At 67.1% G+C, this 111,683-nt stretch carries 107 protein-coding genes, 11 tRNA genes, 2 pseudogenes and 2 riboswitches (1 of these 122 running past the window's edge); of the genes and pseudogenes, 59 read left to right on the plus strand and 61 right to left on the minus strand.

Annotated elements, in window-relative coordinates:
* On the plus strand, positions 1–688 hold the 3' end of the coding sequence (ilvA, locus tag DFI_RS10115; protein ID WP_027463025.1) for a threonine ammonia-lyase, biosynthetic. Its footprint begins 872 nt before the window's first position; the window shows 688 of its 1,560 coding nt (coding positions 873–1,560); the start codon falls outside the window, past its left edge; its stop codon occupies positions 686–688.
* A gap of 7 nt (positions 689–695) precedes the next feature.
* Here the strand turns inward: ilvA and DFI_RS10120 are convergent, their stop codons facing one another.
* Positions 696–1,298 carry a hypothetical protein gene (locus tag DFI_RS10120; protein WP_027463026.1) on the minus strand — a complete coding sequence of 201 codons (603 nt, stop codon included), beginning with the start codon at positions 1,296–1,298 and terminating at the stop codon, positions 696–698.
* 91 nt (positions 1,299–1,389) lie between these two features.
* Positions 1,390–2,169: an enoyl-CoA hydratase-related protein gene (locus tag DFI_RS10125; RefSeq protein WP_022801408.1), complete on the minus strand. Its 780-nt coding sequence runs from the start codon at positions 2,167–2,169 to the stop codon at positions 1,390–1,392.
* A 48-nt stretch (positions 2,170–2,217) separates the two neighbouring features.
* On the opposite strand from DFI_RS10125, the gene DFI_RS10130 reads away from it, so the two are divergent.
* The 12 genes and pseudogenes from DFI_RS10130 (at position 2,218) to DFI_RS10180 (ending at position 14,070) form a co-directional block, all read left to right on the plus strand.
* Complete coding sequence (locus tag DFI_RS10130) at positions 2,218–2,667, plus strand: RuvX/YqgF family protein (RefSeq protein ID WP_051307778.1); 450 nt, start codon at positions 2,218–2,220, stop codon at positions 2,665–2,667.
* A gap of 30 nt (positions 2,668–2,697) precedes the next feature.
* The gene (locus tag DFI_RS20170) at positions 2,698–2,865 is read left to right on the plus strand and encodes a hypothetical protein (protein WP_155864552.1); all 168 of its coding nucleotides are present in this window, start codon (positions 2,698–2,700) and stop codon (positions 2,863–2,865) included.
* A 139-nt stretch (positions 2,866–3,004) separates the two neighbouring features.
* Entirely contained in the window at positions 3,005–4,702 is a 1,698-nt protein-coding gene (locus DFI_RS10135) for a long-chain fatty acid--CoA ligase (RefSeq protein ID WP_043778072.1), read from the plus strand.
* Between the two features lie 48 nt (positions 4,703–4,750).
* Positions 4,751–5,752, plus strand: a pseudogene (locus DFI_RS10140) (alpha/beta hydrolase); the annotation flags it as partial.
* Between the two features lie 701 nt (positions 5,753–6,453).
* On the plus strand, positions 6,454–7,530 hold the full coding sequence (locus tag DFI_RS10145) for a peptidase C39 family protein (protein WP_027463027.1): 1,077 nt from the start codon (positions 6,454–6,456) through the stop codon (positions 7,528–7,530).
* Between the two features lie 92 nt (positions 7,531–7,622).
* Positions 7,623–9,245, plus strand: a complete 1,623-nt coding sequence (locus tag DFI_RS10150; RefSeq protein ID WP_027463028.1) for a PilX N-terminal domain-containing pilus assembly protein — start codon at positions 7,623–7,625, stop codon at positions 9,243–9,245.
* A gap of 159 nt (positions 9,246–9,404) precedes the next feature.
* Positions 9,405–11,084, plus strand: a complete 1,680-nt coding sequence (locus DFI_RS10155; RefSeq protein WP_027463029.1) for a PilX N-terminal domain-containing pilus assembly protein — start codon at positions 9,405–9,407, stop codon at positions 11,082–11,084.
* Complete coding sequence (locus tag DFI_RS10160) at positions 11,081–11,563, plus strand: pilus assembly FimT family protein (RefSeq protein WP_043778075.1); 483 nt, start codon at positions 11,081–11,083, stop codon at positions 11,561–11,563. Before DFI_RS10155 ends, DFI_RS10160 begins: the two co-directional genes overlap by 4 nt.
* Positions 11,560–11,961: a prepilin-type N-terminal cleavage/methylation domain-containing protein gene (locus DFI_RS10165; protein WP_027463030.1), complete on the plus strand. Its 402-nt coding sequence runs from the start codon at positions 11,560–11,562 to the stop codon at positions 11,959–11,961. Before DFI_RS10160 ends, DFI_RS10165 begins: the two co-directional genes overlap by 4 nt.
* Entirely contained in the window at positions 11,958–12,770 is an 813-nt protein-coding gene (locus tag DFI_RS10170) for a PulJ/GspJ family protein (RefSeq protein ID WP_081425838.1), read from the plus strand. Before DFI_RS10165 ends, DFI_RS10170 begins: the two co-directional genes overlap by 4 nt.
* A gap of 69 nt (positions 12,771–12,839) precedes the next feature.
* Positions 12,840–13,649: a hypothetical protein gene (locus DFI_RS10175; RefSeq protein WP_027463032.1), complete on the plus strand. Its 810-nt coding sequence runs from the start codon at positions 12,840–12,842 to the stop codon at positions 13,647–13,649.
* A 22-nt stretch (positions 13,650–13,671) separates the two neighbouring features.
* Positions 13,672–14,070 (plus strand): 2Fe-2S iron-sulfur cluster-binding protein, encoded by a 399-nt coding sequence (locus DFI_RS10180; RefSeq protein WP_027463033.1) that lies wholly within the window; start codon positions 13,672–13,674, stop codon positions 14,068–14,070.
* Here DFI_RS10180 and DFI_RS10185 read toward each other — a convergent pair.
* The 3 genes from DFI_RS10185 to DFI_RS10195 are packed head-to-tail and all read right to left on the minus strand — an operon-like array spanning position 14,019 to position 18,374.
* Positions 14,019–14,915, minus strand: a complete 897-nt coding sequence (locus tag DFI_RS10185; protein WP_051307780.1) for an MBL fold metallo-hydrolase — start codon at positions 14,913–14,915, stop codon at positions 14,019–14,021. The two genes, DFI_RS10180 and DFI_RS10185, sit on opposite strands and share 52 nt — an antisense overlap.
* A gap of 46 nt (positions 14,916–14,961) precedes the next feature.
* Positions 14,962–16,146: a VWA domain-containing protein gene (locus tag DFI_RS10190; RefSeq protein ID WP_027463034.1), complete on the minus strand. Its 1,185-nt coding sequence runs from the start codon at positions 16,144–16,146 to the stop codon at positions 14,962–14,964.
* The gene (locus tag DFI_RS10195) at positions 16,143–18,374 is read right to left on the minus strand and encodes a DUF5682 family protein (RefSeq protein WP_027463035.1); all 2,232 of its coding nucleotides are present in this window, start codon (positions 18,372–18,374) and stop codon (positions 16,143–16,145) included. The genes DFI_RS10190 and DFI_RS10195 overlap by 4 nt, the downstream gene beginning before the upstream one ends.
* Positions 18,375–18,634: 260 nt before the next feature.
* Here DFI_RS10195 and DFI_RS10200 point away from each other — a divergent pair, with 260 nt between their 5' ends.
* From DFI_RS10200 to DFI_RS10215, 4 genes are read left to right on the plus strand one after another with little or no spacing between them, the layout of a single operon-like run.
* Complete coding sequence (locus DFI_RS10200) at positions 18,635–20,194, plus strand: acyl-CoA carboxylase subunit beta (RefSeq protein WP_027463036.1); 1,560 nt, start codon at positions 18,635–18,637, stop codon at positions 20,192–20,194.
* Between the two features lie 4 nt (positions 20,195–20,198).
* On the plus strand, positions 20,199–20,594 hold the full coding sequence (locus DFI_RS10205; RefSeq protein WP_027463037.1) for an OadG family protein: 396 nt from the start codon (positions 20,199–20,201) through the stop codon (positions 20,592–20,594).
* 6 nt (positions 20,595–20,600) lie between these two features.
* Positions 20,601–21,074, plus strand: a complete 474-nt coding sequence (locus DFI_RS10210; RefSeq protein ID WP_027463038.1) for an acyl-CoA carboxylase biotin carboxyl carrier protein subunit — start codon at positions 20,601–20,603, stop codon at positions 21,072–21,074.
* Between the two features lie 3 nt (positions 21,075–21,077).
* The gene (locus tag DFI_RS10215; protein WP_027463039.1) at positions 21,078–22,202 is read left to right on the plus strand and encodes a sodium ion-translocating decarboxylase subunit beta; all 1,125 of its coding nucleotides are present in this window, start codon (positions 21,078–21,080) and stop codon (positions 22,200–22,202) included.
* Between the two features lie 6 nt (positions 22,203–22,208).
* Here DFI_RS10215 and DFI_RS10220 read toward each other — a convergent pair whose 3' ends face one another.
* From DFI_RS10220 to DFI_RS10255, 8 genes are all read right to left on the minus strand, one after another.
* Positions 22,209–24,560, minus strand: coding sequence for an ATP-binding protein (locus DFI_RS10220; RefSeq protein WP_051307782.1), 2,352 nt, complete (start codon positions 24,558–24,560; stop codon positions 22,209–22,211).
* Between the two features lie 83 nt (positions 24,561–24,643).
* Entirely contained in the window at positions 24,644–25,735 is a 1,092-nt protein-coding gene (locus tag DFI_RS10225; RefSeq protein WP_027463040.1) for an ATP-binding protein, read from the minus strand.
* On the minus strand, positions 25,732–27,180 hold the full coding sequence (locus DFI_RS10230; protein ID WP_051307784.1) for a DUF5691 domain-containing protein: 1,449 nt from the start codon (positions 27,178–27,180) through the stop codon (positions 25,732–25,734). The genes DFI_RS10225 and DFI_RS10230 overlap by 4 nt, the downstream gene beginning before the upstream one ends.
* Positions 27,177–28,544 (minus strand): SWIM zinc finger family protein, encoded by a 1,368-nt coding sequence (locus tag DFI_RS10235; RefSeq protein WP_244940263.1) that lies wholly within the window; start codon positions 28,542–28,544, stop codon positions 27,177–27,179. Before DFI_RS10235 ends, DFI_RS10230 begins: the two co-directional genes overlap by 4 nt.
* Before the next feature lie 111 nt (positions 28,545–28,655).
* On the minus strand, positions 28,656–29,219 hold the full coding sequence (locus DFI_RS10240) for a DOMON domain-containing protein (protein ID WP_022801383.1): 564 nt from the start codon (positions 29,217–29,219) through the stop codon (positions 28,656–28,658).
* Positions 29,220–29,227: 8 nt separating this feature from the next.
* Positions 29,228–29,776 (minus strand): hypothetical protein, encoded by a 549-nt coding sequence (locus DFI_RS10245; protein WP_022801382.1) that lies wholly within the window; start codon positions 29,774–29,776, stop codon positions 29,228–29,230.
* Between the two features lie 10 nt (positions 29,777–29,786).
* Positions 29,787–30,224 carry a hypothetical protein gene (locus tag DFI_RS10250; protein ID WP_027463042.1) on the minus strand — a complete coding sequence of 146 codons (438 nt, stop codon included), beginning with the start codon at positions 30,222–30,224 and terminating at the stop codon, positions 29,787–29,789.
* Between the two features lie 301 nt (positions 30,225–30,525).
* Positions 30,526–32,028: a carboxypeptidase M32 gene (locus DFI_RS10255; protein ID WP_027463043.1), complete on the minus strand. Its 1,503-nt coding sequence runs from the start codon at positions 32,026–32,028 to the stop codon at positions 30,526–30,528.
* Between the two features lie 111 nt (positions 32,029–32,139).
* On the opposite strand from DFI_RS10255, the gene DFI_RS10260 reads away from it, so the two are divergent.
* Complete coding sequence (locus tag DFI_RS10260) at positions 32,140–32,661, plus strand: RNA 2'-phosphotransferase (RefSeq protein ID WP_027463044.1); 522 nt, start codon at positions 32,140–32,142, stop codon at positions 32,659–32,661.
* Between the two features lie 4 nt (positions 32,662–32,665).
* Complete coding sequence (locus DFI_RS10265) at positions 32,666–33,403, plus strand: Sir2 family NAD-dependent protein deacetylase (RefSeq protein WP_027463045.1); 738 nt, start codon at positions 32,666–32,668, stop codon at positions 33,401–33,403.
* Here the strand turns inward: DFI_RS10265 and DFI_RS10270 are convergent.
* Both DFI_RS10270 and DFI_RS10275 read right to left on the minus strand, forming a co-directional pair.
* On the minus strand, positions 33,371–34,375 hold the full coding sequence (locus tag DFI_RS10270; RefSeq protein WP_051307786.1) for an NUDIX domain-containing protein: 1,005 nt from the start codon (positions 34,373–34,375) through the stop codon (positions 33,371–33,373). The two genes, DFI_RS10265 and DFI_RS10270, sit on opposite strands and share 33 nt — an antisense overlap.
* A gap of 61 nt (positions 34,376–34,436) precedes the next feature.
* The gene (locus DFI_RS10275; RefSeq protein WP_027463047.1) at positions 34,437–35,636 is read right to left on the minus strand and encodes a cysteine desulfurase-like protein; all 1,200 of its coding nucleotides are present in this window, start codon (positions 35,634–35,636) and stop codon (positions 34,437–34,439) included.
* A gap of 117 nt (positions 35,637–35,753) precedes the next feature.
* Positions 35,754–35,927: riboswitch (FMN riboswitch) on the plus strand.
* 99 nt (positions 35,928–36,026) lie between these two features.
* Here DFI_RS10275 and ribD point away from each other — a divergent pair.
* The 7 genes from ribD to DFI_RS10310 all read left to right on the plus strand — a co-directional run bounded on the left by ribD (position 36,027) and on the right by DFI_RS10310 (position 40,978).
* The gene (gene ribD, locus DFI_RS10280) at positions 36,027–37,085 is read left to right on the plus strand and encodes a bifunctional diaminohydroxyphosphoribosylaminopyrimidine deaminase/5-amino-6-(5-phosphoribosylamino)uracil reductase RibD (protein WP_043778152.1); all 1,059 of its coding nucleotides are present in this window, start codon (positions 36,027–36,029) and stop codon (positions 37,083–37,085) included.
* A 1-nt stretch (position 37,086) separates the two neighbouring features.
* The gene (locus tag DFI_RS10285) at positions 37,087–37,722 is read left to right on the plus strand and encodes a riboflavin synthase (RefSeq protein ID WP_027463049.1); all 636 of its coding nucleotides are present in this window, start codon (positions 37,087–37,089) and stop codon (positions 37,720–37,722) included.
* Positions 37,719–38,903 carry a bifunctional 3,4-dihydroxy-2-butanone-4-phosphate synthase/GTP cyclohydrolase II gene (locus tag DFI_RS10290; protein ID WP_027463050.1) on the plus strand — a complete coding sequence of 395 codons (1,185 nt, stop codon included), beginning with the start codon at positions 37,719–37,721 and terminating at the stop codon, positions 38,901–38,903. Before DFI_RS10285 ends, DFI_RS10290 begins: the two co-directional genes overlap by 4 nt.
* 34 nt (positions 38,904–38,937) lie before the next feature.
* The gene (gene ribH / locus DFI_RS10295) at positions 38,938–39,411 is read left to right on the plus strand and encodes a 6,7-dimethyl-8-ribityllumazine synthase (RefSeq protein WP_022801372.1); all 474 of its coding nucleotides are present in this window, start codon (positions 38,938–38,940) and stop codon (positions 39,409–39,411) included.
* Positions 39,412–39,528: 117 nt separating this feature from the next.
* The gene (locus tag DFI_RS10300; RefSeq protein WP_051307788.1) at positions 39,529–39,786 is read left to right on the plus strand and encodes an RNA-binding S4 domain-containing protein; all 258 of its coding nucleotides are present in this window, start codon (positions 39,529–39,531) and stop codon (positions 39,784–39,786) included.
* A complete protein-coding gene (locus DFI_RS10305) occupies positions 39,786–40,337 on the plus strand; it encodes a DUF1684 domain-containing protein (protein WP_027463052.1) in 552 nt (183 codons plus the stop codon). The genes DFI_RS10300 and DFI_RS10305 overlap by 1 nt, the downstream gene beginning before the upstream one ends.
* A 2-nt stretch (positions 40,338–40,339) precedes the next feature.
* Entirely contained in the window at positions 40,340–40,978 is a 639-nt protein-coding gene (locus DFI_RS10310) for an SDR family oxidoreductase (RefSeq protein ID WP_162145418.1), read from the plus strand.
* Here DFI_RS10310 and DFI_RS10315 read toward each other — a convergent pair.
* Together DFI_RS10315 and DFI_RS10320 are read right to left on the minus strand one after the other, a co-directional pair.
* Positions 40,965–41,672: a ComF family protein gene (locus tag DFI_RS10315; RefSeq protein ID WP_338030617.1), complete on the minus strand. Its 708-nt coding sequence runs from the start codon at positions 41,670–41,672 to the stop codon at positions 40,965–40,967. The two genes, DFI_RS10310 and DFI_RS10315, sit on opposite strands and share 14 nt — an antisense overlap.
* A 65-nt stretch (positions 41,673–41,737) precedes the next feature.
* A complete protein-coding gene (locus tag DFI_RS10320; protein WP_027463055.1) occupies positions 41,738–42,040 on the minus strand; it encodes a hypothetical protein in 303 nt (100 codons plus the stop codon).
* Between the two features lie 59 nt (positions 42,041–42,099).
* Between DFI_RS10320 and proS the strand changes: the two genes are divergently transcribed.
* Complete coding sequence (proS, locus tag DFI_RS10325) at positions 42,100–43,584, plus strand: proline--tRNA ligase (protein WP_027463056.1); 1,485 nt, start codon at positions 42,100–42,102, stop codon at positions 43,582–43,584.
* A gap of 304 nt (positions 43,585–43,888) precedes the next feature.
* On the opposite strand, the gene DFI_RS10335 is transcribed toward proS, so the two are convergent.
* Positions 43,889–44,521 (minus strand): SLATT domain-containing protein, encoded by a 633-nt coding sequence (locus DFI_RS10335; RefSeq protein ID WP_118375878.1) that lies wholly within the window; start codon positions 44,519–44,521, stop codon positions 43,889–43,891.
* Between the two features lie 130 nt (positions 44,522–44,651).
* Positions 44,652–46,004 (minus strand): reverse transcriptase domain-containing protein, encoded by a 1,353-nt coding sequence (locus tag DFI_RS10340; protein WP_081425846.1) that lies wholly within the window; start codon positions 46,002–46,004, stop codon positions 44,652–44,654.
* A 427-nt stretch (positions 46,005–46,431) separates the two neighbouring features.
* Here DFI_RS10340 and DFI_RS10345 point away from each other — a divergent pair, with 427 nt between their 5' ends.
* Positions 46,432–48,276, plus strand: a complete 1,845-nt coding sequence (locus DFI_RS10345) for a DUF2075 domain-containing protein (RefSeq protein ID WP_162145419.1) — start codon at positions 46,432–46,434, stop codon at positions 48,274–48,276.
* Between the two features lie 23 nt (positions 48,277–48,299).
* Here DFI_RS10345 and DFI_RS10350 read toward each other — a convergent pair whose 3' ends face one another.
* Complete coding sequence (locus DFI_RS10350; protein ID WP_211235351.1) at positions 48,300–48,641, minus strand: nucleotide pyrophosphohydrolase; 342 nt, start codon at positions 48,639–48,641, stop codon at positions 48,300–48,302.
* Positions 48,642–48,860: 219 nt separating this feature from the next.
* Here DFI_RS10350 and DFI_RS10355 point away from each other — a divergent pair.
* Positions 48,861–49,666 (plus strand): IS5 family transposase gene (locus tag DFI_RS10355; RefSeq protein ID WP_118375838.1). Its coding sequence is split into 2 segments (ribosomal slippage): positions 48,861–49,203 and positions 49,203–49,666, totalling 807 coding nucleotides; the frame shifts between segments, so codons are not numbered across the junction.
* 126 nt (positions 49,667–49,792) lie between these two features.
* On the plus strand, positions 49,793–50,104 hold the full coding sequence (locus DFI_RS20175) for a hypothetical protein (protein WP_155864621.1): 312 nt from the start codon (positions 49,793–49,795) through the stop codon (positions 50,102–50,104).
* 817 nt (positions 50,105–50,921) lie between these two features.
* On the opposite strand, the gene DFI_RS20180 is transcribed toward DFI_RS20175, so the two are convergent.
* Entirely contained in the window at positions 50,922–51,200 is a 279-nt protein-coding gene (locus DFI_RS20180; protein ID WP_162899076.1) for a hypothetical protein, read from the minus strand.
* A gap of 681 nt (positions 51,201–51,881) precedes the next feature.
* Here DFI_RS20180 and DFI_RS10365 point away from each other — a divergent pair.
* Together DFI_RS10365 and DFI_RS21075 are read left to right on the plus strand one after the other, a co-directional pair.
* On the plus strand, positions 51,882–53,060 hold the full coding sequence (locus tag DFI_RS10365) for a type I restriction endonuclease (RefSeq protein WP_211235372.1): 1,179 nt from the start codon (positions 51,882–51,884) through the stop codon (positions 53,058–53,060).
* A 213-nt stretch (positions 53,061–53,273) separates the two neighbouring features.
* On the plus strand, positions 53,274–54,734 hold the full coding sequence (locus tag DFI_RS21075; protein WP_420810880.1) for a restriction endonuclease: 1,461 nt from the start codon (positions 53,274–53,276) through the stop codon (positions 54,732–54,734).
* A 161-nt stretch (positions 54,735–54,895) separates the two neighbouring features.
* On the opposite strand, the gene DFI_RS10375 is transcribed toward DFI_RS21075, so the two are convergent.
* A complete protein-coding gene (locus DFI_RS10375) occupies positions 54,896–55,630 on the minus strand; it encodes a DUF6884 domain-containing protein (RefSeq protein ID WP_118375880.1) in 735 nt (244 codons plus the stop codon).
* 145 nt (positions 55,631–55,775) lie between these two features.
* On the opposite strand from DFI_RS10375, the gene DFI_RS10380 reads away from it, so the two are divergent.
* Together DFI_RS10380 and DFI_RS10385 are read left to right on the plus strand one after the other, a co-directional pair.
* Positions 55,776–56,351: a GIY-YIG nuclease family protein gene (locus tag DFI_RS10380; RefSeq protein WP_211235373.1), complete on the plus strand. Its 576-nt coding sequence runs from the start codon at positions 55,776–55,778 to the stop codon at positions 56,349–56,351.
* Between the two features lie 37 nt (positions 56,352–56,388).
* Positions 56,389–57,208: pseudogene (locus DFI_RS10385) on the plus strand (IS5 family transposase).
* Here the strand turns inward: DFI_RS10385 and DFI_RS10390 are convergent.
* The 3 genes from DFI_RS10390 to DFI_RS10400 all read right to left on the minus strand — a co-directional run bounded on the left by DFI_RS10390 (position 57,181) and on the right by DFI_RS10400 (position 59,803).
* Positions 57,181–57,474 carry a hypothetical protein gene (locus DFI_RS10390; RefSeq protein ID WP_027464328.1) on the minus strand — a complete coding sequence of 98 codons (294 nt, stop codon included), beginning with the start codon at positions 57,472–57,474 and terminating at the stop codon, positions 57,181–57,183. The pseudogene DFI_RS10385 and the gene DFI_RS10390 sit on opposite strands and share 28 nt — an antisense overlap.
* A 138-nt stretch (positions 57,475–57,612) precedes the next feature.
* A complete protein-coding gene (locus DFI_RS10395; RefSeq protein ID WP_162145445.1) occupies positions 57,613–58,569 on the minus strand; it encodes an MrcB family domain-containing protein in 957 nt (318 codons plus the stop codon).
* Positions 58,570–58,771: 202 nt separating this feature from the next.
* Entirely contained in the window at positions 58,772–59,803 is a 1,032-nt protein-coding gene (locus tag DFI_RS10400; RefSeq protein WP_027464329.1) for an HNH endonuclease, read from the minus strand.
* 76 nt (positions 59,804–59,879) lie between these two features.
* On the opposite strand from DFI_RS10400, the gene DFI_RS10405 reads away from it, so the two are divergent.
* Complete coding sequence (locus DFI_RS10405; RefSeq protein ID WP_027463060.1) at positions 59,880–60,203, plus strand: nucleoside triphosphate pyrophosphohydrolase; 324 nt, start codon at positions 59,880–59,882, stop codon at positions 60,201–60,203.
* Positions 60,204–60,242: 39 nt separating this feature from the next.
* On the opposite strand, the gene DFI_RS20185 is transcribed toward DFI_RS10405, so the two are convergent.
* Positions 60,243–61,157, minus strand: a complete 915-nt coding sequence (locus DFI_RS20185; protein WP_155864553.1) for a hypothetical protein — start codon at positions 61,155–61,157, stop codon at positions 60,243–60,245.
* Between the two features lie 771 nt (positions 61,158–61,928).
* Between DFI_RS20185 and DFI_RS20190 the strand changes: the two genes are divergently transcribed.
* Positions 61,929–63,428, plus strand: a complete 1,500-nt coding sequence (locus DFI_RS20190) for a hypothetical protein (protein ID WP_155864554.1) — start codon at positions 61,929–61,931, stop codon at positions 63,426–63,428.
* A 214-nt stretch (positions 63,429–63,642) separates the two neighbouring features.
* On the opposite strand, the gene DFI_RS20195 is transcribed toward DFI_RS20190, so the two are convergent.
* From DFI_RS20195 to DFI_RS10435, 6 genes are all read right to left on the minus strand, one after another.
* Entirely contained in the window at positions 63,643–64,782 is a 1,140-nt protein-coding gene (locus DFI_RS20195) for an HNH endonuclease (protein ID WP_155864555.1), read from the minus strand.
* A 59-nt stretch (positions 64,783–64,841) separates the two neighbouring features.
* Positions 64,842–65,537 carry an HNH endonuclease gene (locus tag DFI_RS21080; protein WP_081425847.1) on the minus strand — a complete coding sequence of 232 codons (696 nt, stop codon included), beginning with the start codon at positions 65,535–65,537 and terminating at the stop codon, positions 64,842–64,844.
* 255 nt (positions 65,538–65,792) lie between these two features.
* Positions 65,793–66,686, minus strand: coding sequence for a tyrosine-type recombinase/integrase (locus DFI_RS10420; protein WP_027463062.1), 894 nt, complete (start codon positions 66,684–66,686; stop codon positions 65,793–65,795).
* A 120-nt stretch (positions 66,687–66,806) separates the two neighbouring features.
* Positions 66,807–66,883: transfer RNA gene (locus DFI_RS10425), tRNA-Met, on the minus strand.
* Positions 66,884–66,918: 35 nt separating this feature from the next.
* Positions 66,919–66,994, minus strand: a tRNA-Ala gene (locus tag DFI_RS10430).
* Between the two features lie 86 nt (positions 66,995–67,080).
* Entirely contained in the window at positions 67,081–67,749 is a 669-nt protein-coding gene (locus DFI_RS10435) for a TrmB family transcriptional regulator (protein WP_022801365.1), read from the minus strand.
* Between the two features lie 91 nt (positions 67,750–67,840).
* Here DFI_RS10435 and DFI_RS10440 point away from each other — a divergent pair, with 91 nt between their 5' ends.
* Both DFI_RS10440 and DFI_RS10445 read left to right on the plus strand, forming a co-directional pair.
* Positions 67,841–68,431: a mismatch-specific DNA-glycosylase gene (locus tag DFI_RS10440; protein WP_043778187.1), complete on the plus strand. Its 591-nt coding sequence runs from the start codon at positions 67,841–67,843 to the stop codon at positions 68,429–68,431.
* A gap of 118 nt (positions 68,432–68,549) precedes the next feature.
* Positions 68,550–69,314: a hypothetical protein gene (locus tag DFI_RS10445; protein ID WP_081425848.1), complete on the plus strand. Its 765-nt coding sequence runs from the start codon at positions 68,550–68,552 to the stop codon at positions 69,312–69,314.
* Between the two features lie 99 nt (positions 69,315–69,413).
* Here the strand turns inward: DFI_RS10445 and rsr are convergent, their stop codons facing one another.
* The 11 genes from rsr to DFI_RS10490 all read right to left on the minus strand — a co-directional run bounded on the left by rsr (position 69,414) and on the right by DFI_RS10490 (position 75,619).
* A complete protein-coding gene (gene rsr / locus DFI_RS10450; RefSeq protein WP_027463063.1) occupies positions 69,414–71,015 on the minus strand; it encodes an RNA-binding protein Rsr in 1,602 nt (533 codons plus the stop codon).
* 47 nt (positions 71,016–71,062) lie between these two features.
* A tRNA-Arg gene (locus tag DFI_RS10455) sits at positions 71,063–71,138 on the minus strand.
* An 83-nt stretch (positions 71,139–71,221) separates the two neighbouring features.
* Positions 71,222–71,296, minus strand: a tRNA-His gene (locus DFI_RS10460).
* A gap of 89 nt (positions 71,297–71,385) precedes the next feature.
* A tRNA-Asn gene (locus DFI_RS10465) sits at positions 71,386–71,460 on the minus strand.
* A gap of 7 nt (positions 71,461–71,467) precedes the next feature.
* A tRNA-His gene (locus tag DFI_RS20200) sits at positions 71,468–71,584 on the minus strand.
* Positions 71,585–71,777: 193 nt separating this feature from the next.
* A tRNA-OTHER gene (locus DFI_RS20205) sits at positions 71,778–71,925 on the minus strand.
* A 376-nt stretch (positions 71,926–72,301) separates the two neighbouring features.
* Positions 72,302–72,379, minus strand: a tRNA-Leu gene (locus DFI_RS10470).
* Between the two features lies 1 nt (position 72,380).
* Positions 72,381–72,455, minus strand: a tRNA-Gly gene (locus tag DFI_RS10475).
* Between the two features lie 360 nt (positions 72,456–72,815).
* Positions 72,816–73,229, minus strand: a complete 414-nt coding sequence (locus tag DFI_RS10480) for a hypothetical protein (RefSeq protein ID WP_027463064.1) — start codon at positions 73,227–73,229, stop codon at positions 72,816–72,818.
* A 55-nt stretch (positions 73,230–73,284) separates the two neighbouring features.
* The gene (locus tag DFI_RS10485; RefSeq protein WP_027463065.1) at positions 73,285–74,799 is read right to left on the minus strand and encodes a glycine--tRNA ligase; all 1,515 of its coding nucleotides are present in this window, start codon (positions 74,797–74,799) and stop codon (positions 73,285–73,287) included.
* 298 nt (positions 74,800–75,097) lie between these two features.
* On the minus strand, positions 75,098–75,619 hold the full coding sequence (locus DFI_RS10490) for a DinB family protein (protein ID WP_027463066.1): 522 nt from the start codon (positions 75,617–75,619) through the stop codon (positions 75,098–75,100).
* Between the two features lie 110 nt (positions 75,620–75,729).
* Between DFI_RS10490 and DFI_RS10495 the strand changes: the two genes are divergently transcribed.
* The 5 genes from DFI_RS10495 (at position 75,730) to DFI_RS10515 (ending at position 81,247) form a co-directional block, all read left to right on the plus strand.
* The gene (locus DFI_RS10495) at positions 75,730–76,989 is read left to right on the plus strand and encodes a glucose-1-phosphate adenylyltransferase family protein (protein ID WP_043778258.1); all 1,260 of its coding nucleotides are present in this window, start codon (positions 75,730–75,732) and stop codon (positions 76,987–76,989) included.
* 82 nt (positions 76,990–77,071) lie between these two features.
* Entirely contained in the window at positions 77,072–79,201 is a 2,130-nt protein-coding gene (locus DFI_RS10500) for a HelD family protein (RefSeq protein WP_338030619.1), read from the plus strand.
* Between the two features lie 61 nt (positions 79,202–79,262).
* Positions 79,263–79,490 (plus strand): hypothetical protein, encoded by a 228-nt coding sequence (locus DFI_RS10505; RefSeq protein WP_027463068.1) that lies wholly within the window; start codon positions 79,263–79,265, stop codon positions 79,488–79,490.
* 132 nt (positions 79,491–79,622) lie between these two features.
* Entirely contained in the window at positions 79,623–80,579 is a 957-nt protein-coding gene (gene dusA / locus DFI_RS10510; RefSeq protein WP_051307864.1) for a tRNA dihydrouridine(20/20a) synthase DusA, read from the plus strand.
* 119 nt (positions 80,580–80,698) lie between these two features.
* Positions 80,699–81,247 carry a superoxide dismutase family protein gene (locus DFI_RS10515; protein ID WP_027463070.1) on the plus strand — a complete coding sequence of 183 codons (549 nt, stop codon included), beginning with the start codon at positions 80,699–80,701 and terminating at the stop codon, positions 81,245–81,247.
* A 74-nt stretch (positions 81,248–81,321) separates the two neighbouring features.
* Here DFI_RS10515 and DFI_RS10520 read toward each other — a convergent pair whose 3' ends face one another.
* Entirely contained in the window at positions 81,322–82,530 is a 1,209-nt protein-coding gene (locus DFI_RS10520; RefSeq protein WP_027463071.1) for an acyl-CoA dehydrogenase family protein, read from the minus strand.
* Between the two features lie 47 nt (positions 82,531–82,577).
* Complete coding sequence (locus DFI_RS10525; protein WP_027463072.1) at positions 82,578–84,260, minus strand: acyl-CoA carboxylase subunit beta; 1,683 nt, start codon at positions 84,258–84,260, stop codon at positions 82,578–82,580.
* 104 nt (positions 84,261–84,364) lie between these two features.
* Between DFI_RS10525 and DFI_RS10530 the strand changes: the two genes are divergently transcribed.
* Both DFI_RS10530 and DFI_RS10535 read left to right on the plus strand, forming a co-directional pair.
* Positions 84,365–84,601: a GNAT family N-acetyltransferase gene (locus DFI_RS10530; RefSeq protein WP_051307805.1), complete on the plus strand. Its 237-nt coding sequence runs from the start codon at positions 84,365–84,367 to the stop codon at positions 84,599–84,601.
* Positions 84,602–84,817 carry a GNAT family N-acetyltransferase gene (locus DFI_RS10535; RefSeq protein ID WP_155864556.1) on the plus strand — a complete coding sequence of 72 codons (216 nt, stop codon included), beginning with the start codon at positions 84,602–84,604 and terminating at the stop codon, positions 84,815–84,817. It begins immediately after the preceding gene.
* A 46-nt stretch (positions 84,818–84,863) separates the two neighbouring features.
* Here DFI_RS10535 and DFI_RS10540 read toward each other — a convergent pair whose 3' ends face one another.
* From DFI_RS10540 to DFI_RS10550, 3 genes are all read right to left on the minus strand, one after another.
* Positions 84,864–85,493, minus strand: coding sequence for a CoA transferase subunit B (locus DFI_RS10540; RefSeq protein WP_027463073.1), 630 nt, complete (start codon positions 85,491–85,493; stop codon positions 84,864–84,866).
* The gene (locus tag DFI_RS10545) at positions 85,494–86,189 is read right to left on the minus strand and encodes a CoA transferase subunit A (protein WP_022801350.1); all 696 of its coding nucleotides are present in this window, start codon (positions 86,187–86,189) and stop codon (positions 85,494–85,496) included.
* Positions 86,190–86,270: 81 nt separating this feature from the next.
* Complete coding sequence (locus DFI_RS10550) at positions 86,271–86,762, minus strand: CAP domain-containing protein (protein ID WP_027463074.1); 492 nt, start codon at positions 86,760–86,762, stop codon at positions 86,271–86,273.
* Between the two features lie 340 nt (positions 86,763–87,102).
* Here DFI_RS10550 and DFI_RS10555 point away from each other — a divergent pair, with 340 nt between their 5' ends.
* Positions 87,103–87,558: a hypothetical protein gene (locus DFI_RS10555; RefSeq protein ID WP_027463075.1), complete on the plus strand. Its 456-nt coding sequence runs from the start codon at positions 87,103–87,105 to the stop codon at positions 87,556–87,558.
* Between the two features lie 71 nt (positions 87,559–87,629).
* Here the strand turns inward: DFI_RS10555 and DFI_RS10560 are convergent, their stop codons facing one another.
* The gene (locus DFI_RS10560; protein WP_027463076.1) at positions 87,630–89,672 is read right to left on the minus strand and encodes a M3 family metallopeptidase; all 2,043 of its coding nucleotides are present in this window, start codon (positions 89,670–89,672) and stop codon (positions 87,630–87,632) included.
* An 85-nt stretch (positions 89,673–89,757) separates the two neighbouring features.
* Here DFI_RS10560 and DFI_RS10565 point away from each other — a divergent pair, with 85 nt between their 5' ends.
* Positions 89,758–90,759: a hypothetical protein gene (locus tag DFI_RS10565; RefSeq protein WP_027463077.1), complete on the plus strand. Its 1,002-nt coding sequence runs from the start codon at positions 89,758–89,760 to the stop codon at positions 90,757–90,759.
* A gap of 493 nt (positions 90,760–91,252) precedes the next feature.
* Here DFI_RS10565 and queA read toward each other — a convergent pair whose 3' ends face one another.
* On the minus strand, positions 91,253–92,305 hold the full coding sequence (gene queA / locus DFI_RS10570) for a tRNA preQ1(34) S-adenosylmethionine ribosyltransferase-isomerase QueA (protein ID WP_027463078.1): 1,053 nt from the start codon (positions 92,303–92,305) through the stop codon (positions 91,253–91,255).
* 4 nt (positions 92,306–92,309) lie between these two features.
* Positions 92,310–92,894: a LabA-like NYN domain-containing protein gene (locus DFI_RS10575; protein WP_022801344.1), complete on the minus strand. Its 585-nt coding sequence runs from the start codon at positions 92,892–92,894 to the stop codon at positions 92,310–92,312.
* 202 nt (positions 92,895–93,096) lie between these two features.
* Between DFI_RS10575 and DFI_RS10580 the strand changes: the two genes are divergently transcribed.
* Both DFI_RS10580 and DFI_RS10585 read left to right on the plus strand, forming a co-directional pair.
* Positions 93,097–94,389, plus strand: coding sequence for an aspartate aminotransferase type Ic (locus DFI_RS10580; RefSeq protein WP_027463079.1), 1,293 nt, complete (start codon positions 93,097–93,099; stop codon positions 94,387–94,389).
* A 120-nt stretch (positions 94,390–94,509) separates the two neighbouring features.
* Positions 94,510–94,986 (plus strand): MarR family winged helix-turn-helix transcriptional regulator, encoded by a 477-nt coding sequence (locus tag DFI_RS10585; protein ID WP_022801342.1) that lies wholly within the window; start codon positions 94,510–94,512, stop codon positions 94,984–94,986.
* Positions 94,987–94,993: 7 nt separating this feature from the next.
* On the opposite strand, the gene DFI_RS10590 is transcribed toward DFI_RS10585, so the two are convergent.
* A complete protein-coding gene (locus DFI_RS10590) occupies positions 94,994–95,290 on the minus strand; it encodes an AzlD domain-containing protein (protein WP_022801341.1) in 297 nt (98 codons plus the stop codon).
* Positions 95,287–96,003, minus strand: a complete 717-nt coding sequence (locus DFI_RS10595; protein ID WP_027463080.1) for an AzlC family ABC transporter permease — start codon at positions 96,001–96,003, stop codon at positions 95,287–95,289. Before DFI_RS10595 ends, DFI_RS10590 begins: the two co-directional genes overlap by 4 nt.
* 179 nt (positions 96,004–96,182) lie before the next feature.
* Between DFI_RS10595 and DFI_RS10600 the strand changes: the two genes are divergently transcribed.
* A complete protein-coding gene (locus DFI_RS10600; RefSeq protein ID WP_027463081.1) occupies positions 96,183–96,548 on the plus strand; it encodes an ArsR/SmtB family transcription factor in 366 nt (121 codons plus the stop codon).
* Positions 96,541–96,984, plus strand: coding sequence for an SRPBCC family protein (locus DFI_RS10605; protein ID WP_027463082.1), 444 nt, complete (start codon positions 96,541–96,543; stop codon positions 96,982–96,984). Before DFI_RS10600 ends, DFI_RS10605 begins: the two co-directional genes overlap by 8 nt.
* Before the next feature lie 56 nt (positions 96,985–97,040).
* On the opposite strand, the gene DFI_RS10610 is transcribed toward DFI_RS10605, so the two are convergent.
* Positions 97,041–98,456 carry a tyrosine phenol-lyase gene (locus DFI_RS10610; protein WP_051307810.1) on the minus strand — a complete coding sequence of 472 codons (1,416 nt, stop codon included), beginning with the start codon at positions 98,454–98,456 and terminating at the stop codon, positions 97,041–97,043.
* 345 nt (positions 98,457–98,801) lie between these two features.
* Here DFI_RS10610 and DFI_RS10615 point away from each other — a divergent pair, with 345 nt between their 5' ends.
* Both DFI_RS10615 and DFI_RS10620 read left to right on the plus strand, forming a co-directional pair.
* Positions 98,802–100,208: a tryptophanase gene (locus DFI_RS10615; RefSeq protein ID WP_027463083.1), complete on the plus strand. Its 1,407-nt coding sequence runs from the start codon at positions 98,802–98,804 to the stop codon at positions 100,206–100,208.
* 88 nt (positions 100,209–100,296) lie between these two features.
* On the plus strand, positions 100,297–101,073 hold the full coding sequence (locus DFI_RS10620) for a MerR family transcriptional regulator (RefSeq protein WP_027463084.1): 777 nt from the start codon (positions 100,297–100,299) through the stop codon (positions 101,071–101,073).
* Between the two features lie 24 nt (positions 101,074–101,097).
* Here the strand turns inward: DFI_RS10620 and sugE are convergent, their stop codons facing one another.
* The gene (gene sugE / locus DFI_RS10625; RefSeq protein WP_027463085.1) at positions 101,098–101,418 is read right to left on the minus strand and encodes a quaternary ammonium compound efflux SMR transporter SugE; all 321 of its coding nucleotides are present in this window, start codon (positions 101,416–101,418) and stop codon (positions 101,098–101,100) included.
* Between the two features lie 17 nt (positions 101,419–101,435).
* Positions 101,436–101,503, minus strand: a riboswitch (guanidine-III (ykkC-III) riboswitch).
* Between the two features lie 140 nt (positions 101,504–101,643).
* On the opposite strand from sugE, the gene DFI_RS10630 reads away from it, so the two are divergent.
* Together DFI_RS10630 and DFI_RS10635 are read left to right on the plus strand one after the other, a co-directional pair.
* The gene (locus DFI_RS10630) at positions 101,644–102,021 is read left to right on the plus strand and encodes a hypothetical protein (protein ID WP_022801333.1); all 378 of its coding nucleotides are present in this window, start codon (positions 101,644–101,646) and stop codon (positions 102,019–102,021) included.
* Between the two features lie 234 nt (positions 102,022–102,255).
* The gene (locus DFI_RS10635; RefSeq protein ID WP_027463086.1) at positions 102,256–103,761 is read left to right on the plus strand and encodes a protein adenylyltransferase SelO; all 1,506 of its coding nucleotides are present in this window, start codon (positions 102,256–102,258) and stop codon (positions 103,759–103,761) included.
* Between the two features lie 268 nt (positions 103,762–104,029).
* Here DFI_RS10635 and DFI_RS10640 read toward each other — a convergent pair.
* The 3 genes from DFI_RS10640 to DFI_RS10650 form a co-directional block, all read right to left on the minus strand.
* Positions 104,030–104,104 (minus strand) — tRNA-Val (locus DFI_RS10640).
* Positions 104,105–104,129: 25 nt separating this feature from the next.
* Positions 104,130–104,203: transfer RNA gene (locus tag DFI_RS10645), tRNA-Cys, on the minus strand.
* Positions 104,204–104,339: 136 nt separating this feature from the next.
* On the minus strand, positions 104,340–105,029 hold the full coding sequence (locus tag DFI_RS10650) for an esterase/lipase family protein (RefSeq protein WP_027463087.1): 690 nt from the start codon (positions 105,027–105,029) through the stop codon (positions 104,340–104,342).
* Positions 105,030–105,239: 210 nt separating this feature from the next.
* Here DFI_RS10650 and DFI_RS10655 point away from each other — a divergent pair, with 210 nt between their 5' ends.
* Both DFI_RS10655 and DFI_RS10660 read left to right on the plus strand, forming a co-directional pair.
* A complete protein-coding gene (locus DFI_RS10655; RefSeq protein WP_022801330.1) occupies positions 105,240–105,704 on the plus strand; it encodes a YbjN domain-containing protein in 465 nt (154 codons plus the stop codon).
* Between the two features lie 82 nt (positions 105,705–105,786).
* Positions 105,787–106,605 (plus strand): MerR family transcriptional regulator, encoded by an 819-nt coding sequence (locus DFI_RS10660; RefSeq protein ID WP_027463088.1) that lies wholly within the window; start codon positions 105,787–105,789, stop codon positions 106,603–106,605.
* 41 nt (positions 106,606–106,646) lie between these two features.
* On the opposite strand, the gene thrS is transcribed toward DFI_RS10660, so the two are convergent.
* A complete protein-coding gene (thrS, locus tag DFI_RS10665; RefSeq protein WP_027463089.1) occupies positions 106,647–108,596 on the minus strand; it encodes a threonine--tRNA ligase in 1,950 nt (649 codons plus the stop codon).
* 279 nt (positions 108,597–108,875) lie between these two features.
* On the opposite strand from thrS, the gene DFI_RS10670 reads away from it, so the two are divergent.
* A complete protein-coding gene (locus DFI_RS10670) occupies positions 108,876–109,709 on the plus strand; it encodes a PH domain-containing protein (protein ID WP_027463090.1) in 834 nt (277 codons plus the stop codon).
* A 61-nt stretch (positions 109,710–109,770) separates the two neighbouring features.
* Here DFI_RS10670 and DFI_RS10675 read toward each other — a convergent pair whose 3' ends face one another.
* Positions 109,771–110,223, minus strand: coding sequence for a DUF805 domain-containing protein (locus DFI_RS10675; protein ID WP_027463091.1), 453 nt, complete (start codon positions 110,221–110,223; stop codon positions 109,771–109,773).
* A gap of 99 nt (positions 110,224–110,322) precedes the next feature.
* Here DFI_RS10675 and DFI_RS10680 point away from each other — a divergent pair, with 99 nt between their 5' ends.
* Entirely contained in the window at positions 110,323–111,369 is a 1,047-nt protein-coding gene (locus DFI_RS10680) for a metallophosphoesterase (protein ID WP_027463092.1), read from the plus strand.
* Positions 111,370–111,399: 30 nt separating this feature from the next.
* Here DFI_RS10680 and DFI_RS10685 read toward each other — a convergent pair whose 3' ends face one another.
* On the minus strand, positions 111,400–111,645 hold the full coding sequence (locus DFI_RS10685) for a glutaredoxin domain-containing protein (RefSeq protein ID WP_022801324.1): 246 nt from the start codon (positions 111,643–111,645) through the stop codon (positions 111,400–111,402).
* Positions 111,646–111,683: the final 38 nt, after the last annotated feature.

Below are 111,683 nucleotides of genomic sequence, written 5' to 3' on the forward strand. Positions count from 1 at the left end.
GGAACCCGCCGGGGCGCTGGCCGTGGCCGGCCTGAAAAAGTACGCCACCGACCACGGCCTGCACGGCGAGACGCTGGTCGCCGTGACCAGCGGAGCGAACCTGAACTTCGACCGGTTGCGGCACGTGTCCGAACGCACCGAGATCGGCGAGAAACGCGAGGCGATCCTGGCCGTCACCATCCCCGAACGGCCCGGCGCGTACCAGGAGTTCATCGAGGTGCTCGGGCAGCGCGCCATCACCGAGTTCAACTACCGCTACGCCCCGCGCGCCGAGGCCCGCATCTTCGTGGGCGTGCAGCTCGCCCACCCCGGCCAGCGCGCGGAACTCCTCACGGCCCTGCACGCCGCCGGGTACCCGGTTACGGACCTCACCGACGACGAGATGGCCAAGGTCCACATCCGCCACATGGTCGGCGGCCGCGCGCCCGAAGCCACGGACGAACGGCTGTACGCCTTCACGTTCCCCGAGCGGCCCGGCGCGCTGCACGAGTTCCTGGCCACCCTGCGGGGCCGCTGGAACATCAGCCTGTTCCACTACCGCAACCACGGCAGCGACCACGGCCGCGTCCTGGCCGGCCTGCAGGTCCCGGACGCCGACCTGGACGAATTTCAGGCGTTCCTGGGCGCCCTGGGCTACCCGAACCAGGACATGAGCCGCAGCCCCGCCTACCGCCTGTTCCTCACCTAAACCTGGCTCAGGGCAGCGTGACGGTGCGGCCGCTCTTGAAGGTCACGCTCACGCCCGGGCGGCGGGGGTTGGCAGGGTCCACGCGACAGGCGGTGATGCGCTGCGCCCCCGTGACACTGATGGGCGGGCAGGTCCGGCTGGGCGTGCCGCCGGCCAGGACAGCCACCTGCATCTGCCGGGCGACCTGCTGTTCAAGGACTCGCTCGCGGGCGGCCAGCAGATTCGGGATCAGCACGGCCGCCAGGATGCCCACGAGGAAGGTGCCCACGACGGCGTGGCTGACGCCCATCACCACCTGCATGGCCGTGCTGACCGCCGGCTGGAACGCGACCCGCGCCTGCGCGCGGTAGGTGAGGTGATACGTGAACAGCAGCAGGGCCAGGGTCCCCAGGAGGGCCGCGAGGCTCAGGGGGCTGCCCTGCACCCTCAGCACGAAAGCCACTCCGAGCAGGATGGGTGTGAGGAAGAACCAGGCGACGTGCAGCGGCCACACGCCGATATACGTGAAGCCCGCCCCGGGCACGAGCAGGTTCAGCAGCACGCCCAGCACATACGACGGACGTTTCAGGGTGGTGCGGCGGGCAAGGTCTTCCGGGAAGGCGGTGGTCATGCGCCGAGCATGGCGCAGGCCGGCACCCGGCCCCGCCTCACCTGCGCGGCGATGGGGGCATCTCTCCCCCAGCGGCCCCGCGGCCCTGGCCTCACTTCACGAAGTTGGCCGGGCGTTTCTCCGCGAAGGCGCTCAGGCCTTCCTTGTGCTCCCAGGAGTCGCCGGCTTTCTGCTGCAGCACGCTCTCCTGGTCCAGCGCGTCGTCCAGGGTGCCGGTCATGGAGGCCTGGAGGGCCTGCTTGGTGAGTTTCAAGGCGTTGGCGGGCCGGGCGGCGAGGCGTTCGGCGTAGGCCTGCACGTCGGCGTGGAAGGTCTCGTCGGGGAACACGTGCTCGCACAGGCCCAGTTTCAGGGCGTCGTCGGCGGTGACCTTCTGCGCGAAGGCCATCAGCTCGAAGGCGCGGTGGTACCCGACCAGGCGCGGCAGGAACCAGGTGCTGCCGCTATCCGGGATCAGGGCGATGTTGGAGAACACCTGCGTCATGGCCGCGCTCTGTGCCCACAGGCGGATGTCGCCCGCGAGGCCCAGGCTGGCGCCCGCCCCGGCCGCGATGCCGTTCACGGCGGTGATCACGGGCTTGCCGGTGTTCCGCAGGGCGCGGATCAGGGGGTTGTACGTGGTGTTCAGGTGGTGCGTGAAGTCCACGTGGTCGCCGCTCACGTCGCCCAGGTCCTGCCCGGCGCAGAAGCCGCGCCCGGCAGCCGTGACCACGATCACGCGCACGCTGTCGTCGGCGTCTGCGGCCTGGAGTTCCCGGGTGAGGGTGAGAATCAGGTCGTTGTTCGCGGCGTTCAGCTTGTCCGGGCGGTTCAGGGTCAGGGTGCGCACGCCGCTGCGCGTGTCCACCAGAATCACAGGTTGTGCCGTCATGCCCCCAGCGTACCCGGCCGGGCCGGGCCTGGGGGCTACACTGCGCGGGTGACGGACCCCGCCCCGCCTGCCCCCCTCCCCTCTGCGCCGCGTGACCCGGTGGTGCTGGCCCTGGACGTCAGCAAGGCCCGGATCGGGTTCGCGGTGAGCGCCGGGCGGCTGGCGTTCGGGCGGGGCAGCGTGGACCGGAAACGCCTGCCGCTGGACCTGAAGGCCGTGCGCCTGAAGGTCGAGGAGACCGGCGCGGGCCTGCTGCTGCTGGGCTTGCCACTGCGCACCGATGGCGCCCGCAGTCCGGCCGCGGACCGGGTGCGGGCCTTCGGGAAGATCCTGGCGGAGAAGGGGTACGCGGTGGCGTACCAGGACGAGCGCTTCACCACGCAGCGCGCCCGCGCCCTGAACGCCGGCGACCTGGACGAGGCGGCCGCCGTGCAGATCCTGGAACTGTACCTGCTCGGTCAGGCGCAGCCGGCGGCAGAGGGTGACGCCCCGGCTTGAGTCCCGCGGCCGGAACAGGCACGCTGGGGCATGAACCGATTCCTGCGGTGGGTGCGACGCCTCCTGGGGCGCGTGAGCGGCAAGAAGGGCGGCCGGGACGACGGGGCGGGCGTGCCGGTCCCCGTCCGGCCGCGGCCCTGGCGGGGCGGCGCGCAGGCCCAGGCCCCGGAACCCGAGGAGGAGGCCGTGCTGCGCTGAGTGCAGCCGCCCGCCTGCTTCCTGGCCGCGGTCCCGGGCCCGGGGCGGCTAGAATGCGGCCCTACATCCAGGTGAGTTTCAGGGGCCGTGCGCGGTGCGCGTGCGGGCCGGGTTTGAACATTGACCTCAGGGGGTTCGTATGAAGGGCAACATGATGCACGTTCCGCTGACCATTCCGTTCATTCTGGAGCGCTGCCGGACGGTGTACCCGGACCGGGAGATCGTGTCGCTGGTGATCGGCGGGCGGAACGAGGCGGGGCAGCCGACGCCGGCGAGGCACAGCACGACGTACGGCGCGGTGGCGGACCGGGCGCTGCGGCTGGCGGGTGGGCTGCTCGGCCTGGGGTTGCAGCCGGGGGACCGGGTGGCGACGCTGGCGGTGAACAGTTTCCGGCACCTGGAGGCCTACCTGGGCGTGCCGAGCGCGGGGCTGGTGCTGCACACGGTGAACATCCGGCTGCATCCGGAACAGGTGGCGTGGATTCTGAATCATGCGGAGGACCGGGTGCTGCTCATCGAGAACGCGTTCGCGGCGATGATTCCGGCGCTGAAGGCCGCCTGCCCGAAGCTGGAGCACGTGCTGGTGCTGGGGCCGACGCCGCAGCCGATTCCGCTGCCGGGCGTGCAGGATTATGACGCGTTCGTGGCGGCGCAGGAGCCGCTGGCGCGGTACCCGGAGCTGCACGAGGACGACGCGGCCGGCATGTGCTACACGTCCGGCACCACCGGGCACCCCAAGGGCGTGCTGTACACGCACCGCAGCACCATCCTGCACAGTCTGGCGAGCGCCCCGAAGGACGCGCTGAACGTGGGCGAGGCGGACACGGTCCTGCCGATCGTGCCGATGTTCCACGTGAACGCCTGGGGGTTGCCGTACACCTGCGCGATGTTCGGGGCGCGGCAGGTCTTCACGGGGGTGTTCACGGACGGGGGCACGCTGGCGCGGTTCATGCAGGAGGAGGGCGTGACCATCACGGCGGGCGTGCCGACCATCTGGATGGGCCTGCTGGGCGAACTGGACCGCGCGAAGGCGGCGGGCACGCCGTACGACCTGTCTGGGATCGAGCGGCTGGTGGTGGGCGGCAGCGCCGCGCCGGAAAGCCTGATCCGCGCGTTCGAGGACCGGCACGCGCTCACGCTGATGCAGGCGTGGGGCATGACGGAAACGCACCCGCTGGGCACAGCGAGTCAGGTGCCGCCCGGCGTGGACCCCCGCAGTGACGAGGGGTACCGCCTGCGCGCCAAGCAGGGCCGCCCGGTGCCGCTGGTGGAACTGGCACTGCTGAACGAGGCCGGGGAGCGCGTCCCGCACGACGGGAAGACCATGGGCCGCCTGATCGCGCGCGGACCCTGGATCGCGGACAGTTACTTCAAGGGAGAGGGCGAGGGCAGTTTCCTCACGCTGGACGGCCAGCAGTGGTTCGACACGGGGGACATCAGCACCCTGACGGAGAACTACTACATGCAGATCGAGGACCGCAGCAAGGACCTCATCAAGTCCGGCGGAGAGTGGATCAGCAGCGTGGACCTGGAGAACGCCATCATGGGGCACCCGGCGGTGGCGCAGGCGGCCGTGATCGCCATGCCGCACGAGAAGTGGGACGAGCGGCCCCTGGCGGTGATCGTGCCGAAACCCGGCATGAGCGTCACGCACGCGGAGATCACGGAATTCCTCACGCCGATGTTCGCGAAGTGGTGGCTGCCGGACGCCGTGGCCCTCACGGACAGCATTCCCATCGGCGCGACCGGGAAGTTCCTGAAGCGTGAACTGCGCGAGGAGTACCGCGGGTACGGCACGGACGCCTGGCCGCACCGCGCGGCGCGCGGCGACGTGTAACCGCCCCAGGGCCGCGTCCGGCCGCCGTGCCCCCGTACAATCCGGGGCATGGCGGTTTCCGTTGATGGTCAGGTGGTGACGTTCACGCCCCCGGCAGGCGCGACTGGACTGGTCGGGGACATGACCGACTGGCGCAAACGCGACCCGATCCCGGTGGAGGGCAGCGCGCCCATCGTGCTGACACTTCCGCGCGGGGCATGGGTGGAGTACGCCTGGGTGGACGCGGCCGGCGAGGCGTTCGCCGACCCGGACAACGACCAGAAGTCCCTGAACCCCTGGTGGCCGTACCCGCGGGCCGTGGTGGTCGGCGACTACGCCCGCCACCGCCTGTGGACGCTGCCGGACGCCACGCGCCGGGGCACCGCGCACCGCCTCACCTGGGACGGCGGCGTCTTCCCCGGGAAGCGGCGCGCGATCGTGCACACGCCGCACGGGTACGCGGGCGGGCCGCTGCCGGTGTACTACGTGCAGGACGGCGTGGCGTTCTACCGCACGGGCCGGCTGGGCGAACTGCTGGACCGCGCCGTGGAGGCCGGACTGGCGACAGGCGCGGCGTTCGTGTTCGTGGAGCCCGTGGACCGCAACGAGGAGTACTACCTCAACGACCGCTACCTGGACTTCCTGACCGCCGAGGTCTTCCCGCAGGTCGAGGGGCCCCTGCTGCAGGCCAACGAACGGGGCCTGTGGGGCGCCAGCCTGGGCGGCCTGATCTCGCTGTACACCGCCAGCCGGCACCCAGAATTGTTCACCCGGGTGGTCAGCCACAGCGGGGCGTTCATCGCGCGCCCCGGCGCCGTCCGGCCGGAGGGAGGCATCGACACCACCACCGCCGGAGAGTGGCTGCGCGAACAGCTGGAAGCCCAGCCGCCCCGGCACCTGCGGGTCAGCCTGGACACCGGCGTGCTGGAATGGCTGACAGGCCCGAACCGCCGCATGGCCGCCGCCCTTGCCGACCTGGGCCTGCCCCACCAGTACCGCGAGTACCCCAGCGGGCACAACTGGATCACCTGGCGGGAAGCGCTGCCAGAAGCGCTTCTGTTCATGCAGGGCTGCGAGGCGTGCGGTCCGGGCGCGGGCGTCGCCGAGGACCGCGGCCAGCAGCTGAGGCAGGACGTGCAGGCGGCCGTGCGGGACCTGCGCCGCGAGGGGGGCCTGACCGAGGAGGAGATCGCCCGCCTGGTGCACGAGGAACTGGAACGCCCCCTGTAACGACACGAAGATACGGGCTTGGCAGGGTGTCCTGTCCGGAGAACGGTCCGCGCTGATACGAGGGAGTGTGCGTCCCCTTCACCCTGAACTCTGTGAGGGTGGACCTTTAGTGCGACCTTGCCCGCGAACGTGATGGTCGGACTCCAGGTCTTCGGGGGCTGGCCCGGTCCCCCCGGATCGGGTGCACTTGAAAGCCCTGTCGCACCTGAACCTTGGTGACGCCGTACAGCTTACCGAGCGGACAGCCGCATTCAGGGCGCACTCTGGATCAGCCTGGGCCGGGAGAATGACTCCTAAGTCCGCAGGTGGCCTTGATCGGGTCGTGCGGATCAGGGGGCGCGACGCCGGTGGCTGCGGGTCTTCCACAGGATCACGCCGATCACGGTGAACAGCACGGCGTCGAGCAGCAGGACCTTCAGCAGCACGGCGGTCATGGGAGCATGACACCACCCCTGCCTGAGATGAGGGTGAGTTCCGTCACAGTTCGTTTGGGGCCGGGCGGGCTCATGCGGACGCCGGGGAAAGGCGGCATAGTGGCGCGCATGCGCCTGGCCTGTGTGCTGATCGGAACGGCCCTGCTGGTTTCAGCGGGCGCGGGAGCCCTCACCATGACCCACCCGAACTCCACGACGACCCTGCATGAACGCGCCGCCGACTGGAAGGCGGCCGACCTGAAGAACCTCACCGTGCAGGGCGACGTCCTGACCCTGGCGCCCGGCGCGGCGAGCGGCACCGTGACCGGAGCGCCCCTGACCGCCCCGGCGTTCGATGAACTGGTGCCGTCCTGGAATGCCCGCACCGGGGCATCCGGGAGCGTGACCCTGGACCTTCGAGTACAGACCGGCGGCACCTGGTCCCGCTGGTACTCGTTCGGCACCTGGAGCGCCGCCGAGGGCCGCAGCAGCGTGAACGGCCAGAACGACGCGACCGGGCAGGTCCTGACCGACACGCTGCGCCTCAAGGCGAAGGCCACCACTTACCAGTACCGCGTGACCGTGAAGGGTGCGGGGACGCAGCTGAGCCTGCTTGCCTTCAACACGTCTGACCGGGCGCGGCGCGCGGCCACGCAGGGGCAGGCCAGCGACCGCCGCGCCTGGGGGAAGGTCATCGACGTGCCGCAGCGTTCGCAGATGATCTACCCGGACGGCGGGGAGGTGTGGTGCAGCCCCACCAGTGTGAGCATGATCCTCGCGAAACATGGCGTGAACGTGACCGTGCCCGTTGCCGCGAAGGGCATGTATGACCGCGCGTACGACGGCACCGGGAACTGGCCCTTCAACACGGCGTACGCCGCCGAGCAGGGCCTGCGGGCTTTCGTGACCCGCCTTCCCAGCCTGAGCGCCGCGGAGAAGTACATCACGGCGGGGGTGCCGCTGGCCGTCAGTCTGGGCTGGAAGAAGGGTGAACTGCCGGGCGCGCCCCTGCCCTCCAGCACCGGGCACCTGATGGTCCTCATCGGCTTCGATGCTCAGGGCAACCCCGTCCTGAACGATCCGGCCGCGCCCGGCAACGACACGGTGCGGCGCACCTACCCCCGCACGGCCTTCGAGCGGCTGTGGCTCTCGCACAGCGGCGGGCTGGCGTATGTGATCAGCCCGCGCGGCACACCCCTGCCCTGAGCGCAGGTTCTACATCCGTCCCCGGATCACCCCCCCCATCGGGGGCGGCCAATGAAGGGAGATTGTGATGAAATTCGGTTTACTCTGAAGGAATGAGTGCGGTTTTTCACAGCAACGTTCCGTCGCGCCGGCGCGGCCAGGAAGGGGTCGCGCTGGTCGTCGTCCTGCTGTTCACGGTCGTCATCCTGATGATCATCATCAGCACCACCGCCACCATGAGCCTCGGCGCTCGGACCGGCGGGGTGAACGAACGCGCCGCCTACCAAGCCCTCCTCGCGGCGGAAAGTGCGCTGAACACCTTCCCCGTCCGGATGAGCGCCCGGCTGAAAACCCAGCCGCTGCCTAAACGCACCGGGAACCCCCAGTCCGACCATGCCGCCATGAACGCCTGGCTGGGCGGCCTGAACAGTTACGCCGCCGGGGGCCGTCAGGCCAGCCTGGCCTTCGAGCGCCTGACGCTGACCGCCACCGGCGCCACCTTCCAGCTTGCCGCCACCGGCAGTGAGGGCAACACCCGGAAGGTCGCCCTGCAGGACTTCGAATTCAAGCAGCTGGACCTGGGGCACATACCCTCACCCCGCTCTGCCATTGAGTCGCTGCCTGGCATCGACGCGACCGGCAGCGGAAACGTCTCGGGGGTCTCGAACAACGGGGTGATCACGCGGGTGACGGGCGCAGCGTCTAGCCTGTCCATGGCAGATCTCACGTTTACCGTGCCCGTTCAGGACTCGACGGGCTTGCGCGTCGGGGATTACGTCAGGATTGACGGTGTGACGCTCCGCCTGGACGACATTACGGGCAACAGCCTGAAGGTCAAACAGGTCAGTCCGGTCGGCAGCGCTGTGAGTGCCAACCAGCTGACCGGCGAGGTAGACCTCATGCTGAATGCAGTGGCCCAGTCCTACACCGCCTTTACGGACCCCATGACACTTCGCGCCTCGAACGCGGGGGACTTCGTGAAGGGTGAAGTCGTCACCATCAATGGCAAGAGCGCCGCCGTGACGGGAGTGGACGCGCAGGCGGGCACCATCACCCTGGACTGGGCCGCTAACCTGCCCACCCTCCTCCCCGAGGGTACACAGATTATCCGGGACGTCCTGGCCCTGCGCAGCGCGCAGGGGATCACGCCGCTTCACAGCAAGCTGGGCGATTACAGGATGGACAACGCACAAGACTGCACGGGAAGCGGGAACGGCAAGCATCAGCTGATCACCTGCGAAGGGGCGTACGATCCCACGCTTCAAGGAAACCCGGATGATCCCAACGAGGACTTCTTCTCCAAGATGGTGCTCGGCATGAGTGATGAGCAGATCGACACCATTCCTCTCTCCGGTACGAATGCGGGGCCCATGCAGAACGAGATCCGCCGTATCCGCGCTGAGGATTTCGATGACGTAATCAAAAACAGTAATTCCAGCGGCATCCTCATCGTGGACGGCGACATCAACTCCAACGTGAATGGCAACACGGTCTTCAACGGCCTGATCTACTTTCGCGGCAACCAGGGCGGCAAATTCAACGGGAACCTGACCGTGAATGGCGCCATTGCCGTACGGGGCGGTCCCATCGAGGGGCTGACAACCGATGACACCGTCACTAACCTGACCGGAAGTCTCGACGTGAACTTTAATGCCGTCGCACTTCGCAAGCAGTTGGCCGCTGTGCGAGGCAACGCCACCCTGGGCGCCGTGAAGGGTACCTGGCGCCAGCGCTAACACCCGTGCAGAGACGCATCACCTCCACTCAGCCGCCATCCGAGAGCACCCCCCTCTGAATCTCTGTGAATCTTGAGGAAATCATCATCCGGCGCACCCGGTTGGGGGGCCCCTGCTTTGGGGGTGCAGCCCACCACCGGGGGCGCATAAGCTGAGGACATGAGCGACACCCTCCCCCCACGAGCTGGTCTCCGCCCCCGCAGGCAGGACGGCGTGGCCCTCGTCGTCGTCCTGCTCTTCACCGTCGTCATTCTCATGATCATCGTCAGCACCACCGCCACCATGAGCCTCGGCGCCCGGACAGGTGGCGTGAACGAACGTGCCGCCTACCAGGCCCTCCTGAACTCGGAGAGCGCCGTGAACACCTTCGCACAGCGCTTCCAGGCCAAAATGGCCACGCTAGATGATGCCGCCCTGTTCCGGGGCACCGAGCCCGATGACCTGCAGGCCTGGATCGTGCAGTACGGCCTGAACACCTATAACGGCGCGACCCTCAGTGTCACGGGAAGACCCAGCAAGAAGAACTTCTCCATCGAGGCGGTCGGCACCGTGCAGGGGGAAACCCGCAAGGCCGTCCTCCAGGACTTCTATGCCACCCACTCCCCCGGCTTCAACATCCGCGCCGACGCGCCCCTGGTGTCTTACCCGAACGTGGACGTCACCGGGAACGCTTCCGTGGAAGGGGAATCGTACAACACCAATGCCAGTGGCCTGAAATCGGACGGCACGACCACCATCGCCCGGCTGACCGGCGCTGCGGACCTGCCCGGCACGGATATTCAGCTCACCTCCACCCTCACCGACCAGCTGCTGCTCTCCAAGGGCAACTACGTGGTCCTGAACAACACCACCTTCAAGGTCACGGGCGTGAACTACAAGACCAGCCGCGTCACGCTGGCCTCGCTTGACGGCACCACCACGACCACGAACTTCGCGGCTAGCACCCCCATCCGCCGCGTGGACTCGGCCGTGACCACGCCCTTCACGCAGGTGTCAGGCGGCCTGTCCGTCATCAACGTCACGGACCCCGAGTACTTCGTGGACGGCTCCCGCGTGCGGGTGGGCAACATGACCGGCACTGTGGTCAGCACAGACGAAACCAACAAACGCGTCACCATCAACTGGGACGTTTCCACCACCCTGACCGCCACCATCCCGGAAGGGGCAGCCATCGCCCGCGACGTGAAAGCCGTGCAGTCCGGCTACGGCGTGACCGGACAGGACCAAACCTACAACGGTGTATCCTCCAATGATCTCCGCCTGCGGAACATGAATCCCTTCAACAGCAACTCCAACCCGGACCTCTTCACGTTCGTCCTCGGGCAGACCAAGGCGCAAATGCTGAACTACCCCGCGAACAACTGGAACGGCTGGGTGGACGTTACCACCACCGGGCAGAACTTCAACGGCAGGGTCGGCGAGGCCCTGGGTGGCAAGGACATCACGTTCATCGACGGCACCACCAGCCTCAGCGGCAGCCAGCAACTGTGCGGCAGCGGCCTGCTGATCGTGAAAGGCAACCTTACCGTGAACGGCACCTGTGACGCCGGCTTCTCCGGGGCCATCTACGTCATGGGTGACTACGACCAGCAGGGCAACTCCACCATCCGCGGCGCCGTGATCGCCGAGGGCGCCACCCAGATCATCAACGGCACCGAATGTGTATCCATTCCTCCTTCCGACACCAACCCGGGCGGCAACGACTGCGACACCAAAGTGGCCGGGACCGGGCAGGGACAGGGCAAGATCACCTTCGACCGCGCTGCACTCCTGGCCGCTGGTGCTCTTCTCTCCCCGCCCACCTTTGACCCGGTGGCCGGCACCTGGAGACAGCGGTGATCCACGCCTCTCACTCCAAACAGGGCTTCACGCTCATCGAAGTGCTGGTTGTGATTGCCATCCTCGGCATCCTGCTGGCCCTGGGTTTCGGCAGTTACACCCGCTGGCGGGCCAGCAGCGCTGTGATGGAGGGCGCGCAACAGTTCGCACGCGACGTGGACCGCACGCGTACCAGCGCCAAACGCGAGAACGCCTGCTGGCGTATTCAGCCCAGCGCCAGCACCAACGCCACGACATACCTGATTGAGCGCTTTACCACATCCACCTGTACTGGAACGGCCGTCAGCACCCAAACGAGAACCCTGCCCCGCGGTACACAGATGACGTCTAACTCCACCGAGATCAATGTCAACTTCGTGCCTCCTTACGGCACGACCGACGCCTCTCCAAATGAGTACACCGTTGCTTGGACGGGCAACACCACCATCAGTCGTACGATTCGTATTACCAGTGTTCTGGGAAAGACGGTGATCAGATGAAAGCACAGTCCTCTGGCCTGACCCTCATTGAGATTCTGGTGGCTCTGGCAATCTTTGCTGTGGTCGCAGCAGCCGTCCTTGCCATGTTCCCCACGATCTTTAAGGTGAACGGGCAGACGCGCGCCGATCAAGCCGTAACCATTGGCGCAAAGCAGTTTATGGAGCAGGCTCGGGCTGCTATGGACACGGTGACCGAGTTCGACTCCGTAACGGCTGCAACTTCCCTTCCGGCCGCACCGGAAGCAGCCAAGGTCAACAACTACAGCTGCGTCCGTGCTCTGAACTCTCAGCCTGATCCTAGCATCGCGGCCGGACAGATCAAGCGCGTCACTCTGACCTGCACTCACAGCACTTACGCGCAACAGGTCTTCACGTTGGACCTGGGACGGCCTCTATGAAGTCAGCGGGCCGCACGGAGGGCTTCACACTGATTGAGGTCCTGATAGCCATGGGCCTCCTAGGCATCGTCCTTGCACTAATCCTGAACTGGCAGATGTCTACCCTGAATGTCTCAACGCGCACGAACGCTATGGCACGCAGCCTGAACGACTTGAATGACGTCACAGGGTATGTAGGGGATCAAGTGAGATCGGCAGCCAGAGTGCGGGTCGTTACCAGCGAGTTTACGATCAATTCCTCTCCATCGTTTGCCTGCACGACGGATTACCCATGTTTGCTGCTCACTGTTCCAAAGGAAACAGATACAGGTGTAGTGGCGAAGTACCAACTGGTCATTTTCCGCATGTCTCCGAGGTCAGATGTCACGAATGCCAATGACAAGGTGGCTGACTCTTGGGCTGACTCCAATGTAAATGTCCTGTTCGAATTTCGTTCGAAGGACCCAGGTACCAGCACGAGTGCTCCGTCCACCTGCGTGATTCGGGAGACTGATTCAAGTGGAAACGTGACCTACCAGAGTACCCTGGAAGCTTCAAGCCGGACCGGTTGCTCTGCTTTGCGGGAAGACACTTCCGGTGTGCATCTGGCCAGCCTGACCAGTGTCTCGAACTTTGACCGATATATCGTCTCGGATTATCTGGCGCCGAAGAGCGAGCTGGGCGCGGGGAACGTGCCTTTTGCGTATAACACGACGACCAAGGAACTGACCCTGAATTTCCGGGATAAGCAGCGGGTGCGGGGTACGACGACGTTCCTGCCGACTACCGGGCCGTTCACGATGACGGTGCAGGCGCGCAACGTTCCCTGAGTGCTGGCTGTGCCTGTTCGCCCCCTGGCCTGTCCGGGGGGTTTTGCGTTGGGCGCTTAGACTGCGCGCATGTTTTTCGTGACGGTGTGTCCGGTGTGTGGGGGGGAGAACCGGGTGGAGTTCGCGGACAGCAGCGTGCATGACGTGACGTGCGGGGCGTGTGGGGCGCGGTCGTGCGTGTTTGTGCGCAAGCAGAAGTTCGAGGTGCTGTTTGATCTGGGGACGCGGGCCCTCATGGACGGGTACGCGCGGGAGGCGGTGGCGAGTTTCGCGGCGGCCCTGGAGCGCTTCTTCGAGTTTTACGTGCGGGCGTTTGCGCTGGAGCGGGCGGCGGATTCGGCGCAGGAGTTCGGGGAGGCGCTGGGGGTGCTGGAGGGGACGTGGCGGCATGTGGCGAGCCAGTCGGAGCGGCAGCTGGGGATGTTCGCGCTGGCCTACCTGCTGCGGGAGGGCCGGGAGCCGGAATTTCTGACGGCGAAGGCGCTGGGGGCGGAGTTCCGGAACCGGGTGATTCACCGGGGGTACCTGCCGCGCCGGGCTGAGGTGGAGGAGTACGCGGCGCTGGTGTTCGGGTTGATTGACCGGCTGCTGTCGGGGATGGGGCCGGTGGGGGTGATGCAGGCGGAGCTGGTGCAGGAGCAGGCGTTCGCGCGGCATCTGGAGGCGTTGCCGGCGGGGGTGACGGCGGTGTTCGAGGAGCATCCGGGGATGTTCCGGGCGCGGCGGTTCGCGCCGGTGCCGCCGGGGAAGTCCGCGGCGTCGAAGGGGGGGAGCGCGCCGCTGAACGACGCGGCGGCGTTTGCGCGGGCGCTGGATGAGCGGGGGGCGGGGCTGAGCGTGTTCAAGGTGCGGGCGCACCGGGCGGGCGGGGAGGGGTAGCCGGCCGTGTCATGCTGGGCGCATGACTCAAGTGGATGGTGGGCAGCTGGTGTCGGTGCGGGTGGAGGGTTTCGGCGTGGTGCAGGCGCAGGCGGGCGAGCGGCTGGTGCTGGCGCTGGAGCGGGCGGGGGTGGACATCCTGCACCGCTGCGGGGGGCAGGCGAAGTGCACGACGTGCCGCGTGTCGTTCCAGGAGGGTGAGCCGGACCTGATGACGGCCGCCGAGCATGACAAGCTGAAGGAGAAGGAGCTGCTGGGCGTGGCGCGGCTGTCCTGTCAGATCGAGTGCGCGGAGGGGATGGCGGTCACGGTGTTGCAGACGGTGTCGTCCACGGGCCTGGAGGCCGGAAAGGCGCCCGCGGAGGAGATTCAGCCGGAGCCGGTGTGGTCCACGCGGCCGGGGGCGAGCACCGAAGGCTGAGGCTCAGCGGGGGTGAGGACGGCGCCGGCCGGTGCCCACTGGAGGGGCCCGCTGGCGCTGTCCCTGTGCACGGTCCCGAAGGCGCCCGGGATGTGCGGCACGGCGAGCAGGCCCCCCTGCGTTTCGGCCCGGGTCAGCACGTCGGTGCGGGTGTGGGCGGCCTGGTCCGGGTCGGCGTCCCACACGCTGGACCAGTCGGGGTGGGTGACCTGGAGGGGGACGTGCAGGGTGTCGGCCAGGAGCAGCGCGGAGTGCCCACCGTCCTGGAGGTACAGGCTGGTGGCGCCGGGGCGGTGGCCGGGCGTGGGGAGGGTGGTGAGGCCGGGGCTGATCTCGGCGCCGTCGTCCAGCAGGTCCAGGCGCCCGGCGTCCTGCAGGGGGCCCAGGGTGGTGCGCCACTGGTCGGCGCGGCCCGGGTCGGCCCGGAAGCCCTCGGCCTCGTGCCGGGCCATCAGGTACCGCGCGCGCGGGAAGCGCGGCTGCCCGCCGGGGGTGAGCACGCCGCCCACGTGGTCGTCGTCGCGGTGGGTGAGGAACACGAGGTCGATGTCGTCCGGGGTCACGCCGAGGGCGGCGAGGCCCCAGTCAAGCACCGCTCCGTTCCTGGTGACGGGTTCGCCGGTGTCCACCAGGAGGGTCCGGCCGGCGTGACGGATCAGGAAGGCGTGCAGGGTGAAGTTCAGCAGCGTGCCGCCGCGGTGCGAGAGGGCCGGGTGGCGGGCGTGGTGGGCGGCGAGGGCCGCCTCGTCGTGGGTGCGCAGGACGTCCGCGGCGGGCAGCTGCTGCACCGGCCAGATCTGGAGGGCGTAGAGGTCGGCGGTTCCGATCTGGACGTGATGAATCACGATGCCAGCATAGGGCTGCGCAAAGGGTGGCCGGGCCGCGTCTGCCCTAGCCGGCCGCGCCGCCTTTCGTGACGATGCCCTGCTCGCCGGCCCAGGTGGCGATGTCGTCCCCGCGGATGGCGGCGGCCATCAGGCCGGGGAAGTGGTCGGGCGTGCAGGCGAAGGCGGGGATGCCCATCGTGGTGAAGGTCCGGGCGACCCCGTGGTCGTAGCTGGGCGCGCCGTCGTCCGAGAGGGCCAGCAGGGCGATGACGTTCACGCCGGCGTCTTTGAGGGCGCGGGCGCGGGCCAGCATCTCGCGTTCGTTGCCGCCCTCGTACAGGTCGGAGATCAGCACCAGGATGGTCTGTTCGGGGTTCGTGATGGTGCCCTGCGCGTAGGCCAGGGCGCGGTTGATGTCGGTGCCGCCGCCCAGCTGAATGCCGTACAGGACGTCCACCGGGTCGTCCAGGTGTTCGCTGAGGTCGGCGACCTCGGTGTCGAAGGCGATCACGCGGGTGTTCACGGCAGGCAGGCTGGCCAGCACCGCGCCGAACACGCCGGCGTACACGACGCTGGAGGCCATGCTGCCCGACTGGTCCAGGCACAGCACGATGTCCCGCAGGGCGCGGCGTTTGCGCCCGTACCCCACGAGTTTCTCGGGGATGACGGTGTGGCGCTCCGGGAGGTAGTGGCGCAGGTTGCGGCGGATGGTGCCGTTCCAGTCGATCTCGCTGGGCCGGGGCCGGAAGTTGCGCTGGGCGCGGTTCAGGCTGCCGGTCACGGCGGCGCGGGTGGGTTCCTCCAGGCGGCGGGTCAGGTCGTCCACGACGCGGCGCACCACGGCGCGCGCGGCGTCCTTGGCCCGGGCGGGCATCACGCCCTTCAGGGACAGCAGGGTGCCGACCAGGTTCACGTCCGGTTCGACGGAGTCGAGCATCTCGGGTTCGAACAGCAGCTGCGTGAGGTTCAGCCGCTCGATGGCGTCCTGCTGCATCACGCGCACCACGCTGGCCGGGAAGAACTCGCGGACGTCGGCGAGCCAGCGGGCGACTTTCGGGGCGCTGCCGCCCAGCCCGCCGCGGCGCGGGCCGTCGGGCGTGTCGTACAGGCCGCTCAGGGCGGCGTCCATGCGCCTGTCCTCGATGTTCAGGGCGATCTCGGGGCCGCCGGCCTCGTCGGTCAGGCCGTCGGCGTCCCCGCCGCCCAGCACCAGCCGCCAGCGCCGCTGGCGTTCCGGGTCGGGCGTCATGCGTTCACCCCCAGGATTTTCAGGGTCAGCGGCACGACCCGCAGGGCGCGCTCCTCGTGCAGGGCGGCCGCGGCCAGAGGGGCCCGGCCATTGCCGCCGCGGAGCTGCCCGCCGATGGCGCGGCGTTCGGCCTTCTCGAAGCGGGAGAACACGCGCCGCAGCAGCGGCAGCACCTCCTGGAACACCGCGGCGTCCAGGCCGGTGAGCCAGCCGTCCAGCAGCGCCAGCAGGGCCGCGTCGTGAATCAGCAGGGTGCCGCTGTGGCCCAGGAAGCCGTCCAGCCACTCGGTCACGGCGAGCGGCGCGGCGGCGCCCAGCGCGACGCTCAGGCGGCGTTCCACCTCGGCAGGGTCCAGCTGCCCGGCGTCGCGCAGGCGGCGCACGGCGTCCCCGACCAGCAGGGGGTGGGCGTCCTCGCGGTCCGCGAGGCGGCGCAGGGCGGCCTGCCACTCGCTCAGGGCGGCCGGGTCGTCCAGCAGGCGCACGCTGGCGTCGCCGTCCTGCACGGCGCTCCTCAGGTCCTGCGCGGCGTCCCCGGCCAGACCCACGGCGGCGGTGGGGACGCCCACGCTGGCCCGGGTGAGCAGCGTGCGGAAGGTCGCCTCGGCGTTCAGATCGCGGTCGCCGTCCCGGCCACGGACGTCGCCGTACCGCGCGAGGCGGGCCAGGGGCGGCAGGGCACCCAGCAGGTCGGTCACGTCGGCGTTCAGGGCGGCGCGGGCGTTCAGGGCGTCCAGGGCGGGTGGCACGGCGGCCCGCAGGTCCGCGTACCGGACCGCTTCGAGCAGGGCCGTCAGGTCGCTCAGGCGGGCGCTGCCGTGCGCGCGTTCCACGGCGAGGGTGGTGGCGGCCTGTTCCACGGTCTGCCCGGCGCGGCTGGCTTCCACGAGCCGTACGCTGAACTCCGGTTTCCAGGCCAGCGCCCAGGCTTCCTTGAAGGTGCCGCGCCCGCCCGCGTGCCGTTCCTGCGCCCAGGGCACGTTCAGCAGGTTCAGGCGGTGAAACAGCGCGGAGCGGGCCAGGTCGGTGTCCTGCCGCAGGTCCAGGGTGAGGTCGTGCGGCTCGGCCTGCACCTTCAGCCGCAGGGTCTTCTGCAGCCGGGCGAGGTCCTGCGCGAGCGGCACGGTGGGGGTGTCTTCCGGCACGCGGCCCAGCGCCTCGCCCACGATCAGTTTCGCCTCCACCAGGCGCAGCGGCAGGTCGCTGTCCCAGCCGAACACGCTCAGGGTCGCCTCGTTCAGTTCGTCCAGGCCGGGCACGGCGCGGCCACGCAGGGCGGCCAGGGTGTTCGCCAGGCGGGTCGCCTCGATCACGCTGGCGCTGCTGGCGTCCAGGCGTTCGCCGCGCAGCAGCCGGGCGGCGCGCGCGAACCACCGTTCGGTGACGTGCTCGGGGGTGGTGAACAGGTGGTGGTAGTACCCGGGGGACCGGACGCCCGCGCTGTACCCGCTGCTGGCGCTCAGGCGGCCGTGCGTCCACGGCACCCAGGTGAGCGTGACCTTCGTTTTCGGCAGGCCGCGCAGCAGGGCGGCGTCCTCCCGGGCCCGGACCTGCGTGACGTCCAGGGCGGGGGCGTGCCACGCGCCGCACACCACGGCGATGCGCCCGAAGCCTTCTTTCTGCGCGGCGCGGATGGTCTGGCGCATGAAGGCCTCGCGCTGCGCCTCGTGGCCCCTGGCGGGCCCGGCGTCCGCGCGCACGGCGTGCATGGCCTCCAGGACCGCGCCGAACACGTCCAGGTCATGGCCGCGGGCTTCGACCAGCGTCTCCCACCACGGTTCGAAGTCGGCGTACCCGGCGGCGGCGGCCAGCAGCCTGAGCGGGTCGGTGCGCAGCTCCGTGTCGGGTTCGGGGGTGTCAGTGCCCACCAGCAGCCCCTCCGCTTCGGCGTCCAGGCGGTCTTCGGCGGTGGCGCCCACGGTGGCGCTGGCGGGGAGGTCCATGAAGCGGGCCGGCACGCCCGCCTGGGCCGCCCAGCGGAACGCCACGTATTCCGGGCTGAAGGCCGCGAACGGCCAGAAGGACGCGCGGGCGGGGTCGCCGGTGGCGTAGGCGAGCAGGGCCACCGGGGGCTCCAGGTCCTCGCGGGTCAGGAAGGGCAGCACCGCGTCGCCGTCGGCGGGGCCTTCCACCAGCAGCATGTCGGGCTGGAGGGCGCGCAGGGCGTGGTCCAGGCTGCGGGCGCTGCCGGGGCCATGGTGCCGGATGGGGAAGATGGAGACGGTCACGCGCCGGGCCTCGCGGGGTGGGGGTGTGGGGGGCAGGGGGTGGGCTGGGGCATGGGGTCCTTGGGGGAGCGGGGTGGCTTCCCGTTCAGATTAGGTCACCGCTTACGATTACGTCAATAACGTAATCACGCGGGCGTGTCCCTGCCCCCTGGCCGGGGAGGCATTCGGCTCCCGCCCGGCCGCTACAGTCCCCTTGACCCATCCAGGTCCACCCGGATGGCCCCTTTCCCCCCTCGCTCCCCCTCAAGGACGGACCGACCATGGAAGACAACCACGACCAGCTCGCCACCCTGCGGCAGATGCGCCAGCGCGCCGTGCAGGGCGGCGGGCCGGCCCGCATTCAGGCCCAGCACGCCCGCGGCAAGATGACCGCCCGCGAGCGACTGGCGCTGCTGCTCGACGAGGACTCCTTCCAGGAACTCGGCGCGCTCGCCACGCACCAGCAGACCGACTTCGGCATGGACCACCAGCGCTACCCCGGCGACGGCGTTGTCACGGGCTTCGGCAAGGTCAACGGCCGCCGCGTGGCGGTGTTCGCGCAGGATTTCACGGTGCTGGGCGGGTCCTTCAGCGAGGTGCAGGCGCAGAAGATCAGCCGCATCCAGGACCTCGCGCTGGCCAGCGGCATCCCGATCATCGGCCTGAACGACTCGGGCGGCGCGCGCGTGCAGGAGGGCGTGCGCAGCCTCGCGGCGTACGGGGAGCTGTTCGTGCGGAACGTGATGGCCTCCGGCGTGATCCCGCAGATTTCCCTGATCCTGGGGCCCTGCGCGGGCGGGGCGGTGTACTCCCCGGCCCTGACGGACTTCGTGATCATGGCCGAGGGCACCAGCAACATGTTCCTGACCGGGCCGGACATCGTGCAGGCCGTCACCGGCGAGCAGGTGACGGCCGAGACGCTGGGCGGCGCGTGGGTGCACAACTCGCGCAGCGGCGTGGCGCACTTCGTGACCCCCGACGAACAGGACGCGCTGGCGCTCACCAAGGTGCTGCTGGGCTACCTGCCGCAGAACAACCACGACGACGCCCCCCACCTCACGCCGCACGACTCGCCCGACCGCATGGACGAACGCCTGAACAGCGTGATTCCCGCCGACGACCGCGAGGCGTACGACATGCGGACCGTGCTCGGCATGATCTTCGACCCGGGCAGCCTGCTGGAAGTGCACGAGCACTACGCGAAAAACGCCGTGACCGCCTTCGCGCGCCTGGATGGCTACCCGGTGGGCGTCGTCGCCAACCAGCCGACCGTCCTGGCCGGCGCGCTGGACATCGACAGCAGCGACAAGATCAGCCGCTTCATCCGCATCTGCGACATGTACAACCTGCCGCTGATCACCTTCGTGGACTGCCCCGGGTACCTGCCCGGCACCGACCAGGAGCATCTGGGCGTGATCCGGCACGGCGCGAAGATCATCTACTCGTACTGCCAGGCGACCGTGCCCAAGATCAGCGTGGTGACCCGCAAGGCCATCGGCGGCAGTTACGTCGCCATGAGCAGCAAGCAGATGCGCAACGACGTGGCCTTTGCGTGGCCCACCGCGCAGATCGCCGTGATGGGCGCCGAGGGCGCCGCCCGGCTGCTCAACCGCGCCGCCATCGCGCAGGCCGACGACCCCGCCGGGGTCGAGGCGCAGTTCATCCGGGAGTACCGGGAGAAGTTCTTCAACCCGTACCGCGCCGCCGACCTGGGCCAGATCGACGAGGTGATCGAACCCCGCGAGACCCGGCCCCGGCTCATTCGCGCGCTGGAGGTCCTGCGGACCAAGGTGCAGGCCCAGGGCGTGATGCCCAAGAAGCACGGGCTCTTCCCGGTGTGACGCCATGACCACAGACCTCCAGTTCGGGCTTCAGCTCACCGTGGTCGGCATGGGCACCGTGTTCCTGCTGCTGGCCGTCCTGATGATTGTGCTCACCCTGATCGGGCGGCTGGACCGGCCGGCCGGCGGGGAAACCGTCCCCCCTCCCCTGCCGGACCACGCACCCGAGAGTCCGCCCGCCCCGGCCAAGCCCCCGGTCCTCCAGGTCCTGAGCGGCGGGCAGGACCTGGACGCGGACACGCTCGCGGCGATCGCGGTGGCCGTGATCACGCACCGCGACGTGCGGCGCCAGCAGGCCGCGCCGGTCATGCGCACCCACCAGCCCGGCAGCCTCCAGCACGCCAGCCGCTGGGTGACGCTGGGCCGCGCCCTGCAGAACCAGACGCCCCCCAAGAGGTAAGGGAAGATGCGACGCTACACCATCGAGATCAACGGGCAACCCCACGTCATCGACGTGACCGAACTCACCGCCGACACCTTCCAGGTCACGGTCGGCGGGCAGCAGGTGCAGGTGCGCCTCGCGGACCACGACGACCTGGCGGGCGCCGTGATCGCCCCGCACATCGAGCCCCCGCTGGCCCCTGGGCGGGCCGCCCCAGGGCTCTCCCCGGTGACCGTGCCCGCCAGCCCGCCCCCCGCGCCCGCCGCGCCGCGCGGCGCCGGCCCCCGGATGACGGCGCCCATGCCCGGCGTGATCCTGGCCGTGACCACCCGGGTGGGCGCCGACGTGAAACGCGGGGAGGAACTGCTGGTGCTGGAGGCCATGAAGATGAAGAACAGCCTCCAGGCGCCCCGGGACGGCCGCGTCGCAGAGATCTGCGTGGCGGAGAAGCAACAGGTGAAGTACGGCGACCCGCTGATCCGCTTCGAGGAGGGCTGAGACATGTCCCCCGACACGCTGCACAGCCTGTTGCAGGGCCTGAACGCCGTGACCTGGCAGTCGCTGACCATGATCGCCGTGGGCTGCGCGCTGATCTGGCTGGCGGTGAAAAAGGAGTACGAGCCGCTGCTGCTGCTGCCCATCGGGGCAGGCGCGGTCCTGGCGAACCTGCCGCTGTCGCCGCTGGTGGGCGAGGACGGCATGCTGCGCCTCCTGTACGACGTCGGCGTGGGGAACGAGCTGTTCCCGCTGCTAATCTTCATCGGGATCGGCGCGCTCACCGATTTCGGGCCGCTGCTGGAAAACCCGAAGATGGTGCTGCTCGGCGCCGCCGGGCAGTTCGGGATCTTCCTGACGCTGATCCTGGCGCTGCTGCTGGGCTTCACGCACAACGAGGCCGCCTCCATCGGGATCATCGGCGCCATCGACGGGCCCACCAGCATCTACGTGAGCGGCATGCTCGCGCCACACATGCTGGGGCCGATCACGGTCGCGGCGTACAGCTACATGGCGCTGGTGCCGATCATCATGCCCCCCATCATGCGGCTGCTGACCACGAAGAAGGAACGGCAGATCCGCATGCCGTACTCGCAGCGGACCATCAGCCCGCGCACCCGCGTCCTCTTTCCCATCGTGGTGACGCTGCTGGTCGGCACGCTCGTGCCGTTCGCCACGCCCCTGATCGGCATGCTGATGCTGGGCAACCTGATGCGCGAGTCCCGGGTGGTGGAGCGGCTCACGAGTGCGAGCAGCAACGAGGTCGCCAACGCCGTGACCCTCTTCCTGGGCCTGGCGATCGGCAGCACCATGGTCGGCGAGCAGTTCCTGAAGCTCAGCACCCTGGCGATCCTGGGCCTGGGCATCGTGGCGTTCGGGCTGGACACCGCCGCCGGGCTGCTGTTCGGGAAGCTCATGAACGTCCTGTCGGGCGGGAAGTTCAACCCGCTGATCGGCGCGGCCGGCATCAGCGCCTTCCCGATGGCGGCGCGGGTGGTGCAGAAGGTCGCCAGCGAGGACGACTTCGAGAACTTCGTCCTGATGCACGCCATGGGCGCCAACGCCGCCGGGCAGGTGGCATCGGTGGTGGCGGGCGGGGTGCTGCTGGCCCTGATGGGCGCCGGCGGGTAGGCGCGCTCAGTCGGCGGCGGGCAGGGTGAAGTGGAAGGTGGTGCCCTGCCCGATCGCGCTGTCCAGCCAGATGCTGCCGCCGTGGCGTTCCACGATGCGCCGCGCGATGCTCAGGCCGATGCCGCTGCCCTCGTACTGCTCGCGGGTGTGCAGCCGCTGGAAGATCGTGAAGATGCGGTCGTAGTACTCCGGGGCGATGCCGATGCCGTTGTCCTGCACGTCGAACTGCACGCGGCCGCCCTCGCGCACGGCGCGCACCTGAATGTGCGGCGCGCGGCCCGGCACGCTGAACTTCAGGGCGTTGCCGATCAGGTTCTGCATCACCTGCCGCACCTGCGTGCCGTCGGCCCGCACGGCCGGCAGGGGGTCCACGGCCAGCGTGCCGCCCCGCTGCGCGAACTGCGTGCCCAGGTCCTGCCGGACGTCATCCATCAGGCGGTTCATGTCCACCGGCTGCGGCGCGCGGCCCTGCGAGGTCACGCGGGAGAACGCCAGCAGGTCCTGAATGAGCTGGCTCATGCGGCGCGTGCCGTCGGTGATGTGCGCCACGTACTGCTGCGCGCGCGCGTCCCCGTGGTCCCCGTAGCGCCTGTTCAGCAGTTCCACGAAACTCGTCACGGTCCGCAGGGGTTCTTGCAGGTCGTGACTGGCGACGTACGCGAACTGCTCCAGTTCCCGGTTGCTGCGCTCCAGTTCCGCGGTGCGGCGCTGCAGGTCCTGCACGCCCTGCGCGCCCTCCAGCGCCAGGCCCAGGCTGCGCACCACCGTCTCCAGCAGCGCGCGGTCCGCGGGCGTCCAGGGGCGCAGGCTGTACAGCGCCACCGCGAACACCCCGCGCACGGCGCCCTCGGTGATGACCGGCAGGGTGGCGGTCGCGACGATGCCGAGCGCCAGGTCCCCCAGGCGGTCGGTGCCCGCGTCGTACTCGCTCTGGTAGTGCGGCAGGCGCGTCTGCTGCGGGATCCGCAGGTTCTGCGTCTCGTCGAACGGCAGCCCGGCATCCACCGCCGCCTGAAGGTCCGCGCGCAGGGTGCCCAGCTGCGCGCGGGCGCGCCACACGTTTCCGTCGGGTTCGTAGTACAGCGCCACGCCGGGCGGGAGCTGCGCCAGCACGACCTCCATGGCCCGGCGGATCAGGGCGTAGGGATCGGTCTGGAAACTGAGGTCCCGGGTGAGGTCCGCGAAGCCCTCCAGCGCCCGGGTGCGCGCCTCCAGTTCGGCGTTCTGGCGTTCCAGGCGGTGCGCGGCCTCGCTGCGTTCCAGCGCCAGACCCAGGCTGCGGCCCACCGCGCGGATGATCGCCTGCTCGCGCGGCGTCCAGTCCCGCGCGACCTGGGTGCCCAGGCCCAGCATGCCGCGCGGCTCGCCGTCCACGACGTACGGGTACATGGCGCCCGCGCCGTACATCCCGGAGTGCTCCACGCCCTCCCGCTCCGGTTCCCAGGCCGGCACGAGCACCAGCTGCCGGGTGCGCAGCGCCTCGGCGTAACTGGGCGCGTCCATGGGAATGCCCGCCCGGAGCGTGTCCGCGACCGGCACCGGGATCTCCGGGGACAGCACCCGGGCCTTCCAGAGTCCGCCTTCCAGGTCGTAGTAGGCGGCGCTGACCGGCCCCAGGGTGCGCTGCAGCACGTCGATGGCCTGCTGCGCCAGGGCGTGCACGTCCGTCAGGTCGGCGGCGGTTTCCGTGAACTGCACGAAGGCGTCCAGCGCGGCGCGTTCCACTTCCAGCGTGCGGGTGCGCTCCACCCGCTCGATGGCGCTGCCCAGGCTGCGGGTGATGCTTTCCAGCACCGCCCGGTCGGCGCGTGACCAGGGCAGCGGCGAGTTCAGGCCGAACGCGAACACGCCGCGCGGCTCCCCGCCGACCAGCATGGGAATGGTCGCCGTGGACTGCAGCTGCCCGACCGTCTCCCCTGTCAGGCGGTCCAGGGTCATGTCGTACGCCTGCTGGTACAGCGGCTGCCCGCTCTGCCAGGGAATCAGCAGGTTCTGCGTGTCCTCGAACGGCAGCCCGGCGTCCAGCAGGGCCTGCAGGCTGGGGCTGCCCAGGTCCCCCACCTGGGATTTCAGGCGCCACAGGCCGCCCTCGGGCTCGTAGTACACCGCGAACCCCTGCGGCAGCAGCGACTGCGCCAGTTCCTGCGCCCGGCGGATCAGGGCGTAGGGATCGGTCTGGAAGCTGAGGTCCCGGGTGAGGTCCGCGAAGCCCTCCAGCGCCCGGGTGCGCGCCTCCAGTTCGGCCGTCTGCCAGGCCGGGCTGTCGGGTTCAGGAACGGGGTGGGCTTCCGCCATCACGGCCTCGGCAGGTGCCGGGCCGGGGGGCGGGCGGGCGGTAAGCGGCGGGGCGGGCACCACATGACAGCCCAGCATACGGGCCCGGCCGGCGGCCCCGACAGACCCCCACCCGTGAGGAATTGTTCACGTACGGTCGAGTCCGCTCAGCTCACGGCGCGGCAGGCGCGGTACAGGTCCTTCCAGTCGTCGCGTTTCTTCGCGACGGTCTCCAGGTACTCGCGCCAGATCACGCCGTCCTGCACGGGGTCCTTGATCACGGCCCCGACCAGGCTCGCGGCGACGTCCTGCGCGCTGAGTTCCCCGCTGCCGAAATGCGCGGCCAGCGACAGGCCGTGGTTCACCACGCTGATCGCCTCGGCGGTGCTCAGGCTGCCGCTGGGGCTTTTCAGGCGGGTCTTGCCGTCCGCGGTCAGGCCGGAGCGCAGTTCCCGGAACACGGTCACGATGCGCCGCACCTCCTCCAGCGCGGGCGGCGCGGCCGGAATCTCCAGCCCGGCGGCCAGCTGCGCCACGCGCTGCGTCACGATGCGCACCTCGTCGTCCAGGCTGTCCGGGACCGGCAGCACCACCGTGTTGAATCGGCGTTTCAGGGCGCTGGACAGGTCGTTCACGCCCCGATCGCGGTTGTTCGCGGTGGCGATCAGGTTGAAGCCCCGCACCGCCTGCACCTCCGTGTTCAGTTCCGGCACCGGCAGCGTCTTTTCCGACAGCACCGTGATCAGCGTGTCCTGCACGTCGCTCTGCACGCGGGTCAGTTCTTCCAGGCGCGCGATCTTCCCGGTGCGCATGGCGCGCATCACCGGGCTTTCCACCAGCGCCGCCTCGCTGGGGCCCTCGGCCAGCAGCCGCGCGTAGTTCCAGCCGTAGCGGATGGCCTCCTCGCCCGTGCCGGCGGTGCCCTGCACCAGCAGGGTGCTGTCCCCGGAAATCGCGGCCGCGAGGTGCTCGCTCACCCAGCTTTTCGCGGTGCCCGGCACCCCGATCAGCAGCAGCGCCCGGTCGGTCGCCAGGGTCGCCACGGCGATCTCCATCAGGCGCCGGTCCCCGACGTACTTCGGCGTGACCGGCGTGTCCCCGGCCTGCCCGCCCATCAGGTACGTCAGGACCGCGTGCGGGCTGAGGTTCCAGCGGGGCGGCCGGGGCCGGTCGTCGTGCGCGGCCAGGGCGGCGAGTTCGTGCGCGTACGCCTGCTCGGCGTGCTGGCGGAGAACGTCGGGGGAAGCGGGGTCGGTCACGGTCGGGCTCCTTCGGTGGGGTGAAAGTCCTGCATCAGGCGGGCGCGGGTGTGGAGGGCCGAGGTGAGGTCGTCCCACATGCTCCGCGCGAACGCGGTGGCGTCCTCGGGCAGCGGGGCGGGGGGCGGGCCCAGCGGGTCGGCGCGCACGAGCAGCAGGGCGTGCAGGTCCCGCCAGGGCGCCGGCCAGGCGTAGGGGTACTCCACGCGGCGCAGGGACGCCGCGAGCCGCGGCAGCAGCGCGCCGGTCAGGTCGGCGGGCCAGGGGGCGGGCAGGTCGGGCAGCAGGGCGTGCAGGAGGTCGGTGTCGTGCGCGTGCAGGGCGTCCCGCGCCGCCTGAAGGGGATCGGTGGCGGCGAGGCGCCGCAGGGGCAGGGTGTCCTTCAGGTGGGGCACCAGGGCCTGCGCCAGCGCCGGGTGCGGCACGGCGAGCGCGGCGCGGCGCAGTTCCTCGTGCGCGTCCAGGTCCCCGGCCAGGGCGACCAGGGCGGGCGGGTCGAGGTGCAGGGCGCCCAGCAGCACGTCCGGGTGGGTGTGCGCGAGCACGTGCCACAGGAAGCCCTTGGCGGTGAGACCGGTCTCGAACCCGTCGCGTTTCAGGTCCGGGTCGGGTGGCGCGGGCAGGCGCAGGGCGGGCCGGCCGGGCACCGAGCCGTCCAGCGCGTGCGTGGCGCGGCGGGCCATGCGGGCGTTGAAGGCGCTGCCTGGAAGGCGTTGCAGCGCCCGGCGGGCGAGCGCCTGCACGTCCGCGCTGCGGTCGGGGAGGGCCGCGTCCAGCAGGGGTTCCAGGGCTGCGTCGGCCGGCGTGAGGGTGTCGTGCACGGCCTGCAGCAGGCGCCGGCGGACCGCGGCGCGCTCCGCGGTGAAGTGGTCGCGCAGCAGCGCCGCGGCCTGATCCGGCTCGGCGGCCCGCAGCGCGCGGAACAGGGCGTCCTTCTCGGCGTCGGTGGCGTCCAGCCACGCGTCCGGGTCGAAGGGGCGGGGCGTGAAGCGCCAGTCCGGGTGGAAGGCCGCCAGCCACGCACCTCTTTCCCCGAGCACGGGGGCGAGCAGGTCGCGCAGGTCCATGCGCTGCCGGGCGGCGTCCAGCAGGTCCGGCAGGACCTCCGGCGGGACGCGGCAGCCGGCGCGGGCGCACAGGGTCAGCCATTCGGGCAGCAGGGGCGTGTCCAGCAGCAGCGGCAGGTGCCGCGCGGCGCGGGCGGGCGCCTCGGGGCGGCTCTCAGCGGGGGCCGGGGCGGGCAGCGGACCGGGGGCGGCCGGGGCCGCGCGGCCCGCCACGGCAGCCAGTCCGGTCAGGCCGGCGCGGGCCAGCAGGGTGCCTTCCGGGTCGCGGCCGGTCACGCGGTTCAGGGCGTCCGCGAGGGGCGTGCCGGCGTGGGCCGGCGGGGTGGTGCGGGCGGTGCCGACCAGGGCGGCGGCCAGCAGGGCCTGGGCGTCCGTCATGGGCGGGCCTCCGCGCGCACGGAGGTCACGCGGCCCGGCGTGAGATGGCCCGGCGCCAGGTGGCTCAGGGGCGTGAAGGTGTGCCCGGTCCACTCGCCGTACAGCGTGAGGGGCGCGCCGCCGCTCACGGCCATCAGGGTCAGCTGGGCCCGTTCGCTGCCGCCCAGCGGCAGGGCGTGTCCGGCATCGTCCACGGCGTGCCAGGGCTCGCCGGGCAGCAGCCGCACCGGGCCCAGGGCGTAGGCGGCGCGCTCCAGCCAGGGGTTGCGGCCCAGCAGGGTGGCGTGGCGGTCCAGCAGGGCGTCCACGCTCAGGCCGGCCGGGAGGGCCTCGGCGGGGCGATACTCGGTGGCCTCGCCGCGCAGCACCGCCCGCTGCGGGGTGGCGGAGGGCGCGAACACGAGCTCCGCCTGCACGCTCTGCCCGGTGGGCAGGCCGGGCGGGAGGGGCCGGCCCCCGGCGGCGAAGTCCAGCAGCAGGGCGGTGTGGCCGGCGCGCTCCAGCCAGGTGCGGCGGGTGGTGAGGTGGTCTTCCTGGCTGGTGCTCTGGCCCAGCACGGTCCAGCGGCCGCTGACGCCGGGTTCCGCCTGAAGACCCGCCTGGTCCAGCGGGAAGCCCAGGGCGGCGCGCAGGTCCGCGAGTTCGGGCGGGGTGAGGCCGGCGCGGTGGGTCCAGCCCTCGCACAGCAGGGCCAGCCAGCCCAGGTGGGCAAGGAGCGCGGCGGGGTCGCCCAGCAGTTCCGGGATGCGGCGCACGTGGCGGGCGGCGCCGGGCGCCTGGGCGTCCACGAGGCGGGCGGCCTGGGTGTCCCAGTCGCTGTAGGGGCGGGCGCTGGCGTGGGCCAGGCCGTCCCGGACGAGGTCTTTCAGGAACACGTGCAGGGCGGCGAGGCCGCTCTCGACCTTGCGTTCGCGGGCGGCGCGGCGCCGGGCCTGCGCGGCGGGGTCGGGGGCCGGGGTGGGGGCCGTCCCGGCCGGGTCGGGGGTGCCGGCGGCCTTCTCGGCGCGGGTCTGCCGGCCGGCCAGCCAGGTCTGGAGGCTTTCGGGGGCGGCGGCCGTGCCGAAGTCGCCGGGGTGCGCGGCGTGCAGGAGCATCAGGGCGAGGCCGTGCTTGCAGGGGAATTTGCGGCTGGGGCAGCTGCAGCGGCTGACGGGGCCGCTGGGGTCCACGCCCGTCAGGTAGGGGTCCTTGCCGCTGCCCTGGCACTCGCCCCAGAGCAGGCCGCCGGCGTGGTTGAGGTGCTGCCATTTGACCGGGGTGGCGAGTTTGCGGGCGCTGGCGGCGCTGCCCGGGTCGGGGGCGAGGGCGAGGATGGTGTCGGGGGTCAGGGTGGGGGTCATGGTGGAGTGGGGAAGCGCGGCCACGCAATTACGTTATGAGCGTAATTGTAGGGGAGGCACCTTGAATGCGCAAGCCCCGCTCTACAGGGCAGGGGGCACGCCCCACCGGACGCGCCCCCGCCCGCTCCCGACGCCTTACTTGATCACGATCTCCTTTTCCCAGCGCATGCTCTTGGCGTGGGCCTTGTTCGTCTTCTCGCCCGGGCCGACCGCCATCAGCAGTTTCGCGCCCTTCCCGGCCGTGAGCACCGCGTCCTGCTTGTCGCCGGTGTTCAGCTTGCGGCTGAACTCCACCGTGAAGGTGTCCCCGCTGATCTTCCCGGCCTTCGCGGCGATGTTGTCCTTGCCGCCTTCCTCGGTGTCCAGTTTCGGCGCGCCAGTCTTCTTGACCTGCACCATGTCCATAGCATTCAGCTTCCCGTCTTCCATCACGAACATGTACATGTCCGCGCCGGTCTTCTTCTCCCCGCTGGGGTCCAGGCCGATGCCGATCCAGCCGTCCGTCCTGGCGCTCACGCCGAAGTAGATGGTGTCGCCCACCACGCGCCAGCTCACGCTCATGCCCTTCTCGGGTTCCTTGAAGGTGCTGCTGTACTCCCCGGCGCCGATCACGCCGTCCACCTTCGGGGCGGCCTGCGCCAGCGCGGCGGTGGCGGTCAGGGCGGCGGCGGTCAGGGCCAGTTTCACGGGGGTGTTCATACGTGACCTCACTTCTGGGTGTCCAGGTCGGACAGCGGATGGGCGGAGTCGGCAGCGGACAGGCCGGCGGGGTCCAGGGCGGGCAGCAGGCTGCACAGCAGCCCCGTGAACCCGATGTGCGCGAACGCGGCGGCGGCCAGCACCGGGCGGGTGCCCTCGAAGGCGTCTTTCAGGCCCTGCGCGGTCCAGCTGACGTCGCCCTCGAAGTTGAAGACCAGGTGGAAGGTCGCCCCGGCCAGCCCGGTGACCATGTTCAGCACGCTGAACACCACGAACAGGGTCCGGACCGGCGCGCTGCGCGGGAAGAACAGGAACAGCACGGTCAGCAGGGCGCTGGGCAGCGCGACCAGGAACGGAATCCGGGACTGCCAGGAGTCCAGCCAGTGCCCCAGCACCCACAGGTCGAAGGGATAGAACAGGAAGCCCAGCAGCATCAGGCCCAGGAAGACGCTGCGCAGGAAGTTCGAGACGTGCGCCGCCTCGGCGGGCGCGTTCAGCGTGAAGCGCGCCTGGGGGGCCGCCGTGCGGGCGGCGGGGTCGTGCGTGATGCGGGTCATGGGCCCTCCCTCACTTCGCCCGGTACAGGCACAGCAGCCCGGTCAGGCCGATGTGCGTGAAGGCCAGCGGCGCCAGCACGGGGCGAGTGCCTTCCAGCGCCTCGGTGGTCGCCTGGAACGCCCAGTCCACCTCGCCCTCGAAGTTGAAGAACAGGTGGTAGAAGGTGCCGGCCAGGCCGGTCACGGTCATGACCACCATGACCGCCAGGAACGCCGTGCGCACCCAGCCGGTGCGGCGGCCCAGCAGCACCAGGCCGGTCAGGATGAAGGTCAGCAGCAGCGCCAGGTACGGCCACCTGCTGCTGGGGCTGTCCAGCCAGTGACCCAGCAGGCTGATTTCCAGCATGTACAGCGGCGCGGCGATGAAGTTGAACAGCAGGAAGGCGGTGCGCACGCCCTCCAGCCGCTTCTGAAGGTCCGTCGGAGCTTGTCGGAACGCCTGAATCATGAACACCGTCCAGGGGGCAGATCAGGAAGGGAGGGCCAGGGCCGGCTCAGCGCACTACGGCCCCGACCTCTGCGCGCAGGCTCGGCAGCGGGGAAACGCGGAATTGAGTCTCATAGGGGCGACTCCTGTGGAGTGTCTCGACGTTAATTTGACGTCTAAAGCAGCGCTGACCGTGTTGTATAGCCCCCTTTCGCGCGCCTCAAGTACAACCGTACCGGCGCTCACCTTCCGCGGGCCGCCCCCAAACGGAGGGGGTGCCGCCCCGCACCCCGGCGAAGCGGCACCCCGGTCCGGACGCGCCCTAGCCCAGCAGCGCCCCGTACTTCCCGCGCAGGTACGCCAGGTACGGCTCCACGTTCATGGGCTGCCCGGTGGCCTGCACCACCATCTCCGCCGGGCGCAGCATCCGCCCGTGCCGGTACACGTTCTCCCGCATCCAGCCCAGCAGGCGGCTGAAGTCCCGCCGCGCGAAATCGCCCTTCAGGCCCGGGTTCGCCGCCTCGGCCGCCGCGAAGAACTGCGCGCTCAGCACGTTCCCCAGCGTGTACCCCTGGAACGCCCCCCCTGGGCCGCCCGCGAACCAGTGCACGTCCTGCAGCACGCCGTCCACGTCACTGGGGGCGCGCTGCCCCAGGTTCGACTCGTACGCCGCGTGCCACGCGTCCGCGAGGTCGGCGACCGCCAGCCGGCCCGACAGCAGGTCCCGTTCCAGGCCGTAGCGGGTGATGACGTGCAGGTTGTACGTGAGTTCGTCGGCGTCCACGCGGATCAGGCTGCGGGACACCACGTTGCTCGCGCGGTACATCTCCTCTTCGGTCACATCGCCCAGCGCGTCCGGGAAGGTGTCCCGCAGGTCCCCGAAGTACGCTGCCCAGAATTCTCTGCTGCGGCCCACGAGGTTCTCCCACATGCGGCTGCTGCTCTCGTGCACCCCGGCGCTCACGCCCCCGCCCAGCGGCGTGCCCAGGAAGTCCTCCCGGACGTTCTGCTCGTACAGGGCGTGCCCGGCCTCGTGCAGCGTGCTGTACAGCGCGTCGATGGGGTCGTGTTCCTTCACGCGGGTGGTGATGCGGGTGTCCCGTTCGCCCAGCCGGGTCATGAACGGGTGGTGCGTGAGGTCCTGGCGGCCCTGGGCGAAGTCGTACCCGTACTGCCGGATCACGTCTTCCCCGAAGCGCAGCTGCGCCTGGGCCGGGTAGTGGCGGTTCAGGAAGTCCGTGCGGGGCGGGCCGGCGGCGATCACCGAGTCCGCCAGCGGCACCAGCGCGGCGCGCAGCTCGCCGAACACGGCGTCCACCTGCGCGGCCGTCATGCCCTCGTCGCTCTGGTCCACGAAGTAGTCCATGGGGTCGGCGAACTCCGGGAAGTACCCGGCGGCCTGCACGTTCAGGTCCAGGGACTTTTCCAGGTACGGAATCATGCGCGCGAAGTCGTTGCCGGGCCGGGCCTGCGTCCAGGCGCTGTACGACTCGCCGAAGTGCCGGCTGCGTGCCTGCACGAACGCCGACGGGAAGCGCGTGGCCCGCTCGAAGTCCTTGCGGGCCACCTCGACCATCCGCGCCTGCTCCGGCGAGAGGTCCGTGCGGGCGGCGGCCGCGTCCAGCAGGCGGCCGTACGCGTCGTCGGTGGCGCGGGCGTGGCGGATGCCGGACAGCAGGGCCTTCTGCCGCGCCCGGCCACCCGCGGCCGCGGGCGGCAGGTACGTGCTCTGGTCCCAGTTCAGCAGCGCCAGGGTGCCGTTCAGGTCCGCGAGGTCCTGCCAGCGAGAGGTCAGGTCCGCCCACACCGCGTCGGTTGTCGTCATGCGCCCCAGGCTAGCGTGCCGCCCCCGCGCCTGCCGTGCGCCATCTGGCGGGTCGGGGCGCCCCGCAAAGCGCCGACGCGCCGCCCGGCTGTTGCCCGCCATGCTGAAGGCATGAACGACACGCAGCTTTCCAAGCGCCTCGCGTACCTGCTGCGGCACGCCCCGCACGAGGCCGGCCTGACCCTGGAACCCGGCGGGTGGGTGCCGCTCGCGCCCGTGCTCGCGCACCTGCGGGTCCGGCGGGAGGACGTCGAGCGGGTGGTCGCCAGCAGTGACAAGGGGCGCTTCGCGCTGCAGGGCGAGCGCATCCGTGCGAACCAGGGGCACAGCGTGCCCGTGGACCTGCACCTCGCGCCGCTGGCGCCGCCCGCCACGCTGTACCACGGCACGCACCCCGGCGCCCTGGACGCCATCCGCGCCGGGGGCCTGCGCCCCATGAACCGCCACCACGTGCATCTGTCCGCCGACCCGGCCACCGCCCGCACGGTGGGCGCGCGGCGCGGCCCCCCCGTGATCCTGACCGTGGACGCCGCCGGCCTGCACGCCGCCGGGCACGCCTTCTACCGCTCGGAGAACGGCGTGTGGCTTACGGCGCACGTGCCGCCCGCGTTCCTGCACTTCCCGGTAGCCTGAAGGCATGAACCTCACCGCGGCCCGCACTGCCCTGAACACCGCCCGGCGCGTCGCCGTGCTGACCGGCGCGGGCGTGAGCGCCGAGAGCGGCATCCCCACATTCCGGGACGCGCAGACTGGCCACTGGGCGCGCTTCCGGCCCGAGGACCTCGCCAGTCCCGGCGCGTATCGCCGCGACCCGGACACCGTGTGGGAGTGGTACGCCGGCCGCTACCGCGACGTGCTGCGCGCCCACCCGAACCCGGCGCACCACCACCTCGCGCAGCTGGAGCGGCAGAAGGGCGCGGGCTTCTTCCTGGCGACGCAGAACGTGGACGGCCTGCACGCCCGCGCCGGCAGCGGCACGCACGGCGGGCAGCTCGTGGAACTGCACGGGAACCTGATCAGCGCCCGGGACGAGGTGACCGGCGAGACTTTTCCCCTGCCCCACCCGGATGCGCTGATCACGCCGCCCGTCTCCCCGCGCGGACACCGCATGCGCCCGAACGTCGTGTGGTTCAGCGAGTTCCTGCCGGAAGACGCCCTGGAAGCCGCGCAGGCCGCCTTCGCGGAGGCGGACGTGGCGCTGGTGGTCGGCACCAGCGGCGTGGTGTACCCGGCCGCCGGCCTCGCCCTGGAGACGCTGCGGCAGGGCGGCGTGGTCATCGAGGTGAACCCGGAGGCCACGGAACTGACCGAGCGGATGACCTTCAGCCTGCGTGACACCGCCTCACGCGGGCTGGCCGCCCTGCTGGGCGGCTAGGGCATCCCGCCACACCCCGACGTGGTCGCGGATTAGGGCGCCGCTCAGGTCCTCGGGACGGGGCAGGTCGGCCGCGCCGAACCAGCCGGTCTCCAGCACCTCCTCCGGCTGGGGGGTGAGCGGGCCGGTCCAGCCGTGCGCGCGGTACAGCACGCTGACGTAGTCCACCACGTCCCCGTGCGGGTACGTGAAGCGGTACGCGGCCCCGGCGGAAAGCGCGAGCGGTTCCAGGGCCGTCACGGTCAGGCCGGTCTCCTCGTGGGCCTCGCGGCGGGCGCAGGCCTCGAAGCTCTCGCCGGGTTCCAGGCTGCCGCCCGGCAGGGTCCAGAGCCCGGTGCCGGCGTGCCGGAGCAGCAGCAATCGCCCCGCGTCGTCGGTGATCAGGACGTTCGCGCCCGGCGCGAAGAGCGGCCGCGGCCCGACCAGCCGGCGCAGGGCCAGCAGGTGCGAGCCGACGGGCGGCGGGGAGGGCACGGGTTGCAAGGGAAGCCCGGCCAGCCCCGCCCGGGCGCGCAGGACGCTCAGGCTGGCGCGGTTGGTGTTGCTGCTCAGCTCCGGCAGGGCGTCCAGCGGGAACCACTGCAGGTCCAGGGTCTCGCCGCTGTCGTCCGGCTGTGCCCCGGCCAGCGCGGCGGCCGGCAGGTGCCCGTGCGCGCGGGCGCCGACCATGTACACCTCGTGGCCGTTCGGGTAGCGGTGGTGGAACTCCGGGCCGCTCACCAGCCCCTGGGCCAGCGGCAGCAGGCGCAGGTCCGGGCAGCGCAGGCCGGTTTCCTCGAACAGTTCCCGGTGCGCGGCGGTCAGAAAGTCCTCACCAGGGTTCAGGCCGCCGCCCGGCGTGCCCCACCGGCCGTCGTCGCCGCGGCGTTGCAGCAGCACGCGGCCCGTTTCGTCCTGAAGCAGCACGCTCACGCCCACGGACAGCAGCGGACGGTTTCCCCACACGGCCCGCAGGTTCAGGAGGTCGCTCATGGCCCGCAGCGTACGCGGCCCGCCCTGGCCGGGCCATCCGCCGGAAGGTGGAGCGGGCCCCTCAGCGCAGCGCGTCCAGCAGCCGGGCGATGTCTTCCTCGGTGGTGTAGTGGGCGATGCTGGCGCGCACCACGCCCTCCGGGTAGAGGTTCAGGTCAGTCAGGGGCTGCACGGCGTAGAAGTGCCCGCTGCTCACGTCCACCCCCTGGTCGCTCAGGTGCAGGCCGGTCTGGGTGGGCGTCTGGCCGTTCACACGGAAGGCGACCGTGCCCACGCGGCCCTGCGCGTCCTGCGGGCCGTACACGGTGACGTCCGGCAGGGCCAGCAGGCCGTTCAGGAGTGCATCCGCGACCGGGGTTTCCAGGGTGTGAATGTGCCCGTAGGCGCCCACCAGGGCCTCGCGGGTCAGGGTGTCGGCGCCGCCCAGTTCCCGCAGGTAGTCCAGCGTGCCCAGCCACCCGGCGAGCAGTTCGAACGAAGGCGTGCCGTGCTCGATGCTGGCGATGTCGGCCGGGTCGAAGAAACTGAGTTTCGGCCAGGGCAGGTGCCCGCGCAGGTCCCCGCGCACCCACAGGCTGCCCAGGTGCGGGCCGAACACCTTGTACGGGCTGAAGGTCACGAAGTCCGCCCCCCAGGCCTGCACGTCCGGCAGGGTGTGCGGCGCAGCGTGCACGGCGTCCACGACCGTCCAGGCGCCCGCAGCGCGGACCTGCGCGGTGATGGCGGGCAGGTCCGGGGCGACGCCCAGTACGTTGCTGGCCGCCGTGACCGCCACCAGCCGCGTGCGGGCGGACAGCAGCGCCGCGAGGTCGTCCGGGTGCAGCCGCATGTCGGGCTGCCGGGCGTGCCACACGTGCACCTTCACGCCCACGCGCTCCAGTTCCCGCCAGGGGCTGGCGTTCGCCTCGTGCTCCAGGCCGGACACGATCACCTCGTCCCCGGGGCCCCACAGGCGCGCGAACGCCGCGCTCAGGCGGAAGGCGAGGGTGGTGGCGCTGGAGGCCAGGGCGACGTCCTGCGGGTCGGCGTTCAGGAACACGGCGGTCGCCTCGCGCGCCTGCCGGCGCAGGTCCGCGAGCATCCGGCCGGGGGCGTGCACGGCGGAGGCGTTCGTGGCGCCGTAGCGGGTGAGGTGGGCGGTGACGGCGTCGATGGTGCGCTGCGGGAGCAGGCCGCCGGCGGCATTGTCCAGGTACGCCCGGCCCTGGTGCAGGGCGGGGAACTGCGCGCGCAGGGCGGTCTGGTCGGGGGTGCGGGGCATACGGCAGTGTAGGGCGGCGCCCGCGCGGGGGGTCTGCGAATGTTGAACAGCGTCCACTTGCGGGTGGGGCGGGTGGCGTAGGCTGACGGTGGCCCGCCCCGCTGCGGTGGTGCGGGCTGCTTCCTTCGGGGCGGGGTGTGATTCCCCACCGGCGGTGATGCTGCCAAGCAGCTCAGCCCGCGAAGCCCGCGCAAACTGCTTCACGCGCAGGCCCGATTCGGTGCGATTCCGAAGCCGACGGTATTCCGGCCAGCATGCTGCGCCGGTCAGTCCGGATGAGAGAAGGAGGACCGTCACCCCGCCCACCCCGGCGGGTGGCGACAACGTATGCAGACAGGCAATGGTCCACCCGTTCGGGTGGAGGGGCCTTTCGCGTGTGACGCCGCGTTCATGACGCAGGCGCTCGCGGAGGCCAGGACAGGCATGGGCCGCACCAGCCCCAACCCCCCGGTGGGCTGCGTGATCGTGCAGGACGGCGAGGTCGTGGGCCGCGGCGCCCACCCCCGCGCCGGAGAGGCGCACGCGGAGGTGTTCGCGCTGCGGGAAGCCGGCGTGCGGGCCCGCAGCGCCACCGCGTTCGTGACGCTGGAACCGTGCAGTCATCACGGGCGCACGCCGCCCTGCGCGGACGCCCTGATCGCCGCGGGCGTGCGGCGCGTGGTGGTGGCCGCCCTGGACCCGAACCCGCAGGTGGCAGGCCGCGGCGTGGCCCGGCTGCGGGCCGCGGGCGTGGACGTGCAGGTGGGCGTGGGCGAGGCCGAGGCGCTGCGCCAGCAGGCGGGCTTCCGGTCGCTGGTGGTGCGCGGCCGGCCGTGGGTGGTGTTCAAGTACGCCATGACCCTGGACGGCCGGGTGGCGGCGTGCGGAGAGGGCAACGGCCGGGTATCCGGCGCGGAAGCGCGGCGGCGCGTGATGGTGTGGCGGAATGAGCTGGACGCCGTCGCGGTGGGCCGCGGGACGGTGGCGCTGGACGACCCGGCCCTGACGACCCGGGATCTTCCGGGCGGGCGGCATGCGCGGCCGGTGGTGTTCGACCGCTCCGGCCGGGCGCCAGTGACCGCGCAGGTGGTGCGGCCCGGCGGCGTGCTGGTCACGGCCCCCGGCGTGGCGGCCGCGCCGTTCGAGAAGCGCGGCATGACCGTGCTGCACGCGGACACCCTGCCAGACGCCTTGAGCGGGTTGGGGGCGCTGAATGTCGCCTCCCTGCTGCTGGAAGGCGGACCCACCCTGGCGGGCGCGTTCCTGGCCGCCGGACTGGTGGACGAGGTGCGGACCTTCATCGCGCCGAAGCTGCTGGGCGCGGGGCTGTCCCCGCTGACCGGCCCGAGTCGCCCGATGGCGTTGGCGCAGGAACTCAGGGACGTGACCACGGAAGTGGTCGGCCCGGACCTGCTGATCACGGGCTTTCTGAATGACATCCCGCGTCTGGACGCGGGAGGGAGGAACTGAGATGTTCACGGGAATCGTGGAACAGGTGGGCCGCGTGGCTCACACGGCAGCGCAGGGCGGGAACCTGACCGTATCCATCGAGCCGGCGCGGATGTGGAGTGACCTGGCGCTGGGCGAGTCCGTCGCGTGCAGCGGCACGTGCCTGACCGTGACCGGCTGGGACGAGCGCGCCTTCACGGTGGACCTGAGCCGGGAAACGCTGGCGAAAACGGCCCCGCACTGGCAGGCGGGCCGGGAACTGAACCTGGAGCGCGCCATGACCGCGCAGGCGCGGTTCGGGGGGCACATCGTGAGCGGGCACGTGGACGGCGTGGGCGAGATCCTGAGCGTGGACGCCCAGCCCGGCGCGTACACCATGCGCGTGCGGGCGCCCCGCGGCATGGCGAAGTTCCTCACGCCGAAAGGCAGCATCACCGTGGACGGCGTGAGTCTCACGCTGGTGGACGTGGGCGGCCCGGCCGGCAGCCGCCCGGAGTGGCCGGCAGAGGAATTCACGCTGTGGCTGGTGCCGCACACGCTGGAGGTCACCACCCTGAAGCACTGGGTGGCGGGCACGCGCGTGAACCTGGAGGCCGACCAGATCGCCAAGTATGTGGAGCGGCTGCTGGCCGTGCGGGCACTGGAGGTCCTGGCATGAGCCTCTCCCCCATTCCCGAACTGCTGGAGGAACTGCGCGCGGGCCGGCCGGTGATCGTGGTGGACGACGAGGGCCGCGAGAACGAGGGCGACCTGCTGATGCCCGCCGGGGCCGCGACGCCCGAATGGGTGAACTTCATGGCGCGCGAGGGCCGCGGCCTGATCTGCGTGACGCTGCCCCCGGAGCGGGCGGCGGCGCTGAACCTCACACCGATGGTCGGGTCCAGCACGGACCCGAACGGCACGGCGTTCACCGTCAGCGTGGACCATGTGAGCAACAGCACCGGGATCAGCGCCTTCGACCGGGCCGCCACGATCGCCGCGCTCGTCCGCGATGACGCCACGCCGGACGAGTTCCGCCGGCCCGGGCACATCTTTCCGCTGGTGGCGCGGCCGGGCGGGGTGCTGCGCCGCGCCGGGCACACCGAGGCTGGCTGCGACCTGGCGCGGCTGGCGGGGTTCGCGCCGCTGGGCGTGATCTGCGAGATCATGGGGGACTCGGGCGAGATGTCGCGCCTGCCGGACCTGCTGGTCTTCGCGGAGAAGCACGGCCTGAAGGTGGGCAGCATCGCGGACCTGATCGCCTACCGCCTGGCGCACGACCCCTTCATGGAGGTCGCGGCCGAGGCGCGGCTCCCGACCCGCTTCGGGGAGTTCCGGCTGGTGGGCTTTCAGGACACGCTGAGCGGCGCCGAGCACGTGGCCCTGGTGATGGGTGAGGTCACACCGGAGCCGCTGCTGGTGCGGGTGCACAGCGAGTGCCTGACCGGGGACGCCTTCCACAGCCTGAAGTGCGACTGCGGCCCGCAGCTGGACGCCGCCATGCAGGCCATCGCGCAGGAGGGCCGCGGGGCGGTGATCTACCTGCGGCAGGAGGGGCGCGGCATCGGGCTGCTGAACAAGATCCGCGCGTACGCCCTGCAGGACCAGGGGGCGGACACCGTGGACGCCAACCTGAAACTGGGCCTGCCGGCCGACGCCCGCGATTTCGGGATCGGCGCGCAGATGCTGCACCTGCTGGGCGCGCGGGACCTGCGCATCATGACCAACAACCCCCTGAAACTGCACAGCCTGAGCGGCTTCGGCCTGAACGTCGTGGAGCGCGTGCCGCTGCACGTGGGCCACACGCACGAGAACGCCGCGTACCTGCAGACGAAACGCGACCGCATGGGGCACCTGTGACCCCACGGCCCACCCTGATCCTAAGGAGAACCCGATGAACCGTATTGAGGCCCACCTGCTCGCCACCGACCTGAAGTTCGCCGTCGTCAGCACCCGCTGGAACCACCTGATCGTGGACCGCCTCGTCGAGGGCGCCGAGCTGGCGTTCGTGCAGCACGGCGGCGACACCGCCAACCTGGACCACTTCGTGGCGCCCGGGTCCTTCGAGGTGCCCCTGATCGCCCGCCAGCTCGCGGAAACCGGCCGGTACGACGCGGTGGTGTGCCTGGGCGCCGTGATCAAGGGCGACACCGACCACTATGATTTCGTGGCGGGCGGCGCCGCGAACGGCATCCTGAACTCGTCGCTGCACACCGGCGTGCCCATCGCGTTCGGGGTGCTCACTACCGACACCGTGGAGCAGGCCCTGAACCGCGCGGGCATCAAGGCCGGGAACAAGGGCGGCGAGGCGGTGCTGGCCATGATCGAGACGGTGAATCTGCTGAAACAGGTGCGCGCGAAAGTCTGAGCCCTCCGGTGCAGGCGGCCCCCGGTGACCGCGGGCCGCCTGCTTCTGTTCCCCGGGGGCGCCGCGCCACCCGCGCGGGAACAGTCGCGGGGCGGGGGCGCGCGTACACTGGCGGGCATGACGGGACGAGCAAGGCGGGCGGCAGACACGGTGCGGCCGGCCCCGCAGGAGGAACGCGGGGACGTGCAGGACACCATCGACCTTCAGGACTTCCTGAAGCTGCGCGGCGTGGTGGAAACCGGCGGCGAGGCGAAATTCCGCGTGCAGGGCGGCGAGGTCCGCCTGAACGGCGAGGTGGAGACGCGCCGGCGCAAGAAGCTGCGGCGCGGCGACGTGGTCGAGTATGCCGGGCACGTGCTGAAGGTGGACTTCTGATGGGGTACTGCGAGGACGTGCAGGAATTCCGGGACCGCAAGGACGCGCACTTCCGGACCGGCAAGGGCCCCATTCCGGAAGACGTGCTGGACGAGTTCACGGGCCTGAGTTACTACGGCGCGGACCGCGGCATGAGTTACGTCCTGCCCCTGACCCGCGCGGCCCTGGACACCAGCGCGGAGTTCACGCTGGAGACGAACACCGGCGAGCCGCGTGTCATGGCGTGCTACGGCACGGTGACGGTGCCGATGCTGGAAGGCGAGTACACCCTGAGCGTGTTCGCGCCGCTGGGTGAGGACGCGCCGCAGCGGGTGTTCATTCCGTTCCGGGACGCCACGAGCGGCAACGAGACGTACGGCGCGGGCCGCTACCTGGACGCGCCCGTCGCGCAGGACGAGGCCGGGAACCCCATCGTGAACGTGGACTTCAACATGGCGTACCACCCGTACTGCGCGTACAGCGACGGCTGGACCTGCCCGCTGCCCCCCCGGGAGAACTGGCTGCCGGAGGCGGTGCGGGCCGGAGAGCGGCTGCCCGTGCAGGCGAACTGACCGTGCCCGGCGTGGTCGCGGTGATCGGCGCGGCCGGCCGCACGGGCCGGCACGTGGTCCGACTTGCCCACGCGGCCGGGTACGCCGTGCGGGGCCTGGTGCGCACCGCGGAGCAGGCGCAGGCGGTGCAGGCGCTGGGCGCCGTGCCGGTCTATGGGGACCTGAAAGTCGAGTGGGAGGCGGTGCTGGACGGCGCGGACGCGGTGGTCTGGTGCGCCGGGACCGGCCGGGACAGCACGTCCACCGAGATCGGCCGGGACGCCCTGATCGCCGTGGCCCGGCGCCTCATGGCGCGCGGCCCGCGCCGGCTGCTGGTGGTGAGCAGCAAGAGCGCCGACCACCCCGAGCGGGTGCACCCGGCGCTGGGGGACGCCCTGCGCGCGAAGGCCGTGTCAGACGCGTTCGTGCGGGGCTCCGGCCTGGAGTGGACCATCGTGCGGCCCGGCGGCCTGACGGACGAGCCGGGCACGGGGCAGGTGACGGTCGGCATGGACCTCCCGGGCGGCAAGATCGCGCGCGAGGACGTCGCGGCGGTGCTCGTCGCCTGCCTGGAGGACCCACGCACGGTGGGCCAGCAGTTCGAGGTGTTGGGCGGGGAGCAGGCCATTGCGGCGGCCCTCGCCTGCCTCAGCGCGCGATGACGGCGTAGGAGAGGTCGTCGGGGGCCACCCCGGCCTGAAGCAGGGCGTCCCGGCAGGCGATCAGGGTGTGGCCGGTCGTGAGCACGTCGTCCACCAGGAGGAGCGGGCCCCGCGGCAGCTCCCGGGCGTTCACGGTGAAGGCGCCGTGCAGGTCGTCGCGGTCGGCGGCGTGCTGCCGGGCCTGCTGCCGCGTGGCGCGGGTGCGGGTCAGGGCGGCGTGGACCGGCAGGCCGTGGGGCCGGGCGATGGCGCGGGCGAGCAGGTCGGCTTGGTTGAAGCCGCGCTGCCTCTGCCGGGCGGCGTGCAGCGGCACGGGGATCACCGCCTGAATATTCCAGTGTGCGGGCAGGCCGTCGGCCAGGGCCCCGCCGAGCACGCCGGCGAGGTCGCGGACACCGGTGAACTTCAGTTCCCGCACGGCGCGGCGGTTCACGCCGGCGTACCGTCCCAGGGTGATCAGGTGCGGGGCGGGCGTGGCGCGCAGGGGGCTGTGCGTCTCCAGCCGGACGTGCAGGCCCGCGCGGCAGGGGGCGCACAGGCCCGCGGCCCGGCCGAGCTGCTGCCCGCAGCCGGGGCAGGCGTGGGGAATCAGCGCGCGCAGCAGGCCGGTGAGGGCGGCGGGAAGGGCAGGAGCCGGGCGACCGGGCCGCTCCGGGGCGGCAGAGACGGAAGAGGAGGCGGGCAACCGGGTCATGCGGGCAGTGTGCCCGCGGGGCCGTTATGCGCCCGTTAACGCCCTCTGGTCAGGCGGAGGGCGGCTCAGGGCTCATCGGTGGCGCGGCCGATGCGGACCTCGGCGTGGCACACGTCGGCCAGGTCCGCAGCCAATTCCGCGAGCTGCTGCGCGGTGGCGTTGCCGGGCAGCCGGATCACGTCCGGCAGGCCCGCCGGGTCCGGCCGGGGCGTGTACTCGGGCAGCTGCGCGTCCCAGTGGCGGTCCAGGCCGTGCCGGGTCTGCCAGTCGCGGATGACCTGCGCGGTGTGCAGGTGGTTGGCGCGCAGCAGGTCACCGGTCGTGGACAGGGTCCACGTGAGGGGCGGGGCCGGGGCGCGGGGGGGCACGGTCCCAGTATCCCGCACGGGCCGGCGGGGCCGGGCAGGCCGGGGCTATCATGGCCGGGATGACTCAGACTGGCGGGAAGCAGGACAAGAAGGCGCAGCAGTACGGCGTGACGCCGCAGAGCGTGGATTTCAACGACTGGTACAACGAGGTCGTGAAGAAGGCCGACCTGGCCGACAACAGCCCCGTGGCGGGCGCGATGGTCATGAAACCCTACGGGTCGGCGCTGTGGGAGAACATCCAGCGCTGGCTGGACGACCGCTTCAAGGCGACCGGGCACGAGTCCCTGGTGTTCCCCACGCTGATCCCCATGGGCTTCATCATGAAAGAGGCCGATCACGTGGAGGGCTTCGCGCCGGAGCTGTTCACCGTGAACAAGATCGGCACGGAGGAGCTGGCTGAGCCGTACGTGATGCGGCCCACGTCGGAAACGATCATCGGGCACATGTGGTCCGGGTGGCTGAACAGCTACCGCGACCTGCCGTTCCTGCACTACCAGTGGGGCAGCGTGTTCCGCGCGGAGCTGCGCACGAAGGCGTTCCTGCGCACGTCGGAGTTCTACTGGCACGAGGGCCACACCGCGCACGCCGACGAGCCCGAGGCGCGCGCCGAGGTGCGGCAGATGCTGGACATCTACCACGAGTTCTGCCGGGACGTGCTGGCCCTGCCGGTCGTGCGGGGCGAGAAAACCGCCAGCGAGCGCTTCGCCGGGGCGGTGTCCACCTTCTCCATCGAGGGCATGATGCGGGACGGCAAGGCCCTTCAGAGCGGAACGTCACACTACCTGGGCCAGAACTTCAGCCGGGCGTTCGACGTGAAGTTCCAGACCCGCGAGCAGAAAGAGGAGTTCGCGCACACGACCAGCTGGGCGATTTCCAGCCGCATCATCGGGGCGATCATCATGACGCACGGCGACGACTTCGGCCTGATCATGCCGCCCCGCATCGCGCCCGTGCAGGTGGTCGTGATTCCGGTAGGCCGCAAGGACAACTTCGACGAGATGGTGCAGGAAGGCGAGAAGCTGGCCGCGGAACTCCGCGCGCAGGGCGTGCGCGTCAAGGTGGACAAGCGGGACGGCGTCACGAACGGCTTCAAGTACAACGACTGGGAACTCAAGGGCGTGCCCGTGCGCATCGAACTCGGCCCCCGTGACCTGGAGCAGGGCGTCGTCGTGGTGAAAAACCGCAACAGCACCGAGAAGGAAACCCTGCCCCGCGCCGAGGCCGTGGGCGGCATGACAGCCCGCCTGGACGGTATTCACGACTGGCTGCTCTCACGTGCCACCGAATTCATGCGGGAGCACACGGTTCCCGTGGACGACTACGCGACCTTCCAGGCGAAGATCGAGGAAGGCAACTGGGTGCTGGCGCACCACTGCGCGGACGCCGCGTGCGAGAAGGCCATCAAGGACGACACCAAGGCCACCACCCGCAACGTGCCCCTGGACGACGCCGAGTTCTTCAGCGAAGCCAGCCAGGGCGCCTGCGTGCGCTGCGGGAAGCCTAGCGCGTACGGCAAGCGCGTGATCTTTGGCCGGCAGTACTGAAACCCAGCAGGAATCCGCGGGGCCCCTTCCAGCGTGAGGAAGGGGTCCCGGTCGTGATGACGCGGCAACGAAAAGCCCCCGCCTGCGCGGGGGCCCTTCTTGGTGGCGATGCCCGGACTTGAACCGGGGACCTAACGATTATGAGTCGTTCGCTCTAACCAGCTGAGCTAAAAACCTGTCATAGACACAATATTCTTATTTAATGTATCGGTCAAGGAGGACTAGAGCTAACGATTTATTTAACTGCCTATGAAACAGCGGGGTCTACCTGCACGACTTGAGACGACACTGGGCACTTCATTCTTTATTCTCTTTGTTCAGTTTGTCTATACTGCGGATCAGATCCGCTTGAGCTAAAGCTTATTTTCGAGGAATTACTGTATATCACGATTGCTATTAGGCCAACGATGATTAAAAGAGGGAGATAATATATATAACTTATTACCATTTTTGCACGGATGCGTATTTTATTATCGATCCAGTAAGAGGCAGCCTTAAATCTTCCTTCTTTGGTTTCTTCCCTACTTGCAACTATAGAGTAGTCAATCGGCTCATGGTTGTCATAGTGAGATAGAATAGCAGTGTATCTCGCCTTTATTTCGTTGATTTTATTATTATCTTCATCCAGATGATTCATTAGAGTTTCAATTTCTAGAGCACATCGATACATCTCTTTCGACCGGTGATAAAAGTTCTCAGATGAAAGTATTGCGCTATATACTAATATCACAATAGCTATAGCTGATTGCAGGACATTTAGAATAGCTCCATTTGGCTGTATTTGTATTTGAGGAAGTACTATTAAGATTGCAGAGATAATACTAATGGCCCACTGGGACATCCTGTTATGACTCATCAATCTCTTTGATGCTTCAAAACGACTCTTTCGAGTCATATTCATTTTATTTCTCAGTTTCGCTATCTCTGTATCTGTCATATAAGTATATAAGATAGGAGCGTAAACTACGTGAGGTAACGCCTACAGCCCATACTGCAAGCTCAATGTCTCGGAAGATAAGACTTGATGTACCACCTTGCTCTTAGCAAGATGTCATAATGCGCTCCTATCAGTAGACGACATTACCGCTGAACGAGCCAAGAGATCTTAATCTATTTCTCACGTACCTCTCATAGGTCTGATTCACCTGTTCGGCGGTATGTTGTTCGATTGGCGGAGCCAAAATGCCCCGTTCAGTTAGATAGTCGAACCTTTCTTCGGTCGACAAGACAACGTCAAAATTTTTTATATAGCCTTCTGGATTATTATGTTTCCATCTAATACACGCTTGCACATGGCGACGTATAGGAATGTGATCCGGAAAGTCCCGATTGTATTTCCCCAAATTGACTTCGATAAAGTTATCAAGTGCATAGAATTGCGATAGAGAGCTGGACAAGCTAAAATAGAAAGTGAATCCGAGCTTCTTTCCCTTGTATATAGCTCCAGTGATATGAGTATTAAGATCGTCAAGGAAATTATTATAAATAATATTCTTTGGTACTCCGCGATATCTAATATTCTTGCCAGATATGTCCTCCTCTAGACGCCTCATCATATCTGCAAGCTTTCTATAATGCTTATCAAGACTAGTAAATTTTATGCTGAAATTTCTTCCATCATATTCATACCCTAGGAATTCGAATCCTTCCGCTACTCTATGTATGGCAGTTTTTTCTGAGTTTATTGTCAATCCAAGTGATGATGATTTTGTGTTGAGTTCGCTTTTGACGATCTCAAGCTCCTCTCTACTATCAGAGAAAATTATTATGTCATCCATATATCTATAATAGCGACGGCCCAGCATGATATGATCAATTGCGCCACCATAAATGTTAGCGAGGATGTTAGATATTGGTATACCTTGGGGCAGACCTTCGCTCCTATAAAAGTCTGGCTTTTTATTAATAAATCCTGAGGGAAAAATATGGTTATTTACCGCCCATTCAATAATTTTTATAGCATAAGGATCCACTATCCTACTCCGTAAAATTAACAAAAGCTTATCGTGGGGAATACTATCATAGTAATTCTTAAAATCTGTCTTAAGAACGTAACCACTTCGAAGCACATCATCTTGTATAGCTCGAATAATCACGTGTTGATGGCTTGGACTGGAATACTCAGGAAAATGATAGGCAATATAGTCCTTAAGAGCCGTAAGTAACACGCGATCTCTAATCGTGGGAATGGCAAGTCGCCTTGGGGTAGAATCATATCTTTTTGGCACCAATATTTCATTATATGGAGTAAATTTGTAACATTTCTTGTCTACTTTTCTGATTATTGTATCCAATTCCGCGTCTTTTACTTTAGCAAAGTCCCGGAATCCTATTCCATCCCTGCCAGTAGATGGTTTAGTAATTGCTCTCTTATAAAAACTCTCTATATCAAAAAGTTCAAGGAACAAAGAAAATTCCATAATCTTCCAACCACCTCATCTGTCGCAACGAATCGCCAACGCCTTACTATGGATCCCTAAACACTAATCCAAATCTTATCAGTTTACCACTTTTCCTATTACAAGGATAGATCTAGCATTAAATTGCCTCGATTCAAAGATAGATGCGTTCGATGTCAAGACACTCGTGAATCATGCCCACCTTTACAGCTTCCATTGTAGACCATAGATTTATTGCCCCTCAAATTTCTCAGTAGGTGGCTGGTTACCCTTCTTCGGCAGGCGTCAAATCTCGACTCATGGGGCCATCTACCCCATGCTGTCTTCCACGGGAGTTCACAATTTGCGCTACTCGACGAGATCGCTGTGTAGGCTGTCCTCGATGCCTTCATCTCCCACACCCCCGAGTTCTCCCCTCTCCCTCTCTAACAAACTGTTTGTCGGAGAGGTGCCACTGTTCGTCGAGCAAGCTCTTAACAACGAGATTGCGGGGACGTTACGCGCAAACTTCGTGAGCGTCATGGGCCATAATCCCTCTCCCAGCGAAGCTAAATCTTGGAATAACTCCCTCCGTGAACTAGCATATATGTTAAGAGAGGCACATTTACCTTCCGTCTATATTGTCCTTGAGTATAAGCTGCCAATAAGTGGGAAGCGTCTCGACGTCTTGCTAACAGGCGTAGGAAATGACGGAAAATCGCGTGCAGTCATTGTCGAACTTAAACAGTGGGATAAAGCCCATAAAACCGATATCGAGAATATGGTCGCTTGGTACAGCGGGAAAAAGGAGGCGCTGCATCTCCATCCCTCTGAACAAGCCGCTTCCTATGCCAGCCTGCTCCAGGGGTGGCACACCGCTTTTCATGCCGATGAAGGTCCGGCCATGGTCACGCTGTACCCTTGCGCCTTCTTGCACAGCGCGAACACATCAACCTGCGGCGACCTCCTGGATGATCGATATGCCGCGGCTCTAAAGAAAGCGCCTCTGTTCATGGGCAACCAGCGCCAGGCATTTATTACATTCCTCCAAGGTCACCTTGGACATGGCGACGGCAAGCCTACGCTCGACCTAATTCTGAACAGTCCACATAAGCCGTCCAAGAAACTGCTGGATCACGTGAATACTGAACTGGAAGGCCAGCCTGTCTACACCCTGATTGATCAACAGCTCCATGCGTACAACCTCGTCCTGTCGAAACTGGAGACTATCAACGAGGCGGACAAAAAGGCCGTCATCATCATCAAAGGCGGACCGGGAACAGGCAAAAGCGTCATCGCCGTGCGGTTGTTGGGCGCTTTGGCAAGGGAGCACCGAACCGTCGTGCATGCCACGGGCTCCAAGGCGTTCACCACCAATCTCAAAGCCACGGTTAGCAAACAGGCAGGCACGTTCTTCAAGTACTTCAACAACTTCAGTCACGAGGGCAACGAGACAGTGGATGTGCTCATCGCCGATGAAGCGCATCGACTGAGAGAGTCCAGCAATGGCCGCTATACCCCGAAAGACCGACGCAGTGACCGGGCGCAGGTCGAAGAGCTCATTGATGTGGCGAAGGTCTCGGTGTTTCTCCTGGATGCTCGTCAGGTGGTGCGGCCAGGCGAAGTTGGAACGCCCGATCTCATTGAAGCGGCAGCCAAGGCTCGGGGGGCGGACGTTCACGTCTTGGAATTAGACGGACAGTTTCGGTGTTCCGGCTCCGAAGGGTATCTGGAGTGGTTGAGCGCAACGCTGGGCCTGGGGGGCGCTGCCGACGTCTCCTGGAAGGACGAGTATGAGTTCCGCCTGGTGGACTCTCCGGAAGCTCTCGAGGCCCAATTGCAAGCCCGGATCGACGAGAAGTTCACCGCCCGCATGGTCGCCGGTTTCTGCTGGAAGTGGTCGAAGCCTGACAAGAACAACGAGTTGCTGCCCGATGTGGTGATTGGGGACTGGCAGCGCCCATGGAACCGCCAAGAGAAAGGTGGCGAACCGCCTCATCGCCACCCCTACACCATCTGGGCGAACCAGCCCCAGGGATTCAACGAGATCGGGTGCATCTACTCTGCCCAGGGATTTGAATTTGACTATTGCGGCGTGATCTTTGGGCCTGACCTCGTGTACCGGGGAACGGAATGGGTCGCGGTGAAGGAAGCGAGCCAGGACACGGTGGTGAAGCGCTCTAAAGAGCAGATGGTTACGCTGCTGCAGAACACCTATCGGGTCTTGATGTCACGCGGCATGAAAGGCACCATGGTGTACTTCATGGATCCAGAGACCCGGGCATACTTCGAGCGCGCGCTGAAAAGCCAATAAGACAGCCTTACCCGCCTATGTGGTCAGCGTTTGGCGGCCGAGCCCCGCACTTCGTGTGCGGGGTATTTCCGTGCATTCTTCTGCAGTTTGCGGTGGACTGCTGTCTCGAGATCGACCCCAAGCTTTCCCGACAGTTGCAGGAGGTAAAGCATGACGTCCGCCAATTCGTCTTCCACTGCGCTGAGGTCGATGCCGGCGTCTGCGGGGGCCCGAGATTGCTCTTCGGTGAGCCATTGAAAGTGCTCAACGAGTTCAGCCACCTCCACAGAGAGCGCCATGGCCAGGTTCTTGGGGCTATGGAATTGATCCCAATCCCGTTCGGCCGCAAATGCCCGAAGTTGAGCTTGCAGGTCTTGAAGGTCCACGTGCGAACTATGCCATTCCAGCACGCCTGAACGCATTGAGCGGAGCGGCCGCGGGCAGAGAGGTCAGCCCTTCCCTCCCCCGTCTGCGGTCGCCCTCTCAAAGGAAAAGCTGGGTCGGGGCGCGTGCCAGAGCGCTTGCAATTGCGCATCAAGTTCCACCCAGTTCTGGTCGATTAAGAGCGCCTATCAAAACCTCAGGTTGGGGGCGCAAGGTGAGGCATGGCCACCTCCCTGGTCAGCGACGAGTTGTGGCAGCTGATTCAGCCACTGCTCCCACCCGAAACACCCAGACCCAGAGGCGGCCGACCCCGGGTGCCTGACCGAGCCGCACTGGAAGGCATCCTCTACTTGCTCAAGACCGGCATCGGCTGGGAACACCTCCCCCGTGAGCTCGGGTATGGCAGCGGCATGACCTGCTGGCGACGGCTGCGGGACTGGCACGCGGCGGGTGTCTTCACCCGCCTGCACCAGGTGCTCCTTGACCGGATGGCGCAGGCGGATCACCTCGACTGGTCACGGGCGTGTGTGGACAGCACGAGCATCCCCGCCGCCCGGGGGGGGCCCAGACCGGCCCGAACCCCACGGATCGCGGCCGGCCAGGCAGCAAACGTCATGTGATCGTCGATGGCCGCGGGACGCCGCTGGCGGTGCTGATCTCGCCAGCGAATCGGCATGACAGCATGCTGTTCGAAGCGCTGCTGGACGCGGTGCCGCCCATCCACAATGGGCGGCGTGGGCATCCTCGCACCCGCCCAGAGAGGCTTCATGCGGACAAGGCGTACGACATTCCCCGGTGCCGCCGGGCATGCCACAAACGTGGGATCAAAGTGCGAATTGCACGCCGGGGTCGAGAGTCGAGTGAGCGGTTGGGACGGCACCGCTGGGTGGTGGAGCGGACACTGGCATGGTTCAGCCGCTTCCGTCGGCTTCGGGTGCGGTACGAGGTGCGGGCGGACATCCACCTGGCGTTCACGCAGTTGGCCTGCTGCCTCATCACGTTCAAGCAGCACCAACGGTTTTGTTAGGCACTCTAAGTCCTGGAACGCGCGGTTGCTTCGCTGTGGCAGGTCAATCAATCGCAGCTTCATCTCTGGCAAGAGGTAGCGGCCGAAGGCTCCCCATTGGGCCAAGCTGATGGCCAAGGGACTTTGATGAAGCGCAATCTTTCCAGCATTGAAGCCGCAGGCCGTTCCATGGGCAACCAACAGCATGGTGCAAAGCTTCGGCTGCCCCGCGTGTGGAAGTGCCTCTTTCAGGCCTTTGCCCGCCCACAGTTGCCGTGCGAGGTAAGCCACCCGAACCAGGATTTCAATCAACAACACTGGAATGCTGGTGGCAAGAAAATGCCGAAAGTCATATCCATCGCGGTACATCAAGCGAGACAGTTCCGCCACGCTGTATCCATGCGGGGTGAATTCACCCCACTGAACGCCCTGAAACAAACCCATCAGGGGGGCCGGTAATCCGGCTGGTGTATTTACGTCCGACAACAGGTGGCCAAATTGCCGGGAGATCGCCTCGAACAAGGAAGCAGCTGCCCGTTCAGGTTGATTGGTCTGACAGATCAGCTTGCCGTCCACCCCAATGGCGGTAAACGTACCCCGCAGGATATCGGCGACGCCAAAGATGAACCCAAGGAGCGGGTCATGACCTAAAGAGTGGAGGCGGTGAGTGCTGGGGTTCAATCCGGGGATCGGCGTCCCCAAGCCATTGTTGATACTGGGATCATAGGGAACTTTGCAGGACGCTTCGAACTCGCGGCGAAGGGACTCTGGAATGCCTTTTTGCAGGAGATCATGCACCCAAGCATTCAGCGAACCCCCAGGACGCGGCGGTTGGCCAAAGCGCGAACCGGCGGGGGGAAGGTGCACCAGCGCCAGGTCAACAATGCCCGCCAAGGTTCCGGCGAGCCCAGCAATGGCGAGATCCACCACATCTAAGCGGTAAGGCGCCAAAACAGCTTCCCGAGCCTGCTGGATGCGTTCATCAACCTGATGAATCTCCTCCGCTGTCAGGAGATCTTCAATCCGGACCGGGACTGCGCTGTCATTTCGGGCGGAGGCGACAAGATCGGCCCATGAGATGAAAGGCCCTGCAGGAGTCTCGATCGTTGGAGCCGGGCTTCCTAGCCGAGCGGCTATCGATGTCACGCCCAGCCCTTGAAGCAACTGCTCTGCGTCCTGGATGGCCGCATCTATCGCAAAACGATCATCTTGACCTTTACGTTGCAGTTCTTGCAGTTCCTGACGGTGCTTCCCCAAAACGTCTAGGATCTCCTGCTTAGTTTGGTAGGGCATCAGGACCCAGATCCTCCCCCAAGCGCCGAATGGCGTCTTTCAGCAGCACGACAAGGCTCTCCAGGTATTCTTGCCGTTCGCGCGTGGCGTTGGCATCTTTGCGAAGTTGTTCAATCAATTTCTGATGCTGTTGCAAGGCCTCTTGGAAGAGGACCTGCTCCCGCCGCTTCAAGTGCTTCTGGTTTCGTCCATTCACGAAGGCGTAGCCGCCCACAGCGAGAGCAGCGACAGGCAAGGCCGCCACGGCCAGCCCTGCGACCATGCCTCCCCCGACCACAGCGCCCACGCCCGCCAGTCCTGATGTTAAGGCGGCGGCGCCTGATGTCCCTGCGGCGGCCGCCCCACTGATCCAAGCGGCACTGGCTGCGCCACCCATGAGCGTTCCTACTGCAGCGCCCAACACATCGGGAATTGAACTTGTCCGTATGGTCCTGGTGTTGTCCGCTAAGGCAGCCGCCGCTTCACTCAGCAGCTTCTCAACCGCAGTCAGGGCCTCGAGGGTCGGGTAATTTTTCCGCTTTGACATTGGTTCTCCGATTAATCAGGCTGTTTGCCATATCTAAGCGGTACGCGACTTACGGGGTCATGACAAGTGAAACGTGCCCCACATTCAGGCACGTCGCCTGAGAGGAGCAATATCCAAAAAGCCTCCCTGTTGTCGCCGCCCACACCGTCGTGCCGATTTGCTAAAGACTATTCTCGCGGCGCTGCGCATTGGGTGCCTTCTTTACAAGGGAATCTTCTTTAGCGCGTTGATGCGACTAACACGACCGACGTACCCTCATTACGTCATCTGCATCCCGATGGTGTGAAGGACCGATCGGCTCAGCGGCTTAGAAAGTAGGGCTGACGCTCCGAACAAGGAAGTTCCAGGGAGCAAGCCAGGGCGCGGCGGTCCTCGTTATCCCCAGGCCACCACGTTAAAGGTTTGGGGGGGGGCAGAGTGTTCACGGATAAAACCGTCACATTTCCCGAGGAGGTCGTGCTAGGACTGAAGGCACTCATGGACTTCTCAGATCGCATCCAGGATTTGGCCAAGCGGATCCCCCGTCAACTTGAGAGCGTTTCAACGGAGGAGGCAACCAAACACGCGTTCGTGCTCCCGTTTATCTCAGCGTTAGGCTACGACGTCTTCGATCCCAGCGAAGTGACGCCTGAACTCATCGCCGATGTGGGCATCAAAAAAGGCGAGAAAGTGGACTACGCCATTTTACGGGAAGGCAAGCCAGCAATGATTTTCGAGTGCAAAGCCCACAGCACCAATCTTGATACAGCCCACTTTTCTCAATTGCATCGCTATTTCCATGTTACAGATACACGGTTCGCCGTTTTAACAAACGGAGTGGTCTACCGATTCTTTACTGATTTAGAACAGGCCAACAAGATGGACAGCAAACCCTTCTTCGAGATCAACCTCCTTGATCTTAAGGAAAGCAGCCTTGATGAGCTGAAAAAGTTTACAAAATCGCAATTCGACGTTACCAACATTCTCAACACGGCCAGTGAGCTGAAGTATGTACGAGAGCTCAAGCGTCATCTCGCAGATGAACTACAGGTTCCCAGCGACGAATTCGCCCGTCTCTTCATTTCTCGCCTCCACGAGGGTGTCATCACTGCCAAAGTACGGGCACAATACACACCGTTTATTACTAAGGCCTGGAATGAACTACTGGGCGAGATTTTCAATGACCGACTGAAACACGTCATTGGCCAGCCAAACCGTTCCGCGACTACCATATCTGATGCCACTTCTGAGGAGGCAGCTGTTCTGCCGGATGAAGAAGCGGGCGATCAGTCTGACAGCGGCAAAGACATAGAAACTACTGCAGATGAGATTCAAGGATTCATGATTATTCGTGCTGTTGCCGCTGCTGTTGTTGACGTTCAGCGCGTCGTAATGCGGGACGTCCAGAGCTATTGCGGCGTTCTCTTGGATGATAACAATCGCAAACCCTTGTGCCGCCTCTATCTCTCAGGGAAGAAATGGCAGGTTGGCCTGTTTCATACTGAAGACCGGAAAGAGATCCGTTTCCCTCTCAACAACCTCTCCGACCTCTACCAGCATGCGGATAAAATCCGTACGACAATTGAACGGTATGACGCCAAAGTCGAATCCGCCTAGTACATGCACCAAATGTACTTAAAAATCAAATGAATTCCCCTCTCAAAAAAGGATATCCGTTATGATCGGCCTTCTGAGCAACCCAGGCTGCGAAACGGAATCTATTTTCGAACAACTCTCCTTCTCATTAAACGAGTCCTCTTCATGACAGCGACTGCTAACAAAAGCGTAGTGAATTTGGATCAGCTGGATGGCCTTGACTTTGAACACCTTATGGCCAAAATCTTTGAGTGTCTGGGATATCAAGTGAAAGTGACACCGGGTAGCAATGATTTTGGTCGTGACCTCATTTTAGTAAAGCAAGGTGAAACGACGATAGTCGAATGCAAGCATCATATTGGCAATATTGGCCGGCCCGTTGTTCAGAAGCTGCACAGTGCCACAGATACTCACCCTACCGCCTATCGGGCTATTCTCGTCTCCACGAGCGGTTTCACTCCTGGTGCTCGAGAATACGTAGACTTGCTCCACAAGCAGGGAAAAATCGACATTGAGCTTTGGGACTTTAAAAAGTTAGTTTCGATTGCGCAGTCAGTTAACATTTCTTTGTTGTCTAAAGCACGGGGGCATCACACAGCCATGGTTATGCCCGCTAGAACGCAAGAGCAGCTGCAGCGAACAGTAACAACTCAAGTCATGAAGCTCGCTTCACACCCTCGTCAACTTGAACGGGAACTAGTTCTAGGGGATTTTCAGACAAAGTATGTAGCTGGTGCCCTCATTACCTATCGGGTGGACAAACGGTTTTCCGTCTCGGAGCGTTCCCTCTACCATGCCCATGAGCTTGGGACAGAACTGGTCTTCGACAACGCTACTCCCGCCGAAAAGACCTACTGGATTCAAGGGGATTTTCAGCGGGAGCAAAGTGAGTCTTTCGGAGTTATCCCCGCCATCGCAGAACTTGTAGATGTGGTTGATCGTCACCTACCGACCGTCCAGAGACAGGTGGCGAGGCGTCTATCCAAAAAGGTTTCGTACACGGGAAGGAACAACCGGCAGTACGAGAAAGAGTGCGTTGTATCCCCACAGGACGTTCGGGCGAGCGGTGTCGGTGTTTTGACTGCACGCCAGCGAGGCGTCTTCAAAATCGGACCTCAAAAGTACGTCCTCCATTACGCTGACGATCGTGCACGCGTGCCCCTCCTAACTTCTACCGAAGGCTTCCGTTTTGGGCCGGAGGGGCTTCAGCGGGGCGATGGTAGCGTGTGCAATGACTGTGCGAGCATCACATCTAAGCGACACAGCCGGCGCTGTCAGTCTTGCCACCGAACTCTCTGTCCGGCACACATATGGAAATTGCCTCGCCGCTTTCCACTCCGATGGGTGGGGTTGTGTTCTGACTGCTATGTGAACGCTCGGTGCCGTGAAGAACACCTGGAACCTCAAGGCGCTCTGCGCCCTGTGGCTCTCCATGGGGTACTTGCCCTTATCCCAGGCTTGCCCTTTTTACTAGCCAACCGGCAATGGGAAGCGGCTGCTCTCATTCTGGGACCTGCGACCTTCCTCCTTGGCACCTGGCGGCTAGGTCTGCCTATGGCTGTCGCTTATATGGTTCTTCTCGCAACTAACCTTTTTGCGTTTCTCTTTTGGCGTATCCGTATTGCCTGGCACGCGCGCAACGTCCGCCGGCTCACCACTTACACTCCAGCCTGGACATCCGAATCGATCAGATAACAACAAATTCCTCAGTTTCCTCTCTGATGCGCCCTGCTGTGCGCAGAGGGTGATCAGAGGGAAGCGGAAGCGTGCCTTGATTGGATAAGCCGGCTCTGAGTATAGGTTCGTTGAATGGGGGCAGCGTTGTCTGACGCAAAAACTCCGTCAGTCCGCCTTCGCTAAGGAGAAGAAGTTTGACTCACGGCGGCTTTTGCCACCTTATCTAACCCATCAATCGCCTTTTGGGGATCGTCAAACCATGCCTGTAACACAGCCGGGTCCTGCACAACAGTTCGGGCAAGCTGGACAAAGAGAAAGCCTTTTAACCCGACCAGGCCGTATCTAAATCGCCGGGCCTCAGGGTTGCCAAGGCACATCACCGCTTGTTTTGCCGCGTGCTGGGGAAGCCACTTTGCGCTGCCGGCGCTGGCGAGAAACAGGAAGCTTTGGTCGGTTCGGCTCTCTAGCGGGAAGTGTGCTGACCTCAAGTAGCCCTCGCCCAGGAGAAACACCACGAGGTCAAAAGCCTGAATCGCCTGATTCAGGTGCTCGTGGATCTGGAGTTTCCGGCTCCACGCGGCGGCGTCGCGACTCTTCATCTCATTGAAAGTGACGTTGTAAGGCGCGATCACACAATCTGGGTCGATCAGTCCATACCCGGCGCTGATAATTTTCATTTCGCTGTTGACGTCCTGTTGAGCCCTCAGCAGAACCATGCCCTTCACGATTTGACGGTGTTGCGCACCGGTATACATGTGGCGCGCCGGCATGCGAAAAGCGTCGAGCTCCTGTTCCCGAGCTGCAAGATGGTCAGCCCCTTGTTGGAAGTCTCGAAGAACCAGCTGATGTGAAGGCTGATGCCACTTGTCGCCAGTGCAGGAACTGACCACCAAAAGCTTAGGGAGGTGAGTCATGACGGCCCTTCCCCGCCAGGCACTGGACGGTTGAGTTCTGCCTGCAACATGGAGGGCCTACAAGCGTGGAGGGACACCCGTGCAGTTTGCGCCTTCTTCACAGCCCAGAATAGCTGCGTGTGCGGAGGTATCTTGGGCTTCCACAATGACTGCCGTTGAAATCCAGCTTCAGCAGGATGTGCAGCGTCTGACCGAGATCCCTCCTATTCGCTGGTCGGACCTGCAGGCCCATAAGACGGCCCTGCCAAAGGCGCCTGGAGTCTATGCCTGGTGGTTCTCCCCTCCCCCTGCAGGGGTACCGCTCGAGGGCACACTCTCTGGCCCAGCCGGCCACCTCTTGTACGTGGGGATTGCTGGCTCCAATCTTCACCAGCGGATTCGACACCAGCATTTTGGTGGCAATGCGGAGGGTTCAACGCTCCGCCGTACTCTGGGCGTGGTTTTGGCCGACACACTGGGCATTCACTTGGAACTGTCTCCCTCAGGAACTCGTCTGACGTTCGGGAGCGAAGGCGAAAAAAAGCTCACTCACTGGATGGTGAATCACGCTTCGGTGGGGTGGTTGGCGTATGACCATCCGCATGAGTTTGAGGACACAGCCCTCCACACCCTGTGTGTCCCTCTCAACCTCAAGAATAATGAGCATCATCCGTTCCATCCCCAGCTAACGGCCCTTCGCAAAAAAATGGCGACGGCCGCCAAACTTGCGACCCCATCCTAAGAGGCTGGGGACAATTCGGCTGAACTAGGGTAATGGAGTGGTCGAAACGTTGGTTCCCGACGATCTCTGGCACCTCGCGCAGCGTGTCCTTCCACCGCCCCCACCTCGTCCCCACGGTGGACGCGCCCGTGTCCCCGCCCGCCAGTCCCTGGCCGGCATTCTGTACATCCTGCGCTGGGGGCTGCCCTGGCGTGCCCTCCCCCTCGCCCTGGGATTCGGGAGTGGCCGAACCTGTCAGCGACGGTTCCAGGAGTGGCAGCAGGCGGGCGTGTGGATGCGCCTGTGGCGCATCCTGCTGGACCACGCCCATCACGATGGACACCTCGATTGGTCACGTGCCGCGCTGGATTCCGCGAGTGTGCCTGCCCCCCGCGGGACCGAACCCCACCGACCGCGGCAAAGCCGGGAGCAAACTTCACCTGTTGATTGACGGGCAGGGAACGCCCCTGGCGCTCACCATCACGGGCGCGAACGTTCACGACTCCCGGCAGTTGGAGGCCACAGTGCAGGCGATCCCCGGGGTCCGCACGGGGGGGCGCGGTCGCCCCCGATGTCGCCCGGTCAAGTGGCATGCCGACAAAGGGTACGACTTCCGCCGATGCCGGATCTTCCTCCAGCGCCGGGGAATCAAGCCGCGCATTGCCCGCCGGGGCGTGGAGTCCAGGGAGACCCTCGGTCGCCACCGCTGGCGGGTGGAGCGGACCCTGAGCTGGGTCCTGGCGTACCGCAAGCTTGCGGTACGCCGGGAACGACAGGAAGCCACGTTTCTGGCGCTTGGTCAGTTGGCCTGCGCCCTGCTCGTCTGGCGCCAGGTGCGCCGTCTGTCAGGTCAACCGCGGGTGCCCTGCAGCAACTGATCGAACAGGCGCACCAGGAGCTTCGTCTGTCGCTCGGCGGCCTTGACCCGGTCCGCTTCCGTCGTGTGCTCCGTGATGACGATGGCCTGGCCCGCCATCGTCTGGGCCACGTTCAGCAGCGCCGTTTCAAACGCGATGACGGATGTCATCGCTTCCACGCTTTGTGCGGCGTAGGACTCCATCAGGTCCTCGAGGAGGTCGGTGGCGTCCAGATCACCCAACGGGATCGTCGTCAATTCGGTGGGCGTGCCCTTTTTGCGTGGCATGCCTCAATTCTGGCACGCCCCATTCTGTCCCCAGCCTCTAAGATTGGCAGTGTCGGTTGAGCCCGACGATCTTGAGCGCTTCGAAGGCCGCCGAGGCTCAGCAATGCTCTGGACGCCTGGCGCAAAGTTCCCCCAGCGTTAACCCTGGAGAACAGCCTGCAGGGCCGCAACATCACTGACGTCCTTCAGCCGGTGAATCATGCGGTGACAGTTGGCACAGAGCACCGCAAAATCTTTTTGCAGGTCATAGGCCACCGCCGTTTCCAACTCGAGACTCGACAAGGGCTTCAGGTGATGAACCTCAATAAAGTCCTCCCCTAGAGGGCCGTACCGGTCGGTGTACTGGAACCCGCAGGCCCGGCAGGTACACCCCTGTTTGGCCTTGACCTTGCTGGCGATGTCACGGCGCCGTTCGATCCGTCGATGCATGACGTACCGACGGCGCTCGATGACCAAGTCAGCTGCGGAGACAGGAGCCGTTGGCGTGCTCCCCAAATCAGGCAGATCATCATCACCAAAGTTCACGTCCAGAGTCATCTGGCGGTACACGTCCAGAAGTTGAAACAGGTCTTTGCGCAGGTGGGCTTCACTGGGCAACGCGTGGGCCTGATAGCGGTACCCCACGGCATGACCCTGCTCATAGCCTCGAGGCAATTTCCCGCTCTCGCCCAGAGTGATCCGGGAGACATCTGTGGGCGCGCCGTAGCCAGCGGCCAACGCACGCATCTTGCTCGCACGGTCTGCCAGGAAACGGCGCCCCATCGCTTCACCAAACGCCTGGTACATCTCAGTGGTGCCCTGGTTCAGGCTGAGGTACACCTCGCGGCGACGCGGCGCAAAGAGGTACACAACGTATTGGCCATGCTGCGTACTTTCCGTGACCACAGGATCGAGAAATGCCAGCCAGGGCACATGGGCCCACACGCCTGCACCCGCACTCCCTTTGACCACCCACCGCTCGGCTCCCTGAAGTCGCTGTAACGCATCAGGCGCTCCAGACCGCAGATGGTCCGCAAGGGGATGGCCCGTAAACTCTTGTGTTTTCGCAGCAGCATACTCATCGGCCACTTTCAACAGCGCTTCACGGAGGGTCACTGGCTGAGGGTACTGCGGTATATAACCTTGTGAAGCGTTGAGGCGCTGTTGCCCTCGCAAGGACGCCAAACCCAGGCCGAGGATTGGCCGAAACCTCCAGCTTGAACTCCGCCTTACGGAGGTGTCCGCCCTTTGGAGCCGCATTGCTTGAGTATTTGAGCCCTTGTTCCCGAGCGCACGGTCGGTCCAGTTTTTCTACTCGTCAGAACGTTGAAGGGAGTTCCTCTGACGGCTGCCACCGAAAGATCAGCGCCGCCACCGCTGCCCGCTCGACGTGCTGTAGAAAAGAACGTCGTGCGGCTTCCGTCGCTCCCAAATGGGCCATCAAAGTTTCGCGAAGGGGATGCTGGCTGGCGATCAAATGCTCATTGCGGCGTGACAGGCGCTCCACCAGGTGGGTCGCTGGAACACAAGCAAACTTGCCATCAGCTCCACGGTTGCAACTTTGGCAGCTGAGGACCAAGTTCCACACCCCATCAAGATTGACCTTGAGGACATCGCGACGCATCAAGACGTGCGGAAAGACGTGATCCACTTCAGCGGTCGCTTCTGGGCCCTCAACGCCGATGGGGGTGTTGCAGTAAAAGCACCGGCCTTTTTGGTATCCGTTCAAAACGTCCCTTACGCGGCCCAATGGTCGCCGCCGCTTCTGCGCGTCCAAGATGAACAACTCTTGGCTCTGCGCATCTGAGAAAACGCTGATCAGCGAAGACGGCAGGCGGAGCTCCCATGCCGTTTCCACCAGGCGCCAGCGAGCTTCAATCTCCACAGCCAGGTTCCGGTACTGCAGATCGGCCGTTTCTGGAAGCGCGAGCAGCTCATCGGTCAGCGCAATCCCACCACGACTCCGGCGTTCATCCGCGTAAAAGCGCGTCGGCACCGCATCGCGACCAACCGTATGAAATGCATCGAGCACGTTGGTAAAGCCAAGTTGTACGGTGGTCTGGATCAGCTGCTCGTGCGACACCTCTCCCTGGAGGTAGCGCTCACAAGCGGATAAGAAGCGGCTGTTCGCGAACGTCCCTTGCTTGCCTCCATGCTGTAGATGGTGAAGCAGGGGCGGCACGTACTCGAGCGCCAACTCCTCAAGCGTGACGAACGTTTTGCCTTGGCCAGCCAGGGTTAAAAGCGCACGGCCTAAGGCAAACTTGTAAGACGCAACATTGCGGCCGAACAGGATCACGGATCGGAAGTACGTTTCGGGCGACGCTTCGAGATCCGTAAACCGGGGCACGCAGTGAGTATAGGAAAGCGCACGACCGGCTTTTACCGGTGAAAAAGCGGGTGCGGAGGCATGTCACACTGAACCTATGGTGCAGTACAACAAGTTGGTCCGCGACCGAATTCCCGAGATCATTGAACGGTCTGGGCAGAGCTGTACCACCGAAGTGCTCGATGCGGACGCTTACCTGCAGGCGCTTTTGGAGAAGTTGGGAGAGGAGGCTGCCGAAGTCCAGGCAGCCTCTCCTGAAGAGCGCGCGTCAGAGCTGGCCGATGTCTTGGAGGTCCTGGACGCCATCATGCAGGCCACCGGTCTCTCTGAAGAGACTGTACGAGGGGTTCAGCAAGAGAAGCGGGCCACGCGGGGCGGGTTCCAGCAGAGACTCTTCCTTCGAGATGTGCGCGAAGGGTAAATGCAGCGGGAGTACTCATGCTGGTCTTGCTGGGCGCCGTCAGGGCAGGTTCGCATTGGCGAACAGCCAGGTGTCCTCTCCGCAAGCGTTGGCAAACGGGTGGGGTTCAGGCGGCAACGCCTCGTCGAGGAAGGCAGCGAGTCCCTCCTTTGATGGGGAGCGCCGCGATTGCTTACACGCTTGGAAATAGGCACTGCACCTTAGATAGATAAACTCACGGATTCCTTCATCCGAGATCATGCCATCTGGCCAAATGACAGGACATTGTTCTGGACTGAGGGAGGAGAGTCTGGATTGCCAGGGCCAATACCCAAGCGGGGAGTCTTGGCTGAGAGCTCGGCGCATATGCTGGATGCGTTTCGCAACTTCATTTGGGTCAAGATCCTCCCGGCCATTGGCGAGGTGTTTTTCTAACCAGTGCAGATTCGCTGGAGAGTCCGGGAGCAGGCCATGCTGAAACAGGTTCAATTGACTGAACATCTGCTCCTCTAAGCGAGGTCGCTGAGCGCTCACTCCAAGCCGCCGAAGGATCCGCTCTTCGTACGCTATGGCCTTCTTGCGATTGTTCAACGCCATTACATCATTCTCGACCTCCAGACGAGGTTGGCCAAAAAATACCCTCCCGATCTGGAAAATGACGTTACGTCCGGCAATCCCCAGATACGTTGCGTATCCCGTCTGATTCAACGCCCAGATAATTCTCTCCCGCTCTTTTGAGTTTTTCGTACTCAGAATCTCCTCTGGAGCGACAAGAAGCAACGGAGAGACACCTGAGTTAGGCAAATACGACTGGGTAGGCCCAAGCCCATCTGAAGGCAGAGTCGCTTCTCCCTTATCTATTAACTGGTGGAGCGTCTCGCCTGGATGGGCAAACCAAAAATGATCCCTCAGTCCGGGGAGTTCACATAGATAGTTGTAGGCGGCTGTGAATTTACTCATTAGTTCGTCTTGCATTTGCTTTACCTCAAAAAGATCTCACTTCTAGCATGATTCAAATACCAGAAGACTTAATAGACTTGTCAACAATGTAAGATGCTCGGCCTTTTCTCTACGGTACTCGATCAACCTCCTCGATCGAAGGTAACCCCTTCCGAAAATAATGTCAAGCATCGCTTTAGTTTCAGTTTCAGCCTCAATACTTAGTTCAAGCCTCTTGAATCAAGAATCCAATTCTTTAACTCTGCTTCAACTTGCGTATCCGGATCATCCGGGATTGAGAGGAAACGTTACACTATGTCGGGACTATTCATCCTTTACCTCATTCTTCAATAGTGGAGCGGTTATAAACATAAAAAATAAGGCCGAGTCCACCGATAAATCGACCAAGAGTGGGTGAAACAGCTATGAAACGTCATGTGCGTTTTCGAATCTGGTTTCGACATTTTCTGGGTTGAAAGAGATCCTGCGGCAGCGCCCACCAATGTCTTGACGACTCGCAAAGACCCGTTTGAAGGCGATATGTCGCCAAATCACTGCACTGCAGCGATGCCCCACCCCCCATGCTGCTGCACGCTTCCTGACGCTTACAGCGCCAGTGGCGGCTATTGACAGCGGGGGAAGCGGACCCTCACCATGGGGCCCTCCAGCGCCGCGAGGGACTTTCATCTAAGTCGGGCCATTTGCGTTCGGGGCATGGATCGATCACCCTCAATTCGTCACCCAACGATGACTCATCTATGGAGCAAGGCAACAGATTCCTGTTTCCTTCCACTCCTGAGATTTCCTATGCCTGATCTAGAGCTCCTCCCTGAACCCTCGGTCGCCCCCTTGCTCGAGGATCAAGTTGTTCCTCAGCCCAGCCTGTCGACCTTTGATGCACCGGTCAGCCGAGCACTCCACAGCGCCCTTAAGGCAGCCGCACCCGCCCTTTTTGCGCCTCTCTCCGAATCCCACCTTCGACTGTTGGCCTATCTCCTCTTCACCTCATTTCGCGACGCAGATACAGGAAATCCCGTCCTCTCCCGGGTCGTTCTGGCATCGCTCACCAACGAAATGAAACGGCTTGAAACAGGCCGCTTCCGAAGTCAAGCGGTGCTTGCCGAGTTTCAAAAAATCAGCGGCTTCACGCTACAGGTCACCCCGTGGCGCTATACGCAGCACCAAGCCACCACTGTTCACCTTCTTCTGCCTGCCTCGGTGTCGGCGGCCTATCACCAGCAACTTGAAACGGGATCCCATGACCTGTTCCTGGTCTCCGGGACCCCAAGTACGGCCCGTGAGCATGCACTGCGTAGCCGCCAGCAGGATGAAGCACATCTGCAGGGCCACCCCATCGACGAACGCCGGCCGAATGCCCCCATCTTGCGGTATCTGCGCTCCGTCCGACCCCACATCTATGCGCAGTACGGACGTCGAGTGCCCCAAGCCCGACAGTTCGTCCTCACCCAGTACGCTTCACACCCAGGAGACTCTGCTGCGCGCCAGGAGCACCTGCGGCTCAAACGAGAGGGGCAATTGCGGCTCCTCAATGCGCTGCAGTGGTCATTTCCACCCCATTACAAACAGGTCGAGAACACTGAACGGATCTACACCGCCGGCGCTTCCGTGGCCAACGTCACCCGCGAGGTCCGGAAAATTCTGTTCCACAACACGGTGTCCTACGACCTTCGGAATGCCCACCTGGCCATCGCCGCCAAGCTCTGGGGCCTCACCTCGCTGACGGCCCTGCTTGAACGGGAAGGCTCGATTTGGCCTCACCTGCTGGCGGAACTAGACCTAGACGCCGCGCACAAGGACGCGTTGAAGCCAATTCTGTATTCCACGGTGTACGGCATGGCCCAACCGGCCCTTAAAGCCCAAATCACCCGGACGTTTGACAAGCAGGTGACCCAAAAGTATTTCTCCACCTCTCTGTCCGGCGCGATCGTTGAGGCGCGCAATGAACGCATGCAGCGCATCTCCGACGATGGTGGGATTCAAGACGCGTTTGGCCAAGTACACCCGCTTGCTGTGCAAAAGGACTTGCCACGCGGAACCCAAAAACGGCAAGTTCGGTCCCTGCTGTCCCGAGAAGTGTCCTCTTACGAGGTAAAGGTCATGTTGTCCGCTGTCGATGTGGCCACCCGAACCGACAAGTTCCGAATCGTTCTGTGGCTCCATGATGGCATCCTGGTGCGTTACACCGACCGAACCCAGCAAGCCCGATGGGACCACCAGCTCCGGGCTGCAGTCGATGCGGCGGCCCAACACCATGGGTTTGCCACTCGCCTAGAAGTTGGGGGGTAAGCCTACTGTTTCCTCACTGCTGTGCCCTCCGGGGAGGGGCACGCTCAATCAGATCGAATCAACCACATCAGTTGTCAGAGTCCGTGTGTGGACCGCAGAGCACGTCAACAGCCGCAGAATCGGCGCTCAAGGAACGGGTCACTGAGAGGGCAAAGCTGGAGAAACCGCCCCATGATCTGACGAGGCGAAGTGGATCCAGGTGAAAACGCCGATTTTATGGCTTGGCCAGCATCGCTCTTACTTCATCCACCGAATACGCCGGGTTCCGTTTGTGGATGACGGCGTGGCAATTGGGGCAGACCGGAATGAGATCATGAACAGGGTCCACGTGATACCCCCTGCCGATCTCCGAGAGAGGTTTGAGATGATGCACGTGAATAATCCCAGCAGCGGCGTCCCCATACACCACCCCAAAGTCGAAGTGACAGATGTGGCATGCCGTTCCGTGGTGTTCAAGACAACGTCGCCTCGCCGTTGAACTTCGTTCATAAGCGTTGACAAGTACTTGACGCACAGCGCCTTCGGGATACACGTTTTGGTTGGAGACTTCCTCTGGAAGAGCGACATCGCCCGCCAGGTGGGCGTGCTCTACGGTTCCCTCTGCGAACAATTGCCTTGGATCAAGCTCGACAAGCCGAACGGTCCATTGTGCGCGCCAAGCGACCCCAGCGGCTTCCACGGCCGCCCGGACCAGATTGACTGTCGTATACCGCACGTGATCGACATTGACCCGAACGGGATAGCGATCCGGTCTGCCTGGCCAGGGCTCGCCCCCAGTCGGAGTGAACTGTGCACTTCTGGCGTCAGCCACGATGGCAACAGTTGAGTTCGCCGCAAGTGTAGGGACCACCACCACCAACGAAAAGTCCTCCTGTTTGACACGACTGTACACGTCGCTGTAACCACGGCTTTCTATGGCCCGAATGTCCAACTCGTTATCGTACCGATGAATCAGGACTTTCCGAATCGGGGAAGTAAGGGCCACAGGATCAGACGGATGAGACGCTTGATCGGCGACCTTCGCTTTTCGGCCCTCCACGGAAATGGGCGGGGCAGACGTGCCCCTGCTTCCCTGCATCTCCGTGACCGTGAAGCCCATGTTCTGCAAATAGGTGTTGGCCTGTCCTGCTCCCCATCCCCCAGAAAACTCTCGCGAGCTTAGTCCAGTTGCGAGTGAAACGATGACTTTGGGCGGATACTGCCTTCCGTTGTGGAGGACCACATACCGCTGGTTGGAGAGGGAGTGGTGACGTTGAGTCTCCTGAAACCAAGCGTCGAAGGACCCATAGCGAGCGTCAAACTGCTGGAAGGCAGACGTGACTGCTTCGACCGTGGTTGTTGGAATCCGGGCCATAGGATCAGGCTCGCACGATTGCTCAGGATGTGTGATCAGACGTGCCACTGCCACATGCGTTAAGCGGAGGGCACCAGCCTGCTTAACCTCGCATACAGTGCCTTGACAGCCTCGGTCCGATCAAGCCCGCTATGACACCGTCGATGGCAGTTTGGACAGAGGGCCACCGCGTTCTGCACGGTATCTGGTCCTCCATCCGCCAGTCGTCTCACGTGATGTACCTCTAGGTACGGCTCCCCCTTCTGATTCTTAAACGGTGCAGGTAATCCACAGAGCTCGCACGTGCCGGCGGCCTCCTGCAGAACCCACGCAATGACTGAAGGATCTCGCTTGAATACAAGTCGGCCAACCTGCACCTGCTGGGGTGTGGCTTGTCCGGGAGGGAGAGAGAGATGGCCGCTCTCTTGTAAGGCGTCGACTCTTTGCTGAAGCTCCTGTTCGTTCTCGCTGGGCAAGGGCAGGAGCCCATGAGAGGCGAAGAGCTTCGTGATGGTGGATGCCACCCTAGATCCCACGTTTCCTAGCGGCTTGTAGCCATCGATGTACTCGTACCCCATCCCGCGCAGCACGGCGGAAATATTCGCCATTCTATGCTCAACGGCTCCCTTTGATCTGTCCTTCAATGGCCCATTGCGCAGTTTCTGGTTGTAGGCGGCTTTCCCATACGGAGTTTGGGTGTTCTCCAACTGAAGCATCGTGAGATAGGACTCCACGGCGGCCGCGAGCTCCACTTCCGACCAGCGCTTACCGGCCATTGTTGGCCGCTTCCCTAGGCTCCTGGCCGGGTAAAGACAGAGTCATGATTCACCGGCACTATAACTTCCTGTTCTTATTTGCCACTCTTGGTTTGACAACAAGAGGAAACGCCCAAACTCCATTGCGAGATTGATTTTCCAGCTCAGTCACTCAGCAAACCTTCCTTCAATATCTTGAACGCTTTCAATTCGATGCTCTCGTGCGTCATAAGAGTCTCAAACAGGAAGCGGGAAGGACTCGTCACTTCCATCACCTCAAAGGTTGTCAACCGGCGAAAACCGCAGGTGCGCTGCCTTCAGGTCGTCATCCAGAAACATGACGTACTGCCGCGTCATCTCTAAACTCCGGTGGCCCATGATCTGCTGGAGAGTGAACACATCTCCCCCATTCCGAACAAACTCGACGGCGAAGCCCCGGCGGAAAGCGTGGGGCGCCGTCTGGCTCCGGTCGAGATTCAATTGCGCACCCAACTTGGCCAGGCGGATACTCGCTCCGCTCACCGTTAACGGCAAACCCCAACGACCCAGGAAGACCTGCCGCACGCCCTCATGCTGAGGAGACCAGTCTCGGCGGAGGTAACTGTTCACCGCCTGCATGGCTTTCACGCCGATCGGGACGAAACGCTGCTTGTTGCCTTTTCCCATGACCTGCAGAAGGCCCCGGTCGAACAAGAGGTGTGCTGTGGTCAGGTTCAGCAGTTCGTGGATCCGCAAGCCCGTGTCAAAGAGGACCAGGACGAGCGCCGTATCGCGGAGGGGCTGCTCGGTGCCCTTGGCGGCCTTCACGAGCATTTTGACGAGCTCCGGATTGACGGTGGGCTGGCGTTCGCAGGGCAGGCTGGGCAGTTCCAACCGTCGGGCTGGATTGGCCACGAGCAATTCTTCCTTGAGTCCCCAGTTGAACACGGCGCGAACAGCCCGGGCGTGGGCATGCACGCCGCCGGCGGCAAGACCCCGCTCCTCTAACCAGATCAAGAAATGCCTGAGGTGCAGGATGGTCACCTGCTCGGCCTCAGAAGGGAGGTCGTGCTCGGCCAAGAAGCGAAGGAGGGTTCGGCGGGTGACGTCGTAGTACCGCACGGTGGCCTTGCTTCGCCGCTTGACTCGGAGGTGATAGAGAAACTGTTGCCAAAGCTCTTCGATGGTCATGGTGCTGCCTCGCTTTGACAGGGGCCACGGACAAGCTTGGAGCAAACGATTCCCTCTTCGTCAGATTCGAGCTTGGACCTTCCAAAAAAGAGAATCCCGCCTAGGACAGGATTCTCTGTTTGGTGGCGATGCCCGGACTTGAACCGGGGACCTAACGATTATGAGTCGTTCGCTCTAACCAGCTGAGCTACATCGCCATATAAGTGGCCCCGGTTTGACCCGGGGCTTTTTCTGGTGGAGCTGAGGGGATTCGAACCCCTGACCTTCTGAATGCCATTCAGACGCGCTCCCAACTGCGCCACAGCCCCTTTTTTTCGTGCGCCTCGTTCAAGGCTCAGCTAGGTTACCAGTGGATTTTCAGGTTGTCAACGGTTGGCGTGAACGGCGTGCCGGGTCAGGGGGTCAGGGGCCGCGCGACGAGGTTCACGTACCCCTCGATCAGGTGGATGATGACGGGGTTGTGGGTGTGCACGCCGTGCGGTTCACCGTGCTGGCCGTCCTCGATGAAGTGGGCGATCAGGGCGGCCTCGCCGTCGCGGGCGAGCAGGAAGGCGCGCTGGCCTTCGGCGGCGATGGAGGGCAGGTTCACGAGTTCGGCGCGGTGGAGTTTCACGCCGCGCGGGGTGAGGCGCTCGAGCCGGTCGGCGAGCTGGGGTTCGCCGGCCATGTAGAGGTGCTGGCGGGCGTTGAGGGTGAGGTCCTCGCACAGGCTGCGGATGGCCGCCTCGCCGTAGAGGTGGTACACGGCTTCGGGGGCGGGGTCGGGGGCGAGGCGGGAGAGGTCGCGGTCGAGCGCGCCGAGGCGGTCATCGAAGGAGCGGCGGGCGCGGGCGAGGTACTCGCGGGCGCTGAGCGGGGCGTACTCCAGGGGGTTCTGGCCGACCTTGGCGGCCAGGCCGCGGCCTTCGAGGCGCTCCAGGGTTTCGTAGATCTTGGGGCGGGGAATGCCGGCCTGCCGGGCGACGCGGGCGGGGACGGCGCGGCCCAGGGCGAGCAGCGCGGTGTAGGCGCGCGCTTCGTACTCGGTCAGGCCGAGCGCTTGCAGGTGAATCACGGCACTCATATTCCTGCCAGGATACGGGATGGCGCCGAGCGTGAAGGGGTGTTGAGCGGGTTCTGCGGGGCGTGGGGGGCTGGGGCGCTTGAATGCGCGCATGGATGACAGCGGCGGGCCGGACCTGACGGGCGGCGGGGAGTACCTGGTGCCGGACGTGCTGCGGCCGGGGCTGGCGCTGGTGCTGGTGGGCACGGCACCCAGCCGGATCAGTGCGGCGCGGCGGGCGTACTACGCGAACCCGATGAACAAGTTCTGGCGGACGCTGTTCGACGTGGGCCTGACACCCCGGCTGCTGGAGCCGCGCGAGTACCCGCTGCTGCCGGAGTTCGGGATCGGGCTGACGGACGTGGCGAAGCGGCACAGCGGGGTGGACGCGAGCCTGCCGGGGGAGGCGTGGGCGCCGGAGGAGCTGCGGGCGAAGGTGCGCACGTACCGGCCGCGGGTGGTGGCGTTCACGAGCAAGCGGGGCGCGTCCGAGACGCTGGGCCTCCCGACGGGGAAGCTGCCGTACGGCGAGCAGACGTTCAGGCTGGAGGGCGTGGAGGTGTGGGTGCTGCCCAGCACGAGTCCGCTGGGGCACAACCACTTTCAGCTGGGGCCCTGGCAGGCGCTGGCCGACCGGGTGCGGGCCCTTCAGGCCGCGGGCCAGGGGGACGGGAACCCGGACGGGGCGGGCCTCGTACCTTGAAGATATGGCTCGGCACGTCCTTACCGTTTTTCAGCTTGCCCGCGTGGGGTCGCGCGTGGCCCGGCACCTGGCCGGCCCGGCGGTCCACGCCTTTCCGGCGGGGGGTACACTGCGCCGCATGGACGGCATGGACCGCGACGACCAGCGCTGGGCCGTGACCCCCCGGCCGGACACCCGGCCCGGTCCGCTGGCGCCCGTGAACCCGCAGCAGCTGATGCAGCGCGGCGCAAACCTCACGCGCCGCGCCGTGGGCCTGGGCGTGCTGGCGCTGCTGAGCATCCTGGGGGCCGGCGTGCTGATCGTGGCGCTGGTGTTCCTGGGACTGGGCCTGGCGAACGGCAGCACCATCGCCGGCATCCTGATGGCCGTGGTGCTGCTGCTGGGCGTCCTGGGCACTGTCTGGACGGTCCGGCGGGCCGGCACGCTGATCAAACCCGAGGAACTGCCCGCCGCGCCCACGGCCGTTCCGGCGGCGCAGGGCACGCCACTGGCCCTGCCGGCCGACACGGGCGCTGTGGAGGCCACCCTGCTGCAGACCTTGCGCACGCACGAGCGGCCGCTGTCCGCGCCGGCCCGCGCGGCCTTCCACGCGACCGTGATCGCCACGCGCGACGCGGTGCGCGTCACCGCCGGCGACGCAGAGATGAACCGGGACGCCTTCGACGCCCGGCAGGCCGCCCGCGAGGACCTGCCCGAGCTGATGAGCGCCTACCGAGCCGTGCGCAAATCCGAGCAGACCGAGGCCCAACTGCTGGAGCAGCTGCAGCTGATTCACGCCCGCATGAGCCGCATCAACGCCGAGCGGGCCGCGGTGCGGCAGGACAAGCTGGCCGCCCACGGGCACTACCTGCGCGAGAAGTATCAGGGCGAGACGGACGAGTAACGCTGGCCGGGTGAGGGCACGGCGGAGCAGCTCACCTCTCCCCTCTCAAGAATCAGGGTCGACAGGAAGTTCCTGTCGGCCCTGATCCCTTACCTCGATTTAAACGTCGCCGCGGGCGAAGGCGGTCATGATGCCCGGCGCGGCCGTGTCGAAGCCCACCACGTCCAGCATGTCGGCCCGGTCCGGGTCGGCGATGGTGAAGCCGGTGGCGGTCAGGCCCACCACGATCAGGCGGGGTCTGATGCCCATCTGCTGCGCGTAGCGGTCCAGCGCGACCTTCGGGTGGGTGGTGCCCGCCCAGGTTTCGTTGTCGGTGTACACCACGAAGGTGTCCACGGCCAGCTTCTCCCGGGCGGCCCACAGCATCGGCTGGGCGCAGTCGGTGGCGCCGAAGCTGCTTGCCTGGGCCTTGCGCATGGCGCTGTCCAGCGTGTCGCGGGGCGTGATGCCCAGCGCGCGGAACTGATTGGCGAAGCCCATCGTGAACGCGGCCGGTTCGGTGCGCAGCGCCACCATGCTCATGGCGGCGGCGGCCATGTTGGGCGTCAGGCCGGGCACGCCCGCGACCTGCCCGCAGGTCATGCTGCCGGACACGTCCAGCGCCAGCAGGTGCCGGGTGCCGGCCGCCTGCACGTTCCCGAAGGCCAGGGTGAACGCCTCTTCCAGCGCGTCCACGATCCGCGGAACGGGCGTCCAGGTGCCGCTGCCCTTCACGCCGCGGCCCTGCGCGTACACCAGGCGGGCCTTCAGGGCGTCCAGCGGGTGAATGCGGCCACGCTTCAGGACGTCCGGGTTCGCGATGCGGTTCACCACGGCCCTCGTCACAGCGGGGTCGTTCAGGGTCAGCACGCCCACGCGGCCCAGGTTGCCCAGGTTCCGCAGCAGCCACGTCAGGCCGTTCGTCTCCATCGCCGCGCGGTACACCTCGGGGCCGCGCACGGTGGTGGGAACGGCCTCCATCGGCAGGCCGTACTCGCGCATCAGGGTGGCGGCGTCCGCGTCGGTGCGGGCCTGCATGGCCTTCAGGTGCCCCTCAATGACGCGCAGGGCAGGGGCGTCCGCGTCCAGGTCGGGCAGGACGCCGTCCACCATGAACTTCAGCACGGCGTTGCGCTGCGCGTCCGTGGTCCTGGGGTGGCTCTTGCGCAGGGCGTCCGCCTGGCTCCAGCCGTCGCGGGCCTTGTACTTCACGGCCCACAGAGCCAGCCGGGTCACGTCGGCGGTCTCGTACACGTTCGCCACGCCGCGGCGCGTCAGGCGGCCCCAGCCGCCCAGGGCGTCCGCGAACGCCAGGAAGTGCAGCAGCATGGTGCCGGTGCGCGCCACCTCCGGCAGGGCGTCCCAGGCGGCCTTGCGGTCTGCGGCGCTCGGCGCGGTCTTGGCGATCAGGGCCAGCACCAGCAGGGCCGGGTCGGCCTTCGGGGCGCGGCCGCCGCGCACGACGTCCAGCGTCACCCGCAGGGCCAGCGCGGCGTCGCGCTGCACCAGTTCATTCAGGAACGCGGTCGCCTGCAGGGTGTGGGGACGCTCGGTGGCGTAGAAGGTGCCGCCGTCGGTGCCCAGCACCAGGAAGCGCGTCAGGCGGCCCTCGTCGGGCAGGGCGTACACGAACCCGCCCGCGTTGTTCACGACCTGATGGGCGTCCAGACGTTCGGTCTGGGGGCGGGAGGTGCGGGTGATGGCGTTCAGCAGGTTCTTCATGGGTTCGGCCCTCCTTGTCAGGGCGATCTATGACGCGCGGTGGCGTCTGGTGATTCAGGCAGGACTTGAACCTGCACCCTCCGCCTTCGCCGGGCGGCGCTCCTCCAACCGAGCTGCTGAATCAGGAAAGGCTCCCGGGACCACGGGGCCGGACCACTTCACGGCGCGTGAAGGGCACGTCCCGGCAAGCCGGGAGCCTGAAACTTTGGGGGAAGTGCTGGGACTTGAACCCGGTCCTCCGCGGCCACAGCGCGGCGTGCACACCGATACACCACACCTCCCACGTGCCGTCCGTTTCCTCCCCGGCGGGGCGGACGCCCCGGACGTGTCCCGGTCTGCGCCACCCCTGCGGGATGGCAGTCTGGTCGTGTGGCTCCGGGGGAAGGAATCGAACCTTCGGCATTCCGCTTAACAGGCGGACACTCTGCCACTGAGTTACCCCGGAAGAAGGCAGGAACGGGCGGGAATCGAACCCGCGACCTCTCGATTCACAGTCGGTCAGCCTTGCCTTCGGCCCGGACGGGCAAGGTGGAGCAAGGCATAGTGCTCTGCCACTGAGCTACCGTTCCAGATGTGGGGGACGGGCAGGATTCGAACCTGCGAGTCTTTCGACGAATGTTCCCAAGTAACCTTCACCGGTCGGCCCAGACTTGCGTGCCGGGCAAGGTGTTGGGGAAGGAAACGCCCCAAAGGAGCGACATTTGCGTTTGACCAACTCCGCCACCGTCCCCACGGTGACCTGCTGAGGTGTTGAGTGAAGGGCTGGCGGGGCGGGATTCGAACCCGCGACCTACTGATTAAGAGAACCTTTCACTGTCGGCCCGCGGTCCTGCGTGGACTCGGGCAAGGGGGCATGAAAGGAGCCGTCCCTACGGACAGTCAATTGCTCTCCCAGCTGAGCTACCCGCCAGACGGGTGGTGCGGTGGGCGCCCGCTCAGGCGCCCGGAAGCGGTTCAGCGCTGCGCGCCGTGCGGTCCTGCGTGTGGGTGTGGGCGCAGCGCATCAGCACGCGACGCTCCAGGACCGGCCGGCAGATTTCGCCAGAGGAACGGGGGCCGCCACTCCTGTCCGGCTCGCCTGATGTTCTTCAGTTGGAGGGGCTGAGCGGGAACGGGGATAGGAAGTGTCGCGGTCATACGGTTACCTCTCGGAAGTGAAGTGATGCAGGGGTGGGCGGCTGGAATCGAACCAGTGTCACCAGGGAACCCTGGGCGATCGGCCCGGACACCGGGCAAGGAAATGCCGAGGGGTTGAGACGCCCACCCTGCAGGCCCCGCGGAGGGGCTGGAACTCCGGGCCGGACTCGAACCGGCACTGACATGCACCTGAGGCATGGTCCTCTGCCTGATTGGGATACCGGAGCGTGGAGCAGATGAGTGGAGTTGCACCACTGTCCTCCCGCTGGCAGCGGGAAATCCTGACTGCTGGACGACATCTGCAAAGGGGGCTGGACAAGGGATGAAGTTCGGATCGGGAGTTGAACCCGGACCCGCAAGAGCGGGTCATCGCCAGAGATCACCGAAGCCTCTTCGGCCCAGCCGGGGAAAGAGAAGGGAAGCAGGGCAAGGGTGCGGAAACGAGCCGGGCCACTTCCATGCCGGGAATCGAACCCGGAGCAACTCACGCTGCTTCCGCCCAATACTTGGTGAAGTAACCGTTTCCTTTCGGCCCTGCGGTGACCGCCTGCGCGTTCACCTGCCAGAAGGTTACGGGCCACGGAAGGAAACGAACATTCGCCGGGTGGCGGAGGGCGGCCGTAAGCCAGCCCGACGGTCAGCCTGCGCCGTTTGGCGGACACGTCAGCGCGAGACGATCAGCGTCACCAGGTCCTCCTCATCGAAGACCTGCCCTGCGAGATCCCGCACAGGAACGCGCACAGGCTCTGCTGATGTGAGAAAATCCCAGCCGGTACAGAGGGTAACCTCGACGTGTTCCCGCAGGACGACTTCAATCAGGTTCTGCAGCGCCGTCATTTCCGACCTCCACTGCCGGACCTCATCGTCCAGTGGTTCCAGATAGGCGAGGCCTTCAAATCCGCAGCCGCAGCCTTTCGATGACGCCACCTCATAGAGGCCCCCGTGAGGAAGGGCACGGACCAGGTGGGGAATCCAGGCTGGGTCCGGCCGCCACAGGCGCACGCCCGGAGGTTCGTAGTGGGCCAGCAGGTCAGGACCCAGCGGCCGGGGGGTCAGCAGGTACATGCTGCGGCACATGGTGGCAGGGTAAGGCAAAGCCCCCGCGCGGAGCGGGGGCCGTTCGTGCCTGGGTTTACCGCAGGCGGGCCTGAATCCAGCCCGCGAGGTCGCTGATCTTCACGCGGTCCTGTTTGAGGGTGTCGCGGTCGCGGACGGTGACGGTGTCCACGAGGCTGGGGTCCTCGCCCTTGCCGACGGTGTCGAAGTCCACGGTGACGCAGAAGGGCGTGCCGACCTCGTCGTGGCGGCGGTAGGCCTTGCCGATGTTGCCGCTGTCCTCGTACAGCACGCGGCCCAGGCCGAGGCCCTGGAGTTCGGCCTTGATGGCCTTGGCGACGCTGGTGATCTCCTCCTTGTTGCGGGCGAGGGGAATCACGGCGACCTTGATGGGCGCGAGGTGGGGTTTGAGCTTGAGCACGATGCGTTCCGAGCCGTTCTCCAGGGTTTCCTTGGTGAACGCCTCGCTGAGGACGGCCAGCATGGCGCGGTCCACGCCGGCGGACGGTTCGATCACGAACGGCACCACGGGTTTGTTCGTGTCGGGGTGAGGAATGGTCAGCTTGGCGACGCTGTCGCTGTTCTCCTCGACTTTCGCCACGAGACCCAGTTCGCCCTGCGCCTTGGTGTGGCTGCCGAGGTCGTAGTCGCTGCGGTTGGCGATGCCCTCGATTTCCTCATGGCCGAGGGTGGGGTAGTCGTACATGAGGTCGTAGGTGCGTTTGCTGTAGTGCGCGAGGTCCTCCCCGGGCACGTCGAGGATCTCGATCTTGCTGCGGGGCACGCCCTGGTCCTCCCACCACTTCAGGCGTTTTTCGAGCCAGTGTTCGTGCCACTGTTCGTCGGTGCCGGGCACGCAGAAGAATTCGATTTCCATCTGTTCGAGTTCCCGCACGCGGAAGATGAAGTTGCGGGGAGTGATCTCGTTGCGGAAGGCCTTGCCGATCTGGGCGATGCCGAACGGCAGGCGGCGGCTGGTGCTGTCCACGACGTTCTTGAAGTTCGTGAAGATGCCCTGCGCGGTTTCGGGGCGCAGGTAGCCGTAGCTGTCGTCATCGGCGACGGGGCCGATGGTGGTCTTGAACATCATGTTGAAGGGCTTGGGTTCGGTCCACTCGCCGATCTCGCCGCTGAAGGGGTCGCGCACGCCCGCGTCGCGCAGCGCCTGCGAGGCCTGGGCGGGGCTGGCGTTCAGGGCGGCGACCACGGCGGGGAAGTTCGCGGGGTCCGCGCCCATCAGTTCCGCGACCCTGGCCTGCACGTCGGCTTTCTGGTCCTTGACGAGGTGGTCGAGGCGGTAGCGTTTGTTGTTCTTCTTGTTGTCGACCATAGGGTCGCTGAAGGTGGCTTCGTGGCCGCTGTGGCGCAGGACCATGCGGTGCATGATGATGCTGGCGTCCAGGCCTTCCATGTCGTCGCGTTCGTAGACGTTGCTGCGCCACCACGCGGCCTTGATGTTGTTCTTCAGTTCCACGCCGAGGGGGCCGTAATCGTAGAAGCCTTGCAGGCCGCCGTAGATCTCGGATCCCTGGAAGATGAAGCCGCGGCGTTTGCACAGGCTGACGAGTTCTTCCATCGATGTTGCGGGCATACCGTCTCTCCTTTGAGCCCTCAAGGAACGTCCCCAGACGCGGCCTTTTCCGGCTCGTCTGGGGACGCAGACAGTGCTACGCGGTTCCACCCCAGTTCCGGTCACCGCGTTCCGCGGTCAGACCGGCACTTTTGTCTTGTCAGCTCCCCGCTGCCCTTCCCGCGCTTCCGAACCCCGCCCGACTCTCACCGTCTCGGGCTCGCTCCTGGGTGATGCGCGCGGTACTCCTGCGGATCAACGCCAGTGTACAGTCTGCGCCGGGCGGCGGGGGGCGGTCAAGAAACCCGGCTGCACAGCCCTACCGGGCGTTGAAGAACACGAGGTCCAGCGGGGGCGGGGTGTGACCCAGCAGGCGGATCAGCTGCACGAGGTGGGCGGTGTGCCGCACCTCGTGCTGCATGACGTGCCACAGCACCTCGTCGGCGGAGACAGTTTCCGGGGCGTCGTCCAGGGCCCAGACGCGGTGCCCGGCGAGGGCCAGGGCGTCCAGGTCCGGCCAGCGGCGCAGGGTGTCGGCCTCGACGGCCTCCCAGTAAGTCAGGAGCGCGTCCAGGGGTTCGGTGTGGTGATGCCAGTACTCGTCGGCGCTGCGGGGCTCGGGCCGGCCGAGCGATTCGGCGACCAGGGGCGCGCCGAGCAGGTCGCCGCGGAACCAGCCGTCCTCGACCACGGCGATGTGCGCCACGAGGTCCTTGATGCAGCGCGCTCCGGGGGACGGCAGGAGGGGCCGGGAGAGTTCCTCGTCGGTCAGGGTGCGCAGCGCGGCCCACAGGGTGCGGCGGGCGCGGGACAGGTAGTCGTAGAAGTCGCGGGCGTGCATGCCCCCACGCTACGGGCGATTCCCGTCAGGGGGTGTCGGGAATGCCCTGGGTGAAGGTCGCCGCGGGCGCGCTCATCCCGCCCGGGGTGGTCGTGCGCTGTGATACCCGTATGCCCACGCGGATCGACGGTCAGAGAGTCCTTGCCATCGTGCTGGCCGGGGGGCGCGGCAGCCGCCTGTCGCCGCTCACGGACGAGCGGGCCAAGCCGGCCGTGCCGTTCCTGGGCACGTACCGCCTGATTGATTTCACGCTGAGCAACCTGGTGAACAGCGGCGTGCAGGACGTGTGGGTGATCGAGCAGTACCTGCCGCACGGCCTGAACGATCACCTCTCGGGCGGGCGGCCCTGGGACCTGGACCGCACGCGGGGTGGGCTGGTGGTGCTGCCGCCTTTCGCCAGCCCGGAGAAGGAGGACGGGGAGTTCGCGCAGGGGAACGCGCACGCGCTGGCGCAGCACGCGCACCTGATCCGGGAGTTCGCGCCGGACGTGGTGCTGGTCCTGAGCGCCGATCACGTGTACCGCCTGGATTACGCGCAGGTGATCCGCGCGCACGTGGAGCGCGGCGCGGCCGTGACGATGGTGACGACCGAGGTGGACCGGGCCGAGGCGGGCCGGTTCGGGAACGTGCAGGCGGACGCGGCGGGCCGCGTGACGGCCTTCGCGTACAAACCGGACACGCCGCTGGGGCGCACCGTGACCGCTGAGGTGTTCGCGTACGACACCCGGGCGCTGCTGCGCACCCTGACGGAGGTGCAGCGCGCCGCGCGCGAACAGGGCCGGGAACTCGGGGATTACGGCGAGGAACTGCTGCCCGCGCTGGTGAAAGGCGGGAATGCCTGGGCCTTTCCGCTGCGCGGGTACTGGCGGGACGTGGGCACGGTGGAGGCGTACTTCGCGGCGCACCGCGACTTTCTGGATGGCCGGGGCTTTCCGCTGCACGACGACCGCTGGCCGTTCGTGACGGCCAGCACCACCCGCCCGCCCACCGAGGTCCGGCCGGGCGCGGCCGTGAGTGGGGCGCTGCTGTGCGGCGGCGCGGTGATCGCCGGGGAGGTCACGCGCAGCGTCGTCGCGCCGAACGCCGTGGTGGAGCGCGGCGCGGTGGTGCGGGACAGCATTCTTCAGCCGGGCGCGGTGGTGCGGGCGGGGGCGGTGGTCACGCGGGCCATTGTGGACCACGGGGCGACCGTCGGCGCGAAGGCAAGCGTGGGCCGGGCGCGCGGAAAGCTCACGGTGATCGGCGCGGGCGCGACCGTGCAACCGGGCGCGGTGATCGGGCCTGGCCTGCACGTCCCGCGCCGCCGCACCGTGAAGGCCGGGCAGGAAGACCGCGTGGCGCGTCCACCGGGTGAGGACGAGCAGGGCTGACGGGAAGCTGCCGGCGCTCACGGCCGCGTGACCCGGCTGCCCTTATCCTGTGCGGATGCCTGCTGCTTCACCCGCTGTACCTGTGTCCACCCACCCTGACTTCGACCTGGAAAAAGAGCACCTGGCGGGCACGGTCGCGGCGATGCTGCGGCAGATCGAGTTCTGGGAGGACCGCGACCGCAACGCCGGCGCGGACCTGGAGACGAGCATCATCATGGCCGACGAGGCCGGCGAGCACGCCGCGATGCTCTCGCCGCACGTGCACCAGCCGTACTTCGGGAGCCTGAAGGTGCGCGCCGGGGGCCGCGAGCAGACGCTGTACATCGGCAAGCACGGGTTCCAGGACGTGAAGGGCCCGCATCACGTGGTGTCGTGGGACAGCGAGGTCGGCAGTCTCTTCTACACGCAGGCGCTGGAGTGGACGCCGCGCCGGGGCGGGAAGGGCGTGATCCGGCGCCGGCGGCAGCTGGACGTGGCGAAAAAACAGCTGATGCGCGTCACCGACCTGTACGACGACGAGCGCGGCGGCGACACCGGCGGCCGGGAGGAGGTGCTGCTGCGGCGCCTGAACGAGGGCAGCACCGCCGGCATGCGCGACGTGGTGGAAACCCTGCAGCCCGAGCAGAACGAGGCGATGCGCTACCCGGCGGGCACCCCGGTGATCATTCAGGGGGCGGCCGGGTCCGGGAAGACCACCATCGGCTTTCACCGCCTGGCGTGGATGACGAACCGGGAGCGGGGCGTGCACCAGGCGCGTGCGGAGGCGTGCATGGTCCTGATGCCGAACCGGGTGCTGGCGGCGTACGCGGGCCGGATCCTGCCGGAACTGGACCTGCACGCCGTGAACGTGACCACCCCGGAAACGTGGGCGACCGGCCTGCTGGGACTGGAGAAGCTGGAGGTCACGGACCGCACCCTGAGCCTGCTGCTCACCGACCGGGACAACACCCGCCGGGCGCTGGCGTGGCGCCGCGCGAAGCTGCTGGGCGACGCGCGGATGCTGGACGTGGTCCGCACGCACCTGTGGCACCGCTGGAACGCGGGCCTGAAGGGCCACGGCCTGAACGAGGGGCTGGAGGTGCCGGGGCGCGCCCCGCTGACCTTCACGCTGACCGAGGTGGACCTCGCGGGGCTGCTGCGGGACGTGTTCGCGCAGGACCCGCTGGACGGGTACCGCGCCGGGCTGCGCCGCGCCATCGAGGCCGAGGCCATGGACCGCCTGAACGTCCCCGAGGAGCACGCGCCGGGGGTGCGGCGGCAGCTGTCCACGCCGCTGACGACCCTGCTGGGCCGCATCTTCGCGGGGACCACGCCGGTCACGGAAGCGCGGCGCCTGCTGGGCGACCCGGACGCCCTCAAGGCAAGCGGCCTGCTCACCGACCGGGAGGTGCAGCTGCTGATGACCGACCCGCTGTCCGGCATTCCCACCCCGCGCCGGGCTCACGCGGACGCGACCGAACTGCCCGTGATGCTGGCCGTGCAGGCCTTCACCGGCGGGATCGGGCGGGCGGTGGGCCGCACGCTGGAGCCGTTCGATCACGTGGTGCTGGACGAGGCGCAGGACTACAGCCCGCTGCTGTACGCGCTGCTGGGCCGTGCCACCCGCGACGGGCACATCACGGCGCTGGGCGACCTGAACCAGGGCATGCACGGGTACAAGGGCCCCAACAACTGGGAGGCGGTGCAGGCGATCCTGCCGGGCGCGCAGGTGCTGACGCTCTCGCGCACGTACCGCAGCACGCGGCAGATCACGCAGCTTGGCGCGCGGATCGCGAGCACCTACAACCGCGCCGCGGACGTGCACGGGGTGGACCGCGACGGCGCCGAGGTGCAGCGCTACAGCGGCGCCCCGGAACTGGAACTGCTGGCCCGCGCCGTGAAGGACGCGCAGGCGGCCGGGCACGAGAACATCGCCATCGTCACCCGCCGCGGCATCGACGCCGACCGCCTCAGCGAGGCCCTGCGCGACCATGACACGGACGCGCAGCCCATCACCACCCAGGAGCACCGCTACCGGGGCGGCGTGGTGATCCTCCCGGTGAACCTCGCCAAGGGCCTGGAATTCAGCGCGGCCATCGTCGCCAGCGCGAACGCCGAGACGTACGACGAGAGCACCGAGTACGAACGCCGGCTGCTGTACGTGTCGGCCAGCCGCGCCCTGCACTGGCTGGCGCTGGTCAGCGCCGGGGAACTGCACCCCCTGATCGCCTGACCCCGGGTGGCCTTCACGCAGGCCGAGGCTGCCGCTCAGTTCGCCTGCCTACCCTGGCGTCATGGGCGACACGAAGACGGGCCTGCCGGCGGATGCGGGCAACGGCATGAGCGAGCGTTCCGGGCATTACGACGAGTCGGACAGCGGCCGCACCGACACCCCGGTCGGCCAGCCCACCCAGGACACCACGCAGCCGGACGCCGTGCCCGGCCAGTCCGGCGGGCGCCCGGGCCTGAGCGAGACCGGCACGAGTTTCGACACGGCCCCGGGCGGCGACAAGGACCAGTAGCGCCTGCCGGCCCCGGCTCCCGTCACGGTCAGCGGGGGCCGCTTTCCTCTACACTGGCCGGCTGTGACCGTGCCCGCCACCCCTCCCCTGCCCCCGCACACGCTGCCCGCCCATCGGCTCAGCGTCGCGCCGATGATGGACTGGACGGACCGGCACTGCCGCGTCTTTCACCGCGGCCTCACCAAGCGGACCCTGCTGTACACGGAGATGGTCACGACCGGCGCGATCCTGCACGGTGACCGGCACCGGCACCTGGACTTCGACGCGGCCGAGCACCCGCTGGCCCTGCAGCTGGGCGGCAGTGACGCGGCGGCCCTGGCCGAGTGCGCCCGGATCGCGGAGGACTGGGGCTACGACGAGGTGAACCTCAACTGCGGCTGCCCCAGCGACCGGGTCAGCAGCGGGCATTTCGGCGCGTGCCTGATGGGCACGCCGGACACCGTGGCCCGGGCGGTGGAGGCGATGCGGGGTGCCACGCGGCTGCCGGTCACGGTCAAGCACCGCATCGGCATCGACGACCTGGACAGTTACGAGCACCTCACGGGCTTCATCCGCACGGTGGAGGCCGCCGGGTGTGACACGTTCATCGTGCATGCCCGCAAGGCGTGGTTGAGCGGTCTGTCGCCAAAGGAGAACCGAGAGATTCCGCCCCTGCGCTACGAGGTGGTTCAACAGGTGAAGGCCGACTTCCCGCACCTGACGGTGGTGCTCAACGGTGGCGTGCTGACGCTGGCGCAGGCGCAGGCGCACCTCACCTGGGCGGACGGCGTGATGATCGGCCGGGCAGCGTACAGCGACCCGTTCATCCTGGCGGCCGCCGACCGGGACGTGTTCGGCGAGGACACGCTCCCCGTGACGCGCCGCGAGGCGATCACCGCGTTCCTGCCGTACGTGGCTGCACAACTGGAAGCCGGGCAGCCGCTGAACCGGATGATGAAACACACCCTGGGCCTGTTCGCAGGCCAGCCGGGCGCCCGCCACTGGAAACGCACGATCAGCGAACAGGGCCACAAACCCGGCGCGGGCCTGGAGGTCGTGCAGGACGCCCTGAGTGGCGTCCCGGACGAGGTGCTGGACGCCCGGGCCTGAGGCGCCCTTCCGGGAGGCCAGCTTCAGCCGGCTAGGGCATGACCCTCATGTGCGGTGGGTAGCGTAAAGGGCGTTCTGCCCCACCCCTCGCCCTCTTTCTGTGTCCCGTGGAGGTTGCCATGCCCAGACCTGCCCTGTCCGTCCTTGCCCTGAGTATCGGCGCGCTCCTGACCGGCTGCGCGGCCCTGCTCGGCCCGAACGCCCGCGCCGACCTGCTCGACCCGGCCGGCGCGAACGCCGGCAGCGTGACCCTCACGCCCACCCTGGCCGGCACGCAGGTGAGCGTGCGGGTCAGCGGCCTGACGCCCGGGCAGCACGCCATGCACGTGCACGTGAACCCCAGCTGCACGAACACCACGGACGCCGCCGGGGTGGTCACGGTGTTCGGCGGGGCGGGCGGGCATTTCGATCCGGGCGGCAGCAACAACCATGACGCGCCCACCACCGACAACGCCCGCGGGCACGGCGGGGACCTCCCCATGATCACGGTCGGTGCGGACGGGACGGGCAGCGCGGACTTCACCACGTCCAAGATCAGCCTGACCGGGGCGAACAGCGCCATCGGACGCAGCCTCATCATTCACGCCAATCCGGACGATTACGCCACGGACCCCAGTGGCAACAGCGGCGCGCGCGAACGCTGCGGCGTGATCACCGCCGTGCAGTAACCCTCAACACGAAGCACGGATAAAACGGAGAAAGGGGACGGGCATCACGCACCGTCCCCTTTCTCCATGAATCTTCAGTTCGCGTAGCGTTTCAGGATGTCGCGGCTGATCACCATGCGCTGCACCTCGTCGGTGCCCTCACCGATGCGGGTGAGGCGGTTGTCGCGCCACATACGCTCCACGGGGTACTCCTTGATGTAGCCGTACCCGCCGAGCATCTGGATGGCCTCGTCGCAGGCTTCCACACCGGCGGTGGTGGCGAACAGTTTGGCGCGGGCGACCGGCACGGTGAAGTTCATGCCGGCGTCTTTCAGGTCGGCGGCCTTGCGGATCAGCAGGCGGGCCGCTTCCAGTTTGGTGTCGATGTCGGCGAGGCGGAAGGCGATGTTCTGGTTGTGGGCGATGGGCTTGCCGAACTGCTGGCGGTCCAGGGTGTACTTCACGGCGTACTCGTACGCGCCGCGGCCCAGGCCGAGGCCCATGGCGGCGATGCCGACGCGGCCGCCGTCGAGGACGCGCATGACGTCCTTGAAGGCGTTGCCGCGTTCACCGAGCAGGGCGTCGGCGGGGAGGTGGATGTCCTCGAAGATCAGCTGGGCGGTGTCGCTGCTGCGCAGACCGAGCTTGTCCTCCTTGCGGCCGATGGAAAAGCCCTGCACCTCGTCGCGGTTGAACACGAAGGCGCTGATGCCGTCGTTCTTGCCCTTGCCCTCGCGGGGGGCGTCGGTGCGGGCGAGGACCACGTAGGTGCCGGCGACGCTGCCCTGCGTGATGAAGTTCTTGCTGCCGTTCAGGATCCAGCTGCCGTCGGGCTGCTCCTTGGCGTTGCTGTGCATGCCGCCGCTGTCCGAGCCGCTGCCGGGTTCGGTGAGGCCCCAGGCGCCCAGTTTCTCGGCGCTGGCGAGGGCGGGCAGGAACTTGCGTTTTTGCGCCTCTGTGCCGCCGATCAGGATGTGGCCCTGGCACAGGCTGTTGTGGGACGCGACCGTCAGGCACAGGCTGCCGTCCACGGCGGCGACTTCCTCGATGATCATGGCGAAGGTGGCGGTGTCCAGGCCGGCGCCGCCGTACTCCTCGGGCGTCTGGGCGCCCATGATGCCCATCTCGCCCAGTTCACGGACGATCTCGAAGGGGAACTCGCCGGTCTGGTCGCGTTCGGCGGCGCCGGGTTCCACCTTGTTCTTCAGGAAGCTCCTGAGCGCGGAGACGATGGTGCGCTGGTCGTCGTTCATGGGCTGGGTGTTGGGGTTGGTCAGGTCGGGGCGGTTCAGAGTGCTGGTCATGGGAAGTCCTCCGGGGCTTGGGGGTGCGGGGGGTGGGGCGTGCGGGGTCAGACCTGGAACACGCCGACCCGGAACTCCTCCTGGTGGGGGTTCTGGGCGCAGGCGTCCAGCGCGCGGATCAGGCGTTCGCGGGTGGTGTTGGGCTCGATGATCTCGTCTACCCACAGGCGCGCGGCGGCGTAGCGGGGGTCGAGTTCGGTGTCGTACTTGGCCTTGACCTCGTCGTACAGGCGCTGGATCTCCTCGTCGTCGGGCTGGTGTCCGGCGCGCTTGAGGGCGGCCAGTTGGATGTCCATCAGGGTCTTGGCGGCGGCGTTGCCGCTCATGACGGCGTACTTGGCGCTGGGCCAAGCGAACAGGAAGCGGGGTGCGTAGGCCTTGCCGTTCATGGCGTAGTTGCCGGCGCCAAAACTGCCGCCGGTGATGATGGTGATCTTGGGGACCACGGTGTTGCTCACGGCGTTCACGAGTTTCGCGCCGCGGCGGATGATGCCTTCCTGCTCGCTGTCGCGGCCCACCATGAAGCCGGTCACGTCCGACAGGAACACCAGGGGCACGCCGGCCTGGTTGGCGTCCAGGATGAAGCGGGCGGCCTTGTCGGCGCTGTCGCCGTAGATGACGCCGCCCACCTCGATGCGGGTGGTGAGGCCGGGCACGCCGCCGGCCTTCATCTTCTTCTTGATGACGGTGCGCTGGTTCGCCACGAACGCGACCGGGTATCCGCCCGCGCGGGCGAAGCCGCACACGAGCGTCTCGCCGTACTCGGGTTTGAACTCGTGGAACTCGCCGCCGTCCACCAGGGCCTTGATGAGGTCGCGTACGTCGTAGGTCCTGCTGCCGTCAAAGCCGACCAGGTCGGTCAGGTCACGTTCGGGGGCGGGCAGGGCCTCGCGGCGGCGCCGGGCGAAGGGCGCGAGGTCCCCCTGGGCGTACAGGTCGGCCAGGGCGCGCACGCGGGCCAGGGCGGCCTCGTCGGTGGGTTCCTTGTAGTCCACGGTGCCGGCGATGCTGCTGTGCATGTCGGCCCCGCCGAGGTCCTCGCTGTCCACGACCTGCCCGATGGCGGCCTTCACCAGGGCGGGCCCGGCGAGGTACAGGCCGCTGCCTTCGGTCATGATCAGGGTGTCGCACATGACGGGCAGGTACGCGCCGCCGGCCACGCAGTTGCCCATGATCGCGGCGATCTGCGGGATGCCACGCGCGCTCATGCGGGCGTTGAGGTAAAAGACCCGGCCGAAGTCGTCCTGGTCGGGGAAGATCTCGTCCTGCATAGGCAGGTACACGCCGGCGGAGTCCACGAGGTACACGACCGGAAGGTGGTTTTCCAGCGCGATGGTCTGGGCGCGGATGACCTTTTTGGCGGTGATGGGGAAGAATGCGCCGGCCTTCACGGTGGCGTCGTTGGCGATGATCATCCACGGGCGGCCCTGGATGGTGCCGATGCCGGTGACGGTGCCGCCGGAGGGGCACCCGCCGACGTCCTCGTACATGCCGTACCCGGCGAAGGTCATGAGTTCGTCGAAGGGGGTCCCATCGTCGATCAGCTGCCGGATGCGTTCGCGGGCGGTCAGGCGGTTTTTCTCATGCTGGCGCTGCTGGGCCTTGGGGCCGCCGCCGGCGCGGACGGTCTGCTGGTCGGCGCGCAGGCGGGCGAGTTCGGCGGCCCAGGTGGGCGCGGAACCGCTGGCAGGGGTGGGAGGCGCTTTCGCGCTGGCGTCGCCTTGGGTCATGTGTACCTGCACTCTAACAAACGCCCGTTAGGTCAGGGATGAAACTGTCCAGAACCCGGGGTCACGGCGAGCCCACCTGCACAGCCGGCCGGTAGGCTGAGGGCATGCGGCTGCGCCCCGCCCGCCCCGACGAGGCCGACACCCTGACCGGGGTGGCGATGGCCGCCAAGGCCCACTGGGGGTACGACCCGGCATTCCTGGCCGGCTGCCTGGAGGTCCTGCGCGTGGACCGTAGCCGGATGGAGACCGAGCCGCACGTGGTCGCCGAACAGGACGGCGAGGTGGTGGGTTTTTACAGCGTGCAGCTGGACGGGGACCGGGCCGTGCTGGACAAACTGTAGGTGCTGCCTGCGGCGATGGGGCGCGGGGTGGGCCGGGCGCTCTGGGCGCACATGGTGGCCGCACTGAGGGCCCGGGACCTCCGGGCCGTGACCCTGGACGCCGGCCCGCACGCCCTGCCCTTCTACACGCGGATGGGCGCCCGCCAGATCGGGGAGGCCGTGTCCGAGGTGGACCCGGCGCGCCGGCTGCCGCGGATGCGGTTCGACCTGACGTGAAGAGGGCGGCCACCAGACCACTGGTGGCCGCCCTCCGGGTATGGGGTCAGGGCTGGATGGTCGCGCCGGTCTTCGCCTGCATTTCCTCCAGCGTCACGCCGGGGGCGAGTTCCACCAGTTTCAGGCCGCCTTCCGTGACGTCCAGCACGCCCAGGTCCGTGATGATGCGGTTCACGACGCCCTGGCCGGTCAGGGGCAGGGTGCACTCGTGCAGGATCTTGTGCGCGTCGCCCTTCGCGACGTGTTCCATCAGCACGACCACGCGCTGCACGCCCGCCACCAGGTCCATCGCGCCGCCCATGCCCTTGACCATCTTGCCGGGAATCATCCAGTTCGCCAGGTCGCCCTTCTCACTGACCTGCATGGCGCCCAGGATCGCCAGATTGATGTGCCCGCCGCGGATCATGCCGAAACTGTCCGCGCTGGAAAAGAAGCTCGCGCCCGGCATGGCGGTCACGGTCTGCTTGCCGGCATTGATCAGGTCCGGGTCCACCTCGGCCTCGGTGGGGAAAGGCCCGATGCCCAGCAGGCCGTTCTCGCTCTGCAGCATCACGCTCACGCCGTCGGGGATGTAGTTGGCGACCAGGGTGGGCAGCCCGATCCCCAGGTTCACGTAGTAGCCGTCCTTGAGTTCCTGCGCGGCGCGCTGCGCCATCTCGTTGCGGTCCCAGGGCATTTAGTTCCTCACCGTCCTCTGCTCGATGCGTTTTTCCGGGGTGGCGTTCAGCACCACGCGCTGCACGAACACGCTGGGGGTGTCCACGTCGTCCGGGTCGATGTCGCCGATCTCCACGATCTCCTCGACCTCGGCGATGGTGACCCGGCCGCAGGTGGCGGCCATGGGGTTGAAGTTCCGGGCGGTCTTGCGGTACACGAGGTTCCCGGCCTTATCGGCCTTCCAGGCCTTGACCAGGGCGACGTCCGCGACGATGCCGCGCTCCAGGATGTAGGTCTGGCCGTCGAAGTCCTTGTGTTCCTTGCCCTCGGCGACGACGGTGCCCACGCCGGTCTTGGTGTAGAAGCCGGGGATGCCGGCCCCGCCGGCGCGCATGCGTTCGGCGAGGGTGCCCTGCGGCGCGAACTCCAGTTCGAGTTCCCCGGCGAGGTACTGGCGTTCGAACTCCTTGTTCTCCCCGACGTACGAGGAGATCATCTTGCGGATCTGTCGGGTTTCGAGCAGCAGGCCCAGACCCCAGCCGTCCACGCCGGCGTTGTTGCTCACGGCGGTCAGGTCCTTCACGCCGCTGTCGCGCAGCGCGAGGATCAGCTGTTCCGGAATGCCGCACAGCCCGAAGCCGCCCACGGCCACCGTCTGTCCGTCCTGCACGACGTCCTTCAGCGCCTCGCGGGCGCTCTCGTAGACCTTGTTCATGTCCCCGTCAGTGTAAGGGGGGGGCGTACGGGCGCGTCACAATCCCGCTGCACGCGGTCTGTTCCGGGCCCGGGAACAGGCTCACTGAGGGCGGCTGCTCAGGACCATCACGTACGCCGTGCCGCCCCGCCCCTGCACGATGCTGGCGCCCACGTGCGTGTAGCGTTTCTCGGTCATCCAGTAGCAGTGCACGGGGCTTTTGAGCCACCACTGAATGGCTGCTTCGGGGTTCAGGCCGCGGCCCATGAACACGATCTCGGTGACGCTCACGGCGCGGATGCCGGTGCTGGCCGCGCGGATGCGGGGGGTGGTGCCGCCCGGCCCGGAATGCGTGATCCGGCCGGAGGAGGCCATGAAGTTCGCCTGCAGTCCGGCCGCGCGGGCGTGCAGGCTGCTGGGCGACAGGGTGCCCGCCACCGGCCGGCGGCCACTGCCGGGGCAGCTCACGCCCTGCGCGCGCACCTGATTGAGCCGCGAGACGAGCTGCGCTTCCGCACCCGTCCGGTTCGCTCCGGCCGAAGCCGACAGGGACAGCAGGGCCAGCACCGACGCCACCACACCACGCATGTTCATGTGTCTTCATGATACGCACATGCGCGGCCCGGCGCTGCCGGAAAGTCGCCAAACGCAACCTGATGCGCCCCATCAGGCCCCACACACGGTAAACTGGAGGCACTGGCGACGGGTGCAGGCTCCATTGTCCACGGAGCAGCCCCGGTCACCCGGAGGGAGTTTCCCGACCATCACGCCCCGCCCGCAGGCCGCCCCACCCGGGACCTGCGCCCTGCCCCTGCCCCCGACCCGAACGCCTGCACCCCCGACCCGGCCCTGACAGGGGGCCGCGCTCCGCCGCCCTTGCCGCGGATAAGCGCCCCCACCCGGCCCGGGTCGCCGCCCTTCCCTGGAGGACCTCATGACCACTGCCCCTGCCCGCCCCGCCCCCACCGCCCATCCCTCCACGGACTCGCTGTCCCTGGCGCAGGCCGTCGTGTACGTCGCGGCGTCCCTGATGACCCGCAAGGTGTACCAGACCGTCGAGCTGCCCGGCGAGGCCTCCGTGGTGTACGCCGGCGACGTGAACCACGACATCCAGCTGCTCGACGTCCACCGTCACTCGAACGTGAGCGGCACCTTCGAGGCCGGCCACGTGCAGCTCCTGGACGAGCGCACCGGGCAGCGCGCCGAATTCACCCTGACCGGCAATACCCTGCGCGGCGTGATGGGCCCCGCCCAAACGCCCTTCCACGGCTCCATCGAACGGGACCGCGTGTTCCTGTTCGACGACGTGCGCAAGACCCGGCAGGTGTTCACGGTGCGGCCCGAACGCATGAACGGCCGTCAGGCCCTGACCCGGCCCCCGCTGGCCTGACCCGGCCACGCAGGAACAATGCAAACCGCCCGGAGGAACAGTCCTCTGGGCGGCTTTCTATGAACAGGGCGTTACTTCAGGCCGCTGCGGCGCAGCAGGGCGTCCGCGTCGGGGTCGCGGCCCATGAAGTCCCGGTACAGCTGCGCGGGGTCGTCACTGTTGCCGCGGGACAGGATCTTGTCCACGTAGTCGCGGCCCGTCTCCCGGTTGAAGATGCCCTCCTGCTTGAAGCGGCTGAAGGCGTCCGCGTCCAGCACCTCCGCCCACTTGTAGCTGTAGTACCCGGCGCCGTACCCGACCGGGCTGCTGAACAGGTGACCGAACTGCGCGACCATCGCGTAATCGTCCGGCAGGGGGAAGGGGTTGAACTGCCGCATGATGTCTCGCGCGAGCACCACGGGGTCCTCGTCGCCGGCCGGGTCGTACTCCACGTGCAGGCTCAGGTCGGCCGTGCCGAAGCTGTACTGGCGCATCGCCATGTTCGCGGCGCGGTAGTTCTGCGCGGCGATCAGGCGCTCGTACAGGTCCTGCGGCAGCTTCTCGCCGGTCTCGTGGTGCGCGGCGAACAGGTCCAGCGCCTCGCGTTCCGTCACCCAGTTCTCCATGATCTGGCTGGGCAGCTCCACGAAGTCCCACGGCACGTTCGTGCCCGCCAGGCTCTTGACCGGCACGCGGCTCATGGCGTGGTGCAGCAGGTGCCCGAACTCGTGGAACACCGTCTCCACCTCACGCACGCTGAGCAGGCTGGGGGTGTCCCCGCTGGGCGGCGTCATGTTGCCGCACATCAGGCCCAGGTGCGGGTCCACGCCGTCCTCCTTCGGGCCGCCGGTGATGAAGGCGTTCATCCACGCCCCGCCGCGCTTGGTGTCCCGCGGGTACCAGTCGGTGTAGAAGCTGGCGATGTGCGTGCCGGCCTCGTCGTGAATGTCGTAGTACTGCACTTCCGGATGCCAGCCGGGCGCCTGCGCTTCCGTGACCGTGATCCCGAACACGCGGCCGACCAGCTCGAACAGGCCCGATAGGACCTTCGGCATGGGGAAGTACGGGCGCAGGGCCTCCTCGTCGAAGTCGTACTTCTCCTGCCGCTGCTTTTCTGCCCAGTACGCGCCGTCCCAGGCTTCCAGCGCAGGCGCGTCCGCGCCGGCCTTCCCGCGGTAGTACGCGTCCAGCTCCGCGTTCTCCCGCTCGAACGCGGGGCGGGTCTTGGCGTCCAGGTCCCGCTCGAACGCCAGGGCGCGGTCCCCGCTGCCGGCCATGCGCTCCTCCAGCACCAGGTCCGCGAAGTTGCGGAAGCCCAGCAGCTGCGCTTTCTCCCGGCGGAGCTGCAGGATCTCGCGGACCAGGGGGCGGTTGTCGCGGCCCTCCTGGCGGCCCACCTGCTGCTGCGCCTCCCACAGCTCCCGGCGCAGCTCCCGGTCGTCGGCGTACGTCAGGATGGGCTGCAGCACCGGCTGGTGCAGCGTCAGGCGGTGCCCCTCCTGCCCGCGGCCCTCCGCGTCACGGCGCGTGGCGTCCTTCACGCGCTGCGGCACGCCCGCCAGACGCTCCTCCGGCACCAGCAGCTCGTACGCGGCGGTGGCGTCCAGCACGTTCTTCGCGAAGGTGTTCGTCACCTGCGCCAGACGCGTGTTCAGTTCCAGCAGCCGCGCCTTCCTGTCCTCCGGCAGGTCCGCGCCGCCGCGGCGGAACTCGTCGATGGTGAGTTTCAGCAGGCGCGCCTGCACCGGGTCCAGGGCGCGGGCCTCGTCCGTCTCCGAGTACGCCTTCAGCGCCTGCCACAGGCCCGGATGCAGGCTCAGCTTCGTGTAGAACTCGCTGGTCTTCGGGATGATCGCCTCCACGGCGGCCTTCCACTCGTCGCTGCTCATGACGCTGTCCAGGTGGTGCACGATGGTGCCCACCGTGGACAGCTGCTCGGTCAGCGTGTCCAGGTCTGCCATGAAATTCTCGAAGTTCCGCGCCGGCGCGCCCGCCAGGGCGTCCAGTTTCTCCTGCGTCAGCGCCAGCAGGGTGTCCACGGCCGGCTCGGCATGCTCCGGACGGATGCGGTCAAAGGGAATCTTGAAACCAAGATTAAGCAGCGGATTCTCGCTGGGAACAGGATTGTTTGACATCCCCGCGAGTATAGGCCGCCCCGATTCGCCGCCCGGTAAGCGAACTGGCGTACCCACCCGCCCCAGGCCCATGTTCTACTCGGTCATGGAACCCGCCCCCCCACCCGCCCTCCCCCACCTGCCCGGCGTGACCTTCACGGACGCCACGCCCGCCGACCGGCCCGAGATCGCCGCGTTCCTCACCCGCGCCCACCCGGACAGCCCCACCACCCCCGAGCAGCTCGAACGCACCGACCGCTTCCACCGCCCGGGCGACCCCTTCCTGCGCGTCCTCGCCCGCCGCGGCGGCCCCCAAGGCGACATTGTCGGCCTGACCGAAGTCGGCGTGCCCCACAGCGAAACCCTTCCCGGCTGGCTTGCCCTGGACCTCGCCGTCCTCCCCGCGGAACTTGACGGGCTGCTCCCCAGCCTCCTCATCGCCCTGGCCGAAGCGCACGCCCTCGCCCACGGCGGCACCACCTTCCTCACCCGCGTCAAGGAGCACTGGCCCGAACGGCTACTCTGGCAGGAACGCGGCTACACCGAACACGACCGCCTCTGGAACAGCACCCTCGACCTCCGCACCCTGAACTTCCAACAGTTTGCCGCTCAGGAACAACAGGCCCGCGCCACCGGCATGCAGTTCACCACCCTCAGGGACCTCGGCGGACTGAACAGCGAAGCCAACCAGCGGAACATGTACGACCTCATCGCCACCCTCCTGCGGGACGTCCCCACCACCACCCCCATCCAGGTCTGGCCCTACGAACTCTGGCAGGAACGCTACCTCCCCACCGTCCACCACCCCGAAGGCATCCACCTCGCCCTCACCCCCGACGGCCACTGGATCGGCATCAGCGAACTCCACCTCGAACACCACGCCCGCCCCGGCACCCTCCACAACGGCCTCACCGGCGTCCGGAAGGAATGGCGCGGCCATCACCTCGGCCTCGCCCTCAAACTCGCCGCCGCCCGCAGTGCCCTACAGCGCGGGTACACCCACTCCCGCACCAGCAACCACAGCATCAACCGGCCCATGCTCGCCATCAACGAGGCGATGGGCTTCGTGCGTGAAACGGCAACGATCACGTTGAAGAAAGAAGTTTAGGTAGCGCTGCCCCACTCCCCAGCCCCCTCCCCCAGAGGGGCAGGGGGAGCAGGCGTTGCACTGGGCAAGAGGAGTCAGCAATGCGACGGGAATGTGGCTGAGCAGGCACGGGTCCGGCCTCGACGCCATGCTCCGGATTCGGTGGATGGCCCGCGCGCTGCGCGCACGACGGCCGCGTCGCCATGCCTGCCAAGGGGCTGGACAACCTGGAATGAGCCGCTGATCGACTTTTGTCAGCTGATGGCTTTAGCAGGTCAAGGCATTCCTTATTGCTCTCCCCACCCTGCCCCTGACCGCAGATGAGATGCCGGCCATTTGACGCGCAGCGTCAAGGCTGAGAAACCGAACCCGGACGTTGCGCACCCATAGCTCCTCTCACCGCACACCACCGCGCCGGGCCAGCCAAACACCAACAACGTCCATCTGCCCAGTGCCAACGAAAGCTCCCCCCGTCCCTTTGGGATGGGGGGCTGGGGGGGTGGGAGATTTCGCCTTACTCGCGAGTGTTTTCCAGCAGCATGGCGTCGCCCAGCGAGTAGAACCGGTAGTCCTCGTCCAGCGCAGCCTGGTATGCGGCCTGGATGCGGTCCACGCCGGCGAAGGCGGCGACGAGCAGGAGGAGGGTGCTGCCGGGGAGGTGGAGGTTGGTGATGAGGAGGTCGGGGACGTGGACGGGGGTGCCGGGGGTGATGAAGATGCGGGTGTCGCCTTCGCCGGGTTGGACCTGCGAGCCGTTCCAGGCGCTTTCGAGGGTGCGGACGGTGGTGGTGCCGACGGCGATGATGCGGCGGTGCTGGGCGCGGGCGGTGTTGATGGCGTGGGCGGCTTGTTCGCTGACGGCGTAGCGTTCGGCGTGCATGACGTGGTCGTTGACGCTGCCGGTGATGGGTTTGAAGGTGCCGGCGCCGACGTGGAGGGTGACGTGGGTGCGTTCGACGCCTATCGCGTCGAGTTGCTCCAGGAGTTCGGGGGTGAAGTGGAGGCCGGCGGTGGGGGCGGCGACGCTGCCGGGGGTGCGGGCGTAGACGGTCTGGTACCGCTGGCGCCAGTGGTGGTCGTCGTCTCCGGCGTTGATGTAGGGGGGCAGGGGGAGGCGGCCGATGTCGTCGAGGTGGGGTTTGATGTCGTGGTCGAAGCGCAGGAGGCGGGCGCCGTCGTCGAGCTGGCCGATGATTTCGGCGCGGTGCTCGCCGAGCCAGAGTTCGTGGCCGGCGCGGCGGGCGGGTTTGAGGTAGGCGCTCCAGGTGTTGTGTTCTTCTTCGCGCAGGAGGAGCACCTCGACCTGTCCGCCGCCGTAGCCGTTGATGACGGGTTTGCGGGCCATGACGCGGGCGGGGATGACGCGGCTTTCGTTGAAGACGAGGAGGTCGCCGGGGCGCAGGAGGGCGGGCAGGTCGCGGAAGGTGTGGTGCGTGATCTGCTTGCCGACGTGCATGAGGCGGGAGGTGTCGCGGGGTTCGGCGCCGGTCTGGGCGATGCGGTGCTCGGGCAGGTGGAAGTGCAGCGCGGCGAGGATCTCGTCGGCGGTGCGGGGGTCGGGGTTCACGGGGTTACTCCGCGTCGTCGGGGAGGGGCTCGCTGGGCGTTTCGGCGGGGGTTTTGCTGCCGTTGCGGGTGCGGGCGGGCATCAGGGCGTCCTGGATGTCGGGGAGGTGGGTGAAGCGGTCGGCGGCGTCGATGAGTTTCTGCGCGGTGTGTTCGCGGAAGGCGATGACTTCGACGCGTTTGCCGCGTTCCTGGAGCACCTCGACGATGTCGGTGTAGTCGCCGTCGCCGCTGCCGAGGACGACGATGTCGAGGTGGTCCATCAGGCGGACCATGTCGGCGACGATGCCCATGTCCCAGTTGCCTTCGTAGATGGGTTTGCCGGTGTCGGTGACGTGGTGCAGGGTGAGGGTCATGCGGCGGACCTTGTACCCCAGGGCGCTGAGTTTGTAGATGAAGGGGCGGCTGGTGGCTTCGCCGTCGCGTTCGACGGTGTAGCTGATGGCGTGCACGAGTTCCCGGTCGCGGGTGGCGACCTGGAGGATGGTCTCGAAGTTCACGGTGCGTTCCAGCAGGTCGCGGGCACTGTGGTAGAGGTTCTGCGTGTCGATGAACACGCCCACGCGGGGGCGCTGCACGATGTACTGCATTGGGGGTCTCCTGTTGAGCGGTGCGGAAAGGTCGGATCGGAAAGGGGGGGCCGGGCCGGCACGCAAAAAGGGTCGGGGCGCGCCGCGTTCACGCTACCACCATTGTCCCCGGGGGCGGGCCGTCCGGGTTTCCTGGCTTGGGGGTGGGGCGCGGCAAACAACCTGGGTGGGCGGGCGGGGCCGGGAGGGTACGCTGGAGCGCATGAGTGCCCAGAGTGATTCCCTTCAGAGTGACGCGCTGTCCCAGGCGCAGGCGCAGTACGAGCAGTTCAGGGCGCGGAGCCTGAACCTGAACATTCAGCGGGGCCAGCCGGCCGACGCGGACTTCGACCTGAGCAACGACCTGATCGCGGCGCTGGGCCGTGAGGACACGACGTTCGACAACATCGATCTGCGGAACTATCCGGGGGGCGTGCAGGGCCTGCCGAGTGCGCGGGCGCTGTTTGCGGAGTACCTGGACGTGAAGGCGGAGAACGTGGTCGTGTGGAACAACAGCAGCCTGGAGTTGCAGGGCCTGGTGCTGAGTTTCGCGCTGCTGCACGGCATGCGCAGCAGCACGGGCGGCTGGGTGCGGCTGCTGGACGGGCAGAAACCGAAGATGATCGTGACGCTGCCCGGCTACGACCGGCACTTCCTGCTGCTGGAGACGCTGGGGTTCGAGCTGATCACGGTGGACATGCAGCCGGACGGCCCGGACGTAGACGCCATCGCCCGGTACGCGGGGCGGGACGCGAGCGTGAAGGGCGTGCTGTTCGTGCCCACGTACAGCAACCCGGGCGGGGAGACGATCAGCCTGGAGAAGGCGCAGCGGCTCGCGGGGATCAAGGCGGCCGCGCCGGACTTCACGATCTTCGCGGATGACGCCTACCGCGCGCACCACCTGACCGAAGAGGGGCGGCATGAGCCGGTGAATTTCGTGGCGCTGTGCCGGGACGCGGGCTTCCCGGACCGGGCGTTCGTGTTCGCGAGCACCAGCAAGGTCACGTTCGCGGGCGCGGGCCTGGGGTTCGTGGCGAGCAGCGAGGACAACGTGAAGTGGCTGTCGAAGTACCTGAACGCGCAGAGCATCGGCCCGAACAAGCTGGAGCAGGCGCGGCACGTGAAGTTCCTGCGCGGCTACCCGGGCGGGCTGGAGGGCCTGATGCGCGAGCACGCCCGGCTGATCCAGCCGAAGTTCCAGGTGACGCAGGACGTCCTGGCGGAAACGCTCGGCACAGACGGCGAGTACGCCACCTGGACCACGCCGCGCGGCGGGTACTTCATCAGTCTGGACACGGCCGCGCCGGTCGCGGACCGCGTGGTGGCCCTGGCGGCGCAGGCGGGTGTGAGCCTCACGCCGGCGGGGGCGACGTACCCGGGCGGGAAGGACCCGGGGAACCGGAACATCCGCATCGCGCCGACCCGCCCGCCGCTGGCGGAGGTCGAGGAGGCCATGCGCGTGCTGGCCGTCTGCGTGCGGCTGGCGACCGAGGAGTACCGCGCCGCGCAGGGCTGAGCAGGCCTGGTTGTTGACGGGGCGGTCCAGGATGAGGCCGCCCTGCTGCGTTTTCTCTCCGCGTGCCGGGACAGGTGCGGATGCGGCGGGCGGGCGGGCCGCATACACTGGGCGTGCGTTATGCCCACCCGTTATGCCGGTCTGCCTGAGGAACGCCTCGCCCTGGACGCCTACATCAAGTTGTCCCGGGCGCTGCACGCCGTGGACACCCGGATTCACCGGCACCTGCAGGACCGCGGCCTGACCGTCTCGCAGTTCGGGGTGCTGGAGGCGCTGCTGCACGTGGGGCCGATGAGTCAGCGGCAGCTGGCGCAGAAGATCCTGCGGTCCAGCGGGAATCTGACCATGGTGATCGACAACCTGGAACGCGACGGGCTGGTCCGCCGGGAGAAGAGTGACCGGGACCGCCGCGTGATGAACGTGTTCCTGACCGATCAGGGCCGTGAGCTGATCGCGGGCATGATCGGGCCGCACGTGCAGGGCGTGCAGGAGGTGATGGGCGAGCTGAGCGAGGCGGAACTGTCGCAGCTGGCGGGCCTGTGCCGGCGCCTGGGGCACGCGGCGGCCGGGAAGGCGGGCGCCGAGTCCCCGGTCTGACCCGGGCCTACAGTCCGGCCAGCCGGGCCAGCCAGTACGCGCCGAAGCCCAGCACGATGCCCAGGCCCAGGTTGCGGGTGCGCCAGATCAGCAGGGCGCCGACCAGCGCGGCCACGAGGCGCCGGGGCCATTCGGGGCTGGCGGCGACGTCGGGCACGATCAGGGCGGCGAACACGCTGACCGGCACGAAGGTCAGGAAGTTCAGCCAGAAGGGCGGCAGGTTCACGCCGCCCAGGCTCAGGCCCAGCAGGCGGGCGGGGTAGGTGACCGCCCACATCAGCAGCAGCACGGCCAGGACGCTCATGCGCGCTCCCCGGCCGGCTGGAGGCGCGTGAGGAGGGCCGCGCCGAGGAGGGCGCCGCCCACCCCGGCCACCAGGATCACCAGGCCGCCCGGAAGCACCTGCGAGAGCGCCCAGGCGCCCAGGCCGGACACGGCGGCGACGAGCAGGGTCAGGCGGCTGACGAGCAGCGGCACGAGCAGGCCCAGGAACGCCAGGGGGAAGATGACGCCCACGCCCAGCGCCTCCGGGTCGGGCAGGACGGACCCGGCCAGCGCGCCGAGGAGGGTGGTGGCGTTCCAGGCGGCGTACAGGCTGAGTGCGGTGCCCAGCAGGAAGGGGTAGGTGAGGCCGGCGGGGTCCTTGGGGCCGTTCACGATGACCATGCCGTAGGCCTCGTCGGTCAGGAACTGCGCGGCGGTGAGGCGCTGCGCGGCGCTCATGGGCAGCTGCCGGGCGAGGCTCAGGCCGTACAGGACGTGCCGGGCGTTGAGCAGGAAGGTGGTCACGACGATGCTGACGGCGGAGGCGTGCGCGCCGAACATGCCGGCGGCGGCGAACTGGCTGGCGCCGGCGAAGGTGGTGAGGCTCATCAGGGTGGTCTCCCACACGCTCAGGCCGGCGGCGCGGGCCGTGACGGCGTAGGCCACCGCGAAGGGCATCACGCCCAGCCACAGCGGAATCATGATCCGGAACCCCCGCCAGAAGGGCGGGAAGAAGGGGGTGGTGGGGCTCATCGGGCCAGGGTAGCCGCATGGGGTGCGGGCCGGGCCGGCGCCCGTCTAGTGCGCCGGGCGAGGGGCGTGCCCTGTGACCGACCGGAGCGCGGCCTGCTTGACCTGGCAACGGAAAGGGCTTACGCTCCTTGTATTCAACTAAATGGTTGACTACCTTCGGGTTGAATACAGGAGCTTCCGTGAGCAGCGATCCCCTCAGCCGCACCTTCGCCGCCCTGGCCGACCCCACCCGCCGCGCCCTGCTGGCCCGGCTGGCGCAGGGCGACGCCACGGTCAAGGACCTGGCCGAACCGTTCGACATGACCCTGGCCGCCGTGTCCAAGCACCTGCGCGTGCTGGAACAGGCCGGGCTGGTCGAACGCGGCCGGGAAGCCCAGTACCGCCCCGCCCGGCTCAACGCCCGCCCGCTGGCCGCCGCCGCCGACTGGACCCTGGCGTACGCCCGCTTCTGGCAGGGCAGCCTGGACACCCTGGACACCTACCTGCGCACCCTTCAGACCGCCCCCGCCACGCCGCTCACCCCCGAGGAGACCGACCATGAGTGACGACCTGACCCTCACCCGCACCTTCGCCGCGCCCCCCGCCCTGGTGTACGCCATGTGGACCACCCCGGAGCACTTCGCGCACTGGTTCGGTACGGACGCCGTGCACATCCCGCTGGACAGCGTGCAGCTGGACGCCCGGGTCGGCGGGCGCTGGACCGCGCAGATGCACCTCCCGGACGGGCACCGCATCGACTGGTCCGGCGAGTACACGGAAGTGGACCCGCCCGCCCGGCTGGCCTTCACCATGAACGACGACCCCACCCGGCCCGCGGGCCTGCCGGTGGTCGTGACCTTCCTCGAGGTGCCGGGCGGCACCGAGATGACGCTGGTGCAGGCCCGCGGCGGGTTCAGCGACGAGCAGCTGGCCGCCACCCGCGCCGGGTACAGCGCCTTCTTCGACGTGATGGAGCAGCGCCTCGCCGAACTGACGAGATAAGCGGCTGAAACAAGAGGGGCCGGGCAACCGCCCGGCCTCTTTTCCTGTGCTCCCCTTCAGGCGGGCAGGGCGTTCTGCCGGGCGCCGTCCTGCGTCACGGGCAGCGGCTCGAAGCGGGCGGTGAAGAAGCGCAGAACTTTCGGCTCGTACACCATCGTCAGGCCCGGAATGCGGCGCCGGTCCTCGTACAGGTCGGTGATGCTGTCGGCCACGACGTCCATGTGGGCGTACGTGTACACGCGCCGCGGGACGGTCAGGCGCACGAGTTCGAGGTTCGGGTGGTGATTCTGCCCTTCACGGTCGCGGCCGGCGGACACGATGCCGCGTTCCATGCTGCGCACGCCGCTTTGCAGGTAGATCTGCGCGGCGAGCATCTGGGCGGGGAAGGCGTCCTGCGGGAGGTGATCCAGGAACTGCCGGGCGTCCAGGAACACGGCGTGCCCGCCGACGGGCCTCACGATGGGCACGTCCGCCGCGGCCAGCCGGTCCCCGAGGTACCGGACCTGCATGATGCGGTGGTGGATGTAGTCGTCGTCCACGCTTTCCTGAATGCCGAGCGCCATGGCTTCCATGTCGCGGCCGGCCAGCCCGCCGTAGCTGGGCATGCCCTCGTACAGCACGACGAGCTGCGTGGCTGCCTGGTACAGCTCGGGGTCGTTCATGGCGAGGAATCCGCCGATGTTCACCATGCAGTCCTTCTTGCCGGACATGGTGCAGCCGTCGCCGTAGGACATCATTTCCTTCAGGATCTCGCGCACGCTGCGGCCGGCATGCCCCGGTTCGCGCTCCTTGATGAGGTACGCGTTTTCCACGCAGCGGGTCGCGTCGAACATGACCCTGATGCCGTGCCGGTGCGCGAGCTCGCTGACGTCACGGATGTTCTGCAGGCTGACCGGTTGCCCGCCCGCGAGATTCACGGTGACCGCCAGGCAGATGTATGGGATTTTCTCGGCGCCGACCTCCTCGATCAGGGCCTGGAACTTGCGCAGGTCCACGTTCCCCTTGAAGGGCAGGTCCGCCTGCGGATCGTGGGCCTCGTCGATGATCACGTCGCGGAAGGTCGCGCCGGCCAGTTCCTGGTGGGCGCGGGTGGTGGTGAAGTACATGTTGCCGGGCACGTAATCGCCGGGCTTGATGGCGATGCGGGAGAGCAGGTGTTCGGCGCCGCGGCCCTGGTGGGTGGGGACCATGTACCGGAAACCGTAGTACTCCTGCACGGTCTCCAGCAGGTGAAAGAAGTTGCGGCTGCCGGCGTAGGCCTCGTCGCCCAGCATCAGACCCGCCCACTGGCGGTCGCTCATGGCGGTGGTGCCGGAATCGGTGAGCAGGTCAATGTACACGTCCCTGCTGTCGAGCAGGAAGGTGTTGTGCCCGGCGCGTTCCAGGGCCGCCTGGCGCTGGGCGCGGGTGGTCATGCGGATCGGTTCGACGACTTTGATCTTGTAGGGCTCGGCGACGTACATCTTATCCATGACGGCTCCTGGCGCTCCTGTTCGTGAGGGCGGTCCGGGGACGTCGGGAGGGTCGGGGGCGCGCGGGGCGCGGGCGGTCCGGGTCGTCTCTGGACTGCGGCGGGGCGGTGAGGTCATCGTAGGCCCGCCGGGACTTTCGTCGTCCACCGGGCAGAGACGGAAAAACGCTCACCCAGCCGCAGTCTTCGCGGGACATTTGCCCACGTCCCGCAGGGTGAGCGCCCCCGGGACACCCGTGATTGACGGGCCGGCCCGGCGGGCGGACACTCGCCCCAACATCACCCCCCGCCCGCCTCCGCCCGGTCTCCTTCCAGGCTCCTGCGGGCCCCTCAGGAGGACACCGCTGTGCCCATCACGTACGTTCCGGAACCCTTCCGCATCAAGATGGTCGAGACGATCCGGCTCCTCACCCGCGAGGAACGCGCCCGGAAGATCCGGGAGGCGCACCACAACGTCTTCAATCTGCGCGCGGAGGACGTGTACATCGACCTGCTGACCGATTCGGGCACGAGCGCCATGAGTGCCGAGCAGTGGAGCGGCGTGATGCGCGGCGACGAGGCCTACGCCGGGGCGCGGAGCTACTTCCGGCTGCTGGACACCGGGCGGGCGCTGTTCGGGTACGAGTACGTCCAGCCGGTTCACCAGGGCCGCGCGGCGGAGAAGGTGCTGTTCCCGCTGCTGATGGGGCCGGGGCAGGTGGCGATTTCCAACATGTTCTTCGACACCACCCGCGCGCACGTGGAACTCGCCGGGGCCCGCGCGCTGGACTGCGTGGTGCCCGAGGCGCGGGACACCCGGGCGCAGGTGCCGTTCAAGGGCAACATGGACACCACGCGGCTGGAACGCCTGATCGCGGAGCACCCCGGGCAGGTCGCGGCGGTCGTCATGACGATCACGAACAACTCGGCGGGCGGACAGCCGGTCAGCCTGCGGAACATGCGCGACACCGCCGAGATCTGCCGCCGGCACGGCCTGCCGCTGGTGATCGACGCGGCGCGCTTCGCGGAGAACGCGTACTTCATCCAGCAGCGCGAGGCCGAATACCGCGACTGGAGCGTGCGGGACATCGTCCGCGAGTTCTTCCGGTACGGCGACGCCTTCACCATGAGCGCGAAGAAGGACGCCCTGGTGAACATGGGCGGCCTGATCGGCGTGAAAAGCGACCCGGCCCTGGTGCAGCGCGTGAAGGGCAACACGATCGCCTTCGAGGGATTCACCAGTTACGGCGGCCTGTCGGGCCGCGACCTGGAAGCGCTCGCCACCGGCCTGGAAGAGGGTCTGGACGAGACGTACCTGCGCTACCGCACCGGGCAGGTCGCGTACCTGGCGAGCATCCTGGACGAGCACGGCATCCCCTACCAGTCCCCGCCCGGCGGGCACGGGCTGTTCATTGACGCTCAGGCCATGCTGCCGCACATCCCGTACACGCAGTTCCCGGGGCAGGCGCTGGCGGTGGAACTGTACGTGGAGGCCGGCATCCGCACCTGCGACATCGGGTCGTTCATGCTCGGCAACGACCCGGACACCGGTGAGCAGCTCCGCGCGGATTTCGAGTTCACGCGGCTCGCCGTTCCCCGCCGGGTGTACACGCAGGCGCACTTGGACGTGATGGCCGGCGCCCTGATCGCCATTCAGGCCCGCGCGGCGCAGGTGCCTGGGTACCGCATCACCTGGGAACCCCCGGTGCTGCGGCACTTCCAGGCGGAACTGGAACCGGTGGGCGTGCCGCACGCCGCGCCCCTGCCGGGCTGACCCGCCCCTATCGGCCATTTGGCCTGCTCTTCCTGCTCTTGACCCTCACGCCGCGTCAGGCCGCACACTTCCTTCCAGGAGGTGACCCATGAGCCAGCGCGCACCCTGGACGGTCGGCGAGGTCGCGGACCTGACCCGCCTGAGTATCCGCACCCTGCACCACTACGACGCCATCGGCCTGCTGCGCCCCAGCGGACGCAGCGAGGGCAACTACCGCCTGTACACGCCCGCCGACCTGGGCCGGCTGCACCGCGTCCTGACCTTCCGGGACCTGGGGTTCCCCCTGGCGGAAATCGCGCGGCTGCTCGACGCCCAGGAAAGCGAGCAGCTGGCCGCCCTGAACCTGCGCGCGGCGCTGCTGCGCACCGAACTGGGCCGGGTGCAGCGGCAACTGGAGCAGGTCACGTCCCTGCTGGGCGAGCGGCCCGGCGAAGGAGCATTCCCCATGAACAACGACGACATCAAGGAGATCTTCGACGGCTTCGACCACCAGCAGTATGAGCCCGAGGTGCAGGAACGCTGGGGTGACACCGACGCCTACCGGCAGAGCGCCGAACGCACCCGCCGCTACACCAAGGCCGACTGGACGCGCATCAAGGCCGAGGGAGAGGCCTTGAACGCGCAGTACACCGCCCTGATGGACCGCGGCGTCTCGCCCACCAGCACGGAGGCGCAGGCGGTGGCGGCCGAGCACCGCGCGTACTTCCAGCGCTGGTTCTACGACCCCAGCGTGGAGATGATGCGCGGCCTGGCCGCCATGTGGGTGCAGGACGAACGCTTCACCCGCAACATCGACCGGGCCCGCAGCGGCCTCGCCGCGTACCAGAGTGCGGCCGTGACCGCCTGGGCCGACGCGCAGAGCTGAAACACAGCCGCCCACACCTGAACTTCAGTGCCCGCTGGTCGCCTTCAGTCCGATGATGGCGACCAGCATCATGCCCAGGAACGCCAGCCGGGCGGGCGTGGCTGGCTCCTTGAACAGCAGCATGCCCAGCACCGCGGCGCCCAGTGCGCCGATCCCCACCCACACGCCGTACGCGGTGCCGATCGGCAGGGTTTTCGTGGCGAGGCCCAGCAGGCCCATGCTGAGCACCATGCTGGCCACGGTGAGGACCGAAGGTAGCGGCCGGGTGAAGCCCTCGGTGTACTTGAGGCCGATGGCCCAGCCCACTTCGAGCAGGCCTGCGAGAACCAGCAAAATCCATGCCATACACGACACCTCCCAGTGTCGCGCCGTCTTGTCGTAACCGGGTACGGCGGTGCTCTCGTCCGGGTGCCTCCCCGCGAGGTGCGTCAGGAGGATAACGAGGCCGAGTCTACGCACGGACGCCTGTGCCGTGGTGAGCACCATGTAAGCAGCGGGGTCCCTCACTGGGCGGTGAGCGTTGGTTCATGCTCGGGCGGCCGCAGGCGGCCGGAAGGTACCCTCGGCGGTATGACTCCCGTGATCTATGCCCTCTCCAGCACGACGGTGCCCCAGGCCGGCGTGATCGACGTGCCCTGCTACCGGGAGGACGCCTTCAACGGGAGAACGGCGCGGCTCGCGTACGAGGAAAAGTGGGTGCCGTTCGACTTTGCCACCCTGACCGAACGGGACCACGATTTGGCGACCGCAGAACGCGGCGAGGAATGGACCATTCAGGGCGTGGTCGCCGTGGACATGGACTGGCTGGTCGGCGTGATGGACACCACGGCCGCCGCCGGGAAAACCCTGGGCGTGGAGATCGACGAGGTCTGGTATTACGTCTCGCCCATGAACATGGAGCCCACCGTGGTGGGGGACGGTTACGTGGTGATCGGGCTGTACCGCTGACACGGGAGGACATCGGCCTCGGGATCGAACGACCACTGACGCGTCACTTGCTGGACCGCCGGGCTTGCTGTGGCCTCCAGCCGCCTCAATTCCGTCGGCTCCGGCCCACCGGGGTGAGGGGAACACCCATCCGCTTCATACACCCCGGGCTGGTCCTTCTGATTCCCTTTCGGCATGGTCCGGGACTGTGAGCTGGGTCCGGCAGGCGGCCCGCCAGCCGTCAGACTGTCTGCCATGACGGCCTCCCCGTTCCGGTTCAACAACACCTATGCGCGTGAGTTGCAGGGGTTCTACGCGCCCGCACAGCCCGCCTCCGTTCCCGCACCGAACCTGCTGTTCTTCAACCAGGACCTGGCCCTGGAACTGGGGCTGGACCCCCAGGTGCTGAACGGGCCCGAAGGGACGGCCATCTTCGCCGGAAATCAGGTTCCGGAAGGCGCCGAGCCGCTCGCGCAGGCCTACGCCGGCCACCAGTTCGGCGGGTTCTCACCTCAGCTGGGTGACGGGCGCGCCCTGCTGCTGGGCGAGATCACCGATCCGTCCGGACGGCACCGCGACCTCATGCTCAAAGGCTCGGGCCGCACGCCGTTCTCGCGGGGCGGCGACGGCAAGGCGGCGGTCGGGCCCATGCTGCGGGAGGTGCTGATCGGCGAGTCCATGCACGCACTCGGCATTCCGACCACCCGCGCACTCGCTGTAGCGGGCACGGGCGAGGCGGTCTACCGTGAGCGGCGGCTGCCCGGCGCCGTGCTGACGCGTGTGGCGGCCAGCCACCTGCGGGTGGGCACCTTCGAGTTCTTCGCCGCACGAGGGGAAATAAATCGCGTCCGGCAGCTTGCCGACTACGCGATTGCCCGGCATGACCCGGACCTCGCCGGAACCCCTGACCGGTACCTGGCCCTGCTCCGGCGCGTGGCACAGCGGCAGGCGGCCCTGATCGCGCAGTGGATGAATGTCGGCTTCATTCACGGCGTGATGAACACCGACAACATGACCATTTCCGGCGAGACGATCGATTACGGGCCCTGTGCCTTCATGGAGGCGTATGACCCCAGGGCGGTGTTCAGCTCCATTGACCAGGGGGGCCGCTACGCCTACGGCAACCAGCCGCTGATCGCGCGGTGGAACCTGGCCCGTCTGGCCGAGACCCTGCTGCCGCTCATCGCGGAAGGTGAGGACAAGGAAGCGGCCGCGAACGCCGTTGCCCGGGCCACCGAGGTCATCGATGCCTTCCCCGGGTGGTATGCCACGGCGCTGCTGGACGGCCAGAGGGCGAAGCTGGGCCTGCAAGGAGGCGACGATGCCCTGGACCGCGCGCTCGCGGAGAACTGGTTGGCGCTGCTGCACGAACACCGGGTGGATTTCACGCTCGGGTGGCGCCGCCTTGCCGACGCCGCAGGCGGTGACGACGCGCCCCTCCGTTCTCTCTTCCCGCACCCGGAAGCGCCCGACGCCTGGCTGGCCCGCTGGCGCTCCCGCCTGGAGGGTGAGAAAGAACAGGCCCTGGACGGGATGGAGCGGCCCGAGCGCATGCGCCGCGTCAATCCGGTCGTCATCCCCCGCAACCACCGCGTCGAGGAAGCCCTGGCCGCAGCCTCCGATCAGGCAGATCTCGTCCCCTTCCAGCGGCTGTTGAGTGCGATCCGGCGCCCCTACGACGAGACGCCCGACCACGCCGAATACACAGAGCCGGCCCGCGCGGAGGTCACGGCCTGTTACCAGACCTTCTGCGGTACCTGACGGAGCATTTCAGGCATGGGAGAGGGCCGTCCACTGCCGTCAATGTGGGAGAAGCAGACCTGCTGCGCGGGGCCCACACCTGATCTTCGCCAGGATGCCAGGGCCCTCGCGGAGCTCGGCCCCGTTGGATTCAAGGCGAGTTGCAGGGTCTTGGGCCCCGCTCAACCCAATAAGGCGCATCTGCATGGCCTCAGAGTGTCGGTCCCGTTCCCCTCCCCTGCACTTCTGGCCGCAAAAGGAAAAACCCCCGCCTGGGCGGGAGCTTCTTTGGTAGAACCGAGGGGATTTGAACCCCTGACCCCTACCGTGTCAAGGTAGTGCTCTACCCCTGAGCTACGGTTCTGTGCAGTGTGTTCTGCGGGGTATGTTGGAGGCGCTGACCGGACTCGAACCGGTGGTGGAGGTTTTGCAGACCTCTGCCTTACCACTTGGCTACAGCGCCGTGCCATCGGCTTTTGCTGTCCCTTGCGGGCGGCTGGGGGTCTTCCTCTCCAGCGGAAGGAAGAGTAGCACAGGTCTCCGGGTGTGTAAACGGGGGCGCGCCAGGTGGGTGCCGGCGCGCCCCGGACGAGGGGGCTTCAGCGCTGCACGAAGTCGCGCACCTGCGCGTACACGGTGCTGTTCTGGTACAGGCTGCTGTGGCTCAGGCAGGCGGTCTGGGTGTTCGTGGCGCCGCTCAGGGGCACGCTGCTGTCGGGGTTGATGATCTCGTCGCACGGCGACCACCAGGTGCCGTAGCGGGGCGTGCCGGGCGTCTCGTCCACGCTGTTCAGATCGGTCAGGAAGCTGGAGCCCTGGCGCATTTCGACGCAGGAGGTGGTCCAGCAGGCGTCGGCGAAGTTCGTGCCGTGGTTCGGGCCGCCCAGCGACACCCAGGCGTCCACTTTGGCGTCCCCGCCGAGGTGTTTGAGGTAGTAGCGGCTGGAGAGGCCGCCCATGCTGTGGCTGATGATGTCCACCTGCGTGGCGCCGGTCTGGTCGAGGATGGCGTCCACCTTCTGCTGGATGAGACCGGCGGTGGTGGCGTTGGATTGCCCGGTGTCGTACGACCAGCTGAAGAGTTGGGTGTCGGTCCAGCCGTCTTTCTTGAAGTTGCCGATCATGGTGGTCCAGGTGCTGCCGCTGGAGTTGAAGCCGTGCACGAACAGGATGGGGTGACGGGTGACGGGCTGGGGCTTGCCGAGGCTGGCGAGCGGGGCGTGGGGCGGGGCGCCGCAGGCGGCGAGCAGCAGGGCCAGGGCGGGCAGCAGGGGGGCGGGTCGCTTCATGGGTCTCCTGGGGTGGCGGGGCCACGGGGTGAGGAGCGCGCAGGGGGACGGCCGGGGAGCGTGTCGCCTTGAACCGGGTCGAATTTTGGAGGAAGGCCAACGTAGCAGGTCGTGGCGGGGCGCCGCACCCCCCGTTCGGGGAGGGCGGAGGACATGGGCACACCCGGCGCCTCTTGACGTGAAGTTCACTTCACATGGCACACTCGGGCCATGAGCGAAACTGCACTGCTGACCCTGGACACCCTCGCCAAGTACCTCAAGGACAAGGAAGTCCAGCTGGACATGGAAGAAAACAACGGCCAGCGGTTCATCCGCATGGGCTGGCGCTTCGAGATGGGCGACGCCGCGGTGCTCGTGTCCGTCAACGACGGCCCGAACAACACCAGTCGCCTGGAAGTCACCTGCGTGACCCAGAAGCAGTACGCCGACCGCCGCGTGGAGGTCGTGAACATGCTCAACGACCGCAACCGCGAGCGCGCCTTCTCCCGCAGCATCGACGCGGACGGCAACGTGTGGCTGGAGTACGTGGGCTTCTACCCCACCCTGGCCGAAATGCCCCAGGAAACCTTCGACACGCTGTTCGGCGGCGTGCTGATGCACTTCCAGGACGACTACGCCGCGCTCGAAGGCTTCGTGCCCCAGCAGGGCATGCAGGTCCAGCAGCCCCAGGCGTAAGCCACGCGCCCCTGAGCGGCCGGGTTCATCCCCGGCCGTTTTTCGTTTCCGCACTCTGGGGCGCTGCTCTACACTTCCGGGCATGACCGGCGGCGCGCACGTGATCGTTCAGACCCCGGAGGAACTGCGGCGCATCGTGGCGTCCTTCCAGCGGCGCGTGCAGGCCGACCCTGCCTTCCGGCAGCTGATGGAGGCCGTGTGCGGCCACCCGCGCCGCCTGGAGCCCTTCACCGCCCAGCCCCGGGGCCTGCCGGGGCTGGGCATGGCGGAGTTCGCGGCGCTGGTGGAACTCCCGTCCTCCACGGTGCGGCACTACCAGCGCCTGGGGCTGATCACGCCGTACGAGGTGAACGGCAAGTTCCGCTTCTGGATTCACAACCTGATTCAGGTGCAGTCTGTGAAGCAGTGGCGGGACCTGGGCCTGAGCCTGGAGGACATTCAGGCCCAGCGGGGCCGGGACCGCCTGGGCGGGCAGTCCGTGACGTTCAACCCGGACCCGCGCCGCGCCGCGCCCGGGGGCCTGCCCGGCAGCCTGAGCGCCCTGGTGACGGAAAAGGCCGTGAGTTTCGGCCTGCCGGGCGGCGGGCAGGCCGGGCCGCTCCGGCCCCTGAATTCCGCGCTGAACCTGCTGCGGGAAACGGTGTGGCTGCCGCTGGAGGAACAGCGGGTCCGGCCGGAACCGCAGCGGCTGTTCGCGGCGCGCCGGGACGCCGCCGAGGACACCGGCCTGCCCGACACGGGCCGCCTGCTCAGCGAGGTACAGGCGGCCCGCGCACGGCTGGAGGAGCGCCTGGCGGCCCTGCAGGCGCAGGTGAAGCAGGCCCGGCAGCTGGAGGCCGCCCTGCTGCTCGCGCAGCTTCCCGGGGACCGGGCGGCGGCCCGAACCTCAGAACAGCCGTGACCCCCTCCCTGGTCTGGAGGGGGTCACGGGCGTGAGCGGTCTTACGCGCGGGTGCGGCGGCGTTCGAGCAGTTCGGCCTTCAGGTCATCGAACTTCACGCCCTTGCGTTCCCTGTGGCCTTCGGGCGTGCGTTCGCGGACGCTGACCTCGCGGGCTTCCTGTTCCTTGTCGCCCACGATCAGCATGACCGGGATCTTGCTGAGTTCGGCGGTGCGGACCTTGGCCTGCATGCGGTTGGACGAATCGTCCACCTCGGCGCGCAGGCCCTGGGTGTGCAGTTCGGCGCGCAGCTGCTCGGCGTACTCGTTGTGGCGGTCGGCGATGGGAATGATCATCACCTGCCGCGGCGCCAGCCACAGCGGGAAGTCGCCGGCGTAGTGCTCGATCAGGATGCCGGTGAAACGCTCGATGCTGCCGAAGGGCGCGCGGTGAATCATGATCGGGCGGTGGTCGGCGCCGTCCTCGCCGACGTAGGTAATGTCGAAGCGTTCGGGCAGGTTGTAGTCCACCTGGATGGTGCCGAGCTGCCACTCGCGGCCCAGGACGTCCTTCACCACGAAGTCCAGTTTCGGGCCGTAGAAGGCGGCGTCGCCGGGTTCGATGGTGTAGGGCAGGCCGACTTCCTCGACCGCCTCGATGATCTGCCGCTCGGCCAGCGTCCAGTTGACCTCGTCGCCCACGTACTTGTCCGAGCCCGGGTCGCGCGTGCCGACGCGGAAGCGGACCTCGTTCATGCCGAAGGTCTTGAGGACCAGGACCGTCAGGTCCAGCACGTCCAGGAATTCCTTTTTCAGCTGGTCGGGGCGGACGAACAGGTGCGCGTCGTCCTGCGTGAAGCCGCGCACGCGGGTCAGGCCGTTCAGTTCGCCGCTCTGCTCGTAGCGGTACACCGTGCCGAACTCCGCCAGGCGCACCGGCAGGTCGCGGTAGCTGCGCGGCTTGCTGGCGTAGATGCGCACGTGGTGCGGGCAGTTCATGGGCTTGAGCATGTACTCCTCGTCGTCCACCTCGATGGGGCGGAACTGGCCGTCGGAGTACTTCTCGTAGTGGCCGCTGGTGCGGTACAGGTCCAGGTTGCCGATGTTCGGCGTGACCACGCCCTGGTAGCCGCGCTGGAACTGCTGCTCTTTCATGAAGTTGGTCAGTTCCTCGCGCAGGACTGTGCCGTTCGGCAGCCACAGCGGCAGGCCCTTGCCGACCAGCGGATCGATCGTGAACAGTTCCAGTTCCCGCCCGAGTTTGCGGTGGTCGCGGCGCTTGGCTTCCTCCAGCTGGAACAGGTACTCGTCCAGTTCCTTCTGGGTGGCGAAGGCCACGCCGTACACGCGCTGCAGGATGGGGTTCTTCTCGTTGCCGCGCCAGTACGCGCCCGACGTGCTCATCAGCTTGAAGCTCTGCGGGAGCCGCCCGGTGCTGGGGAAGTGCGGCCCGGCGCAGAGGTCCACGTAGTCGCCCTGCTGGTAGAAGGTGATCGCCTCGTCGTCGGGCAGGCCCTGGATCAGTTCGGCCTTGTACGGGTCGTGCGGAAACTGCGCGAGCGCCTCGGCCTTGCTGACCTCGCGGCGGCTGAAGGGCAGGTTCCGGCCGATGATGTCCCGCATGATCTTCTCGATCTCGGGCAGGTCCTCTTCCTTGAGGGGTTCGGGCAGGTCGAAGTCCTGGTACCAGCCGCTCTCGATGTACGGACCCACGCCGCGCTTGATGGCGTCGGCGCTGTAGCCCTTGGCCTTGTAGTACTCGCCGACGGCCATGCTCATCACGTGGCCCAGGCTGTGCCGGAACAGGGGCGCGGCGTCTGCGGGGTTCTTCTTCGTGATCAGCGTGATGCTGGCGCCGTCGGGCAGCGGGCTGAGCAGGTCCACCAGGTCACCGTTGGCGGTGGCGGCCAGGGCGTCCTGCGCGAGGCGCGGGCCGATGGCCTGCGCGGCGTCCAGTGCCGTGGCGCCGGGCTGAAGGTCGAGTTGTTTTCCGTCGGGAAGGATGACGTGCATGAGAACCTCGTTGTGAAGGGCGGCGCAGCCTCGCGCTGCGTACCGCCGGAGTGACCCGGTCTGACCACCATGCCAGCAAAGCGCCTGAAAACCGCGGAGGGGGTTCTCAGGCGCTCAGAGTTCGCGTGATCAGTCCGTGGTCAGGCATGGACATTCGTCGCAGCCCCGCAGCGCGCATCACCAGACCGGAGTGACGGGCGAAGGGCTTCATGCCCGGCAGCATAGCGGCCCGGACGCATCCGAGGCAACCGGCCAGGTGACCTACCCGTATACAGGAGTATGCCCACGCCCGTCCCCGTTCCCCTGAACACCGAGCCGACGCCCCGCTGGTGGCCTTGGGCCCGCGCCGCCCTGACTGTGCCCCTGCTGGCCCTGCCGCTGCTGATCCTGCTGCCCCCGCTGCTGAAGGTACCGGCGTACTCGGTCGCCGGCGGGCAGATCACCGCCCGCAGCGTGGCGTCCCGCACGGTGATTCCCGCCGGCACGCCCGTGCAGGACGTCCCCGTTCGCCTGGACGGCAAGGTCATGGGCAGCGACATGACCGGGTACGTGGTGGGCCGCTTCGACACCCCGAACCGGACGGTGGTGCGGGTGTACTCCGACGGGTCGCACGGCACCCGCGCGCTGGTGTTCGCCACGCAGCCCGACCCGACCGTCCTCACGCCCGCGGACCCGCAGGCGCTGCTCGCCGCGTGGCGCGCCGGACAGTCCGGGGAGTACCGGCCGGCCCGCGCCCCTGGCTTCGACCCGGCCCTGGTGCTGCTCCTGCTGCCGGTGCTGCCGCTGGTGTGGTTCCTGTACAGCTCGCCCCGGGTGCGCTACACGCGCGAGGGCGACGCCCTGGTCGTCCGCACGGCCGGGTCCGTCACCCGGCTGCCGCGGTATCAGTCGAGTGCCGTCCTGACCCGGGACGCCCTCGGCGTGCGGCTGTTCGGGTCCTCCCTGCCCGGGTACTACACCGGGACCTTCGGCACAAACAGCGGGAACGTGCAGGCCGCCGCATCCGTCGCCCGGCCCGGTCAGGCGGTCATCGTCACGCACGAGGGCCGCAGGTACTACCTGACGCCCGAGGACCCGCAGGCGCTGGTGGACTGGTTCGGCCGCCGCAGCTGACGCGCCGGCATGAAGGAAGCGCCCCACCCAGGACGGGTCGGGGCGCCTTTCCGTGCGGGGCTTACCAGTTCGTGGCGGCGTTCTGGGGCACGTTCGTTCCCTGGCCCTTGGGGTTGGGGCCCCACTTGTTCGCGCCGGGCTGGCTGTCCTGAACGTAGAAGTACAGCAGGATCAGCCAGCCGATGAAGGGAATCAGGCCGAGCAGCAGCAGCCAGCCGGAGCGGCCGGTGTCGTGCATACGGCGCACGGCCACACCGATGGAGGGCAGCAGGACCGCCAGGGTGTACACCAGCAGCAGGATGCTGGAGATCAGGGCAATGCCGGTCAGGCCGGCGCTGGGCGCGCCGCTCGCGTCGCTCTGCATCGCCATGCCCATCAGGGCGCCCTGCGCGGGGATCTGCAGGACGAACGTGATGATCGCGTTGATGAGCGTGAACATCCAGTACTCGCGGCGGCGGGCGCGGCCCTTGAAGTCGGCGTAATGGTTCTTGATGACGTTCAGGTAGTCTTGCATCTCATCTCCTTAGCGATGTGAATGGGGTGAGGAAAGAGTAATACGGATGAAGCGCCGCGTGGGGAAGATCTGACGGGGGGATTAGGGGTAGCGTGACCCATGCGTCTGCCCGGATCACGCCCCTGGCGGCTGGCAGCCCTCCTGCTGCTGACCGCCTGCACGCCCGCCACGCAGGGCCCGGCCACCCTGCCCGACACGGTCGCCGCGCTGCCCGGGCCGGCCGACCCGGCGCACGTGCGGGTGCTGGTCATGGGGGACCAGGGCAAAGGCGGCGAGGTGCCGGTCCGCGTGGCGCAGGCCATGCAGGCCGTGTGCGCCCGGGACGGCTGCGACCTGGGCGTGGGCCTGGGGGACAACTTCTACCCGGCCGGGCCGCGGGACGTGGCCTCTCCCCTGTTCCGCGAACGCTTCGAGGCGCTGTACGGCCCGCTGCGGATGCCATTCCTGATGCTGTCCGGGAACCACGACCAGTCGTGGGTGTGGGGCGGGGACGGCGCGGACCCGGCCGGGGCGGACGTGCAGGTGGCGTACGCGCGGACACATCCGCAGTGGGTGATGCCGGCCCGCACGTACCGCGCGGCGGTGGGGGACCTCGTGGCGTTCTTCGCGGTGGACACGGTGCCCCTGGCCTCCTCCCTGCCGTCCGTGCGGCCGGCCGAGCGGCCGGGCGGCCCCTGGGACGCGGCCCAGCGGGCGTGGCTGGCGGGCGCCCTGGCGGCCAGTCAGGCCCGCTGGAACCTGGTGCTCGGGCATCACCCTCTGTTCAGCAACGGGCGGCACGGAAGCGCCGGGGCCTACGACGGCCTGCCCTTCCCGTTGCAGCGAGGGGACGCGGTGCGGGAGCTGTACGGCGTGGCGTGCGGCCGCGCGGACGTGCTGCTGGGCGGCCACGATCACCTGCTGGCGCTGTTCGCGCCGCAGCCGGAGTGCGCGGGCACATGGTCGCTGGTGAGCGGTGCGGCCGGGGAGGTGCGCCCCGGAATGCCGGGGCGGCGCGCGGCGGCCTTCCAGTCAGACGCGGGGCCGGGGTTCGCGTGGCTGGACGTGACGCCCGACGCGCTGACGGTGCGCCTCTACGTGCTGGACGCGACGGGCGCGGCGCGGTTGGCGCACGAGGAGCGCATCACAAAGCCGGGCACGCCCTGAGAGGGCGGCCCGGCGGATGAGAAGGCGCGCTTACAGGCCGGCGGCGGCCAGGAACGCGTCGAGTTTCTGGGGGCGGAAGCCGCTGAGGCTGTGGGCGGTGTCGCCGCTGACGAGGGTGGGGACGCTGCGGCGCCCGCCGTTCACGCTCATGACGTACTCGGCGGCCTGCTCGTCTTCCTCGATGTTGATTTCCTGGTAGTCCAGGCCCTTCTGCTGCAGGGCGCGTTTGGCGGCGTGGCAGTCGGGGCACCAGCTGGTCGTGTACATCTTGATCATGGGCATAGTTTACAAAATAAAGCGGCAGGGGTGTCTTG

The sequence above is a fragment of the Deinococcus ficus genome (genome assembly GCF_003444775.1).
GTDB lineage: Bacteria > Deinococcota > Deinococci > Deinococcales > Deinococcaceae > Deinococcus > Deinococcus ficus.

Coding starts and splice junctions, on each gene's coding strand:
- DFI_RS10120 (WP_027463026.1), bottom strand. CDS start 1,298: ATGACCACCGCCTTCCCGGAAGACCTTGCCCGCCGCACCACCCTGAAA.
- DFI_RS10125 (WP_022801408.1), bottom strand. CDS start 2,169: ATGACGGCACAACCTGTGATTCTGGTGGACACGCGCAGCGGCGTGCGC.
- DFI_RS20170 (WP_155864552.1), top strand. CDS start 2,698: ATGAACCGATTCCTGCGGTGGGTGCGACGCCTCCTGGGGCGCGTGAGC.
- DFI_RS10135 (WP_043778072.1), top strand. CDS start 3,005: ATGAAGGGCAACATGATGCACGTTCCGCTGACCATTCCGTTCATTCTG.
- DFI_RS10145 (WP_027463027.1), top strand. CDS start 6,454: ATGCGCCTGGCCTGTGTGCTGATCGGAACGGCCCTGCTGGTTTCAGCG.
- DFI_RS10150 (WP_027463028.1), top strand. CDS start 7,623: ATGAGTGCGGTTTTTCACAGCAACGTTCCGTCGCGCCGGCGCGGCCAG.
- DFI_RS10155 (WP_027463029.1), top strand. CDS start 9,405: ATGAGCGACACCCTCCCCCCACGAGCTGGTCTCCGCCCCCGCAGGCAG.
- DFI_RS10165 (WP_027463030.1), top strand. CDS start 11,560: ATGAAAGCACAGTCCTCTGGCCTGACCCTCATTGAGATTCTGGTGGCT.
- DFI_RS10170 (WP_081425838.1), top strand. CDS start 11,958: ATGAAGTCAGCGGGCCGCACGGAGGGCTTCACACTGATTGAGGTCCTG.
- DFI_RS10175 (WP_027463032.1), top strand. CDS start 12,840: ATGTTTTTCGTGACGGTGTGTCCGGTGTGTGGGGGGGAGAACCGGGTG.
- DFI_RS10180 (WP_027463033.1), top strand. CDS start 13,672: ATGACTCAAGTGGATGGTGGGCAGCTGGTGTCGGTGCGGGTGGAGGGT.
- DFI_RS10190 (WP_027463034.1), bottom strand. CDS start 16,146: ATGACGCCCGACCCGGAACGCCAGCGGCGCTGGCGGCTGGTGCTGGGC.
- DFI_RS10200 (WP_027463036.1), top strand. CDS start 18,635: ATGGAAGACAACCACGACCAGCTCGCCACCCTGCGGCAGATGCGCCAG.
- DFI_RS10205 (WP_027463037.1), top strand. CDS start 20,199: ATGACCACAGACCTCCAGTTCGGGCTTCAGCTCACCGTGGTCGGCATG.
- DFI_RS10210 (WP_027463038.1), top strand. CDS start 20,601: ATGCGACGCTACACCATCGAGATCAACGGGCAACCCCACGTCATCGAC.
- DFI_RS10215 (WP_027463039.1), top strand. CDS start 21,078: ATGTCCCCCGACACGCTGCACAGCCTGTTGCAGGGCCTGAACGCCGTG.
- DFI_RS10230 (WP_051307784.1), bottom strand. CDS start 27,180: ATGACGGACGCCCAGGCCCTGCTGGCCGCCGCCCTGGTCGGCACCGCC.
- DFI_RS10240 (WP_022801383.1), bottom strand. CDS start 29,219: ATGAACACCCCCGTGAAACTGGCCCTGACCGCCGCCGCCCTGACCGCC.
- DFI_RS10245 (WP_022801382.1), bottom strand. CDS start 29,776: ATGACCCGCATCACGCACGACCCCGCCGCCCGCACGGCGGCCCCCCAG.
- DFI_RS10250 (WP_027463042.1), bottom strand. CDS start 30,224: ATGATTCAGGCGTTCCGACAAGCTCCGACGGACCTTCAGAAGCGGCTG.
- DFI_RS10255 (WP_027463043.1), bottom strand. CDS start 32,028: ATGACGACAACCGACGCGGTGTGGGCGGACCTGACCTCTCGCTGGCAG.
- DFI_RS10260 (WP_027463044.1), top strand. CDS start 32,140: ATGAACGACACGCAGCTTTCCAAGCGCCTCGCGTACCTGCTGCGGCAC.
- DFI_RS10265 (WP_027463045.1), top strand. CDS start 32,666: ATGAACCTCACCGCGGCCCGCACTGCCCTGAACACCGCCCGGCGCGTC.
- DFI_RS10270 (WP_051307786.1), bottom strand. CDS start 34,375: ATGAGCGACCTCCTGAACCTGCGGGCCGTGTGGGGAAACCGTCCGCTG.
- DFI_RS10275 (WP_027463047.1), bottom strand. CDS start 35,636: ATGCCCCGCACCCCCGACCAGACCGCCCTGCGCGCGCAGTTCCCCGCC.
- ribD (WP_043778152.1), top strand. CDS start 36,027: ATGACGCAGGCGCTCGCGGAGGCCAGGACAGGCATGGGCCGCACCAGC.
- DFI_RS10285 (WP_027463049.1), top strand. CDS start 37,087: ATGTTCACGGGAATCGTGGAACAGGTGGGCCGCGTGGCTCACACGGCA.
- DFI_RS10290 (WP_027463050.1), top strand. CDS start 37,719: ATGAGCCTCTCCCCCATTCCCGAACTGCTGGAGGAACTGCGCGCGGGC.
- ribH (WP_022801372.1), top strand. CDS start 38,938: ATGAACCGTATTGAGGCCCACCTGCTCGCCACCGACCTGAAGTTCGCC.
- DFI_RS10300 (WP_051307788.1), top strand. CDS start 39,529: ATGACGGGACGAGCAAGGCGGGCGGCAGACACGGTGCGGCCGGCCCCG.
- DFI_RS10305 (WP_027463052.1), top strand. CDS start 39,786: ATGGGGTACTGCGAGGACGTGCAGGAATTCCGGGACCGCAAGGACGCG.
- DFI_RS10315 (WP_338030617.1), bottom strand. CDS start 41,672: ATGACCCGGTTGCCCGCCTCCTCTTCCGTCTCTGCCGCCCCGGAGCGG.
- proS (WP_027463056.1), top strand. CDS start 42,100: ATGACTCAGACTGGCGGGAAGCAGGACAAGAAGGCGCAGCAGTACGGC.
- DFI_RS10335 (WP_118375878.1), bottom strand. CDS start 44,521: ATGACAGATACAGAGATAGCGAAACTGAGAAATAAAATGAATATGACT.
- DFI_RS10340 (WP_081425846.1), bottom strand. CDS start 46,004: ATGGAATTTTCTTTGTTCCTTGAACTTTTTGATATAGAGAGTTTTTAT.
- DFI_RS20175 (WP_155864621.1), top strand. CDS start 49,793: ATGAAGCGCAATCTTTCCAGCATTGAAGCCGCAGGCCGTTCCATGGGC.
- DFI_RS20180 (WP_162899076.1), bottom strand. CDS start 51,200: ATGGTCGCAGGGCTGGCCGTGGCGGCCTTGCCTGTCGCTGCTCTCGCT.
- DFI_RS21075 (WP_420810880.1), top strand. CDS start 53,274: ATGGCCAAAATCTTTGAGTGTCTGGGATATCAAGTGAAAGTGACACCG.
- DFI_RS10375 (WP_118375880.1), bottom strand. CDS start 55,630: ATGACTCACCTCCCTAAGCTTTTGGTGGTCAGTTCCTGCACTGGCGAC.
- DFI_RS10380 (WP_211235373.1), top strand. CDS start 55,776: ATGACTGCCGTTGAAATCCAGCTTCAGCAGGATGTGCAGCGTCTGACC.
- DFI_RS10390 (WP_027464328.1), bottom strand. CDS start 57,474: ATGCCACGCAAAAAGGGCACGCCCACCGAATTGACGACGATCCCGTTG.
- DFI_RS10405 (WP_027463060.1), top strand. CDS start 59,880: ATGGTGCAGTACAACAAGTTGGTCCGCGACCGAATTCCCGAGATCATT.
- DFI_RS20185 (WP_155864553.1), bottom strand. CDS start 61,157: ATGCAAGACGAACTAATGAGTAAATTCACAGCCGCCTACAACTATCTA.
- DFI_RS20190 (WP_155864554.1), top strand. CDS start 61,929: ATGCCTGATCTAGAGCTCCTCCCTGAACCCTCGGTCGCCCCCTTGCTC.
- DFI_RS20195 (WP_155864555.1), bottom strand. CDS start 64,782: ATGGCCCGGATTCCAACAACCACGGTCGAAGCAGTCACGTCTGCCTTC.
- DFI_RS21080 (WP_081425847.1), bottom strand. CDS start 65,537: ATGGCCGGTAAGCGCTGGTCGGAAGTGGAGCTCGCGGCCGCCGTGGAG.
- DFI_RS10420 (WP_027463062.1), bottom strand. CDS start 66,686: ATGACCATCGAAGAGCTTTGGCAACAGTTTCTCTATCACCTCCGAGTC.
- DFI_RS10435 (WP_022801365.1), bottom strand. CDS start 67,749: ATGAGTGCCGTGATTCACCTGCAAGCGCTCGGCCTGACCGAGTACGAA.
- DFI_RS10440 (WP_043778187.1), top strand. CDS start 67,841: ATGGATGACAGCGGCGGGCCGGACCTGACGGGCGGCGGGGAGTACCTG.
- DFI_RS10445 (WP_081425848.1), top strand. CDS start 68,550: ATGGACGGCATGGACCGCGACGACCAGCGCTGGGCCGTGACCCCCCGG.
- rsr (WP_027463063.1), bottom strand. CDS start 71,015: ATGAAGAACCTGCTGAACGCCATCACCCGCACCTCCCGCCCCCAGACC.
- DFI_RS10480 (WP_027463064.1), bottom strand. CDS start 73,229: ATGTGCCGCAGCATGTACCTGCTGACCCCCCGGCCGCTGGGTCCTGAC.
- DFI_RS10485 (WP_027463065.1), bottom strand. CDS start 74,799: ATGCCCGCAACATCGATGGAAGAACTCGTCAGCCTGTGCAAACGCCGC.
- DFI_RS10490 (WP_027463066.1), bottom strand. CDS start 75,619: ATGCACGCCCGCGACTTCTACGACTACCTGTCCCGCGCCCGCCGCACC.
- DFI_RS10495 (WP_043778258.1), top strand. CDS start 75,730: ATGCCCACGCGGATCGACGGTCAGAGAGTCCTTGCCATCGTGCTGGCC.
- DFI_RS10505 (WP_027463068.1), top strand. CDS start 79,263: ATGGGCGACACGAAGACGGGCCTGCCGGCGGATGCGGGCAACGGCATG.
- dusA (WP_051307864.1), top strand. CDS start 79,623: ATGATGGACTGGACGGACCGGCACTGCCGCGTCTTTCACCGCGGCCTC.
- DFI_RS10515 (WP_027463070.1), top strand. CDS start 80,699: ATGCCCAGACCTGCCCTGTCCGTCCTTGCCCTGAGTATCGGCGCGCTC.
- DFI_RS10520 (WP_027463071.1), bottom strand. CDS start 82,530: ATGACCAGCACTCTGAACCGCCCCGACCTGACCAACCCCAACACCCAG.
- DFI_RS10525 (WP_027463072.1), bottom strand. CDS start 84,260: ATGACCCAAGGCGACGCCAGCGCGAAAGCGCCTCCCACCCCTGCCAGC.
- DFI_RS10530 (WP_051307805.1), top strand. CDS start 84,365: ATGCGGCTGCGCCCCGCCCGCCCCGACGAGGCCGACACCCTGACCGGG.
- DFI_RS10540 (WP_027463073.1), bottom strand. CDS start 85,493: ATGCCCTGGGACCGCAACGAGATGGCGCAGCGCGCCGCGCAGGAACTC.
- DFI_RS10545 (WP_022801350.1), bottom strand. CDS start 86,189: ATGAACAAGGTCTACGAGAGCGCCCGCGAGGCGCTGAAGGACGTCGTG.
- DFI_RS10550 (WP_027463074.1), bottom strand. CDS start 86,762: ATGAACATGCGTGGTGTGGTGGCGTCGGTGCTGGCCCTGCTGTCCCTG.
- DFI_RS10555 (WP_027463075.1), top strand. CDS start 87,103: ATGACCACTGCCCCTGCCCGCCCCGCCCCCACCGCCCATCCCTCCACG.
- DFI_RS10560 (WP_027463076.1), bottom strand. CDS start 89,672: ATGTCAAACAATCCTGTTCCCAGCGAGAATCCGCTGCTTAATCTTGGT.
- DFI_RS10565 (WP_027463077.1), top strand. CDS start 89,758: ATGGAACCCGCCCCCCCACCCGCCCTCCCCCACCTGCCCGGCGTGACC.
- DFI_RS10575 (WP_022801344.1), bottom strand. CDS start 92,894: ATGCAGTACATCGTGCAGCGCCCCCGCGTGGGCGTGTTCATCGACACG.
- DFI_RS10580 (WP_027463079.1), top strand. CDS start 93,097: ATGAGTGCCCAGAGTGATTCCCTTCAGAGTGACGCGCTGTCCCAGGCG.
- DFI_RS10585 (WP_022801342.1), top strand. CDS start 94,510: ATGCCCACCCGTTATGCCGGTCTGCCTGAGGAACGCCTCGCCCTGGAC.
- DFI_RS10590 (WP_022801341.1), bottom strand. CDS start 95,290: ATGAGCGTCCTGGCCGTGCTGCTGCTGATGTGGGCGGTCACCTACCCC.
- DFI_RS10595 (WP_027463080.1), bottom strand. CDS start 96,003: ATGAGCCCCACCACCCCCTTCTTCCCGCCCTTCTGGCGGGGGTTCCGG.
- DFI_RS10605 (WP_027463082.1), top strand. CDS start 96,541: ATGAGTGACGACCTGACCCTCACCCGCACCTTCGCCGCGCCCCCCGCC.
- DFI_RS10610 (WP_051307810.1), bottom strand. CDS start 98,456: ATGGATAAGATGTACGTCGCCGAGCCCTACAAGATCAAAGTCGTCGAA.
- DFI_RS10620 (WP_027463084.1), top strand. CDS start 100,297: ATGAGCCAGCGCGCACCCTGGACGGTCGGCGAGGTCGCGGACCTGACC.
- sugE (WP_027463085.1), bottom strand. CDS start 101,418: ATGGCATGGATTTTGCTGGTTCTCGCAGGCCTGCTCGAAGTGGGCTGG.
- DFI_RS10630 (WP_022801333.1), top strand. CDS start 101,644: ATGACTCCCGTGATCTATGCCCTCTCCAGCACGACGGTGCCCCAGGCC.
- DFI_RS10635 (WP_027463086.1), top strand. CDS start 102,256: ATGACGGCCTCCCCGTTCCGGTTCAACAACACCTATGCGCGTGAGTTG.
- DFI_RS10650 (WP_027463087.1), bottom strand. CDS start 105,029: ATGAAGCGACCCGCCCCCCTGCTGCCCGCCCTGGCCCTGCTGCTCGCC.
- DFI_RS10655 (WP_022801330.1), top strand. CDS start 105,240: ATGAGCGAAACTGCACTGCTGACCCTGGACACCCTCGCCAAGTACCTC.
- DFI_RS10660 (WP_027463088.1), top strand. CDS start 105,787: ATGACCGGCGGCGCGCACGTGATCGTTCAGACCCCGGAGGAACTGCGG.
- thrS (WP_027463089.1), bottom strand. CDS start 108,596: ATGCACGTCATCCTTCCCGACGGAAAACAACTCGACCTTCAGCCCGGC.
- DFI_RS10670 (WP_027463090.1), top strand. CDS start 108,876: ATGCCCACGCCCGTCCCCGTTCCCCTGAACACCGAGCCGACGCCCCGC.
- DFI_RS10675 (WP_027463091.1), bottom strand. CDS start 110,223: ATGCAAGACTACCTGAACGTCATCAAGAACCATTACGCCGACTTCAAG.
- DFI_RS10680 (WP_027463092.1), top strand. CDS start 110,323: ATGCGTCTGCCCGGATCACGCCCCTGGCGGCTGGCAGCCCTCCTGCTG.
- DFI_RS10685 (WP_022801324.1), bottom strand. CDS start 111,645: ATGATCAAGATGTACACGACCAGCTGGTGCCCCGACTGCCACGCCGCC.